Genomic DNA, 108586 nt, shown 5'->3' on the forward strand with positions numbered 1-108586 from the left:
TTGCACGCCTTGAGCCCAATCAAAGCCTGTGGAGTGGCATCTCGCCATTGATCATCCGTTTATCCAGCGGCAGGTAAACCCGTGATCGACACGCCTAAACCTGAGTTTAGTCAGCAAAAGGGCCGCTGCAGCAGCGTGCAACGGCCCTGTTTCGTCGGCTTGGCGCAATCTAGTAGGTGCCCATCTCAAAGCCCAGCGCGCGTGCGACGGTAAAGATATCCTTATCGCCGCGACCACACATGTTCATGATGATCAGATGATCCTTGGGCAAGTCGGGCGCGATTTTCATCACATGGGCCAGCGCGTGGGATGGTTCGAGGGCCGGAATGATCCCTTCCATCTCGCAGGACAGCTGGAACGCCTCAAGCGCCTCCTTGTCGGTAATCGACACGTATTGCGCGCGACCAATTTCGTGCAACCATGCATGTTCCGGCCCGATGCCCGGATAGTCCAGACCTGCGGAAATGCTGAAGCCTTCCAAAATCTGCCCGTCATCGTCTTGCAACAGATAGGTGCGGTTGCCGTGTAGCACGCCGGGGCGACCACCGGTCAGGGATGCGCAGTGTTCCATCTTGGCGTTCACGCCTTTGCCGCCAGCCTCGACCCCGATGATGTTCACATCCTTGTCGTCAAGAAACGGAAAGAACAGGCCCATCGCGTTGGACCCGCCACCGATCGCCGCGATGATCGTGTCGGGCAAACGCCCCTCGGCGGCCTGCATCTGTTCCTTGGCTTCCTTGCCGATGATCGCCTGAAAATCGCGCACCATCGCCGGATAGGGATGCGGCCCCGCAACCGTGCCAATGCAATAGAACGTGTCGCGCACGTTGGTGACCCAGTCACGCAGGGCATCGTTCATCGCGTCCTTCAGCGTGCCGCGCCCGCTGGTCACGGGAACAACTTCGGCCCCCAACAGCTTCATGCGGAATACGTTGGGGGCTTGGCGTTCAACGTCATGCGCACCCATATAGACCACGCATTTCAGCCCGAATTTCGCACAGACCGTCGCCGTGGCCACCCCGTGCTGGCCCGCGCCTGTTTCGGCGATGATCCGGGTCTTGCCCATACGGCGCGCCAGAATGATCTGGCCCAGCACGTTGTTGATCTTGTGTGCGCCCGTGTGGTTCAGCTCGTCCCGCTTGAGGTAAATCTTGGCCCCCCCCAGATGCTGCGTCAGCCGTTCGGCATAATAAAGCGGGCTGGGACGGCCGACATAATGGGTCCACAGGTCGTGCATTTCCGCCCAGAACGTCTCGTCTGTCTTGGCGTGTTCATACTGCGCTTCCAGTTCAAGGATCAGCGGCATCAGGGTTTCCGACACAAAGCGCCCGCCAAAATCGCCAAAGCGGCCGTTTTCGTCGGGGCCAGTCATAAAGCTGTTAAACAGTTCGTTCATCGCGCGTCTCCCTACATCAACTCGCGTTTATATCCGATGTGAGAGGGCGTAAAGCCAAGGCTGGCATAGAATCTGGCCGTATCCTTGCGGCTGTGGTTCATGGTCAGTTGCATCAGGCTGCATCCAGCACCCCGCGCACGGGCCTCGGCGTCGGCAATCAACAAATGGCCAATCCCTTGCCCGCGCAAATCACTGGCGACACGCACACTTTCCAACTGCGCGCGCGTAGATGCGCGCAAAGACAATCCAGCGATAATGGTGATTTGGTAGGTCGCAACAATTCGCCCATCGCGTTCACCGACGATCACCGTATTCCCACCGCCGGACTGTATGACATCAAAGGCGCGCAGGTAGATATCCATGTCGCCCGCCTCGCGCGACGCTCCCAACCCGTCATCAACCAGCAAAGCAATGACCGCAGGCACATCCGCGCGCTGCGCTTCACGAAAGGTAACTGTCATGATTGGGCGGCTTGCACGAAATCGCGGATCAGACCCGCGTCTTTCACACCGGGCGCACTTTCGACGCCGCTGGATACATCCACCTGCCGCGCGCCTGTCAGCTTGATCGCCTCGGCCACGTTGTCAGGCGTCAGCCCACCGGCCAGCATCCAGGGCTTCGTCCAGTATTTGCGCCCGGCCAACAGCTTCCAGTCAAAGGCCACGCCATTCCCGCCCGGAAGAACCGCATCCTTTGGCGGTTTGGCGTCGATCAACAATTGGTCGGCAACGGCACTGAAGGCGTCAATCGGATCAAGGTCACTGGCATCCGCAACGCCCAGAACCTTGATCACGGGCAGACCATAGCGCGCGCGCACGTGGCCCACGCGTTCCGGCGTTTCGTGCCCATGCAACTGAATGAAATCAAGGGGCACCAGCGCCGTGATCTGATCCAACAGCGCATCATCCGCATCAACCACCAGCCCGACCTTGGCCACACCAACAGGCACCTGCACAGCCAGATCGGCAGCCTGCGCAGGCGTCACATAGCGCGGGGATTTGGGGAAAAAATTGAACCCAAGATAGCGCGCGCCAGCGTCAACGGCGGCGGCCACGCCGTCCGCATCACGCAGACCGCAAATCTTGACTTGAATGCCGGTTGTCATCAGCCGCTAGCTGGCCTTGTCGAGCAGGGCAAGAACTTCGTCCTGGCCCTCGTGCTTTTCATCCTTGAGGGACGCGATCTCGCGGCGCAGGGCGGCGAGTTCACGATCCTTGGCGCGCGACGCGGCGCGTTCCTTGTATTCGCGAATCCATTCCCAAAGGAAACCGATCAACAGGCCAAGACCCACCCCAAGGAACAACAACACGAACAGCGGCATCGTGACAGTCGGCGACAAGCCAAGTGCATCCGCCAACGCCTTGGGCATCGCGCTCAGTTCGGTAGGGGCGCGGTTGGCAAGACCAACAGCGATCAGGCACACAGCAACGACGGCCCAAAAGCCATAGCGAATGTAAGTCATGTGGTCGTCCTTAGTTGTCGTTCAGACGGTCGCGCAACAACTTGCCGGTCTTGAAGAATGGCACATGCTTTTCCTCGACGTTGACCGATTCACCGGTGCGCGGGTTCCGCCCAACTCTGGCATCGCGCTTCTTGACGGAAAATGCGCCAAAGCCGCGCAGTTCGACACGGTCGCCGGTTGCCATCGCTTCGATGACTTCATCAAAGATCGTGTTCACGATCTTCTCGACATCCCGCTGATACAAATGTGGATTTTCGTCTGCAATACGTTGGATCAATTCCGAGCGGATCATGAGTGCCCCCCTAGGCAGGATATATTACGCCGCGGGTTGGCCCCGCCTGTCCTGCCCAACTATAGGCCGAACGGGGCATGCAAGGAATAGTCCGTTTCGGCCTGAAATCCATAAATTTCCGACTTTTAGCCGCTTTTGTCAGGACAAGAACGCACGGATAGCAGCGTTGACGAGGTGCAGCCAGCGCTTTGGGCGCTTGCCGCAACGCAGCAAATTCAGCCGATTCGCAAGCGCGTGGGCCCTGAAACGGAAAACGCCCCGCAACCTTGCGGCGCGGGGCGTTTCCAAACTTTGGAAGGCGTTGATTACTCGTCGCCCTTCAATGCGGCACCAAGAATGTCGCCAAGGCTCGCACCGGAATCCGAGGATCCGAACTGCTCGACAGCTTCTTTTTCTTCCGCGATCTCGCGTGCTTTGATCGACAGACCCAGACGGCGTGTCTTGGGGTCGATGTTGGTCACGCGGACGTCAACCTTGTCGCCTACGCCAAAACGCTCGGGGCGCTGTTCGGCACGGTCACGCGACAGGTCGCTGCGGCGGATGAAGGATGTCATGCCCTCGTAGGACACTTCGATGCCGCCATCTTCGATCTTGGTCACTTCGACAGTGATGATCGAGCCGCGCTTGACGCCGCCAACGGCTTCGGCAAACGGATCGCCGTCCATGGCCTTGATCGAGAGGCTGATACGCTCTTTCTCGACGTCCACTTCGGTGACTTTCGCGTGCACCATGTCGCCCTTGCGGAAATCGCCGATGACGTCTTCGCCACGGCCTTCCCATGTCAGGTCAGACAGGTGAACCATGCCGTCGATGTCGCCTTCAAGGCCAACGAACAGACCGAATTCGGTGATGTTCTTGACTTCGCCTTCGACTTCGGTCCCTTCAGGGTGGGTTTCTGCAAACACTTCCCATGGGTTACGCTGGGTTTGCTTGAGGCCAAGGGAAACGCGACGCTTGGCGCTGTCGATTTCCAGCACCATGACTTCGACTTCCTGGCTCGTGGATACAATCTTGCCGGGGTGCACGTTCTTTTTGGTCCAAGACATCTCGGACACGTGAACCAGACCTTCAACGCCGGCTTCCAGTTCAACAAATGCGCCGTAATCGGTGATATTGGTCACACGGCCTGTGTGCACGGATTCCAGCGGATAGGCTGCTTCAACAGCATTCCAGGGATCGTCCTGCAACTGCTTCATGCCAAGGCTGATGCGATGCGTATCTTTGTTGATCTTGATGACCTGCACCTTGATCGTTTCACCAATCGACAGGATTTCCGATGGGTGGTTCACACGGCGCCACGCCATGTCGGTGACGTGCAGCAGGCCGTCAACGCCGCCCAGATCAACGAAGGCGCCATATTCGGTGATGTTCTTGACCACGCCGTCAACTTCCTGACCTTCGGTCAGATTGCCGATGACTTCGGCGCGCTGCTCGGCACGGGATTCTTCAAGGATGGCACGACGTGACACAACGATGTTGCCACGGCGGCGGTCCATTTTCAAAATCTGGAACGGCTGCTTGAGGCCCATCAAAGGACCGGCATCGCGCACGGGGCGCACATCGACCTGGCTGCCGGGAAGGAACGCAACTGCGCCGCCCAGATCGACAGTAAAGCCGCCTTTGACGCGACCAAAGATTGCGCCTTCGACGCGCTCTTCATCTGCGTATGCTTTTTCAAGACGATCCCAGGCTTCTTCGCGGCGGGCCATTTCACGGGAAATGACAGCTTCGCCACGGGCGTTCTCGACCTGACGCAGGAACACTTCAACGGTGTCACCAACGGAAATATCGGGCGCTTCGCCGGGGTTTGCGAATTCTTTGAGATCAACGCGGCCTTCCATTTTGTAGCCGACGTCGATGATGGCCTGACCAGCTTCGATGCTGATAACCTTGCCTTTGACAACCGAGCCTTCGGACGGTGTGTCGATTTCGAAGCTTTCGTTCAGAAGGGCTTCGAATTCCTCCATAGATGTGTTCTGAGCCATGTGGCGTGTATTTCCTACGGTCGTTGTTGGCCAAGCGGTCGTCTCCGCCGGACTTTGGGTTTCAATCTGTCACGGTATCGTCTTGCAAAACAAACAGGGCCGGAAAACCCCGACCCTGCCCTGCTGTGCGTTCTGACGACCCATCAACAGGCGCGCGTATAGGCGGGATTGGCGTTGCGCGCAAGGGGGCGCGGCAAGGCTCGCGCTATTGCGCATCACTCCGCCACGTCCATGCCAGCGCGACGATTGACACGGTCGTCGCAATCTCGATCACGGCAAACATCCAGTAGTAAAGCGTGCAAGGCGTCAGCAAAGTTGCGATCATCACAAGGGTCTTGATCGCGCCGACCACAATATTGCCGATCCGCGCGGCCGGACGTGCCAGAACACGTGTCAAAAGCACCATCGCTATCGGCAGGATCATCAAGGCGCCTGCCGCGACCAGAAACATCTCGGTCATGATGAAGCCGCCGACCCCGCCACCGATCAACTGGTTCAGCACCACCGGGTCGAACAACCCCAGCACATCACAATAAAGGTAAAGAAACATCACAAAAACCCAAAGCGTGAACAGCAGCTCGCGGCGTGACAGTGCAGGGCGGGATACAGAGGTTAAGCTGGGCATCAGGCATTCCTTTATGCAGTGATGCACCCTCGCTTAAACAGGGGCGCCTGAAAATTGGCGAAATATCAATGGCCCTTATGCACAAACGCATATCGTGCTGCTCAAACCCCGTGCAACGCCCCCTGCACACCGGCAAAATACGCCCCCACCTGCGCCCCGTCGACCAGCGCGTGATGGACTTCGAGCGTCATTGCCATGTCCCAGCTATCGCCGCGTGGCACGATCTTGCCCCATGACACGCGCGGAATGCAGTCGTCGGGGCCGGGCAATGCGTTGTTAATGCTGGTGTAATCCAGCCACGGCATGCACGACAGATAGGCCACGTCATCGCGCTGCCCGCTGTTTGCACCCAGGTCCGTGGCCTGCGCGGCCGCGTCAATCAAGGCCTTGCACTGCGTATCAAACACAGAAAAATCCGCGTCAAACGGGACATAGGCGTAATTGAACGCCCCCGCCTGTGTCGGCACCGTCATCGACAGGGCCACACCGTCATGGCGCACAACCCTGTCCCCTCGAAAGCGCATGCACAATTCCGGCACGCCGTGCAGCCCGGCACCGATCGCATAAAGGCAGGCGCGATAGACGTTCACCCCCTGCCCTTTGCGAAGCTGCATCAGGTGGCTGACATCCATCCGCACGGTCGTCGCATAATGCGGGCGATCATAGGTGCGGAAAAACCGGAACTGCGCCGCACGCGGCCAGCTTTCCAGATCAACGATATGTTCGGCCACGACGTCCCTTTCTGTTGCATCCGCAAGCCACGACATGCCATCAAGCGCGGATGGGTGAACTCTATCTGATCCGACACGGGCAGGCCAACACTGGCGCCACAAGCGAGGCCGATTATGACCGGCTGTCCGACCTTGGCCACCGGCAGGCGGGCTTGCTGGGTGACTGGCTGCGCGCCCACGAGGACGGGTTCGACCTGGTGCTGTCCGGGTCCATGCGCCGCCACCGTGAAACCGCCGGTGGCATGGGCTTTGCCCCGCAACGACAAGACGCGCGCCTGAACGAAATGGACTATTTCGCCCTTGCCCGCGATATCGAAGTGACCCATGGGGTCGCCCCGCCCGTCGGGCCGGATGATTTCGCCGATCACATCCCGCAAACCCTGTCCGCGTGGCACGCCGCCACGATCAACGGTGCAGAACCTTTCGCCACTTTTGAGAGCCGGATTTTCGATGCTTTGGCCGAGGCCGCAAAGCCCGGAAAACGGGTCATGTGCATCACGTCAGGCGGGGTGATTGCCATGGTCATGCGGCAGGCGCTTGGCCTTGGCCCGGCCCAGATGGCCCACGTTCTGCTGCCGATCTGGAATTCGTCGCTGCACCGGTTTCGCATCCGCGATGATGGCACCTATCTGGTGTCCTTCAACGGCATTCCCCACCTTGAACCGCCCGATTTAGCCAAGGCGCGCACCCACCTTTAGCGCGCGGCCTGCACCACCTTGATCGCTTGAGCCACGGCCGCGTCAATCGACAGGTCCGACGTGTCGATCAGCACCGCATTATCAGCGGCCACCAAGGGCGCGGTAGCGCGGCTGCTGTCGCGTTCATCGCGCGCTTTCACATCGGCCAGAACTGTCGCGTAGTCGGTCGCGGCCCCCTTGCCGGTCAGTTCATCAAAACGGCGTTGGGCGCGCACCTCGGCACTGGCGGTGATGAACAGTTTCACATCTGCATCAGGGCAAATCACCGTGCCGATATCGCGCCCGTCCAGAACCGCGCCACCCTTGCGGGCCGCAAAGGCGCGCTGGAAATCCACAAGGGCTGCGCGCACATCGGGGATCGCGGCGGCATGACTGGCGGCTTGGGCAATCGCGGCGGTGCGCAAGGCATCGCCATCCAATTCGCTGGCGTCCAGCGCCAATGCCGCCTGCACCGGATCGGCCCCCGCCAGAACCCGCGCGCCCACCGCGCGGTAAAGCAGCCCCGTATCCAGATGGGCAAAGCCGAAATGCGCGGCCACGGCCTTGGAGATCGTGCCCTTTCCCGCCGCCGCCGGACCGTCAATCGCAACTGTGAACGCCATACTGCCCCCTAGAATGACTGCCCGCCGCCAACCCACATTTCAAACGCGCGAATACCCGCCATCAATACCAGCACGGCGACGACAATCCGCGCCCGCCAGTTCGGTTTGTCGCGCTCGTCGGCCATGTCAGTGGTTGGCACGCACGATCTGCGCCCCAAGGCTGGCCATCAGCGGCTCGAATATCGGGAATGACGTAGCAATCGGGCTGCCATCATCGACCGAAACAGGTTTCTGCGTCGCCATACCCAGCACCATGAATGACATGGCGATCCGGTGGTCAAGCTCGCTTGCCGCCGTGATCCCGCCCTTGACGTTGCCATGACCGAGGCCCGTGACAGTCCACCAATCATCGCCTTCGTCCACGGTGACACCGGCGGCGCGCAGCCCCTTGGCCATCGCGTCAATCCGGTCGCTTTCCTTGACGCGCAGTTCCTTCACACCCGTCATGATGGTCTGGCCGCTGGCAAAGGCGGCAACAACCGACAACACCGGATATTCATCAATCATGCTGGCCGCGCGGGCGGGCGGCACGTCGATACCCTTCAGATCAGGGGAAAAGCGCGCGCGCAAATCAGCAACTGGTTCGCCGCCCTCGGTCCGTTCGTTTTCATAGGTCAGGTCGGCACCCATTTCGCGCAGAGTGGTGAACAGGCCCGCGCGCGTCGGGTTCAGCCCGATATTGGGAACCAGCACATCGGATCCTTCGGTGATCAGCGCGGCACAAACGGGAAAAGCGGCCGATGACGGATCGCGCGGCACGGTGATATCTTGCGGTTTCAATTCCGGCTGGCCCGTCAGGGTGATCACGCGGCCTTCACCGGTTTCTTCAACGCTGATTTCGGCCCCGAACCCTGCCAGCATCCGTTCGGTGTGATCGCGGGTCGCTTCCTTTTCGATCACAACGGTCTGGCCCGGCGCATTCAGCCCCGCCAGCAACACGGCCGATTTCACCTGCGCCGAAGGCACGGGCACCACATAGCGCACCGGCACCGGATCAACCGCACCCACGATTGTCATCGGCAAACGGCCACCGGCGCGGCCATAGGATTGCGCACCAAACAGCGCCAGCGGATCGGTCACGCGGCCCATCGGGCGGCCGTTCAGTGACGCGTCACCTGTAAATGTCGCCGTGATCCCCGTGGTCGCCATCGACCCCATGATCAGGCGCACGCCGGTGCCGGAATTGCCGCAATCAATCACCTGTTCCGGTTCGGCAAAGCCGCCAACGCCAACGCCCTGCACCGACCATGACCCACCGCCATGATCCGTGACTTCGGCCCCGAAGGCGCGCATGGCCGATGCGGTATCCAGTACGTCCTCGCCTTCCAGCAGGCCGGTGATCCGTGTCTCGCCCACGGCCATCGCCCCAAGGATCAACGACCGGTGCGAAATCGACTTGTCACCGGGCACATCCGCCACCCCTTTCAAGGGGCCGCACTTGCGCGATGTCATGGGAATGGGTGTGCCGTGGCCAGACATAGGATGCTCTTTCGTTGTGTTGGCAGAGGTTTAGACCAGCCGTGCGGCGGGGTCCATCATCCGACCTTGCGAAAGGTCAGATAGTGCTGCGGGCGGCCTTCGCGAATGGCCTTTTGTTCATAGCGCGTCGAAATCCAGTCGGACCACGGGGTGCGCCAGTCCTGCGGCGCTTCGGCAAGCCACTCAAACCCGAACTGCGGCACCTGCTCCAGGGTCTGGCGCACGTAGTCGGCAATGTCGGTCGCCACGCGAAATTCAGCGCCCGGCTTCAAGACCCGCGCTAGGGGCTCCAGATGTTCGGGCGTGACAAAGCGGCGGCGATGATGGCGCGCCTTTGGCCATGGATCGGGATACAGCAGGAAGGCCTTGGAAATCGACGCATCGGGCAGCACATCGAACATGTCGCGCGCATCACCGGGATGGACGCGCAGGTTTTTGACGCCCGCCTGTCGGATCTTGCCCAGCAACATGGCAACGCCATTGATATAGGGCTCGCAGCCGATGATGCCGATATCCGCGTAGGTTGCAGCCTGATGCACAAGGTGCTCGCCGCCGCCAAAACCGATTTCCAGCCAGACATCCCTGCCGTCGAACAACGCCGCTGGATCAATCGGTGTGCGATCAGGGTTCACATCCCAATCGATCGCTCCCGGCGACAGCGCATCAAGGTCCTCTTGCAGATAGGCTTCCTGGCTGGGCCGCAGGGATTTCCCCTTGAAGCGGCCATAGAAATTGCGCCACGGGGCGCCTGAGGGGTGTTTATCGGTCATGACGCAGCCCTTAGCGCGAAGGGGGCGCGCGTTACAAGCCCGCCCGCTTGACCTCGTTACGCATGCCCAACCACATGAACAGGCGGGTCGTCAGGGTGATCACAACGCAGGCAATGGCCGCGAACATCACGGTGGTCGCGGGGTCTTGTGCCAAAGCACCCAAGTCACTGCGCCCCGCAGCTGTGCCAAAGGCAATCAGGTTCGCCACAACGGTTGCCGCGATGGTCATCGAAATGATCACGCCCGCACCGGTCAGCGCAAGTATCCACCCTTCACCCGGACGAAAGCCGCGGTCTTCGCAGCGATAAAACTTACCCGCCAAAAGCATTGGCGCGGTAATCAACAATGCGACAATGATCCCGATGCTGGCCGACCCGCCAAACAAAAAGAATGCGACCTGCGGCACAAGCCTGAACATCGCCGCTGCAATGGCAACCAAGGCAATCAGGCTCAGGGCATAGCAGACCGCAAAGTAGCCGATGTAATAGCCAAGTGATTTCTTCATCTGCTCATGCCCAGTAATCCGCGACGCATTTGCCACGGCTTGGCAAATCGACAAAATCGCCCAAGCCGTCAAAATGCCGGATCGGGATAGCGCCAACCGCATCCGGTTCGGCCAACCGCAGGTTGACGGCGATCCGGTGGCGGCCCTGCGTGTCAGGCGGAATACCGCGCCAGAACGCGACACAACCGCAGGTCGGGCAGAAATGAAATTCGATCTCGCGGTCGCCACGGACATAGGCGCGCGTACCGCCTGTGTGGTGAATACCGATCCCGTCATAATCATAAGCCCACAGCACGCCGTAACGGCGACAGACAGTGCAATTACACGCGGTCGCGCTGTCGGGCGTGCCGTCAAACTGCCATGTGACAGCCCCGCAGTGGCATGCGCCGTTGATCATGATCGCCCCCGCAATGAAAATCGCCCCGAACCTAGACGGGCACGGGGCGTTTGGGAATGCTTTTCACGCTTGGGCCTAGACCGCTTTTTTCAACGCTTCGACCAGATCGGTGCGCTCCCAGCTGAAACCACCATCGTCAGTCGGGGCGCGGCCAAAGTGGCCATAGGCCGCCGTGCGCTGATAGATCGGGCGGTTCAGGCTCAGGTGGCTGCGAATGCCGCGCGGGGTCAGGTCCATGATTTTCGGAATTGCGGCCTCGATCAAGGCGGCGTCAATGTCACCGGTGCCATGCGTGTCGGCATAAATCGACAGCGGCTGCGACACGCCAATCGCATAAGACAACTGGATCGTGCAGCGTTCCGCCATGCCCGCCGCGACGATGTTCTTGGCCAGATAGCGCGCGGCATAAGCGGCCGAGCGGTCAACCTTGGTCGGGTCTTTGCCGGAAAATGCACCGCCACCGTGGGGCGCCGCGCCACCATAGGTATCAACGATGATCTTGCGGCCCGTCAGACCCGCATCGCCGTCAGGGCCGCCGATAACGAATTTGCCAGTGGGGTTCACATGCCAAACCGTTTCGGGCGTGACCCAGCCTTCGGGCAGGACTTCAAGGATATAGGGCTCGACAACCGCGCGCACATCGGCACTGGTCATGGCTTCGTCCAGATGCTGCGTGGACAGCACGATGGAACTCACACCAACCGGCTTGCTATCACGATAGATCACCGACAGCTGCGATTTGGCATCAGGGCCAAGCGTGGGTTCGGTGCCGTTCTTGCGCACCTCGGCCAGGCGGCGCAGGATCGCGTGTGAATACTGGATCGGCGCAGGCATCAACGCGTCGGTTTCGGTCGTGGCATAGCCAAACATGATCCCCTGATCGCCTGCGCCCTCGTCCTTTTCGCCGGCAGCATCGACACCCTGGGCAATATGGGCGGATTGTTCGTGCAGCAGGTTCGTGACCTGAACGGTCTCGTGATGGAACTTGTCCTGCTCATAGCCAATATCCTTGACACAGGCGCGGGCGATATCCTCGATCCGGCCCATGTAGTCGTGCAGCTTGTCCTTGTCCGACAGCCCCACTTCGCCGCCAATCACAACACGGTTGGTGGTGGCAAATGTTTCGCAAGCCACGCGGGCTTCGGGTTCTTCGGCCAGAAAGGCGTCCAGGACGGCATCCGAGATACGGTCACAGACCTTGTCGGGATGACCTTCGGAGACAGACTCCGACGTGAAGATATGATTAGGGCGTGTCATGGGAAGTGCTCCGTTAGGTTCTGGTCGCCACGTCAGGAAGCCGTTGTGACAACGAAATTTCTGCAATCGACCTAGGGCGCGCCCGTGCTTTCGTCAATGGCGAAACGTTTGCGTGTGGCGATCCCCACCAAACTGGCGACAAGCAGCAACACACCCACCGGCCAATCGCCCCAACGGGCATAAGGCGTCATCGACAAGGCATCTGGCAACGCCACGTCCAGCCAGCCGGTTTCGCCCAGCGCGATCTGTCCGGTGATCTGGCCGCGCGCGTCGATCATGGCCGAAACGCCTGTGTTGGCCGCGCGCACCATCGGCAGCCCCTGTTCAATCGCGCGCATCCGCGCCTGGGCTAGGTGCTGATACGGCCCGGCCCCCTGACCAAACCACGCGTCATTGGTGATCAGCAGCAACAATCGCGGGCGCGGATCAGTCGCGTTCATTTCCTCGGCAAAGATACCCTCATAGCAGATCAGCGGGCGGGCCAAACCGATCCCCGGCAGATCGACGGTCTGACCCGAAGCACCTGCGCTGAAACCACCACCTTCAGTAGCGGCCATGCCGTAGATGCCGAACCGCGACATAAGCTCGCCAAAGGGCACGTATTCCCCGAACGGGACCAGATGCGCCTTGTCGTAAAGGCTGCGCACCACGCCCGCGCGGCCCAGCACAACCAGCGAATTGTAAAACGCGCCCGCCCCTTCGCGGCGTTGAATACCGATGACCGCAGTGGCGCCGCGCGCAAGGGCGGAAATATCCTCGAGCACGGGATCGGCATATTCCAGCAAATAGGGCACCGAGGTTTCCGGCCAGACTATCAGGTCCGGCACCGCGCCTTCGCCCGTCATCCTGACCGCGCGTTCCAGAAAGACCGGTGCCATGACCGGATCCCACTTTTCGTCTTGTGGCGCATTGGGCTGGATCAGGCGCACGATGGGCGCATCCGCGGCGACAGGGCCGACAGACGGGGCGGGAAGCAGATATGCAAATGCAACCAAAGCCACAACCGCAAGCGGGTAAACCAACGTGCTGATCGCATCAGCGGCCCAGATAGATACACCGACCACCAGCAGCAGCGCCAGTGTCAGCCCATGCGGCCCGATGATCGCCAGCAAAGGCGCCGCAGGGGTATCAAGCAGGGCCTGGGCAATATTGGCCCAGGGAAAACCGGTAAATATCGTGGCGCGCAGGTATTCAAATGTCGTGAGGGCCACGGCCAAGGCGATAACTCGGCGCAAACCAGTTCCATCCATCCGGCGAGCAAACCAAAACGCTGCGGCCCAGAACAACGCACCCCCACCCGCCATCAGGAACAGCGCAAATGGGGCCATCCAGCCGTGGCGCGCGACATCAACCAGGAAAGGTTCGACAATCCAACGCAACGCATGGGCAAAATAACCAAGGCCCAGCGCCCAGCCCAGCCATGCCGCCCCCCGCGCGGTGCGGGTGGACAAGAACAGGGCAAACGTCAGGCCAAGCGCTAAAACTAACGCGGCGGGGCGATCATAAGGGGCCTGCCCCAAGGCCATGATCCCACCCAAGACCGCAAAGATCACGCCGCGCGCGGCCCAATGCAGCCCCGTTACGCGGCTGACAATCGGATCAGCCATCAGCCGCGCTGGGAAGGCGCACACGCAAACGCTTGATGCGGCGGGGATCGGCCTCGATCACCTCGAACGCCGGTCCATCCGGATGTTCGATCACCTCGCCGCGGGCGGGCACATGACCCGCCAGCATAAAGACCAACCCGCCAAGGGTGTCGATTTCTTCTTCGTCGATTTCATCGTGATCGGTCAGGGCCATGCCGATTTCGCCCTCGAAATCTTCCAGCGGGGTCTTGGCCTCGGCCAGATAGACACCGGGCTTTTCGCGCAGCCACAGCTCGTCCTCGTTCAGATCGTGTTCGTCCTCGATCTCGCCGACAACCTGTTCGATCAGATCCTCGATGGTCACAAGACCATCAGTGCCGCCATATTCATCAATGACCAAGGCCATGTGGATACGTTCCGCCTGCATCTTTTGCAGCAGCACGCCCAGGGGCATCGACGGCGGGACAAACAGCAAGGGGCGCACAAGCGCGCGCAGGTCAAACACTTTGGACTTGCCATTGAACCCGTGGGTCAGGGCGAAATCCTTGAGATTGGCAAAGCCGATCGGCGTGTCCAGCGTGCCGTCAAAGACAGGCAAGCGGGTCAACCCGCTTTCGCGAAATACCTGCACCAGATCCGTCTTGGAAATCGACGCGGGCACTGCCACAATATCGGCCTTGGGAATGGAAACATCCTCGACGCGCATCCGTCGCAGGTTCAACATACCGGGCACAGGCGTGCCGGGCCTGTCGGCCCGTGCGGTATCGCTGGCATCATCCCCTTCGGATTCGGCTGGGCTAAGCGCATCAATAATGCGGCTGAAAAAGCCGCGGTTACTTATCTCTGTCGGGTCGGTCTGCGCGCTTTGCGCTGCGCTAGAGGACCCCTCGGTCGTGTCGCCCATCTTCTCCTACCAGTTATGCGGGCGCGTTTGCGGCCCAGCGTGATGCGTTACGTGATCCTATATGGGTCGGCAATGCCCAGTTTGCCAAGTATCTGTGTTTCCAAGCCCTCCATGAGGGTGGCATCCGCGTCACGTTCGTGGTCATAGCCCAGCAAATGCAGGGTTCCGTGCACGATCAGATGGGTGCAATGGGCGGCCATGGTGCGGCCGGCCTCGGCGGCTTCGCGCTGACAGGTCTCGAATGCGATGGCAATATCGCCCAGTTCAGGGTCTCGCGGCGGGCGGGGCTGGCCACCATCGCGGTCTGCCCCGCGTTCCTCGGAAGGCCATGACAGGACGTTGGTCGGCACCGGCTTGCCGCGAAAATCGGCGTTCAGATCAGCGATGCGGGTATCATTGCACCCCATAAGGCTGACGTCGCAGGCGTCTGGCACACCAAGTTCGGCAAACGTGGCACCGACAGCGGTTTCAGCCAGCCCTTCAAGGCCCGCCGCCTGCCATCGCTTGTCCTCGATAATGACGTCAACGCTCATGTGGGTGGGTCATCCGCCTCGTAGGCCTCGATGATGGCGGCAACCAGCGGGTGGCGCACCACATCTTTGGACGTGAAATAGTTGAAACTGATGCTGGGGATTTTGTTGAGCAGACGTTCCGCATCGCGCAGGCCCGACGGCACGCCACGGGGCAGGTCAATCTGGGTGCGGTCGCCCGTGATGACCATGCGCGAGCCCTCGCCCAAGCGGGTCAGGAACATCTTCATCTGCATGGTCGTGGCATTCTGCGCCTCGTCCAGAACAACAAACGCATTGGCCAGCGTGCGCCCGCGCATAAACGCCAGCGGCGCGATCTCGATGCGCTTTTCCTCGATCAGTTTGGCGGCCTGTTTGCCCGGCAGAAAATCATTCAGCGCATCATAAAGCGGCTGCATGTAGGGATCGACCTTGTCTTTCATGTCGCCAGGCAAATAGCCCAGTTTTTCACCCGCTTCGACCGCGGGACGCGACAGGATGATCCGGTCTACGTGGCCGTTGATGAACATGTTCACGCCCACGGCGACAGCCAGATAGGTCTTGCCAGTGCCTGCGGGACCGATGCCAAAGGCCAGTTCATTGGCAAACAGGGACCGCACATAGGCCTTTTGGGCATCCGTGCGCGGTTCGACCAGTTTCTTGCGGGTCTTGATTTCCACGCGGTTGGCAGGGATCAAGTCCATCTGATCACCCGATTGCGGCCCGGTGCCCGCTTCGGACTTGCCCATGCGCAATTCGCGGTCGATATCACCGTTTTCAAGGGTCTTGCCTGCCTCAAGGCGCGCATAAAGACCGCGCAGCGCATCGGCGGCTTCCGTGCGCGCGGCATCCTCGCCCATGATTACAAGCTGGTTGCCACGGCGCAGGATCTGCACCCCAAGACGGGATTCAATGGCCGTCAGGTTGCGATCATATTCGCCGCACAGGTCAATCAGCAAAAAGTTGTCGGGAAATTCAAGAAGCACCTCGGCGGGCGGGGCGGTGTCGGCGGGATGTGTGCGCGTGGCCAATCAATTCTCCTTGGATCAGGTGCCTGATTTATCGTGGCAAGATGCGCAGGCGGGTGCAAGCGCCCATCTAAAAATGTCACACAATTGAAACGAAAAAGGGCCGCAGCATCCGCCGCGGCCCCTTTTTTCGTCTTTGCGTAAACGCATCAGTGGTGCTGTGTCCCGACGGGGTGAACCGTTTGATACTGACCCGAATAGGGCTGCACGGGCACTGTTTGCACCTGCACCGGGACCGGCTCGCCCGGAACACGATCGGGGATACCCGGCGTGCCACTCTGGTAGGGGCCATAGACCACACCAGGTTCACCAATACAGACCGGCAGGCCCGAAACCGGATCAAGGCGGTTGCTTGCGCGGCCTTCAATCCCGTCATCAATGATCCAGGCCTGGCAGCCGTCCGGTGTCACCGCGATCCCGGCGTTATCGTCAAAGTTGCCACCCGCGTCACGACCCAAATCACCCGCAACAGCGATGTAATCGTTGGGGCCTTGAAAACCGCGTGTGCCTTCGAAACCTTCGGAAGTAACACAGGCTGAAAGGCCGAGTGCCGCAACGCCAAATGCTGTTATTTTCAATGTTGTCATGATTACCACCTGTAGCAGATTACTTCGACGCGACGATTTTGCGCCATACCGGCAGCAGTGCCGTTCGTGGCAATCGGGCGTGTTTCACCGAAACCCATTTCGCGTTCGATCAGGGCACCGACACTACGGCCCACGTCAGCCACGGCGCGTGCGCGATGCTCGGACAGGGTTTGGTTGTAGCCAAGCGATGCACGGCTGTCAGTGTGGCCATAGACGGCATAGCCGCCAACGCCAGCTTGCGTGAACACTTCTTGAAGACGGGCGCGGCCCGCTTGCGTCAACTGGGCGCTGTCGGTGTGGAACATGGTGTCGGTATTGCCGATAAAGCAACTGTTCACCTTCATGCAAACCGGACGACCCGTTTCCGGATCAAGGCGGTTTACCTGATACTGTTCGATGCCACCATCGGCCATCCAGTGCATGCAGCCATCCGGATCAACCCAGATGCCCCACTGAATGCGGCCCGATTGTTCGCCGCGCGCCTGCGCGGACAATGCGGGTGACAAGACACCCAAGACAGCTATGGCCGCAAGGCCCAGCCTGAGATATTTCATTAGATTTGGCATTCCAGATCCCCCATGGTCGCCATTGAAAGCGCCTTCACTGTGTCAGGGTTGCCTCCAGCCGGCATGATGTTGCCCGATTTTGTTTTCATTTTTGGCACAACCCCTTCTTAAAACGTCCCACGCGTTTGCCTGTTACGGCACCCGCGCACGACCTACTCCATACAGGGGCAATGGTTAGCAATTTTCAGTCGAATTGAAAGGACTAATCACCACATATTGTGTCTTAAACCGCAACAATCGCGATATTCACACCGTATTGTCCTGTGGACAACCCAGATAACGCCACAATCCGAAAGGGTTGCGCACCAAAGTTAACGCAAGGTGAGCCTAGACGGACAATTCGCCGCGCAAGGAATTTGTCACTGAATCGACGATTCTCACTTTGCGAACCTGGCCAATCAACTGGGCGGAACCACGGCGTGGACGGCATGAAGATATTCAGATTTTCCAATCAGCTGGCCTTCAAGGCGACCCTTCTTTTCAAACAAGACCGATACCTCGCGCCCGACCATGGAATCCTGCGCCGCGCGCTGTTGTTCGGTCAAAAGCGCCTGAAGTCGGTGCAGGCGTTCGGTCGCCAGCCCGTCATCAATCTGCGCTTTTTCGGCAGCGGGCGTCCCCGGACGGGTCGAGTATTTGAACGAATAGGCCTGCCCGTAATTCACGGTGCGGACCAGTTCCATCGTGTCTTCAAAATCCTGATAGGTCTCGCCGGGAAAGCCGACGATAAAATCACCCGAGAGCAACAGGTCGGGGCGCGCCGCGCGGATGCGAGCAATCAGCTCGACGTATTGCGCGGCCGTATGCTTGCGATTCATCGCCTTCAGAATGCGATCACTTCCCGACTGCACGGGAAGGTGCAGATAGGGCATCAGTTTGTCACAACTTGCATGGGCGTCGATCAGCGCCTGATCCATGTCGTTGGGGTGGGACGTCGTGAAACGGATACGCGCCAACCCGTCGATCTTGTCCAGTTCCCAGATCAGGCCGGCAAGGCCGTCGTCGTGCCCGTGATAGGCGTTCACATTCTGCCCCAGCAAGGTGATTTCACGCACACCAGCGGCCACCAGATCGCGGGCCTCTTGCACGATACGATCGGCAGGGCGGCTGACCTCGGCACCGCGCGTATAGGGAACCACGCAAAAGGCACAGAACTTGTCGCAGCCTTCCTGCACCGTCAAAAAAGCGGTTGGGCCGCGGGCCGCTTTGGGGCGCGATTGCAGCGCGGTGAATTTGTCCTCCTCGGGGAAATCCGTATCAAGCGCCGTTTCCCCCCGCGCCACAGCCTGTTCCATCGCAGGCAGGCGGTGATAGCTTTGCGGCCCCACGACCAGATCAACCATCGGCTGGCGGCGCATGATTTCCGCGCCTTCGGCCTGTGCGACACATCCGGCCACACCGATCTTCAAGTCAGGCTTGGCGTCATGCAGCCCCTTAAAGCGGCCCAGTTCGGAATAGATTTTTTCGGCAGCCTTTTCGCGGATGTGGCAGGTATTGAGCAGGATCATATCCGCGTCATCGGCCGACTGCGTCTGCACATACCCGTTCCCGCCCAATGCCTCGGCCATACGCTCGCTGTCATAGACGTTCATTTGGCAGCCGTATGTTTTGATAAACAGCTTTTTAGGGTCGGACATGGTAACGGGTCTCTGATAAGGCTGGCAGGATTGGCGGGTTCCTACAGGCAGCGGCGATTGCTTGCAATGCGGGCCGATATGACAGACCTTGACCAAAAGACGCGGAAACAGACAAACCGATGCAGTTCGACAGCGTAGATGCCTTTTTCAATGCCGGTCAGGCCCTTGTGGCCAAAGGCCCCGTTGCGTTGATCCTGATCGAAGACAGCACCGAAGTCGATTCAACCCTGCGCCACCATATGGACGCGGGTTTCAAATCGGTGATCGCTTTTGCAAGTAACGATATCATCATCGCCAAGGACCTGCGCGACCAGGTGCACCGCGTGACCTTTGATCCCCTATCGGACGCGGCCCTTGAAACGGTCGTGAATGGTACGATCCGCATCGCGGGCGCAAACGTCTGGATTTTCTACTGCTACAACGCCGAATACCTGTTCCACCCGTTTTGCGAAAACCGCACCGTGGGTGAAATGATCGCCTTTAACGTCGAGGAACGGCGCGACACGATCCTGACCTATGTCGTTGATCTGTATGCGGGCGATCTGGGGCAGCACCCGTCGGCCGTGTCGCTCGAGGATGCGCATCTGGATAAATCCGGCTACTATGCCCTTGCCCGCAAGGACCGCTGGAACCACGATCTGGAACGCCAGCTTGATTTCTTTGGCGGGCTGCGCTGGCGGTTCGAGGAACATATCCCCGTCCCGCGCCGCAAGATCGACCGTGTGGCACTGTTCAAGGTGAAACAGGGCCTTAAAATCAACGCCGACCACATGTTCAACGACCCCGAATACAACACCTATGCCTGCCCGTGGCACCATAACCTGACAGCCGCCATTTGTTCGTTCCGCACCGCCAAGGCGCTGAAACGCAATCCGGGAAGCACCTTTGATATTGAAACCTTTCGCTGGCACAATTCGACACAGTTCAAATGGCATTCGCAGCAACTGCTTGATCTGGGGCTGATGGAACCGGGCCAGTGGTTTTAGGGTAACGTGGGTCAAGACCCACCTTACGCCAGCAAAGCGTGCCGCCCTGTCACCCCGTCCCGATGCACCGAACTGAACGGCCAATCCTGCGGGCGTGCAACCAGACCTGCCGTCACAGGTGCTGCATGGATCATGCGACGGTGACGCGCCAGATCGGCGGCGTCGCGGATCATGTGTTCCCAGAACCTGCGCTGCCAGATCCCCTTTTCGCCCCGCGCCGCATAGCTAGCAGGCAGATTTGCGGCGGGCGGGACATGGCGCGAGAACGCAGATTTCAACAACCGCCAGCGTTTCGAGAAGTCCGCATCATCAGCAGGCATGACCCAGATCATATGCACCAGATCAGGCAGGACCGCCGCCGCGTCGATCTGAAACGGCCAGCGTTTGCGGGTCAGGGCGACAGCGTTGCGCAGCAATCCCACCTCGCGCAACAGCAGGTCCGATCTGCGATCAAGCAGGCGTGCGGTGAAAAAATAGGTCGCACCGGGGACGTAAAGGCGGCGATAGTGGCTCATCCCGCGAGGGTGGCGCGGGATTGGTAAATATCGGGTTAAGACGTGACGTAAGGTGGGTCTTGACCCACCTTACCCCCGCCGCAGCCGGATCACGACATCCACGGATGCGATCTCGGCCCCGTCGGGCGCTTGCGGCAGGCGGCTGATTTCAAGCTGGTCCGCAGGCGCATCCGACAGCTCTGCGGTGTCTTCCCAATAAAAATGCGGATGGTCCGTCATGTTGGTATCGAAATAGCTTTTCGCGCCGTCCACGGTGATTTCACGCAACAGACCGGCATCACAAAAAGCCCGCAAGGTGTTGTAAACAGTGGCCAATGACACGCTTTCGGCCCCGGCACCGGCAGCATCAAACAGGCTTTCGGCGGTTACGTGCCGGTCCTGGCCATCCCCGACCAGCAATGTCGCAAGCGCCACCCGCTGACGGGTCGGGCGCAGGCCTGCCTGTGTCAGCCACCGCGTTCCGCGTTCGATTGTTTGCTGTGTCATGTGCACCCTGCGTTCCTGTCGCCCCACAATATGGGCGAAAACCTGACAATTTCAATTGTAAATCGACGTTCCCCTGCTATGGCACCCCTTGGGTCAGCCTTGCGCCAGCGCGCGGTGCGGTGCTAGACCGCATTGGAATGTAACACCAAAACGGGGCCGTATATGTCCACTTATCCCAACAGCTTTGACAAAGACGACCTTCTGGAATGCGCCCGAGGCGAGTTGTTCGGGATCGGCAACGCCCAGCTTCCCGCCCCGCCCATGTTGATGATGGACCGTATAACGGATGTAAGTGCCGATGGCGGCGCCCACGGCAAGGGTCACATCACAGCCGAATTCGACATCACGCCAGACCTGTGGTTCTTTGACTGCCATTTCCCCGGCAACCCGATCATGCCCGGCTGCCTTGGCCTTGACGGCTTGTGGCAGTTGACCGGTTTCAACCTCGGCTGGCGCGGCTGGCAGGGGCGCGGTTATGCCTTGGGCGTGGGCGAGGTCAAACTGACAGGCATGGTCCGCCCCGACCGCAAGATGCTGACCTACAAGATCGATTTCACCAAAGCGATCCAGACCCGCCGCCTGACGATGGGCGTCGCCGACGGGATCGTCGAGGCCGATGGCGAGGTCATTTATCAGGTCAAGGACATGAAGGTCGCGTTGAGCGAGAGTTGAGGGCCCATTATGCTACAACGATTGTTGTGTTCGGCTCTCCTATCCTTGACTGCTTCGCAGGCAAACGCCCTTTCAGAGGAAAGAGCATTTCAGCTTTTCGATGTGGTTGAACTCGGATTGAAATGTGACGCGACATCAGGCTATTTGAGAGCTACTCTCGCAAACGAGCGGCTGCGAATAAGAGAAATCTATTCGGTCGCTGGCCTAGAACTCGGCTCAGCGATGTATGGGGGAACACTTTCGGGTGCGAATGGGAACTATGGCCGTCAATGCCTCACCCGATTTGTTTTCCCAACGATGCCCGACATCGAATGGGCAGACGTAACGTTCAATGTCGGCTACACTTTGGGAGCCTCTCGGGCGTGCCTTGCCGAAGTTTATCGGTATGAGTTGGAGAGCGCGCTCGGAATTTCGCTGTTTGCCGTTGTTGAGCCAAACGAGGAACGAGATCACCGTCGACGAGTTCAACAATACTCAATTGCCAAATTCGAAGAGCTAAACTGCCGCGGTTTGCAATTGCCTGACTAGTCCGGCAGTGGGGTTTGGAAAAGCGCCCTTGCATGTCGCATTAATCGAGAGTGAGAGAATGGCACCCGAACCCACCGATTACCTCGCTTTCTCCACCCCCGATGACCTGCGCGCGTGGTTCTCGGATCACCACGCCACCCACAGCGAACTCTGGGTGCAAATCTTCAAGAAAGGGTCGGGCGAGCCGTCGGTGACTTGGGACGACTGCGTGATTGAATCCATCATATGGGGCTGGATCGACGGGATCAAAAAGCGGCTCGATGACGCATCCTATCTCCAACGCCTGACGCCGCGCCGCGCCAAATCCAACTGGTCCAAGCGCAACTGCGCCCACGCGGAACAGTTGATCGCGCTGGGTCTGATGATGACGACAGGTTTGGCCCATGTTGACGCCGCCAAAGCCGACGGGCGCTGGGATGCGGCCTATGCCGGATCGGCCGACATGGTCATTCCCGCCGATTTCCTTGCCGCCCTTGATGCAAACCCGGCGGCAAAGTCATTCTATGCAACGCTCAACCGCGCTAACCTTTTTGTGATCTACCATCGCCTGCACTCCGCCAAGAAACCGGAAACGCGGGCACGGCGGATGGAACAGATGCTCGCACAGCTCGCTTCGGGGAAGCGATTTCAATGATCGTCAAAGTCCACCCCACTTGCCCCCTGCCGCCCTCTCCCCTACACAAAGTCAAAGCCATCTAGGGAGCAGCCATGCACCGCGTCGTCGTCACAGGTTTGGGGATAGTATCCCCCATCGGAAACAATGCAGCTGAGGTCGAAGCCTCGCTGCGTGCAGGGAAATCTGGCATCGTCGCCAGCCCCGAAATGGCCGAGCACGGCTTTCGCTCGCAAATCGCCGGCACCCTGAAAATCGACGTGGCCGAACACGTGGACAAACGCACCCTGCGCTTTATGGGGCCAGGTGCCGCCTATGCCCATATCGCCATGACGCAGGCCATTGCCGATGCGGGGCTGAATGACGCCACAATCAGCAACCCGCGCACTGGCTTGGTCGCGGGGTCTGGCGGGCCGTCCACCAGCGCGATGTTTGCCGCCCACAAAGTGGTGGAAAACACCGGTGCCACCAAACGGATCGGGCCGTTCGCTGTGCCCAAATGCATGTCCTCAACGATCAGCGCGAACCTGTCGACGGCCTTCAAGATCAAGGGCATCAACTATTCGATCACAAGCGCCTGTTCCACCAGCCTGCATTGTATCGGCAACGCAGCCGAGCAGATCATGATGGGCAAGCAGGACGTGATGTTTGCGGGCGGCGGCGAGGAACTGGACTGGACGCTGTCCTGCCTGTTCGACGCGATGGGCGCGATGAGCAGCAAGTATAACGACACGCCGACCAAGGCATCTCGTGCTTTCGACGCTGACCGTGATGGCTTCGTGATCGCGGGCGGCGGCGGGATCGTCGTGCTGGAAAGCCTTGAACACGCCCAAGCGCGCGGTGCCAAGATTTACGCCGAAGTCACCGGATTTGCCGCCACATCAGACGGGCACGACATGGTCGCCCCCAGCGGTGAAGGCGGCGAACGCGCGATGCGGCTTGCGTTGGAAACCATCCCCGAAGGGCGCAGCGTCAGCTATATCAACGCCCACGGCACGTCCACGCCCGTCGGTGATGTGGGCGAAGTCGAGGCCGTGCGCCGCGTCTTTGGCCAGGGATCGACTCCGCCGATCAGTTCGACCAAATCCATGACCGGCCACAGCCAAGGGGCCACCGGCGCGCAGGAAGCGATCTATTGCTTGCTGATGCTGCAAGGCGACTTCATCGCGCCCTCGATCAACGTGGAAACGCTTGATCCCGCGCTGGACCCGTCCGAAATCGCCACAACCCTCGTGGAAAACGCGGGGCTGGATACTGTGATGACCAATTCCTTCGGGTTCGGCGGCACCAACGGGTCGATGTTGCTCAGCAAGTTTCGCGACTAGGTCCAACGCGCGCGGTGCATTTTGCTGTAGGCGCATAGGCCATGCCTTTGGGCGCAACCGGCGCGCGTGCGCCATGCCCTGCTCCACCAAACGCCCCAAGCTCACCTGTTCTCGTCAAGGTGCTTTCGCATGTCCGCAAGGTCGTCACCAATGCGCCGCATGATGGCCAACTGGTCGGGTCCAACCACATGATCAAGGGCATCACTGACCCGACGAAGCGCCTGATCGCGAAATTCGCGTCCGGCGTCGGTCAGATAAACCAGCTTGCCGCGGCCATCTTCCGGATTAGGGGCCACCGTGATGTAACCCCGATCCGTCAAGACCCTAAGCGAATGCGTCATCGTATTTTTCGTGACCTGCATTGCAGATGCGATGCGCAAAGGCGATTTTCCGTCACCCATGCGTGACAAATGGTTCAAAATTGCAAAGTGGGACGGGTGAACACCATCCGGAAGGCTCTTGGCCAATATCGCGGTCGAGAGTTGATTGATGATCCCGATTTCGGTGAAAAATCCGATGATTTCGGCTGAGGTATCGTCTTTGTTCACACGGTTCCAATCTTGGTCTCTATCGGCCAACGCGGGCTGACCGGAACAACTGGACCATATCCGATGCGCGCCAACATTTGAACCGTGCCCCCATCAGGTGCCAGCTTCTCATGAGTCGTTGCATAGTGATCCTCCATTTCGGGGTATTCCTGCAAGGCCTGGCTTAGCGGCTGAAAGCCCAATCCCTCTGCCGTGCAGGCAAGATTGACCCGCAACCAATCGGCCCCGGCAGCAATCTGTTCAAGGCGCGTATTGCCCCGTGTCACCATCCAGAGATGGCCCATCGCCGATTGCGTGTTTTGGGTCACGACTTTCAGACCCTCGCGAAACCCGATTGAATTAGGGTCCAGCAAGGTCTCTCGCGTCATGACCCCAACCAGCGAAAGTGCTTCGAACAAAGCGCCGCTCAAATCAATGCCGTCAGGATTCGCATTCACTTCGGCCTTGCCGATGCGCATCAGATCGACACTTTCCTTGTAGGTGTGCGGTGTCTCGAGTTCGATGATCAGGGCGTCCGTGGTCAATTGCCGCCAATACGCGATCTCGTCCTGATCGACCGAGCCACCAACCTGTGCGTGCCGTGCAACAGCGCCGATCCGTGCCAATGCCCCGGGCGGAACGGCGCGCGATGTATCGTAGGGTTCCTTGTTGGATCGGCGGGCCATCACATGTTCAAAAAGCGGATCAATGACGGGACTCGCCGTTGCAAACCTGGCACGCGCAACTGGACGGTTGTCCAAACCGGCCGCGACCTCACCTTCGGGGAACAGCGCGATTTCGACACTGTAGCCCGCCGCATTGGCCGCTATCCGCATGAGTTCAAGAAAACACCCCAGGCCGATGGTCAACTGCCGATCAAAGGGGTCAGTGTGCGGCAGCTGCTTTTCGGTATCAAAGTAGAGTGTCAGCGCATCGTCACCTTCCAACGCAACGATCCATGGTTGTCGGTTATGCGGGTTGGGCGCAAGAATTGCGTGCGAAAGGGCGTTCTTGCGCGGATCGTCATAGGATCCTGCAAGCCCCCAGGGGGCCAACGCGGCGGTTGGCGTTCGCGTCGATGCGAATAATCCAGCGCCACCGGCCGCCAGAACGACTCCCCCACCGGCAAGTTTCAAGACGTTTCTACGGTTCATGACAGGCCTCCTAGTTCTATATCGAACCAATATAGTTCTATACCGAACTAGTCAAGGCTTTCCGCAAACGGGCGAACAAGGTTAAACCAAACTGGGTTGGCCTGGCCGTGATGCTGATCAGGCAGTGGCGCGCGAACAGAGTGACGCGCCGCATCAGACAAAGTGTCCGCTAAGCTGGCCTTCGCGTTGCGGTGCGCCAAGCTTTCAAACGAAATTGAACTGACCCCGTCATGCCGCCACGACCCCGGACCGTCGGCTGCAATCCCAAACCCTATTCCCGCCACCCCAACCTTGACCTTGCGTCCCAATCCGGCGCAAACCTGTTGCAAGTGGCAAGGAGCGGGTAATGATCACGATGAACGGAAAGCGCGGCCTGATTATGGGGGTCGCGAACGAACGCTCGATTGCTTGGGGGATCGCTGCGGCGATGGCCGAGGCGGGCGCGGAACTGGCGTTTTCATATCAGGGTGAAAACCTGCTCAAACGGGTCGGGCCGCTGGCTGAAAGCGTTGGCAGCAGCCTTTTGGTCGAAACCGATGTGACCGACGATGCCTCGATGGACCGCGCCTTTGCGATGCTGAAAAAGGAATGGGGCAAGATTGATTTTGTCGTCCATGCCATTGCCTATTCCGACAAGGAAGAGCTGACAGGCCGGATCACCAACACCAGCCGCGCCAATTTCCAGAACTCGCTGACGATCAGCTGTTACAGCTTTATCGACGTGGCGCGCCGCGCTGCCGAAATCATGCCCGACGGGGGCACACTGCTGACGCTGACCTATCAGGGCAGCACCAAGGTCACACCAAACTACAACGTCATGGGCGTGGCCAAGGCAGCGCTGGAAAGTGCGACGCGCTACCTTGCGACCGATCTGGGCGGGCAAGGCATTCGCGTCAATGCAATCTCGCCGGGGCCGATGAAAACGCTGGCAGGGGCGGCCATCGCAGGCGCGCGCCGCACGTTTAGATATGCCGAGGCCAACGCCCCGATGAAAGCCAACGCCACGCTGGCATCCATTGGCGGCACGGCCGTTTATCTGGCATCAGACGCCGGTGCTTTTACAACGGGTGAAGTGATCCACGTCGATGGCGGCCTGCACGTGATCGGCATGCCCCAGATCGAGAACCTCTAGCACCATGGCGGCGCTGATGATCGCAGTCGGCGCGTTGATGTGCCTTGCCACCGGCTATGCCCTGCGTGGCGGGCTGTTTGCCAAACGCAAAACCGAAATCGTCGGGATGGATATGCAGGGGCTGGCGTTTGGCGGCCTGTCCATCGCGGCGGCCATGTGGTTTTTCGGGCCGATGGTCGGGATCGCGATCATCTTTGCCGTGGTGATCCACGAATACGGCCATGTCTGCGCCTTTCGGGTCGCTGGCCACGCAGATGCACGGTTTCGCCTGATCCCGCTGATGGGCGGTGTGGCAATTTCCGACAGCATTCCTGCCAGTCAGGAAAAGGATTTCTTTATCACGCTCATGGGGCCGGCAATCGGGCTGGGGCCAATGATTCTGGCACTTGGTCTGTCAGGGATCATGTGGGGTGTCAGCGTGGACGTGGCGGTGTTCATGTCCACCTTTGCGATGGTCACGGGGGCGCTGAATTTCTTTAACATGCTACCGTTCTGGCCACTGGACGGCGGGCGGATGCTGCGCGTGATTGCCCATGCATTCTGGCCACCGCTGGCCTATTTGCTGGCGATCGCCATGTCGGCCGCTTTCGTTGCCGCAGCCATCGCTATGCAGTCTTTCGTGCTGTTCTTCTTCGCGCTGATGGGCGTGCAAAGCCTTGCATCGTCCAACATGCTAGCGCAGGTGCAGCGCCCGTTGTCGCGCAAGCGCGCGGTGCTGGCGGCTTGCGCTTACCTTTTCACCGCCGCGACGTTCTTTTTCGGCGGCGGCTACAGCTTTTTCTTACGCTTTCTTTAGTCCCACCACGGGCCGTGCTGGCCGGTGCGCCCGTCGATATCTTCATAGCCGTGACGGCCAAAGAAATCACGTTGGGCTTGCACCAGATCGGTTGTGCCGCGCGCCTGCGCCATCGTGTCGATGAACGCCAGCGCGCCAGTCAACGCGGGCACTGGATGGCCCGCCGCAATCGCCGCACCCGCGACACGGCGCAGGGCGGGCGTGGCGGCTTTCAGCGTGTCGGCAAAGGTGGGCGCAAGGAACAACTGCCCCTGCGGCAGGTCGCCGCGAAACGCGTCTGAAATATCGTCCAACAGGGCGGATCGGATAATGCACCCGGCCCGCCAGATTTCCGCAATCCGTGCGAAATCCAGGTTCCAGTCATAGGTGTCGGATGCGGCGGCCAGAATGCGGAACCCTTGGGCATAGGCGATGATACGTGCTGCCAGCAATGCCTGTTCATAATCGCCATCAGGCAAGGACACCGCACCGCGATGCCCCCCCAAAACGCCTTCGCCAACGCCACGGGTTTCCTTTTCCGCCGACCATCCGCGCGCCGCAACAGCAGCTTCGATCGTGCTGGCGGACTGGCCCATTTTCAGCGCCTCGATGACGGTCCAGCGGCCCGTGCCTTTCTGGCCCGCCTTGTCCTGAATGACATCGACAGCAGGCTTGCCATCGCGTTCCGCCTGCAAAACAATTCCAGTGATTTCAACAAGGTAGCTTTTCAGCGCACCCTTGTCCCATTGTTCGAAGATCTGCCCGATTTCGGCGGGCGCGCGCGCCGCGCCATGGCGCATCAGCCCATAGACTTCGGCGATCAACTGCATATCGGCGTATTCGATGCCGTTGTGCACGGTTTTCACAAAATGGCCCGCGCCATCGGGGCCAAGGTGATCGGCACAAGGTGCACCATCGAATTTCGCGGCAATCGCATCAATCATCGGTCGGATCGCGCCCCAAGCCTGCGGCGTGCCACCGACCATGATGGAGGGACCATTGCGCGCGCCTTCTTCGCCACCCGACACGCCCATGCCGATGAACGTCAGGCCAGCAGCCTCGACCGTGCCGGTGCGCCGCCGTGTGTCGTTGAAATCGGCGTTGCCCGCATCAATGATTGTGTCGCCCTTGTCCAGCAAGGGGATCAACCGCGCGATGGCATCATCCACGGGCGCACCCGCAGGGACCATCAGGATAATCGCACGGGGGGCGGGCATATCGAGGGCCATCTGGTCCAGATCGTTGTGCGGGGTCAGGCGCGCTGCCAAATCGCCCGCCTCTGTCACGAAATCCGCAACCACACTGTCGGTGCGGTTAGACACATGCAGCGCAAAGCCATTGTCGAGGATATTGAGCGCCAATGCGCTGCCCATGGTGCCAAGACCATATAAGCCCAGGTTTGCCAGTTTCTTGGTCATGCGATCCCCCGTGAATGTTTGCGCAAACCTAACCCGCAGGGAACCCTGCACAAGCCCCCTCACCTCCCTGTTATTTGTAATATTAACTTTTTGGTGTTATATGTCGGTTAATAAAGAAAAAATGAAACGGCAGTTTTCGATATGACATCTCTTTTCCGCTCGGCTTTTGCCGAGGTGATCGCCCCGTTCCTACGCCGCCCACCGCAATTGCAGGTGGCTGCTCTTTGCTACCGCGATGGCAAGGACGGGCGCGAGGTTTTGTTGGTCACCAGCAGCCGTGGCCGCTGGATCCTGCCCAAGGGCTGGCCGATTGACGGGTTGAACGCCTCCGAAGCCGCCGTTCACGAAGCCTGGGAAGAAGGCGGCGTGAAGAAAGCTGATGCCGACCCGGACGCGATTGGCAGCTATGCCTCGCTGAAACGGTATGACTCCGGCGCGCAGGCGTCCTGCGAAACGTCGGTTTATGCGGCCCGCGCCATCAAGGTCGCCAACGACTTTCCCGAAGCCGACAGGCGCAAACGGCGCTGGGTTTCGCCACAAGTGGCCGCCGACATGGTCGACGACGAAGGACTGCGCGACATCTTGCGCGACTTCTAATCCGCCTGCAGCGCCTTTGCCTGCACCGAATCCGTTGAATTCCCGCCCAAGTCCCGCTAGGCCCGCGCCTAAGGAAATGTAACAGCCGTGTGACAACGCCCGCAAAGGGCCACGGGTCGGGGGACAGGATGACAAACGGCACGCCCGGAAATCAGTGGAAAACACTGGACAAGGATCTGGGCCGCATTGCCCATGTGGAATACGCCACGCAATATGTGGCGCGCCCGATGGTCGGTTTCGGCATCGCCTTGGCGTTCATCGTTCTGGCAGCCCTTGGGGCGGCTTTGTTTTTCGGGCAACAACCCACATCGTTGATCGTGATCGCGGCCGCCGCATTTGGCGCTTACATGGCAATCAATATCGGCGCCAATGACGTCGCCAACAACATGGGGCCGGCCGTGGGCGCGAATGCGCTGACCATGGGCGGCGCGATCGTCATTGCGGCCCTGTGCGAAAGCGCCGGCGCATTGCTGGCGGGCGGGGACGTTGTTTCGACCATTTCCAAGGGTATTATCGACCCCGAAAGCGTGTCCAATTCGCGGGTGTTCATCTGGGCGATGATGGCGGCGCTGATTTCCTCGGCCATGTGGGTGAACCTTGCTACATGGGTCGGCGCGCCGGTGTCCACGACCCACTCGGTCGTTGGCGGGGTCATGGGGGCAGGAATTGCCGCTGCCGGATTTGCCGCCGTGAACTGGCCCAACATGGGCCTGATCGCCGCAAGCTGGGTGATTTCACCTGTATTGGGCGGGGCAATCGCCGCGGCGTTCCTTGCCTTTATCAAGTACTACATCATCTATCGCGACGACAAGATCGCAGCAGCGCGCACCTGGGTGCCCGTGCTGATCGGCATCATGTCAGGTGTCTTTGCCACCTATCTGGCGATGAAGGGATTGAAACGGATCATGCACATCGACCTTGGTGTCGCCGTGCTGATCGGCGTGGCCGTCGGGGCCGTGACCTATGTGGCCGCCGCTCCGCTGATCCGCCGCCAGTCCGAAGGAATGGAAAACCGCAACAAGTCGCTCAAGACGCTGTTTGGCATACCCCTGGTGTTTTCAGCCGCTTTGCTGTCATTCGCCCATGGTGCAAACGATGTGGCCAACGCCGTTGGCCCACTGGCCGCGATTGTCCACGCTGAACAGTTCGGCGAGTTCGCAGGCAAGGTATCAATCCCGCTTTGGGTCATGGTGATCGGCGCGATGGGCATTACCTTTGGCCTGGTGCTGTTCGGCCCCAAACTGATCCGCATGGTCGGCAGCCAGATCACCAAACTGAACCCGATGCGCGCCTATTGCGTGGCCCTGTCGGCGGCGATCACGGTGATCATCGCAAGCTGGCTTGGCCTGCCCGTCTCGTCCACTCACATTGCCGTGGGCGGCATTTTCGGCGTCGGCTTTTACCGCGAATGGTATCACGAACGGCGCGCGCGCCAAAGCACGGCCAGCAGCGCAACGGTCAAGAAAGTCGCCGCCGAGGAACGCCGCCGCCGCAAATTGGTCCGGCGTAGCCATTTCATGACGATCGTTGCCGCCTGGGTGATCACGGTGCCCGCCGCCGCGCTGATGTCGGCGCTGATCTTTCTGGGGCTCAGCGCCGTTTTCGTCTGATCACGGGCGGGCAATGTTGCCTGCCCGCCAAGGCGGACCTACCATTCCAGTAAGTCGCAAACGGAATGGAGCTGCCCCATGAAACAAGCAATCGTTTTTGACTGCGAATTTCTGACGGCCGAGGGATCGCCGTCGCGGTTCTGGTGCGGCCCCTACGACCCCGATCCCGTGATCGCGCAAGTCGGGCTGGTCAAGATCGGCCTTGGCGACGAGTTTCCGGTGCTGGACACCCTGCGCAGCCATGTGATCCCGCAGGACCGGCAGGGGGAACGCATCGCGCTTGATCCGTTTTTCACGCGGCTGACGGGGATTGCCGAAGACGACATTACGCAAGACGGGGTTCCCCTGACCCAAGCCCTTGCGGATGCCCGCGAATTCGCGGCGGGCGAAAAACTCTGGTCATGGGGCAAGGACGAATTCAACATGGTGGCGATCAGTTGTTATGTGCAGGGCCTGACGCCGCCCATTCCCGTGACGCAATTCGGCAATGCCTGCGATCTGCTGCTCAAGGCAGGGATGCCCTACAACGACCTGAAGCAGACGCGCAGCAACACCCTTGCCGCCTATTACAAGATCGACCACCCACCACTGCGCGGGCATGATGCGCTGGATGACGCCCTTGGCGTCGCCTATGTGCTGCAACATCTGCTTGGGCAGGGGGCGCTGGAGGCCGCCGACTTTGCCTAGACGCCCAGGCACCAGCGCATGACGGCCTTTTGCGCGTGCAAACGGTTTTCGGCCTCGTCCCAGATCACCGAATGGGGCCCGTCCATCACAGCGCTTGTTGCTTCGTCGTCGCGGTGGGCTGGCAGGCAATGCATGAACAGGCTGTCGGGTTTGGCCTGCGCCATCAGCGCATCATTCACCTGATAACCGCGCAACTGGTTGTGGCGGCGTTCGCGCGCCGATTGCGGATCGTGCATGCTGACCCATGTGTCTGTCACAACCAGATCGGCACCCTGCACGGCCTTCATCGGGTCGCGTTCGGTGGTGTATAGCCCGTCAAGTGCAGCTTCGGGCTGCAAGGTTTCGGGGCCGGTAAAGACCAGATCAAAGTCAAACTGCCTGGCCGCATGGGCAAAGCTGGCAAAGACGTTGTTGCCATCCCCCGACCAGACGACCTTTTTGCCTTTGATCGGGCCGTTGTGTTCCTCGAACGTCAGGATATCGGCCATGATCTGGCAAGGATGCGTGCGGTCCGTCAGCCCGTTGATCACCGGCACCGTGGCGTATTCGGCCATGTCCAGCAGGGTCTGTTCCTCGAAGGTGCGGATCATGATCAGATCAACGTAGCGCGACAGAACCCGCGCCGTATCGGCAATGGTTTCACCGTGTCCCAACTGCATGTCGGCCCCCGAAAGCACCATCGTTTCCCCGCCCATCTGGCGCACACCCACATCAAAGCTGACACGCGTGCGGGTCGAAGGCTTTTCAAAGATCAACGCAACCATATGGCCCGCAAGCGGCCGGTCGGTGTCGGGCGTTCCTTTGGGTTTGCCCGCACGGGCCTGTTTCATCTTGCTGGCGGCATCAATCATGCCCCGCAGATCAGAGGAATCGGTTTTGAGGATATCGAGGAAATGGTTCATGTCGGTCTTTCTTGGGCTGTCGGACCGGGGCGCTGCCCCGGACCCCGGAGGTATTTTTGAACAAAAGAAGCTAGTGATAAAGCATCACCTGCACCGGATCGCCATCTTCGCACGGGTCGGGGGGCGAAAGGTATAATCAGCCATCATGCGCAACCTGCGCGGCGGCGGCGTCAAGGCGGCTGACAGCCTCGGCGATGTCGACGTCCGTGATGGTCAGGGCAGGCAGCAGGCGGATCACATTGTCCGCCGCCGGAACGGTCAGGATGCCCGCGCCGTAACCCGCCGTGACAATATCGGTGTTGGGCGCTTTGCACATCAGCCCCAGCATCAGCCCCGATCCACGCACGCCGGTGAACACATCAGGGTGCGCCGCTACAAGCCCTTCCAGTTTCTGGCGCAGCAAGCCTGCCTTGCGGTTCACTTCGGCCAGAAATTCGGGCGTGGCGATGATTTCCATCACCTTGGCCCCCACCGCACAGGCCAGCGGATTACCGCCATAGGTGGACCCGTGGGAGCCCGCGGTCATTGCACTTGCAGCCTTTTGCGTGGCCAGCACCGCACCAAGGGGAAAGCCCCCGCCGATGCCCTTGGCGACCATCATGATATCAGGTTCGACGCCCGCCCATTCGTGGGCAAACAGCCGTCCCGTGCGCCCCACGCCGCATTGCACCTCGTCAAGGATCAGCAACAACCCGTGTTCATCGCACAGATCCCGCAACCCCTTGAGGCATTGATCGGGCAGCGGGCGAATGCCGCCTTCGCCCTGCACCGGTTCGATCAGGATCGCACCCACAGACGGGTCAGCGGCGGCCGCCGTCAGCGCGTCGTGATCCCCCCAGGGCAGGCTTTTGAAGCCGGGCAACAGCGGGCCAAACCCTTTGGTCATCTTTTCGGACCCGGCAGCGGCGATCCCCGCGGCCGAGCGGCCATGAAACGACCCCGAAAAAGTGAGGATCGTCGTGCGATCCTGCCCCTGATCGTGCCAGTATTTGCGCGCCATCTTGACGGCCAACTCGCAGGCCTCGGTCCCCGAATTGGTGAAGAACACCGTATCGGCAAAGGTGTGTTCAACCAGCGCATCCGCCAGCTCTTGCTGGGCGGGAATGTGATAAAGGTTCGAGGTATGCCACAGCGCCCCCGCCTGATCCGTCAAGGCCTGCACCAGATCGGGGTGCGCGTGACCCAAGGAATTCACGGCAATCCCCGCGCCCAGATCAAGAAAACGTCGCCCGTCGGCCTCGGTCAGCCAGCTGCCTTCGCCTTTGACGAATGTCAGGGGCGCGCGGTTATAGGTGGGCAGGACAGAGGGGATCATGGTGTGAAACCTTTGCAAATGAAGGCCCGTAGGTGCCGCAAGGGCAAGGGCAAGTCAATGTTTATAAGGGGGAATGACGGTGCAATACACCAGACGGCAGAATGCGCGGCGCGGTTAGCGTCGGCGTCGGGTGCTGGTCTGGATCAATGCGTTGGTCATGCAAGCTGGATACGCCAAGCCACGCAGAATGCAAAGGCTAATTTCCGGCGGCATCCGCGCGCAGACAGGCCCGCACCCATTTCGCGGCAGAGCGATAGTGCGAAGGGCCGGCGGCTTCGGCCCAGCGGCCCGTGGTCCATCTATTGCCGCCACCCTGCATCGGGCCGCCGTAAAGGGCTGCATCATCGAGCGTTTCCATAAAGCCCAACAGGTGCGCATGGTTCACCGCCAACAGATCACGCACATCGTCCCAGCCCAGATCGGCCTGCGCTGCCCGCAAATCGGCGTTGTAGGTTTTAAGCTGGTTCCATTTGTAGCCCGGTGCGGGGATTTCAGGCGTTTCGCCCGCCTGCCCCTGCGCATACCAACCCAGAAACAGGTCAATCCAATGGGCGCGATGGCCAATGACGTCCTTGATGCTGGTGTCATCCGCGCGCTTTAGCATGGCCTGCGCAGCGGGCATCTGATCAATCAGCGTGCGAAGTTTGTCGTAATCCTTGATCGTCACTGCGATCAGGTCTGCGCGGTTTGTGGCTGCGGGCATGGCTGATCCTCCTTTGCCGTGATGATGCCAAGAGCGACGGCGATTGTCTTTGCGCAGGATCAATTCGCGCTTGCCGCGCCCCGTGCGCAAAGTCATAGCTGGCCCATGTCCAGAACACCGCAAAACCCCGCGACCGCCATGGCGCTGATGTTGCTTGCCACTGCATTCATCGCGGGGACGACCCTGATGGCGAAATCGCTGGGCACCGACACGCTGGGCCCGCCGCTGCATCCGCTGCAAATCAGCCACGGGCGGTTTGTCTTTGCCTTTGTCGCGCTGTCCATGATCGCCGCCGTGATGCGCCCGAAACTGGACCGTCCGGCCCTGCCCCTGCATATCGCGCGCACGGTGTGCGGCTGGGGCGGTGTGACGCTGATGTTTGCGGCTGTGGCCTATGTGCCGTTGTCGGACGCCACGGCGATCAGTTTTCTGAACCCTGTGTTCGGAATGTTATTGGCGATCCCGTTGCTGGGCGAAAGGGTGGGCAAATGGCGCTGGATTGCCGCCGCGCTGGCCATGTGCGGTGCGGTGATCCTGCTGCGCCCGGGGCCGGACACGTTTCAAGCGGCAGCCCTGCTGGCGTTGGGTGCGGCGATGGTCATGGGGCTTGAGCTGATCTTTATCAAGAAGCTGGCCGACCGCGAGCCGCCCTTCCAGATCCTGCTGGTCAACAATGCAATCGGGCTGTGCATCGCATCGCTGGCCGTGTTCCCTGTATGGGTGATGCCCACAGGCCCGCAATGGCTGGCGCTGGCCGGATTGGGCGTGATGATGGCCGCGGCGCAAACCTGTTTTATCAACGCGATGGCGCGTGCCGATGCAACCTTTGTCACGCCGTTCAGCTATATGACGCTGATCTTTGCGACCCTCTATGATGCGCTGATTTTCGATGTGTTACCGGATGCGGTGTCATGGCTTGGCGCCGCAATTATCGTCACCGGTGCAGCCCTGCTGGCATGGCGCGAAAGCGTGAACCGCGCGCGGCTGCGGCGCGTGCCGACCAGTTTGGGCGGGCGGGTCTAGGCCTTGAGCCGATACCCGATCCGGAACCAGTTCCAGCAGATCGCCAGCACAAAGGTTGCCGCCGCGGCGACAACCGCCAACCCTAAGAACGGCGATGAATCCGACACGCCAAGCATCCCGAAACGCACCCCGTCGATGATGTAGAAGAACGGGTTCCAATGGCTTGCGGCCTGAAGCGGCGCAGGCAAGGCATCAATCGAATAGAAGGTGCCCGACAGGAATGCGAGCGGTGTCACAAGGAAGTTGGTGATCGCTGACAGCTGGTCGAACTTGTTGGCAAAAGTGGCCGCGATCAGACCCAGTCCGCCCATGAACACCGACCCCAGCACCGTGAACACCACAACCCAGACCGGATGCGCCATACCGACACCCAGAAACAGCACAACGCCCAGCGCGATCACAACCGCGACCATGGCACCGCGCACAACAGCGCCCGCGATATAGCCAAAAACCAGTTCAGCCGCCGACAAGGGTGGCATCAACGTGTCAACGATATTGCCCTGCACCTTGGCGCTGGCCAGGGACGACGACGTATTGGCGAATGCATTCTGGATCACTGTCATTGTCAGGATACCGGGCGCCAGGAAATGCATGAACGGCACACCCATCACATCACCACGCTGCGGGCCGATCGCGATCGTAAAGATCATCAGGAACAGGCCCGCATTGATCAACGGCGCCATGATCGTCTGGCTCCAGACATTCATGAAACGGCGCACCTCGCGCACGGCCAGTGTCCACGTTCCAAGCCAGTTCACCCGTCCGAAACGACGAACGCCCATGGGGCCGGTGGGGATGGTTTGTGTTTTGCTCATGTCATTCCTCGGATTTTCGCAATAGCGTCCTTGTATCCCGCGCTTGGGTGCTTAGAATAGGGGATCGTAAGAATTCTCAAGCCCCAATTGCTGCGAACACGCGCGCAGGGCCTTGCCCAAGCAAAGGAAACCGCATGTCCTGGACCGATGATCGGGTCGAAACCCTCAAGAAGATGTGGGGCGAAGGCCAGTCCGCAAGCCAGATCGCCAAGGAACTTGGCGGCGTCACGCGCAATGCCGTGATCGGCAAGGTGCACCGCCTTGGCCTGTCCAACCGCGCGGGATCGGGTGGCAACGCCGCCAAAGCCGCGCCCAAGACAGATGCCAAGTCCAAGGCACCCGCCAAACCCAAAGCCGCCCCCAAGACCAAAGCGGCCCCCGTTGCCGAACCCGAAGTTGAAGTCGAGGATGACGGCAAGCCGGTCATGCAGACAACGGCTGCCGCGCCGCGCCCCATGTCCGCCGCACGCCGTGCGATCATCCCTGCCGGTCAGCCCCTGCCGCCCCAGCCAAGCGCGAACGAAATCTCGCCCGAGGCATTGGCCAAGGTCAACGCCGTGGAACGCACAGCCAAAAAGATCAGCCTGATGGAACTGACCGAAAAAACCTGCAAGTGGCCTGTGGGCGACCCCGCGACCGAAGATTTCTGGTTCTGCGGCCTGCCCTCGCAGGCGGGCAAACCTTACTGCGAGGCCCATGTGGGCGTGGCCTTCCAGCCGATGTCATCGCGCCGCGACCGCCGCCGGTAAATCACGCGAAAGCGCGACAGAAAGCCGCCCCCAAACGGGCGGCTTTTATATTTTAATAATGACATGTGTTTGGTATGATCGGGCAGTTATGCAAGGATGCCAGACATGCCAACCCGTTACTCCCGCACCCTCGCCGCCCTGCACTGGCTCTTGGCGCTCATGATCATTGCCGAATTGTTTGCCGGTAAGGTCCTGCTGGGCAACACCCCCAATAGCGATCCCGACAAGCTGTTTGGCCTGAGCATGCACATGCCCATCGGGCTGGTGATCCTTGCGCTGATGATCCTGCGCGTCATCGTGCGCATCCGCAGCGCCAAACCGCCTCATGCCGACATTGGCAATGACATCCTCAACCGGGCAGGCATCTGGGCACATTGGCTGCTTTACGCACTGGTGTTCATCATGGCCCTGTCGGGCATCGCCATGGCGCGTGGCGCCGGGCTGCCCGACATCGTGTTTGGCGGATCGGGCGCACCCCTACCGGCGGAATTTACCGGCCCCGCACGCATTGTGCATGGTTTTGCCGCCACAGCGCTGATTGTCCTGATCATCGGCCACATCGGCGCGGCGATCTATCATCAGCATGTGCGCAAGGACGGGCTTTTGGCACGGATGTCCTTGCGTCGTTAGTATTGCCCTTACGCGTCAGCTTGCCTAAGTCCTGTGGGATCGGATTTGGGCAGTTCATTCATGCACGACAACAGCGACACATCTGACCCGCAAGGGACTTGGGGCCAGTGGCTCACGAACCTGATCGTGCGTGGCCTGATCGGTGCGGCACTGGTGTTGCCCTATGCCTCGCGTGTGCGCTTTCTGGGCTGGGCGGTTGAACGGATCATCGCCCCTCTTGCCGGATACCGGCAGCGGGCCGAGGACCAGCTTGCGTTCATTTATCCCGATATGCCTGCAAACGAACGCCGCGCCATCGCGCGCCGCGTCTGCAACAACTTCGGCCGCACACTAATCGAAAACTACTCGCATCCCGCCTTTGGTGAACATGTGGCGCAGATGCCGGTGCAGGGCCCCGGCCTTGCGGCGATTGAACAGGCAAGGGCCAAACGGCAGCCTGTCATTTTCGTCACCGGCCACTTTGGCAACTACGAAGCCCCGCGCCATGCCCTCAACGCAATGGGGTATGAGATCGGTGCGCTTTATCGCCCCATGTCCAACGCCTTTTTCGATGCGCATTACGCCAACACGATGGCCGAAGTCTCGGGTAGGATATTCCCGCAAGGGCGACGCGGCACGATGGGTTTTGTGCGCATGCTGCGTGATGGCGGCATGGGCGTGTTGTTATTTGATGTGCGCAGCACCGCCTTTGACGACATCGACTTTCTGGGACATCCCGCGCCAACGGCCACATCCGCGGCCGATATCGCCTTGCGGGTCAATGCCCTGGTGGTGCCCTACTTTGGCACGCGCCGCGCTGACGGGCTGACGTTTGACATCACCGTTGAAGACCCGATCGCGCACAGCGATCCCGTCACCATGATGCAGGACATGACAGCGCGCCTCGAGGCCCATATCGCCACGCACAAGGACCAATGGTTCTGGGTCCACAAACGCTGGCGCAAATAGCCAATGATTGCGCCGACACGCGCGCCGTGGCATCACCAAGCCAACAACCACCGGAGCGCCCCATGAAGATTGCCCACCGCGAGATTTCCGCCCAGCACCCGCCACTTGTCATCGCTGAAATCGGCATCAATCACGGTGGCGATCTGGCCGTGGCCAAGGAAATGGTGCGCCTTGCCCATCTGTCGGGCTGCGAATGCGTCAAGCACCAGACCCACATCGTCGAAGACGAAATGACCGACGAGGCGAAAAATATCTTTCCACCCAACGCCGATGTCTCCATCTGGGAGGTCATGGCCCAATGCGCCCTGCCGCTTGAAGACGAGATCGCGCTCAAGAACTACACCGAGAGCCTTGGGATGATCTATATTTCCACGCCCTTCAGCCGCGCCGCTGCGGATTTCCTGAACGGGATCGGCGTGCCTGCCTTCAAGATCGGGTCGGGCGAGGCGGACAACCTGCCGCTAATCCGCCACATCGCAAGCTTCGGCAAGCCAATCATCATGTCCACCGGCATGCAAACTATTGAAACAATGCGGGAAAGTGTGGCCATTCTTGAAAAGTCAGGCGTCGAATATGCCTTGCTGGAATGCACGAATCTGTATCCATCACCGCCAGAAATTGTTTCTCTCAAGGGCGTCACCGAACTGCAAAAGGCCTTTCCAAAGGCGCATGTGGGCTTTTCCGACCACTCCATCGGGCCGGACATGGCACTGGCCTCCGTGGCGCTGGGGGCGTGCATTCTGGAACGACATTACACCGACACACGCTACCGCAAGGGGCCCGATGTGATCTGTTCGATGGACCCTGCCGAACTGAAATACCTGATCGACCGCTCGCGCGAGATTCACACCGCCCTGCACAACGAAAAACAACGCACCGGCCCCGAAGAAGACGTCTACCGCTTTGCCCGCGCATCCGTGGTGGCCGATGCCGACCTGCCTGCAGGCCATGTGATCACCGAAGCCGACATCTGGGCACGTCGCCCCGGTTCCGGCGCGATCCCGGGCTATGACTTCGACAAGGTCGTCGGCAAGACGTTGAAAGCGGCCGTGACGCGCAACCAGCAACTAACGTGGGATGATTTCGCGTGAGCATCCCGAAATGGCGCGGGGCTGGCCCGTTCGGCCTCGCAACGCGCCTGCATAACGCCAAGGAGGACCTTGGATGGCTTTGGCCCGGTCCGACGTCGGGGATGCGCACTGAACTGACCTGTCACGGGAAGCCTGTCATTTTCCTGCATAACCCCAAGACGGGAGGAAATTCGCTTGGTAAAATGCTTGGTGTCAAGCGGTTGTCGCACACCTTTGCAAGCAAGCGCTTGAATGAAAAACAGTGGCTGTCCTGTTTCAGTGTTGTCGCCGTGCGTGACCCGTTCCAAAGGTTTCTGTCGGGCTATTACAGCCATATCATGCGACCGGACATCAACGGGCTCGTCAAGATTTATGGGTGGAATATCAAAAAGATAACGCCATTCGAGTATTTGGACGTGCTGGACAGAAACCCGAAATTTGGCGGGCGTCAAACGCTTTGGTCCGAGTTTCCTTCCCAAGTAAAGCACCGCGCTGATCTAGTGCTGAAACTGGAAGACGCGCCTACGTGGCATGCGCAACTCATTGCTGCCGGTATCGATGTTTCAGGGCGCACCCTGGATCACGCCAACAAAAGCGCGCGGTCCGAAAGCGACCACCTGTCACGGTTGAAAATGAGCGCCACAGCGTTCGCCAGCCTTGAACAGGATGTGCGCAACTATTTCGCGGTTGACTATGCCGCCTTTGGCTACGCCTGAGCCAGCGATACGCGCCCCTCGTCAATCCAACCACGCACGATGGCAGCCTCGGCGGCGTAGTCATGCGGGGTCTGATAGCCTGTCGGGTTGTAATACGTTGCCGTCGCGCCGAAATCGAACCCGTAAAGCGTGACCGATTGTGCCGCATCCAGCCGCATCAGCCAACTGATCGCCATGAACCCGGAAGACGGGCGCCGCCCGATCTTGTGGCGATCAGCAAACCAATGACGGAACGGGTAAAACACAGTGCACTTCACACTCTCCCGTCGCCAAATGTTGTAGTGGCGCATCTTGGGGATCAACATCAGCAAGGTGTCTGGTGTGAACGCGGCCAGCATTTCGTCCTCGGACAGAACCGGCGTCAGCCCGACCATATCCGTGCGCCGACCTTGCGCTTCGGGATGCTTTGGAAACCCCATATTCAAGCGGATCACGATATCGCTTGCGTCAATCTTGGCACCACATTTCGTAGCCAACAAGCTTTGGGCATTCCCCACCACGGCAACCGATTTTCCTGCAATCATCGCCCGCAATCGCGCGTCATTCGCGCGCGTCAGTTTTAGGAACCAGCCGCGTGGCGCTTGCAGGAAATACTTGCGAGGAAAGTTGCGCAGCCGCGTATTCATTGCGCTAGTCGTTTTGAACATCGCCGCCATGGCGCGCCCAATACTCCATCATCCAACGCACGCGGCCCCGTCCGACATGTGGCAGTATCCCCCACCAGCCGGGCCGCACCAGATCAATCGGGCGCGGTTCGCCGTGAAAGGCGACGATGCGGGTGGTGGCGGGTGGCGGGGCGGGGCGCAACAGCGCTCCCAATCCCACGTGGCAGCGCAGATGATACTTAAAGCTCAGCACCCATTCCAGCGGCCAGAACGAAAGCGTTCCATCAGCGACTTCGCCCTGCAAATAGACCTGCTCGATCCGGTATTTCGCAACCATCGCGTCACGATCAGCAACAAAGCGGTCAAACAGCTCCGGGTGCGCCCCAGCGGTAAAGGTAAACACCCCTGTGCCTGCTTTCTGCGGCGCGCCGGATTTGCTTTTGACCCAGTTCTTGCCAACGTCAATCACCGCAATGTCACTGCCATAGTCAAACAGGTCATCCAGTGGGCCAGTGATGACGCTATCAAGATCAATGAACAAACACCGCCCCGTGATGTCATAAAGGTCTTTCTTGAATACACTCAGCTTGGGCCAGCCACCCTTTCTCCAGTGCTTTTCGTCAAGACCCATTTCCGGAATGGGAAAGGCATCAATCGCCGGGTCAAGGCCTTCTGCGTCCTCGGTCAGGCAGACAAACCTGAACGGGCCCGTCAGATGCGCGCGCACTGCGCGATACAAGACGTTCACATAAGCTGTGGAATAAAGCGTGCCCCACTTCATGCAGATCACTGTGCGGGTTTGGGTCACATTTGCCTCCGGTGTGTTCGCGCGAACCTTATGCCCGCCATTTTTGATTGTCCACGCCGTGCGTTGCCAGTCCTGCGGTGCGCAGCTATGGTCGCGGCGCGTGTCCCAAGCAAGGCGAACAATGACCAAATCCATCCTCTTTGTTACCGGAACGCGCGCCGATTTCGGCAAGCTGGAACCGCTGGCCGCAGCGACCCGTGACGCGGGGTTTGATGTGGCCTTTTTCGTGACGGGTATGCACACGCTGGAACGCTATGGCATGACGAAACTGGAAGTGCAGCGCATGAAAGGCGTGGCGGTGCACGAGTTCCTCAACCAGCGCATCGGCGATCCCCAGGACATGGTATTGGCCAAGACCGTCATGGGTTTTTCCGATTTTGTCGCCGAACATCAGCCCGACCTGATCGTCGTCCACGGCGACCGGATCGAGGCACTGGCCTGCGCCCTTGTCGCGGCGACAAACTACATCCGCTCGGCCCATATCGAAGGCGGCGAGGTGTCAGGCACCATCGACGAAGTATTCCGCCACTGTAACACCAAACTGGCCGCCCATCATTTTGTCAGCTCCGACGATGCGGCGCGCCGCGTGATGGCGCTGGGTGAACCGGCGGACGCGGTTCATGTCATCGGCTCGCCCGAGCTTGATTTCCATTCCGGCCCGTCCGGTGTCAGCATGGATGATGTGCGCGCGCGCTATGACATTCCGGCGGGGGATTTCGGCATCTGCGTCTTTCATCCCGTCACCAGCGAAGCCGCAACCATGGGCCAGCAAGCACGCGATCTGTTCGGTGCCTTGGATGCATCGGGGCGCAATTTCGTGCTGATCGCACCCAATAACGATCCCGGATCAGACGACATTTTTGCCGCGATTGATGCCTTGCCCGTCGACCGGTTTCGCGTGATCCCGTCCATGCGGTTCGCACATTTTTCCGAGCTGATGAAGAACGCGGCCCTTATGGTTGGCAATTCCAGCGCCGGTGTGCGCGAGGCGCCCTTCCTTGGCACACCCAGTCTTGATATCGGCACGCGCCAGTCCAATCGCGCGCAGGCCCCGTCGCTGTTCACGGCGCAAGCGTCAGACACCAAAGTGATCGCGGCCTTCTTGAAAGACGAATGGGGTAAATCATACCCGCGCCACACCGCCTTTGGCAGCGGCAGCGCGGCGCAGCGATTTGTTAAGATATTGCAAGATGGCGGGTTCTGGTCAGCCGACATGCAAAAGCGGTTCCATGACCACACCGGCTAGAACAGGGGCGGGATTGCGCGCCTATCTGGCGTTGACGGCCGTGCTCGGCCCGCTTGGCCCGCTGGTCCTGCGGGGCCGCCTGAAACGTGGCAAAGAAGACCCCCTGCGCTGGTCCGAAAAACGCGGGATTGCGTCCGCGCCCCGGCCTGACGGCCCGCTGATCTGGTTGCATGCCGTGGGCTTGGGCGAGGTCATGGCCCTGCGCGGGTTGATCGCCGCGCTGCACGCCGCGCGCGCCGATCTGTCGTTCCTTGTGACATCCACGGCGCGCGCGTCCGGCGGGGTTTTCGCGGACAACTTGCCACCGCGCACCACGCACCAGTTCCTGCCGCTTGATCTGTCGGGTCCTGTGCAGGCATTCCTTGACTACTGGCGTCCCGATCTGGCCGTCTGGAGCGAACAAGACCTGTGGCCGCGCCTTGTGCATCAAACCCACGCACGCGGCATTCCCCTTGCCTTGGTGAACGCCCGCATGGATGCCGCGGCCCATCGCAAGCGCGCAGCGCTGCGCGGTATATTGCGCGATACATATGCGCGCTTTTCCTTTCTGGCGGCCCAGGACGACACAACCGCGCGCCATATCCGCGATCTTGCGCCCGGCGTCGAAATCACCACGCTTGGATCGCTGAAATCCGGCGGCGCGCCCCTCCCCGACGACCCCGCGAACCGCGCCGATCTGGCCCGCCACTTGGGCGCGCGCAAGCTTTGGTGCGCCGCATCGACCCATGGCGCAGATGAATCCGTGGTGCTGACCGCCCAGGCCCTGCGCCACAATGCTGACCCGGCAAGCCTGCTGATCATCGTGCCACGCGACCCTGCGCGGCGCGACTCGATCGCCAGCGCCTGTGCCGCCTACGGATTGCCCTACGCGATGCGCTCCGGGGGAGAGGTGCCCAAACCGTCCGATGCAGTCTGGATTGCAGACAGTTTCGGCGAGTTGGGCTTGTGGTATCGCCTGTGCCCTGTCGCTGTGATCGGCGGATCATTCGGGCAGGTGCAGGGCCACAACCCGTGGGAGGCCGCGCAACTGGATTGCGCCATCCTGCACGGCCCCAACACCGCCAACTTCGCCGCCGATTACGCGGCCCTTGCGCGGGCCGAAGCGGCATTGGAGGTGCGCGATCCTGCTACGCTCAACGCAGCACTTGACCGGCCCGATTTGGCTGAAATGGCCGAACGGGGCCGCGTTTTGCAATCCAACAGCGCCGGAAGCGTGGCGCGCACCAGTGCGGCCCTGCTTGATCTACTGGGGGCTGGCTGATGCCCTACCCGACCATGAAAATACGCTTGTTCATGATCGGCTACACCCTGCTTTGGGTGCTCAGCCTGCCGTTCATTCTGGTCTATCTCTGGCAACGCGCGCGCCGCGATCCCGACTATACCGCGCATTTGGGTGAAAGGTTCGGGCGCTACCGGACCCGGCTGAAAAACGCTGCTTGGGTGCACGCGGTTTCCTTGGGTGAAGTCCGATCCGGCGCGCCCCTGATCCGCGGATTGCTGACGCAGGGCGATCCCGTCGTGATCACCTGTTTTACCCCCGCGGGACGGCGCGAAGCTTACGCACAGTTCGGCCCCGAAATCGCCGCAGGTCAGGTTGCCGCCGTCTGGGTGCCGTTTGAATTCAACTGGTGTTACCATCGGTTCTTTCGCGCCTTTTCGCCACGCTATGGCCTTGTTCTGGAAGTGGAAATCTGGCCACGCATGATCGCCGCCTGCAATCGCGCCGATATCCCCTTGATGCTGTGCAACGCACAATACACCGCCAAAAGTTTCGCGCGTGATGCGGGGCGCACCCCCGTCATGGCGCAGATGTTGCGCGGGTTTACGGGTGGGCTGGTCAAGTCTGAATTGCAGGCGGAACGGTTCCGCACCGTCGGCTTGACCAACCTCGCTGTGACGGGCGAGTTGCGCTTTGATCAAGCGATCCCGCCCGCGCAAGTGGACGCCGGTATCGCCGCGCGCAGCTGGCTGAACGCCACGAAAACCGTGACCATCTCCAGTGCCGTCGAAGGCGAGGATGACCTGTTCATCACCACAATCCGCGCCCACCCCGACACCCTGTTCATCTACGTGCCCCGCGCGCCAGAACGGTTCGACGCAGTCGCACAAATGCTGGCCGATGCTGGTCTGCGAGTCGGACGGCGCAGCGAATTGTTTAATGTTAAACTATCTCTGCAAGGAAACGCGCCCGATATCGACGTTTTGCTGGGTGACAGCCTCGGAGAGATGTATTTCTACCTTGCCATGGCCGATCGTGTGGTCGTTGGCGGGGGCTTTTTGCCGCAAGGATCCCACAATATTTCCGAACCACTGGCCATGGGCAAACCGACCATCATTGGGCCGGAAATCTGGCCAATCGAATATCCGGCAACCGAGGCAATCGCGGCGGGGGCGGTTATCCATCTCAAGCAGGCGGGCCAACTAAACGAAGCCCTGCGCGCGCCCGTGCCCGATAGCGAGACAATCAACGCCTTCTTTACCGCTCACTCCGGCGCTGTGGAAAAAACCCTCGCCGCAATCCCGCGCCTGCTTACCAGGCGCTGAAACCTCCGTCGACGTTGACCATCTGGCCCGTCATGTAGCCCGCCTGCGGAGACGCAAGAAACAGCATCGCATCGGCAATTTCGTCCGGTTCACACATGCGGCCCGCCATGATCAGCTCGCTCACACGCTTCTGGAACTCCTCGGAGTGGCCATTAAACACGGCCCCCGGCGCAATCGTGTTCACCGTCGCCTGCCGTTTTGCCCAATAGCCCGCCAGCCAGACCGTCAGCCCGTGAATCCCCGCCTTGGTCACGCCATAGGCGCTGAAATTCTTGAACGGCATCCCGTCGTAAATCGGGTGATGCGCGCCGTTCAGGGCATACATCGACGCCACGTTGATCAAGGTGCAAGGGTAGCTGCCGACGATATCGCGATCCATCTGACGCGCGACCATGAAGGCCCCCGTCAGATTGACATGCATCGTCTTGTTCCAGTCGTCCACGGTTGTATCGGCAAAATCGGGAAAGGACTTGCCCGCCCCCATCAGCATTTCACCCGTAATGGCCGCATTGTTCAGCACCACATTCGGGTTCCAGCCATCGGCCATGACGCGCTTGAAAATATCGGTCACTTGGGCCTCGTCGCTCACATCCATGTCGTAAAAGCGAAAATTCCCGTTGCCTTCGTGCGCCGCCTGCAAGGCATCTGCCCGCGCGCCCGGCAAATCGGTCGAGACCACCCGCGCACCCTGTTCCAGCATCCGGCGCACATAGGTGCTGCCCAAAACACCGCCCGATCCGGTGATAAACACCGTGCGGCCATCCAGTTGCGTGCTCATCGGGTCTCTCCTGTCAGGCGGTCGTTCATCAGGAACTCCACCAGTTTGAAATCAAGCGGGCTGTCGATGTCCAGACAGCGTTCGGGGTCCATCAGATAGGGGATCACGCGCCCTTCAAAGATGCTGGACGCGCGGCGCAGATAATCGGGCGCGACCACATAGGTGCTGGCGGCATGTTCATAGACTACAGGGGCCGCCTGACGCGCCACCACCCCGCCGGGCAAGGGTTTGGACACATGCAGGGCACCCGTTTCATCAGGTTCGACCAGATTAAAGTAGGGGTTCTTGCGCGCCTCGCAGCATGACATCACCATATCGGGGGACTGCGCGAAAAACAGATCAAGTGCCGCGTCGATATCGCTGTCGGCGCGCAGGGGGGCCGTGCAATCCAGATCAAGAAAGGCATCGACAGGGCCGATGATTGCCTCGCTCGTCGCTAGCGCGTGCTGCCACACGCCCCATTTTCCGGCCGTGTCCGTGGCCAATTCCGCAGGGCGCAGGCCGATATCCAGCGCGCCCTTTTTCAGCGCGTGTTCGTAGATTTCTGGATCGTCCGTGGAAACCACGACCGCATCGACCCGCGCACTTTCAAACAACTGGTCCAGCGACCAGTCAATCAGCGGCTTGCCGCACAAATCGCGAAAATTCTTGCGCGGCACACCTTTGGAACCGCCGCGCGCGCCGATCTCGCCAAGGATCATGTGTAGTCTCCTGTGATATGGCCTGTGAACCGGCGCGCCTCCCAAGCTTGCGCGATCAATGCGCAACTGGCACCGACGCGATCAAGGCGTGGCAGGTGATCAATACCCGATGTGGCGCGCCCGTCGATCAGGGCCAGAAAATCGCGCATGGCATCAAGGAACATGTCGTTACGCTCGAACGTCCAGTCGCGCACCTGCGCACCATGGCCATTGTCCACCGCAAGCGTCCCGCTATTGAAATCCAGATCAACCGTGCCGCCTGTTCCGCGGAGTGCGATCCGGCGCAAGGACACGGGCGAAAGGTAATCCATCGCAACCGCCCCCTGCGCCCCGCCGCCAGCCAACGCGATCCGGCTGGCGAAATCCACACCGTCAAAATCTGCATGGCCCAGCGCATCAACGCCGCTTAGCGCGGCATCGGGAAACAGGCAGTGCGCCATGTCAAGCTCGTGACAAAGGTCCAACAGCACGCCGCCCCCTTCGGGACGTGCGGCATAGCTGCCGGCAAAGCGCCAGTTCTGACGCCACTGGCGCACATCATGGCCGATTTCCAGCGAAAACCCATAAACGCCGCTGTGGTCCATCTGCGCCAAATCCCGAAACGCGGGGTGGTAACGCATCATGAACCCGACAAGGCAGCGGTCCGCCAAGGACGCGGCAAGGGCCATGATCGCATCCAGATCAGTGCTGCGATACGCCAGCGGCTTTTCCACATAGAACGGCAGGTCACGCTGCGCGCAAAGTTCTACAATTTCCCTGCGGACTTGCGTGGCGGTCGCAATCACCACGGCGCGCGCGCCCTCCAGATCGGCAGGGGTGAACGCGCGCCACCCCACCAGACGGGCCTTGACCCCCAGCGATTCAAGATTGGCAAAATGGCGTTTGCCGATTGATCCGGCCCCGATGACGACAATAGTCATATGCTTGCCTCTTTGATCACGCTTTGCCAGTCGCCACCCTTGCGCCACATCGCAAAGGACGCAGTGATTTCATCACGATCATAGGCTGTTTCAACCCAATCCTCAAAGCTGATCCCCGTGGCGTCCCGCGCGGCGACATAGACGCGAAACACGTGATCCAGCACACCCGCCTTGGCCCGCTTGAAATGCACGTATCGCCAGTGCAACTGTTGCATCGCTTCCTCGGCGGGTCGCCCCTCGATCATGATCAGATAAAGCGCCGCCGCCATTCCCGTGCGGTCGGCACCGGATTTGCAATGCACCACGAACGGCTTTTGCGCCGTCTGGAAAGCCTGCCTGAGGCTCGCAAAGGCATCCTTGCGCGGGGCAATCCGCGATCCGAACCCCGGCGCGTAGATCAAGTTCAGCCCGTAGGTCGCGCAGGCTTCTTCCTCGAACAGCATCGGGCTTTTACGCAGGTTTCCGCGCAGCGAAATCACCGATTTGATGCCCATCTCCTTGTAACGGCGCAACCGCGCAGGGGATGGATGGTTTGACCGCCAGACACCGGGGGCAATCTCGTGAAGATTCCACCACCAGTGCCGGATCACCGCATGATCGACAAACTGGAAATGCCACCACGCGCGCCGCCGCGCCGCAGGGGTCGAAAGTTCGCCATCTGCCGGGCGTTTACTTGGCACAGTGTTCATTGGCACAGCATTAGCCGCGCACCCGCGGGGCCGCAAGCGATGTGCGCAAATGCACAAGGTGCCGCCGATTGCGCCAGTTGCCTGCGCAACGCCGCGCGCCTATCTGATCTGCAACGTTACAGGAGAACACCCATGTCCATCCGTCCCATCCTTGAATCCCGCTCCGCTGTCCCGACCATGGAGGGTGCAGGCGTCAAACTGCACCGCGCCTTCGGCTTCCAGGACCCGTCCGAGCTGGACCCGTTCCTGCTGTTTGACGACTTTCGCAATAACCACCCGCGCGACTTTGAAAAGGGGTTTCCGTGGCACCCGCACCGCGGGATCGAAACCATCACCTATGTGCTGAACGGCACGGTTGATCACAGTGACAGCCTAGGGAATAACGGATCACTTGGGGCGGGTGACGTGCAATGGATGACGGCCGGGTCGGGCATCCTGCATCAGGAAATGCCCCACGGTAACGCGCAGGGGCAGATGCACGGGTTTCAGCTTTGGGGCAACCTGCCTTCCGCGCTGAAAATGACCGCGCCGCGCTATCAAGACGTGCAAGGCAGTGAAATCCCCGAAGTGATCGACGATGACGGCACCCGCGTCAAAGTGATCACCGGCGAATTCTGGGGCAAGCGCGGCCCCGTCGACGGGATCGCCGCCGATCCGCAATATCTGGATGTGTTCGTGCCCGCCGGTGTCAGGAAAACCTTCCGCATCGACACCTATCGCCGCGCCTTTGCCTATGTATTCGAAGGCACGGCCGCATTCGCAGACGCCAGCCCACCCAGCGGCATTCTGCTGGAAAAAGAGGTCATGGGCGAGGAAGTCAACATTCGCGACATGTCCGGCGACCGCACCCTGATCCGGTTCGGCACGGGCGATGAAGTCACCGTGCAGGCGGGCGAACAGGGCGTGCGATTCCTGCTGATTTCCGGCGCACCGATCGAAGAACCCGTTGCATGGCATGGCCCGATCGTCATGAACACCCGCGCCGAACTGCAACAAGCGATCAGCGATCTGAACAACGGCACGTTTATAAGTCCCGCGCACTAGAGGCTTTTCATAACCCACGCGGGCGCGTAACAGGGCGCATGTCACAAAACCCGCCCAACCTCCGCCCCGATCTTGCGCCTGCTGCGCGCATCCACGAGACCCGCCGCGATGGCCAACCGACCATCGGCATGGTGTCCCTTGGCTGCCCCAAGGCCTTGGTAGATAGCGAACGCATCCTCACGCGCCTGCGTGCCGAAGGCTATGCGATCTCGCCCGATTACGCGGGCGCGGATGCAGTGATCGTCAACACCTGCGGGTTTCTGGATAGCGCCAAGGCCGAAAGCCTTGATGCCATCGGCGAGGCATTGGTCGAAAACGGCAAAGTCATCGTCACTGGGTGTTTAGGGGCCGAGCCGGATTACATCCGCGAACACCACCCGAAAATCCTCGCCGTGACGGGGCCGCACCAATACGAACAGGTGCTGGACGCGGTGCACGAGGTCGCCCCGCCCAGCCCCGATCCCTTCATTGATCTGCTGCCCGCGTCCGGTGTCTCCCTGACCCCGCGCCACTATAGCTATCTGAAAATTTCCGAGGGCTGTAACCATAAATGCAAGTTCTGCATCATCCCCGAGATGCGCGGGCGGTTGGCTTCACGGCCCGCCAAGGCCGTGCTGCGCGAAGCGGAAAAACTGGTTGAGTCAGGCGTCAAGGAACTGCTGGTGATCAGTCAGGACACAAGCGCCTACGGCACCGACTGGCCCGCCGATCAGCGCCGTGGCCTCACGGAACAACCCATCACCACGCTGGCCCGCGATCTGGGGTCGCTTGGGGCCTGGGTGCGCCTGCACTATGTCTATCCCTACCCCCACGTGCGCGAGATTATCCCGCTGATGGCGGACGGGATAATCCTGCCCTACCTCGATATTCCGTTCCAACACGCCCACCCCGAAACCCTGCGCCGCATGGCGCGGCCCGCGCACGCCGAACGCACGTTGGACCGCATCGCCGAGTGGCGCGACATCTGCCCCGACATCACCCTGCGAAGCACCTTCATCGTCGGCTACCCCGGCGAAACCGAGGCCGAGTTCCAACACCTCCTTGATTGGTTGGACGAGGCGCAACTGGATCGCGTCGGCTGCTTCCAATACGAAAACGTCGCAGGCGCACGCAGTAACGCCCTGCCCGACCACGTGGCCGACGAGGTGAAGCAAGAGCGCTGGGACCGTTTCATGGAAAAGGCGCAGGCGATTTCCGAGGCGAAACTGGCCGCGAAAGTAGGCACGCGCATGGATGTGATCATCGACGACATTGATGAAGATGGAGTCGCCACCTGCCGCACCAAAGCTGACGCGCCAGAGATCGACGGGAACCTGTTTATTGACGAGGGAACGGAGGGGGTTTCGGTCGGGGATATCGTGACCGTGGAAGTGGATGAGGCGGGGGAGTATGATTTGTGGGGGTTGATCGCGAAATAGAAAACGTCCAGTGGACGTTTTCAGCGATCAACGGGCGGAACGCTATCTTCGATTGAACTAAGACCTATGCACCGTCGATTACCGACTTAAGAGAATGCCCGCCACTAGTAAGAGTTCTCATGATCTTGGATTTCTGCTGCTTTCAGCAACATTTTCCATAGCTTACCTTCATCTTCTAAGCAGCGCTTCACGAAATCTGGCGTTACGCTTTCTTCCCATTGACCCTTTAGCGCGTCCCAAACGGCCGGTTCCACCTCAACAATTGTTGTCTCGTCAACGACCTCTGGTTTGCCGCGAGCAATCGTGTCTCTGAATCTCTTCAACTGATTTATGGTCTGCAAAGGCCGCGTTCCCCAGTCAAGTTCAAGGTCAAGGACTTTGCTAAGGAGATCGACCTTTTCGCGCAAGTTTGCTCTCTCCGGCCAGCCGTTTTCCAAGACTTTCCAACCTACAAAGTTGACCATTGCTTCAATTGAGAAAGCAGTAAAGACAAGTGCGGCCATCATGTCGTGGTAGACACCTTCGGTCTCACCGCTGCTGATTTTTTGCCCCACCGATTTCTCAAACGAGTATGCGCAATTCGATAGATCGTTGTGAATGAACTTTTCCGCCTGAGTTCTGACTTCAAATTTTCCGGCCATTACTGAAACCCTACTCCAAAAAAAAAGCAGCTATTTAATAATGATCCTTGATTGACGAACCAGGCACCAGCCCAATCTGCGATTGGGCAGCCCCCGACCGCCCCCATGGGCGGGGGCTTCTCCCCCACCCGCGGTCGGGGGCTGCCCTTCAATTTCGCGCGTTGCACCCGCCGCAAGCAACCGTCACACCGCCCCCTCAAACCAAACCCGCACCGCATCCTGCACCCGCCGGAACCTGTCACCGCCCAGATGCACCCCGCCGAACCAGCGCGTGACCACGACGATCTCGCCCACGCGGCCTTCGCGTTCCAGCATCCGCAGGATCACCATACCTGCGCCCGCCTCGCCGTCATCATTCTTCAACGGCGTCCCGTCAGGCAGCAGCACGGCCCAGGTATTATGCGTCGCCTTGGCGAATTTCTTGCGCCGCGTCAGCGCCTTGATAAACGCCTTGGCCTCGTCGGCGGACCCGCAAGGCCCGCCCGACACCGCGTATTTCGACCCGCGGTCGGTAAAGATGTTTTCAATCACGCGCATCCGCGCAACCTGACCAAAACGTTGACCCATATCAAGGCGGCAAACGGCGATCCCTGCTAACCAATCGTTAACAAAACGAAAGGGACTTCATGACAACCGCTGCAACCAAATCATCCGCCAATAAACGCACAACGATGCCACCCAAGCTCGCCCGCCGCCCCTACGAGGCGGAAAAAGCACAGCTTCAGGCTGAACTGCTCAAGGTGCAAATCTGGGCACAGGAAACCGGCCAGAAATTCGTGTTGCTGTTCGAGGGGCGCGATGCAGCGGGCAAGGGCGGCACGATCAAGCGGTTTACCGAACACCTCAACCCGCGTGCAGCCCGTGTTGTGGCCCTCAACAAACCCAGCGACGAAGAGCGCGGCCAGTGGTATTTCCAGCGCTATATCGAGCACCTGCCCACTGCGGGCGAAATGGTGCTTTACGACCGCAGCTGGTATAACCGCGCGGGCGTTGAACGGGTCATGGGGTTCTGCAAACCCGAGGAATATCTGGAATTCATGCGCCAGACGCCGGAATTTGAACGGATGCTCACACGGTCCGGCATCCGCATGTATAAATACTGGTTTTCCGTCACGCAGGCCGAACAGAAACGCCGCTTTGACAGCCGCGAGACCGACCCGTTGAAGCAGTGGAAACTGTCACCGATTGATAAGGCAAGTCTGAACAAATGGGGCGACTACACCGAAGCCAAAGAGGCGATGTTTTTCTACACCGACACCGCCGATGCGCCCTGGACGGTCGTGAAATCCAACGACAAGAAACGCGCGCGGATCAACTGTATGCGCCACTTCCTGTCAACGCTGGATTACCCCGGCAAAGACCCCGACATCGCCCGCGCGCCCGAGCCTGAAATCGTCGGCCCCGCCGCCAAGGTGATCCACAAGGCCGACCACATCCTTGGCACCGCCCTGCACCCGGACACGCGACGAACCTAGGTGCGGCTGGCCCCTTCGGCCTCTTGTGCGATAGCGTCGATATCAACCTCGTCGGCGGTCGCCTTGCCATCTTTGATGCGGGGGGCGGGGCGGTGCCACTGCGACAGATACTGGCCAAAGTCACGATAGAACCCCGGCACGATCACTTCGAGGTCGGCGATGAAATTCGCCTGCTGGGTCAGGCGCGCGCCCAGACGTTTGGCGCAAAAGATGTGAAACGCGCGCACTTGCAGGTTTTCCTTGCCCGCCTCGCAAAGGTCAGGATCATCGCGCAGTTGCGCGACGGTAAACAGCGTGTCCTCGCTGCGGCCCGGCCACAGCAGGCGGACATGCAGATCGGAAATATCGTCATGTTTGATCTGACGCAGCAACCAGTTCACCCGCGCCTTGGACGATTTCTTGTCCTCGGGCGCTTGCAGGGTCATTCCCACATCAACCGTACGCCGCCCCATATCCACAACCACCTCAAGCGGGGCAGCGGCATCGGCAATGTCGAAACTGGCGACCAGCTGATTGCGCTCGCGCAGCACGTCAGCCTCGGCCTTTTCGCGCTCGCTGCGGTCCTTGGCGTGGGACCGGCTTAGCTTCTCGCTGACAAGGGTGCCGGTCAGACGGGAAAGGATCAGCGACAAGTCCTTGGTTTCCTGATGCCACGCGCCCAACACCGCGTTTGCATCTGCGGATCGTTGCGGAATACGCCCACCCGCTGAAACCAGTTTGTTCAATTCACCCCATTCTGGCGGCATCCGGTCGAACCCTTTCACGCCCGCGCTTTCATGTGACAGAAACCGGCGCAGCTCGTTCAACAATAGTTGCTGGTCGTCATCGGCTACCCCTTCGCTGCTCAGCAAGAGATCCGCAGCTGTCAGGATCGACATCCATGACCAGTGAAACACCGGAATCTTTGACCGGCTCTTGCGAATGTCGTCATCGGGATGGTTTTGCGGATTGGTCGCAAACTGGTTGGAGATGGTGATGACACAGTCAATGCCGTTGTCCTTGGCCAGCGCGCGATAGCGTTCCACCTGTTCGGCCTGGATCGGCACATTGCCAACCTTGGCCTCGACCAAAGCGCGCCATTCGCGGGCGCCCGTGCGTAAAACGATCAACCCGTCCGGGCGTTCCTTGATCGTCTGGCGCTGCTGTTGAAAGACAACCTCGGTATAGGTGTCGATGGTGCTGCGCACCCCGCACCGTTGTCCGATCCCTCCCAAAAGGACTGCGCTGAATTCACTAACCTGCGCCAGACAGGCAAGCACGATTGAAGTCGTGCGCCCTTCTTTCGACGTGGTTGACAAGACGGGAAAAAGCCGCGCCGCCTCCCCTTGTTTCAGGTAGTCAGGTAACGTCATCACAATCCCCCCTTAAAGTCGCATTCGCATTAAGCGTTGAGATTGCTAAAAAATCAACCTAAGGGTGCAGTTGGTCAGCTGCGTTCGCAGAATGCGTTGAACACGGGTGCGTTCGGGCAGAATGCGGGTGTGAAAGGCACCTCGCAGGCGTGATCAAGCCAGCCATTGCAGGCGGTCACGGTGACGCAGTTGCGGCAGGCATTGGCGGCTTCGGTAAAGCTGCGCTTGCTCAACCGGCCCTCGCGCGTGGCCTCGACAAGATCGACACCAACCGCGCGCGACATTGCCAGCATGCGCCAGAAATGGGCGCGGGTGTCATGCTTGGGGCACATTGGCTTCTCCTTACTCGTCCACCTTTGATTCATGCGCATAAACGCGGCATGACTGCGGCAAATAAGCGAAAAGTTGCGGGTCGCGTTAGCCCAAACCGGCAAAGAATTCGCCGTTCCGGCAATAATCCGGCGCGGCATCGGCCTGATCAGTCTGCGCCAGCCACACACCACAGGTCTGGGCGCTGTCACAACCACGACACCGGGTGACAGCTTCGGCGTAGCCACTGTCGCTTAGCCGCCCTTCGCGCAGGGCTTCGCCAAGGTCGACGCCGATCGTCTTGGACATTCCCATCATCAGCCAGAAATGCGCGCGTGTATCACCCATGGGTCGCATCGGATTCTCCTTGTTTGCCGCATGGGTCTAGGGGCAAACTGCGCCCAAATCCTTGAGGTAGATCAAACCGCCACCACGCCGGACCACCTGATGCAAAAACTGATCCTGATCGCCGCCCTTCTGCTGGGCACTGCTGCAACGGCCGATACGCCACGTCCTGAAACGGTTGCCCAAACCCTTGAAATCTTGGCCACTGGCGCCTATCCGCTGTCGGAACTGCTTTATGTCTGGAACGATGGCGCCTGGACCGTTAGCCCCTGACCAACCCGATCAGGATCACGACCCAGGCCACGCCCACGGCCACAGCCGTCACGGCCACGGCGGCACTGCCGCAATCCTTGGCCTGGCGGGCCGCATCGCGGATTTCGGTCGAAATGTCATCGACCACCCGTTCGATCGCCGTATTCACGCATTCCGCCGCCAGAACCATCACGCCCCCCATCAACAGCAACGCCGTTTCCGCCGTGCCAAGGGGCAGCGCAATGGCCAGACCACCCGAAATCACATTGGCAACAAGCCACTGCATCAAACTGCCTTCGGTGCGATACACATGGAGGAATCCGGCCCAAGACCAAATGGCACGCTGTTTGATCCGGCGTAACTGATTCAACATCTTGTATCCCTTCCCGCATGTTCGGGCGAATGTGCGCGCGTTAAGGCGCGTAACGCAAGGGAATGGTTTACCTGTTTGTGAAACAGTCCCTAGATAATGGATATGCAGAACCCGCACGCCTTTCCTGTTCTTGCCCGCGCTGAACGCATTGCGGACGGTGTGGTGCACGGTATCGGCGTGCTTCTTGCCATCACAGGCGCGGTGCTGTTGATCGTCTTTGCGGCACTTGGGGCCAGCGGTGCCGGGATGATTGCCGCGCTGTCGGTCTATGCCGCCGCGCTGATCGCAACCTTTACTGCCTCGGCCTGTTATCATCTGATCCCCTGGCAAAAGGGGCGGCCCGTTTTGCGCCGGATTGACCACGCTGCGATCTATCTGAAAATCGCGGGCACCTACACGCCGCTGGTCGTGCTGATCGGCAGCGGTTTTGCCTATGCGGTGCTGGCCGTGGTCTGGGCTCTGGCCGCCATCGGGATGATCGCCAAACTGTTCTTCTGGCGCAGTCCGGGCAGGCTGGGCGCCTGGCTCTATCTGGGGATGGGCTGGCTAAGCGTTGCGTTGATCTGGTCGCTGTTTCCGTTGATTCCGACGGGCGCAAGCATCCTGATCGCCGCGGGCGGGCTGCTCTACTCATCGGGCGTGATCTTTTACAGCTGGCAGAACCTGCGCTTTCAAACCGCAATCTGGCACGGGTTCGTGCTGGTCGCCTCGGCGTGTTTCTTTGCGGCAATCAGCTGGGGCGCGCTGGCTTTGACCTAAGGGTCAGGATTTCCACACCTGACAACCCGCGCCTAAAAAATCTATCGTCATTTCATCGGAACAAACCTGTTGGTCAATTACCGGCCAACATCATTAAACGACAGATTTGAATAGGAAATTTTCGCCATGGATCAATTCATGACATTGCTACCGCCTGGCCTGCTGAATGTGATCGGGGTCTTTGGATTTTCACTTTACGTGATGAATTACAGCCTGCTGACCCTTCACAAACTGACCAGCCACTCCGCATTATATTTCGTGATCAACGGTGTGGCCGCATCCTGCGTGCTGATCAGCATGCTGGCGTCGTTCAACCTTGCCTCGGCGCTGATCCAGTCGTTCTGGATCGTCATTTCCCTGATCGCCATCGGCGTGCGCCTGCGCCGCAATGTGGAACAGGGTGAACCGCAGGCCGAACTGGCTTAAATGCGCAACCTGCGCCGTGCATAGGCAGACCGCGGGATGGCGATCTACCATTTAAGTATGGCATTTTATGGCAGCAAAACACGTCGTCCCTATAGGATTTGCGCGTGCCTCGGCCAAATCGCCAGCCCGGCGGGGCGGTCTGCCGATGCACGGCGGCTACGCCTTGATTCCGTGCCAATCGCAAACTGACTCATTGGTCTAAATAACCCCGCCCTTTCCGCCTAAAGACCGGCGACCGTCCTGCGCACGATCTCGACCCGTTCGGCGTTGGGCGGGTGCGTGCCAAGGAAACGATCACCCGGATCAGGAATACGGAAAAAGAACTCGGCGCCGCGCACAGGATCATATCCGGCGCGGGCCGCAATGCGGGTGCCAAGGGCATCAGCCTCAAGCTCGAAATCCTTGGAATATGTCCGCGCACCGACCTGCGCGCCCAATTCCTGCGCCACGCGCACGGCATCTTCGCCACCGCCCGTCACGCCAGCCAATTGCCCGAAGACAAGCGCGCCGACTGTCGCATTCTGACGCTGGCGGTCCAGATGGCCGGCAATGTGATGTGCCGCCTCATGGGACAGCACAAAGGCCAGTTCATCAACGTTTTGCGCGTCGGCAATCAGCGCCAGCGTAAAGGCGATAATCGGGCGCCCCTGTTCATCGACAGTCTGAAAGGCATTGGGCGGCATGTTGGGGCGATCATCAATGACAATGCGAAAATCGCAATTCAACCGTGGTGCCTGCTGGCGGCAAAACCGTTCGGCCACGGGTTCGACCGTTTCAACGACCTGCACAAAGTTGCGCGCAGACACCCGGCCATCGCGGGTCTGGGTAATTGGCGCAGGCTTTGGCGCGGCGGTCGGCGCAGATACCGGCGCGTCCTGAACGACAACCACGTCACAGCCCGCAAGGCCCAGCGCGACCAGCGCCGCCAACATAAGTTTCATACGGTATCGCACTGTGATCCAACCCTCCGGCAATGCAACGAATTTAGCAGCTTTTCCCCTGCTCGCCAGACCCGATCACGCAGATGCTATCGGCAGGCTTGCATCCGCCCATGATCCCGCTAGCCTGACCCCATGTTTACGATCGAACACGACTTTGATGCCACGGTGATCACGCTGGTCGATGACGGCGACGGTACGCTGCGTGATGACGTGACAATCAACGCCTTTGAAGACTGCATCACGCTTGAACAGATCGACCAGCGCACCGACATGCCCGTGCGCATCACCCTGTCGTTCGCGCAGGCCCGCGACCTTGCCGCCGCGCTGAACCTGCCCGAAGGTGCCTATACCCTGCGCGATCCTGCCAAAGATTGATCCCGCGCAAGGCCGCGCCACCGATCCTGTGCTAGAATTGCCTGATCAGGAGGACGTGAGGATGCAAACCAACCAGCTTCCGCTTTACGATGACAGCGTGAATGAAACCGGCTGTTGTCCGCGCTTTGACCCGCTGCCCTGGGATGATCAGGAACTGCATTTCAGCAACAAACACTTCGCCCGAGCCACAACCCGCAGCATTTTCTATGTGCCCTTGAATATGGGTAGCGTGATGACTCGCGTGCTGGACAAGGTCGAAACGTCCGGTGGATACGACAACACCGATTATGTGGTGCTAAGCCGCGATCTTTCGCCATGGCGCGCCGAACACCTGTTTGCCACGCCCGAACCGCTGGACGGCGAGGAACAGGTCACGCTAAGCGGCGATTTCATCACCAAGGCTTTTGAAGGGCCATACTCGCAGATGGGCCAATGGGTCAAAGACATGCAGGCCCTTGCGGCAACGCGCGGCACGCTGAACGCAGACGTCTATTTCTTTTATCCCACCTGCCCCAAATGCGCCAAAGCCTATGGCGCGAACCATGTGATCGGGTTCGCAAAACTGACCTGACACCAGATCGCCCCTTGGCAGCCCCCCATGGCATCGGCAAAGGTAGGGGAAAAGGGGGACACGATGACCACAGGTTTCTTTTGGGATGAACGCTGTTTCTGGCACGGCGGCGGCTATTACGCGGGCATGTTGCCGGTCGGCGGGTTGGTGCAGCCCATGGCCAGCGGTGGCCTGCCCGAAAGCCCCGAAACCAAGCGGCGCTTGAAGAACCTGATCGACGTAACCGGCCTGTCACGCGATCTGGCGATGCAAGGCGCGCCCACAGCCGGCGACGAAGATCTGCTGCGCGTCCATCCGCAATCCTATCTTGATGAATTCAAGATCCTGTCAGATGGCACCGGCGGTGAACTTGGCCGCCGCACGCCTTTCGGCCCCGGCGGTTATGAAATGGCGGCGGTGTCCACAGGCCTGTCCATCGGCGCGCTTGATGCCGTGCTACGCGGCCGCGTGCGCAACGCCTATGCCCTGTCGCGCCCGCCCGGCCACCATTGCCTGCCCGACTATCCCAACGGGTTTTGCCTGTTTGCCAACCTTGCTGTCGCGATCCAGACCGCGCGCGCCAACAAGCTGACCAGCCGCGTTGCCGTGCTTGACTGGGACGTGCACCACGGCAACGGCACCGAGGCGATCTTTTACGAAGACCCTGATGTGCTGACGATTTCCATCCATCAGGAACGCAACTACCCCATGGACACCGGCGATTTCGCCGACCGTGGGCGCGGCAAGGGGGAAGGTGCGAACCTGAATATCCCCCTGCCCGCCGGCACCGGCCATCGCGGCTATGTGCGGACCATGGAACAGATCGTCCTGCCACAAATCCGCGCGTTTCAACCCGATGTGATCGTGATCGCCTGCGGCTATGACGCCGCCGCGATTGACCCGCTGGGCCGGATGCTCGCTACCGCTGAAACCTTCCGCGAAATGACCGTGCAAGTGCGCGAACTGGCCGAGGAAATCTGCGAAGGCCGCCTGATGATGGCCCACGAAGGCGGCTATAGCGAAGTCTACGTGCCCTTCTGTGGCCATACCGTGTTGCAGGAAATGTCGCGCAGCCCCGTCACCGCCCCCGACCCGTTTGGTGACGTGTTCGACCTGCGCCAGCCGGGTCCGGCGTTTGATACGTTCCTGGACGGGGTGATTGGGGACATGGCCGCGGCTGTGTGAAAGGCTACTTTGCGGGACGAAGTGGACGTCGCCAAAGTTCAACAAGCCGGGCGGTCGGCGGCCCGTGGGTTGGCGATACAACGTTGCCGCTTTGGCGCTTTATGGCGGCCACACACATCTTCCGGACCGGCATCGCGCGCGGTTGGCAAAATCGCCGACCCGTGGGGACGGGCCGACGATCGCCCGGCGGCTGCGCCTTGATTCCGGGCGGGTCTGCCTCCCAAAGCAAGCGTCAGTTTGGGCTCAAAGCAAACATTCCCCGTAACCCCTCAATACGCCGCATCCACGATAAACTCGACCTTCAGCTCGGCACGCGCCAGTTTTGCTTCACCGCACGCCCGCGCAGGCGCGTGGCCTTCGGGCACCCATGCGTTCCAGACCGCGTTCAAACCGGCGAAATCGCTCATGTCGGCCAGCCAGATCGTGACCCGCAGCATCTTTTCGCGCGATGATCCGGCGCGCACCAGCAGGTCGTCGATCTTGTCCAGACAGGCCTGCACCTGTTCCTGAATGGTGTCCCCTTCGGCCACCTGACCGGTCAGATAGGCGACCCCGTTGTGTTTGACGATCTTGGAGGACCGCGCGCCTGTATCAATCCGTTCGATCATGTTCCTTTTCCCCTGATCCGATGCAATTGCGGCCTGACTATCAGGCAGCGCCGCGATCCGCCACGCCCCCCCCCTAGAACCTGCGCCCGCGAACGCCTATGTCAAAGCGAACCGAAAACCGGAGCGCCCGATGCCAACAGCCAATCCTGCCGCCCTCGACTTTCTGCTGACACGGCGTTCGCGGCCTGCGAAAACGCTGACCGGCCCCGTGCCGGACCGCGCGCAACTGGAAATCCTGCTGACCGCCGCGGCGCGCACGCCCGATCACGGAAAACTGGAACCCTGGCGCTTTGTGGTGCTGACAGGCGCGGCCCTGCCCCGCCTGGCCAAACTCGTGGATACCCGCGCGGCGGCCCTGAACATCGACGCCGATCAAATTCCCAAGGCCCGCAGCGCCTTTGCCGATGCACAGTTGATCGTTGCAGTGATCAGCGCGCCTGTCATCTCGGCCAAGATCCCCGCAATCGAACAAACCTATTCAGCAGGTGCCGTCTGCCTGTCCCTGCTCAATGCGGCGCTGGCGGCCGGATGGGGTGCGAACTGGCTCACGGGCTGGGCATCACACGACCGGACATTCATCGAAACGGGCCTTGGGCTTGCGCCACATGAAACCATCGCCGGTTTCATCCATATCGGCACCGAAACCACCACGCCGCCCGAACGCCCGCGCCCCGACATCAGCGCCAAAACCACATGGATCGACGCATGATCTTTCAAGATATCTCCAAAGCTATCGCACAGTTTTCCGATGCCCGTTTCCGGCGCGTGCTGCTGCTTGGGGTCGGACTCACGCTCGCCCTATTCGCGGTCAGCGGTTTCGGGGTCTGGCAATTGCTGAACTGGATCGACATCGAAAACGTGTCATGGCCGTTCTTTGGTGAAATCGCGTGGCTGTCCTATGTGCTGGGTGTGATCATGGCCGCACTCAGCCTGTTTCTTTGGGTTTTCCTGATGATCCCCGTTGCCTCGGCGATCACCTCGCTATTCCTTGATGACGTGGCGCAAGCGGTCGAGGATAAACACTTTCCCCACCTGCCCGCGCCGCCGAAAATGCCGCTTTCAACCGCGATCAAGGACACGCTGGGCTTTCTGGGTGTGTTGATCGGGGCGAACATTCTGGCGCTGATGCTGTATATCATGCTGCCCTTTGCCGCGCCGTTCATATTCTACGCGCTCAACGGCTTCTTGCTGGGGCGGGAATACTTTACCCTCGCGGCGACCCGCCGTGAAGGACGCGCGGGCGCGCGTGCGTTACGCAGCCGTTTCGGCAATGAAATCTGGATTGCAGGTTGCCTGATGGCCGTGCCGCTGACGATTCCGGTGCTGAACCTCTTCGTGCCGATCCTTGGGGCGGCGACCTTCACGCATATGTATCACCGGCTTAGTCAGCGCTGACCGCGGGCGTCGCCATCCGGTTGAACCAATCCAGATCGCGCACGGTGATCAGACCCGACATGATCACACCCGCGATGACGGCCCAGATCAGGAACGCCCAAATGGTGGTGATCTTGGCCTTGCGGCGCAACTGCGGATCGGCGGGCGCGCTGGAATGGGTGCCGGGCACGACCTCGCCCGCCTCGCCTTGGGTGGTCATGCGCAGGGGCAGCACGACAAAGAACACCATGAACCACACGACCGCGAATAAAACGATTGCCGATGTAATACCCATCTGCGCCTTTCCGCGGACCACGCCGCTTGTTCCGGAATTGCAAAGCCAACGGCACTGATGCCGCCAGCGCCTAGACCTGTTCTAGCTCGATCAGGCAGCCATTAAAGTCCTTGGGGTGCAGGAACAGCACCGGTTTGCCATGCGCACCAATCTTTGGCTTGCCCGTCCCCAGTACCCGCGCACCAGTTTCAACCAGATGATCGCGCGCGGCGATGATATCGTCGACCTCGTAACAGATGTGATGGATACCCCCCGCAGGGTTCTTGTCCAGAAACCCTTGAATGGGGCTGGCATCCCCCAGCGGATACAGCAGTTCTATCTTGGTATTGGGCAGTTCGATAAAAACGACAGTGACGCCATGATCGGGTTCGTCTTGCGGCGCGCCCACGGTTGCACCCAAGGGGCCCCGATACTGCGCACAGGCCGCTTCAAGGTCGGGCACGGCAATTGCTACATGGTTCAAACGTCCGATCATTGCTCACTCCTCTTGCTCGCTTGCTCTGTCTATGTCGTGGACAGCGGCGCGGCACAAGTGGGCGCGCCAACGGGTCGCGGGGCCGTTAACGTGGGATTCACCATCTGGCGATTAACTGGGCGCACAACGATCTCTGGAGGGGATGTTATGGACGACCATGATGAATTCATGATGACACGGCCACCCACCGCGCGGCGCCCGCTCTTGGGGTTGACGGTGCTTGTGGTCGAAGACAGCCGTTTCGCCTGCGAAGCGATGCGCCTTTTGTGCCTGCGGTCGGGCGCGCGCATCAGGCGGGCGGACAGTTTGCAACACGCGCGCCGCCATTTGGCCGTCTATCGCCCCGCCGTGGTGATCGTCGATCTGGGCCTGCCCGACGGCCCGGGCGAATCCCTGATCACCGATCTGGCGATGGGCGTGCCGCGCGTTGATGTGGTGCTTGGCACCAGCGGCGACCCGGATGGAAAAGACCGCGCGCTGGCCGCCGGTGCCGACGGATTCTTTGCCAAACCTGTGGCCTCGCTCGCGCAGTTCCAGCAAGCGATCCTTGCCCATCTTCCCGCTGATCGCCAGCCCAACGCGCCTTGGGTGTTGTCAGATGAATATGTCGCGCCCGATTTGATGGCTTATCGCGATGATCTGGCGCATGTGGCCGATGTGCTCAACGGCGAGGAGGACCGCTCGATCGACTATATCACGCAGTTCCTGTCAGGCGTTGCCCAAAGCGCGAATGACACCGGCCTTGGTGACGCGGTCGGATCACTTGCGCGCGCGCGCGAATCCGGTGGCGCGACCCGCTCTGAAGTGGCACGCCTTGCCGCAATGGTGCAGGAACGCCTGTCAAACAACAGCACGCTCTAGCCAACAACCCGTCCAAGCAAGAGGCACCTGAAACCCGCCCAAATAGCCAGCAAATCGCCACGCCAGTCGCACAAAGACACCCCAGTCGCGTCCCAAATCGGCCCCAATCATCGCGCATCATCCTTGTTGATCGCCACCGCATAACGCATCGGCAAGCAACAAGGACGAGTATAGGATGGAACGCTTTATCAATCGCTTTTGGGGTGACGAAGACGGCAACGTCACAATCGACTGGATCGTGCTCACGGCAGGCATCGTGATGCTGGGAGCCGCTGTCATGCTGGCTGTCGGGCCAACAACCCAGGATCTTGCCACGGGCACAACCGACAAGATCGACCAGATCGAGATGGGCATCTAACCCCGTCAGCGTGTAACGCCAAATCCTACAACATCAGGCGCGGATCGCTTCCCATCTCAAGATCGGGGAACACCGCGCCTTCAAATGTCGCGGCAGGCAGGCCGGTTGCCGCGCGCATGACCCATGCCGCATAGGCGCGAATATCGCGCGTGGGCAGCAGATCACGCCCCGCATAAAGATCGCCCTCGCCCAATCCGGGCCAGTCGCTGATCACTTGCCCCCCCTTCATCGCACCCCCCGCAAACAGCATGGCGCCGCCTGTGCCATGATCGGTGCCGCGCGATCCGTTCTCGCGCGCAGTGCGGCCAAATTCGGTCATGCACAGCACCGCCGTCTGCCCCCATGCCGCGCCCAGTCCGGCGCGCAGGGTCAGGATTGTATCGCTCAGGCGTGACAGCGCGCGGGTGATATTGCGCGCCTGGTTGTCATGGGTGTCCCAGCCGCTGATCGAAAAACTGGCAATCCGCGTATCCGCACGCAGCCGTCCTGCGGCAAATTCCGCCAGTTTCACGTGATCACCGGACAGGCTTACCCCCTCCATCATCGCGCTTTCGCCCATCATTCCTTCGGTTTCAGCCGCGGCCTCAATCGCCGCGTCACTCGCCAGTTCCTCGGCGATGGCGATGGCATCATTGCTGGCCGCGTGAAACAACGGATCGTCGTGGTGCACTACGTCCAGCAACCGGCGCACATGTGGTGACAGGTTCAGCCGGGCATCGGGTGACCAGCGCGCCGCTGGGGCATCACCTGACAGCACCAACATCTGTTCGCGCCCGATCGCATAGGCCACATCACCCTCCAGCCCCGGCATCTGCTGCAACAGGCGGTTCAACCAGCCGTCGCGCAGGCCGCCACCACTCAGATCCGGCAATCCGGCCTCAAGAATATCCTGCCCGTCAAAGTGGCTGCGCTTGTCGCGATACGGTGTAGATACTGCATGCACAGCACCCATTTCCCCCGCCAGCCACAAGGGATGCAAGGGTGCGAGCGCCGGGTGCAGCGCGAAAAAACCATCCAGATCAATGGCATCAACGGCCTCACCCACGCCGATGTTGGGGCGCAGGCCCGCCAATGCCCGATCGCCATAGGGCTGGATCACATCCAGCCCGTCCATCGCCCCGCGCAGGATGATCACCACCAACCGCGTGTCCCAAGGGGCCGCGGCAAAGGCGACCGGTGTCAGCAAGGGGCTGGCCGCCGCGCAGCACCCCAGTGCCGCGCCCGACATCAAAAACCTGCGACGCTCCATGGCCTACCTCCTTTGAAACGCGGCCGATGCCAGCACAAGGCCAACCCCGTCCGCACGATCTTCGGCCGCACCAGCGGCAAAGACCACCGCCGGATCAGCCGCCGGCCCCAGCGCCGTCAGCACAAAATCACGCGGATCAGGCAAATCTTCGCGCAACCGCTGCGGAATGATCATCGACCACGTAATGCGCCCCGCCATGCCTTGGGGCGTGATCCACGCCGCGCCATCTTCGGGCCAGCCATCCGGGCCAACCGGTTCTTCCCACGGCTGGCCCATCACGGCCAAATGCCGCCCGAAGGCCGCCCGCCCTTCGTTAAATGTCATCGCCGCAAGGGTGTCAGCGTCAATATCCAGCGCCCGCACCGCCGACGCGACAAACCCGTAGGGCGGTTTGACCTTTGACTTGGTCACATCCCACGCGGCGGGGTGGCGCAACATCGCCGCAACCACGGCCCCCAGATCGCCGCCCGTGTCGGCAAAGACCGCCGCAAGTTCATCAACCAGACTTGCAGGCGGATCGTCAGCCACGAAATGCACCGCCAGTTTGCGCCCGATATGGCGGGCCGTGTCCGGATGCGCCGCCAAATCATCCAAAGCCGCCAGAATATCCGCAAGACGTGGAACATCCCCGCCGTAAGTCTGCCCCAGAACCACTTCCGGCCCCGGTTCGGCAATATTGCGCAAAAAGGCAAAACCGTTCTTGGGGCTATAGGACAGCCCCGTCAGCAGTTCCGCCAGTTCGCGCACATCCGTCTGGTCGTAACTGGCCCCGACACCAAGCGTGTGCAGCTCCAGCAACTCGCGTGCCAGATTTTCGTTCAAGCCCCGATTGCGGCGTTGCGCGGTGCGGCTGTTGGGGCCCATCGACAGATGCTGATCCAGATAGACCAGCATCATCGGATGTGTCGTAACGGCCCGTAACATATCAGAAAAACGGCCCATCACATGGGGGCGGATCGCTTCTTCGACATAGGGCGACACCAGATGACGGGTCACGCCAGTGACCGCGCGCACCGTGAAATGGTCAGCCCAGAACCGCGTAAGGCGTTCACGCATCCCGTCGCGCGTCATGACCGCACGGGCCAGATGCGCTCCAAAGGTGGCTCCGCGCAAATCCCGCCCCGCCGCGCGCATCTCGCGCTGTTGTTCCAGCACCTCTTCCTCGCGGTCTGTGCCGCGCGCCGCCTGACGCACACGCGCCAGATCGCGGTAGTCACGCGGTGACGGATAGGTGTCTGCCCAAAGCGGAATCCCATAGCGCGCCGCCGCGTTGTCGGGCCCGCGCAACTGCACCAGCATCGCGTCAACCGACTGGGGCGGCGCGATGCGGGGCGACAGCCCCATGCCAAAACGGATCTCGGCGATGATCGGATCAAACGGCACACACGCCTCCCTGATTGCCACCACTATAAGCGCCCGTGCCGCGCGCGTCTGGCAAAAATCACGTGATCGGAACAAGTTTGCCGATTTCCCGCAAAAGACCAACATCCTTGATCTTAAACAGGAAAATAGGCAAAATCTTAGGCTTGGACGATTTGAACAGATTCGAAATTGCGTTTCACGAGTGAAATTGGAGACAGCATATGCTGACACGACGCCAGACAATCGCGGGGCTTGCCGCGTCTTTTGCCACGCTTTTACCATCACTTGCGACGGCGGGCGTCGGTGGTCGCGCAAACAATCTGCCACCCGAATTCGCGCCACGTCTTGTGCGCTTGCAGCAGGATCGCCCCGCTGGTGAAATCCACGTCGTTCCTGATCACCACAGCCTTTACTGGACCCTGTCCGACGGCCAGGCGATCCGCTATTTCGTAGGTCTTGCGCGTGATGAAAGATATCGCAGCGGCACCTACACGGTCCGGCGCAAGGCAGAGTGGCCCAGTTGGACACCCACCCCCGCGATGATCCGGCGCGAACCCGCGGTCTATGCCCGGCATGCGAACGGAATGGCGGGCGGCCCCGATAACCCCTTGGGCGCGCGTGCACTTTACCTGTTCAATGGTGCGGGGCGGGACAGCTACATGCGCATCCACGGCACCAACCAACCCGGCACGATTTCGCGCAATGTGTCCAACGGTTGCGTGCGGCTGATCAATGCGCAGGTCATCGACCTGTATGATCGGGTGCCGCTGGGAACGCCTGTATTCCTTTATCGCAAGGGGCTATTGGCCCCGATCACCACCGGTTGATCAGTCCTCGGCCGGAATAACCCGCAAGTGCAATTCGCGCATCTGCTCGTTTTGCGGATCACTTGGGGCGTTCATCATCAGGTCTTCGGCGCGCTGGTTCATCGGGAACATGATGACCTCGCGGATGTTGGCCTCGTCCGCCAGCAGCATCACGATCCGGTCGATACCAGCCGCACAGCCACCGTGGGGCGGCGCACCGTATTGGAACGCATTGACCATCCCGCCAAAGCGCTTTTCAACCTCGTCCTTGCCATAACCGGCAATTTCAAACGCCTTGAACATGATCTCGGGCTTGTGGTTACGGATCGCGCCGCTGACCAGTTCATAGCCGTTACAGGCAAGGTCATACTGATAGCCCAGCACCTCCAAAGGATCACCATCCAGCGCCGCCATCCCGCCTTGCGGCATCGAAAACGGGTTGTGTTCGAAATCGACCTTGCCGGTTTCCTCGTCGCGTTCGTAAATCGGGAAATCAACGATCCACGCGAATGCAAACCGGTTCGTGTCGGTCAGGCCCAGCTCATTTCCGATCTCGGCGCGCGCACGGCCCGCGACGCCTTCAAACGCCTTGGGCTTGCCACCAAGGAAGAACGCGGCATCACCCACATCAAGGCCCAGCTGCTGGCGGATCGCCTCGGTACGTTCGGGGCCAATGTTTTTCGCCAGTGGGCCAGCCGCTTCCATGCCGCCAGCCACTTCGCCGGATTTCAGCTTGGCCTGCGCCTCTTTCACGGAAATGCCCAGTTCCTGCGCGACTGAATCGGCGGTCTTTTCGCGCCAGAAAATATACCCCATCCCGGGCAGCCCTTCTTTCTGGGCAAAAGCGTTCATCCGGTCGCAGAACTTGCGCGACCCGCCCGTGGGGGCAGGAATTGCGCGGATTTCGGTACCCTCTTGCTCCAGCAGCTTGGCGAAGATCGCAAAACCGGACCCGCGGAAATGATCCGACACAACCTGCATCTTGATCGGGTTGCGCAAATCGGGCTTGTCGCTGCCATACCACAGGGCCGCGTCCTTGTAGGAAATCTGCTCCCATGTCTGGTCAACCTTGCGGCCACCACCGAATTCTTCGAACACGCCCGCAATCACCGGCTGGATCGTGTCGAACACGTCCTGCTGTTCAACAAACGACATCTCCAAATCAAGCTGGTAGAAATCCGTGGGCGACCGGTCGGCGCGCGGGTCTTCATCGCGAAAACACGGCGCAATCTGGAAATACTTGTCAAAGCCGGAAACCATGATCAGCTGCTTGAACTGCTGTGGCGCTTGCGGCAGGGCATAGAATTTACCGGGATGCAGGCGCGACGGCACCAGAAAATCGCGCGCGCCTTCGGGGCTGGAGGCCGTGATAATCGGCGTCTGATACTCGCGGAACCCCTGATCCCACATGCGCTTGCGCATGGATGCCACAACATCGGACCGCAGGGTCATATTCGCCTGCATCGCCTCGCGGCGCAGATCAAGGTAGCGGTATTTCAAGCGGGTCTCTTCAGGGTATTCCTGATCGCCAAACACCATCAGCGGCAGTTCCTTGGCCGCGCCCAACACTTCGATATCGCGGATAAAAACCTCGATCTCGCCAGTCGGAATCTTGGCGTTCACAAGGCTTTCGTCGCGCGCCATGACGTTGCCATCAATGCGGATACACCATTCGCTGCGGACCTTCTCGATCTCGGCGAAAACGGGGCTGTCGGGGTCGGCCATCACCTGTGTGATCCCGTAATGGTCGCGCAGGTCGATAAACAGCAACCCGCCGTGATCGCGCACCCGATGCACCCAGCCTGACAGGCGGACAGTGTCGCCAACATTGGCTTTGGTCAGATCGGCACAAGTATGGCTGCGATAGGCGTGCATGGGGTCGGTCCCTTCGGGGTCGGTGAATTCAGTGCGGCTGATACACCGCGCGCGGGCTTGGAAGTCAAGCGGTTAAGGCCCGCCCCGCATTGCCACCACCGTCACACCCACGCTTCATCCTGCCCAAAAAACCCGCCCCCAAGGGCCGATCCGCCAAGATCACCACTTGCGCCTGCCCATCCCATCCCTATAACCACGACAATTTGCAAATCACAGGGGGCTGCCATGCCAAAACGCACCGACATAAAGTCGATCATGATCATTGGCGCGGGTCCTATTGTAATCGGCCAAGCCTGCGAATTTGACTACTCGGGCGCGCAGGCCTGCAAGGCCCTGCGCGAGGAAGGTTATCGCGTCATCCTCGTCAATTCGAACCCGGCAACGATCATGACCGATCCGGGGCTGGCCGATGCCACCTATATCGAACCGATCACCCCCGAAGTCGTGGCCAAGATCATCGAAAAGGAACGCCCCGACGCCTTGCTGCCCACCATGGGCGGGCAGACAGGTTTGAACACAGCGCTCGCGCTGGCTGATCTGGGTGTCCTAGAAAAGTTTGGAGTTGAAATGATCGGCGCCAAACGCGAAGCCATCGAAATGGCCGAAGATCGCAAATTGTTCCGCGAGGCGATGGACCGGCTGGGCATCGAAAACCCCAAAGCGACCATCGTCACCGCCCCGAAAAAGGCCAAGGGTTTCGATCTGGACGCAGGCGTGGCCGAAGCGCTGCTGGCACTTGACGAAATCGGCCTGCCCGCAATCATCCGCCCCGCCTTTACCCTTGGCGGCACCGGTGGCGGCGTGGCCTATAACCGCGACGATTACCTGCATTTTTGCCGTTCCGGGATGGATGCCAGCCCGATGGGGCAAATCCTGATCGACCAGTCCCTGCTGGGCTGGAAGGAATTTGAAATGGAAGTTGTGCGCGACACCGCCGACAACGCCATCATCGTCTGCGCCATCGAAAACGTCGATCCGATGGGCGTGCATACGGGCGATTTAATCACCGTCGCCCCTGCCCTTACGCTGACGGACAAAGAATACCAACTGATGCGCACCCATTCCATCAACGTGCTGCGCGAAATCGGTGTGGAAACCGGCGGGTCCAACGTGCAATGGGCCGTGAATCCCGCTGACGGGCGCATGGTCGTGATCGAAATGAACCCGCGCGTGTCGCGCTCTTCGGCGCTGGCGTCCAAAGCCACAGGTTTCCCCATTGCCAAGATCGCTGCGAAACTCGCCGTGGGCTACACGCTCGATGAACTCGACAATGACATCACCAAGGTCACGCCCGCCAGTTTTGAGCCCACAATCGACTATGTCGTCACGAAAATCCCGCGTTTCGCCTTTGAAAAGTTCCCCGGCTCCGAACCCTACCTGACCACCGCCATGAAATCCGTGGGCGAGGCGATGGCGATTGGCCGCACCTTCCACGAATCCATGCAAAAGGCGCTGGCCTCCATGGAAACGGGCCTGACGGGCTTTGATGATATCGCCATTCCCGGCGCGCCCGATGTGGCCGCCGTCACGCGCGAGCTGGCCAAACAAACCCCCGACCGTATCCGCGTCATCGCACAGGCAATGCGCCACGGGCTGTCTGATGATGACATCCACGCCGTCACCAAATTTGACCCGTGGTTCCTGGCCCGTATCCGCGAGATCGTGGAAACCGAAGCCGAAGTGATCGCAAGCGGCCTGCCATCCGACGCCGAAGGCCTGCGCAATCTGAAAATGATGGGCTTTACCGATGCCCGCCTTGCCACCCTGACCGGCATGTCCGAAGACACCGTCCGCCACGCCCGCACCGAGGCAGGCGTGACTGCCGTGTTCAAACGCATCGACACCTGTGCGGCCGAATTCGAGGCGCAAACCCCCTACATGTATTCCACCTACGAGGCCCCGATGATGGGCGAGGTGGAATGCGAAGCACGTCCCTCGGACCGCAAAAAGGTGGTGATCCTTGGTGGTGGCCCAAACCGGATCGGCCAGGGGATCGAGTTTGATTATTGCTGCTGTCACGCCTGCTATGCCCTGACCGATCAGGGTTATGAAACCATCATGATCAACTGCAACCCCGAAACCGTGTCGACCGATTATGACACCTCGGACCGGCTTTATTTCGAACCGCTGACCTTTGAACATGTCATGGAAATCTTGGCGGTAGAACAGGACAACGGCACCCTGCACGGCGTCATCGTGCAATTCGGCGGGCAGACGCCACTGAAACTGGCCAACGCGCTGGAACAGGCCGGAATCCCGATCCTTGGCACCTCGCCCGATGCAATTGATCTGGCCGAGGACCGCGAGCGCTTTCAAGACCTCGTGCAGCGCCTTGGGCTAAAGCAGCCGCATAACGGCATCGCCTCTTCTGACAAGCAAGCCCTTGAAATCGCATCCGATATCGGCTTCCCCCTCGTGATCCGCCCCTCTTATGTACTGGGTGGTCGCGCCATGGAAATCGTGCGCGACATGGACCACCTTGAACGCTACATCCGCGAAGCCGTGGTTGTATCGGGCGACAGCCCCGTCCTGCTGGACAGCTACCTGTCGGGCGCTGTCGAGGTTGATGTGGATTGCCTAAGCGACGGCAAAAACACCCACGTCGCCGGCATCATGCAACACATCGAGGAGGCGGGCGTGCATTCGGGCGATAGCGCCTGCTCGCTCCCGCCCTATTCCTTGTCGGACGCGATGATCACGGAAATCCGCAAACAGACCGAAGCGCTCGCATTGGCCCTCAACGTGGTCGGGCTGATGAACATCCAGTTCGCCGTCAAGGACGAGGTCGTTTACCTGATTGAAGTGAACCCGCGCGCCTCGCGCACCGTGCCGTTCGTGGCCAAGGCCACCGATAGCGCTATCGCCTCCATTGCCGCGCGCCTCATGGCCGGTGAACCGCTCACGAACTTCCCGCTGCGCGAACCCTATGCCCCCGCCGAAGACCCGATGACCGTCATGCCGCTGGGCGATGCATTCACGCTGGCAGACCCGAAAACCCCGTGGTTTTCCGTGAAAGAGGCCGTTCTACCCTTCGCCCGTTTCCCCGGTGTCGACACGATCCTTGGGCCCGAAATGCGCTCCACCGGTGAAGTCATGGGCTGGGCCCGCAACTTTGGCCGCGCATTCCTCAAGGCGCAGATGGGGGCGGGCGTTGACTTGCCCACATCCGGCATGGCCTTCCTGTCGATCAAGGACGCCGACAAAGGCCCGCTGATGATCGAGGCCGCGCAAATCCTCACCGACCTCGGCCTGACTTTGTGCGCCACCCGCGGCACCGCCGCATGGCTTGTTGAACAGGGGTTCACGGCCGAAGTGGTGAACAAGGTCTACGAAGGCGGCCTGACCGTCGAAGACCGCCTCAAAGACGGCCATATCTCAATCGTGATGAACTCCACCGAAGGCACCGCCGCGATCGAAGACAGCCGGAGCATCCGCGCCGTGGCGTTGTATGACCGCATCCCGTATTACACGACAGCCGCCGGATCACACGCCGCAGCACTGGCGATGAAAGCACGGGTCGAGGGTGAGGTTGGGGTCAGGGCCTTGCAGGGGTAATACCCGCCCCGCTGCCCACAGACACCACGCAAGCCGGGCGGTCGGCGGCCCGTGGGTTGGCGATACAGCGTTACCGCTTTGGCGCTTTATGGTGGCCAAACTCATCTTTCGGACCAGCATCGTGCACGGTTGGCAAAATCGCCGACCCGTGGGGACGGGCCGACGATCGCCCGGCGGCTACGCCTTGATTCCGGGCGGCTCAGCCTTCCCTGGCATCCGTCACTCTGGGCTCAAAGCCAGCTTTCCCCTCATCTCCCCATAGGCCCATCCAACGGGTCATCCGACCATGTCGCCGCCTTCTGCTTCCCCACTGCAATTTCCAACTCCATGTCCCCCATCATCCGCCGATGCCCCGCCTCCGTATCCCCCCACTCCGGTTTTTCTGAAAATCGCCGCAGCACGCTTTCGGGGCGCATCACGAAATCTGTCGTATCCGGCCCCTCGATCAGCTTAGCCAGACGGACGTGCATGAAGGCGCGCGGTTCATCAAAACGCCGCGTCAGCCTTGCAAATCCGGTCCCGCTCTGCCCTTGTGGACGCCACGTAAAGGGGGCCCATATGCACAGTGTCGCGATCACCGGAACGGGGGTATTCACGCCCAGCCAGACCATCACCAATGATGAACTGGTCGCGGCGTTCAACGCCCATGCGGACCTGTTCAACGCGCAGAATGCGGAAGCGATTGCCGCCGGTGAAATGGATGCCAAGCCCCATTCCTCAAGCGAATTCATCGTCGCGGCCAGCGGGATCGAACAGCGCTATGTCATGGACAAAGCAGGTGTTTTGGACCCTGCCCGCATGTTCCCCCACCTTCCCGCGCGACCCGATGATGCCCCCTCGGTCATGGCGGAAATGGCTGTGGACGCCGCACGGCAGGCGCTAAACGGCAAAGACCCCGCAACCGTCGATCTGGTGCTGTGCGCCGCGTCCAACCACGAACGGGCCTACCCCGCGATTGCCGTTGAAATTCAGCAGCTTCTGGGCACGTCAGGATTCGCGTTCGACATGAACGTGGCTTGTTCATCCGCCACCTTCGGCATCCAGACCGCCGCCGATATGATCCGCGCAGGTAGCATCACTTCCGCCCTCGTCGTCTGCCCCGAAATCTGCTCGGCCCATCTGGAATGGCGCGACCGCGATTGCCATTTCATTTTTGGTGATGTGGCCACGGCCGTCTTGCTGGAACGCGATGAAAACCTGCAAACCCCGCATTTCAAAGTGAAATCCACTCGCTGCGCCACGCAGTTTTCCAACAACATCCGCAACAACAACGGCTTTCTGCGCCGCACCCACGACCAGATGGAAGACCGCCGCGACATGCAGTTCATGCAAAACGGGCGCAAGGTGTTCAAGGAAGTCCTGCCGCTGGTCAGCAAGCACATCGCCGACCATATGGCGGACGAAGGCGTGCAAGCCGCTGATCTGAAACGCCTTTGGCTGCATCAGGCCAACAAGACGATGAACGACTATATCGGGAAAAAGGTGCTGGGGCGCGATCCCGAACCGGGCGAGCAACCCAACATCCTGCAAGACTACGCCAACACGTCCAGCGCGGGCAGCATCATCGCCTTTGCCAAACATTGTGATGATATGACTACGGGCGACATGGGGCTGATTTGCAGCTTTGGCGCGGGCTATTCCGTGGGATCGGTGATCGTGGAACGGGCCTGAACCCTGTCGTTAACCAACCCGTGCCATCCTAGGTATAACCGGATTTCTTGTTCACCCGCTTGTGCACCTGCTCCAGCGTCTCAACCCGTTCCGAATAGCGGTCCACCAGCATGTCCTTGCGCCCGCGCGTCAGCACCGTAAAGCGCGCCAGTTCTTCCATGACATCGACGATCCGGTTGTAAAGCGGCGATGGTTTCATGCGCCCCTTGTCGAATTCGCTCCATGCTTTGGGCACGGACGACTGATTGGGAATCGTCACCATCCGCATCCAGCGGCCAAGGATTCGCATCTGGTTGACCGCATTGAACGACTGCGACCCGCCCGACACCTGCATCAGGGCCAGCGTCTTGCCCTGGGTCGGGCGGATACCGCCAATCGGCGCCAAAGGCAGCCAGTCGATTTGGGTTTTCATGACGCCCGTCATCGCCCCGTGGCGTTCGGGGCTGGACCAGACCATGCCCTCGGACCAAAGCGCCAGATCGCGCAGCTCGGCCACCTTGGGGTGGCTGGCATCCGCATCGTCAACCAACGGCAAACTGTGGGGGTCAAAAAACCGCGTTTCGCAGCCCAAGGCCCGCAAAACGCGTGCGCCCTCTTCGGCGGCGCAGCGCGAATAGCTTTCATCGCGCAGCGACCCGTAAAGCAACAAAATACGCGGCGGATGGTCGATGCCATCAGCGCCCAGCGCCGCCCAGTCCAACGGCTGCAACGCCCCCGGAACCACATTCGGCATGTCTGAAATATCTATATCAGACAACGGATTAGGTGGATTCTTCTTCAAGGTGTAGCTTCATTTCGATCAGCACTTTTTGCAACGCCGTGGTTTCGCGCAACAGGCGCTTGGCCTCGTTGACGGTGATAATGCCATCCTCGATGGATTGGTTGTATTCGCCCATCAGCACTGCAAACCGCTGGCTTAGCATGATCACATCGGAATTGATGCCACCGGCAGAATTGCGGGTGGCATCATCATAGCTCATCGTGATCCCGCGCAGTTCCGCAAGGGCCGAGGTGACATGCGGATATGACGCCGCCGCCTCGAGGGCCGCGACCGCATCGACAGGCATAAAGCGGTCGGCATGTTCTTCGCTGTCGGAATAATAGCGTCCAAGGGTCGCTTTGGACTTACCCGTCAATTCGCACGCAGGCTCGATCCCGACATCCTTGACGAGCGCTTCTGTGTGTTTCTTCAAGTAACTGCCGACACCAGCCATAACCAACCCTTTTTTGTCCAAACCCTACGTAGGGGAAAGCGGCGCTTGTTTTCCCATTTCGGGCAATCCCACCCCCTGTCATTTATATGCCTATCCCACCGTTGGGAAGAGTAAGAGTATCAGCGTCCCCAACGCTGTAGGGTCAGGTGGTTGCATCCCATCCAAAAGGGCACACGGAATGCGTGCATTTCTGACTGCCCTGCAGCCCCTGACCCGTTTTTCGTTGAACTCATGTCACGAGTGATCTGCCGGACGGCCTTGCAAGGGGCCGATCCGGCAGGGTATTCGGTGCCATGGCCAAGCTCTATTTCCATTACTCTACGATGAACGCCGGTAAATCGACCGTGCTGTTGCAAGCCTCGCACAACTATATTGAACGCGGGATGCAGACCTATTTGCTGACAGCGCAGTTCGACAATCGTGCGGGGGATGGCCAGATCGCCAGCCGGATCGGCATTGGAAGCAGCGCCGATACCTTCGCCCCGGGCGAAGACCTGTTTGCCAAGGTCAAGGCGCGGCTGGCGACCGGACCCTGCCAGTGCGTTTTTATCGACGAGGCGCAGTTTCTTGACGCCGATCAGGTCTGGCAGTTGGCCCGCGCAGTCGATGATCTGAACGTGCCGATCATGGCTTACGGCTTGCGCGTTGATTTCATGGGGGAATTGTTCCCTGGTTCGGCCGCCTTGCTAGCCCTTGCTGACGAAATGCGCGAGGTCCGCACGATCTGCCATTGCGGGAAAAAGGCAACCATGGTCGTGCGCAAGGACGATCAGGACAATGTGCTGACAGGCGGCGATCAGGTGCAGATCGGTGGCAATGAAACCTACGTCAGCCTGTGCCGCCGTCATTGGCGCGCAGCTATGGATGACACCGCCAACCGCGCAGACTAAAACCCGCTTCTTTTGTTCATAAATACCTCCGGGGGAGTCCGCAGGACGGGGGCAGCGCCCCCATACCCTTGCCTAATTCACAGCCTGTGGCGGCGCCTCCCCCCGTGCCCAAGCAATGATATTGTCCAGTGCCATCTGGCCCATGGCCTGACGCGTTTCAGCTGTGGCCGACCCAAGGTGGGGCAGCAAGACGCAGTTCTCCAAGGCGCGCAGCCGGTCTGGCACATGGGGTTCGTTTTCGTAAACGTCCAGGCCCGCAGCGGTGATCGCGCCGCTTGCAAGTGCGTCAATAAGCGCGGCCTCGTCGACAACTTCACCGCGACTGATATTGACGAAAATGCCGCTGGATTTCATCGCCGCTAGCGCATCCTTGTCGATCAGTCTGGTCGTTTCGGCCCCTCCGGGCGTTGTGACAACAACAAAATCCGCACCCATCGCTTCGGCCAAAGTATCAACTTGGCGCGCAGGAAAATCGACAGACTTGGCCGAGCGGTTGAAAAACACCACCTCCATGGCGAACCCGAAATGACAGCGCCGCGCAACCGCCTGCCCAATCCGGCCCATCCCGATAATGCCCACGGTTTTACCGGTGACATGGGTGCCCAGCAGGTTCTTGGGGCCAAAGCCGCCCCAGGCACCCGACCTGACCATGCGTTCGCCCTCGCCCGCGCGCCGCGCGCTGGCAAGGATCAGCGTCAGGCCGATATCGGCGGTCGCATCTGTCAGCACATCAGGTGTGTTGGACACAGTGACGCCAGCGGCACGGGCAGCGGCGGCGTCGATATGGTTGTAGCCGACACCGAAGTTGCCCAGCATCTTGCAGCGCAGATCGCCATCAAACACGGGTGCGGCGAAATCATCCCCTAGGGTCGGCAGGATCGCATCATAGTCGCGCAAGGCCTGCGCGGAAGCGGTCGCATCAAGCGCGCCACCGTCATGCACAGTCACGTCAAATAAATCGCGGGCCTGCGCAATTACGGGTGCCGCAATGTCACGGGTGATCAACAGCTTTTTCAATGCATCCGCCCCCCGTTTGGAACATCCTGATCGGGGCCAATCAAGACGATCTCACCGTTTTCATCCGGCAGACCCAGCACCAGAATTTCAGACATCACCGGCCCGATCTGGCGGGGCGGAAAATTCACCACGGCCATGACCTGTTTGCCGATCAACCCTTCGGGCGTGTAATGCGCGGTGATCTGCGCGCTGGATTTCCTGACGCCCAGATCGCCGCCAAAATCTACCCACAGTTTGATCGCAGGTTTGCGCGCTTCCGGGAAGGGTTCGGCGCGGGTCACGACACCAACGCGGATATCAACCTTAAGGAAGTCGTCAAAGCTCAGTTCATCCATTCGCCAACTCCCGACTGCGATCTGTGGCCGCTTTGACCGCGCGTTTCAACAATGCCGGAAACCCATCAGTTTCGTCCATTAAGACCTCGAGCGCGGCCTGCGTCGTGCCATTGGGCGAGGTCACGTTAACGCGCAACTGCGCCGGATCCTCGTCCGCATCCTCGGCCAATTGCCCGGCGCCACCAACGGTTGCCTTAGCCAAAGCCATCGCCAAATCAGCAGGCAGACCCTCGGCAACACCCGCCGCGGCAAGTGTTTCGATCAGATGGAAAACATAGGCGGGGCCCGACCCTGACACGCCCGTCACCGCATCAATCTGGCCTTCATTATCCAGCCGCACGACCTGACCGATCGCCTGCAACAACCCTTCGGCCTGATCAAGCTGGGCGGGCGTGGTATGCCCGTTGCCGATGATCGCGGTGATCCCGCGCCCGATGGCAGCAGGGGTATTGGGCATGGCGCGCACAATCGGGGTTTGCGCGCCCAGGACGTCCTCGAAACCCGCGATCGTGATGCCAGCGGCGACGGATACGAACACGGTTGCCCCGTTGCCCAGCGCCTGAAGCGATGGCAAGGCCGCGCCCATCATCTGCGGTTTCACCGCGACCAGAACAACGGCAGGATCGCCGGGCAAGCCCGCGTTCAGATGCACGCCTTGGGTGGTCAGCCAGTCACTGGGATGCGGATCAAGAACCCAGACCGAGGCCGGGGGCAAACCCCGCGCCAGCCAGCCCGCCAGCATCGCCGATCCCATCTTGCCACACCCCAACAAGACCAGTCCGCGGCTTTCGATATCCGACATGTCCATACAAAATCCCCCTGAAAAATCAGGAGGACGTTACGAAGCAATCAAAGGGTGTTCAAGGGGCGTGGGTCTTGACCCACGTGACAAGGTTGCGCCTGCGTAAGGTGGGTCTTGACCCACGCGCCGGTTCGGGATCATGCGCGCCCGTAAGCCTCGGCAATTGCCACACCCAGCGCATCGTCCGGCGTGCGTTCGGCCCATGTGGCCAGTTGGAACGCCGGGTAATAACGCTCGGCACTCAGCACGGCGGCGGTGATCATCGTGTCAATCTGGTCTGGCCCTGCGAACTGGTCACCGGCAAGCACAAGCCCGTAACGGTAAACCATCAGCTTTTGCTCGGCCCAATAGGTAAACGCACCTGCCCAGCAATTGTCATTCACCTTGTTCAGCAATTCGTAAAGCGCGGGCAGCCGGTCTTCGGGGGGTTCCATCTCGAAGGTGCAGATCAGGCGCAGGGTTTCGTCATAGCCGGACCATGCAAGTGTGATCGAATAGGTGCGCCATTGCCCTTCGACGGCCATGGCGATCTGGTCGTCGTGAATGCGGTCGAACTCCCACGCGTGGTGTTCGGCGATATGTTCCACGAGGTCGATCGGGTGGATGTCTTCAACATCTGTGAACTGCTCTGCGAGTGCCATTTGGTCGCCTCCTGTCGCTGCCGAACCCCGGGGCTGGCTGCCCTCTAGATTTGGCTTACTGCTCAAGGGAAAGCGTATCGTTGACGCCCCCTATACGAGATATGGTGGGGCCTAAGCGGCCACCTGTAAAGCATTTTCTTGGGGATAACTGCGATTAGCTGGGGGTAAGCCAGCGCGACACGCTTTTTTCAACCCTCCCCTTGCACGGTCCGCGCGACAGGTTCACTCTGCCTGCAAACCTCATGACCCAAGGCCAATTCCATGAACCTCGATCTACTCAAATCCCTGTGCGAAACCCCCGGCGTTCCGGGCAACGAAGACCGGGTGCGCGATCTGATCAGCGCCGAAATCAAAGGGCTGTTCGACCATGTCGAAACCGACCCGATGGGAAGCCTGTTGTGCCGCCGTGACAGCACCGCCAAAGACCCGCTTAGGGTCATGTTGCTGTGCCATATGGATGAAATCGGTTTCCTCGTCAGCCACATCGACGAAAAGGGGTTCCTCTATCTGCAACCGGTCGGCGGCTTTGATCCGCGCAACCTGTTTTCGCGTCGCGTGCTTGTGTGCGCTGACACGGGCGACCTCAAGGGTGTGATGAACCCCGGCGGCAAGCCGATCCACATTTCCAGCGCCGACGACCGCAAGAAAATCCCCGAAGTGGGCGAATTCACCGTCGATCTGGGGATGGGCAAGGCCGCGCATGATGTCGTGAGAATCGGCGACATGGTGGTGATGGACGAACCCTTCATCGAAATCGGCGACAAGGTGGTCAGCAAGGCGCTGGACAACCGTATCGCCTGCTGGCTGGGGATCGAAGCGATCCGGCGGCTGGGCAAAAAAGGGCGCGGCGCGGAAATTCATGTGGCATTCACCTGTCAGGAAGAAGTCGGTCTGCGCGGCGCGCGCACCGCATCCCACCGAATCCAACCCGATATCGGCCTTGGCATCGACACGACACTGGCCTGTGACACCCCCGGCGTGCCCGAAAAGGACGCGACCACCATCCAAGGCAACGGCTTTGGCCTTCACGTGCGTGACAGTTCGTTCATCGCCGACAAGGGGCTGGTGCGCGAAATCGAAAGCCTAGCACAGAAAAAGAAAATTCCCTTCCAGCGCACCATGCTCGCCGCAGGTGGTCAGGATGGCGCCGCCGCACAGCAAGCCGCCGCAGGGGCGCGCGCGGTCGGGATCGTCGTCGGCACGCGCTATATCCACACAGTCACGGAAATGATCCACAAAACCGATCTGGAAGCGGCGCTGGATATTATCGTGGCGTATCTGGAGCAGCTTTAGCTTCTTCTGTTCTATGATACTTCGGGGGGCGTCGCCCGCGGCGACGGAGGCAGCGCCCCCAATTCATCACGGGCGCGCAGCCGCACATTATTCCTGAGGCGGCAATAGGTCTTGCGGCGACGAATACGGCTCGGTGTGAAAACTCCGCAGCATCGGGGTCGGGTCCGGCGGGGGTGGCGCTTCGAAAGCAGGGCGGCGCTCGGGAAACGTCCCCTCCCAATCTCCCTGCCAGATGGCGCCGCAGTCTTGCAGCGCCGCAACAAGGTCCGGCGGCACGACCATACGCCCGAATGTTCGGGGGTCTCCGTCAAGGAAGGTTTCATAGGCTTTAATCGGTTCTGCGTTCAAATCGAACAGCACGGCCCACGTGGTATGCCAGCCAAGCGCGCCCATGGCCATCAAATAGCCGTCTTCAAATTCCATGAAACGCGCGGGAACAAGGCTCACTCCCTGAAACTGCGTGTCTGAAACGGTCGGCCGTACGCAATCCATCATACCAACGAGGGTATCGCGCGGATTGGCCGACATGCTTGCCGCAGTAAGAAGCAAGCATAGCGGCATCAGTCCGCCCAGCACCCACCACCGCCAAGGCGCAAACATTGCGCGCGCTACTTCTTGGCCTTCGCCTTGGTTTTCGCCTTACCCTCAAGCGCTTCGATCCGCGCCATCAGGGCCGCGTTTTCCTCGCGGGCCTTTTGCGCCATGGTGCGCACGGCGTCGAATTCCTCGCGTGTGACCAGATCACGGTCCGCCAGCCAGCGGTCCATCATGCCGGACATGGCGTTTGATGCCTCGTCCTTGGCGCCCTGGGCCACGCCCATGGCATTGGTCATCAACTGGCCGATATCGTCGAAAATCTTGTTTCGCGTCTGCATGAAAGCCTCCGATGCTGTTCCCGTCTTATATGGGGGGCAATCACGCAATCACAACCCGCAAGACCAGTTGACAACGCGCCAGCCCAAACGCAGTTAGGTGGCATGGAAACAGGCCTGCCCTTCCCCAACATATCCCCCGAGATTTTCACGATCTCGCTGTTCGGGATGACATTCGCGCTGCGCTGGTATGCAATGGCCTATATCGTCGGGATCGTCATTGGCTGGCGGGTTGCCGTGGCCGCCGTTAAACGCGCGCATCTGTGGCGCGATGATACGGCCCCCATGACCAAGGACCAGATCGAAGACCTGCTGACATGGGTCATTATCGGGGTCATCGCGGGTGGGCGGTTGGGCTATGTCCTGTTCTACAAACCCGCCTATTACCTATCCAATCCGCTGGAAATCCCGATGCTGTGGCAGGGCGGCATGTCGTTTCACGGCGGTTTCCTTGGGGTGTGCGTTGCGGTGATCTGGGTCGCGCGCAAGCACAAGGCGGCCCTTGGCGATGTGGCCAACATCCTTGCGCTGACGGCGACTCCGGCGATTTTTCTCGTGCGGATCGCCAATTTCATCAACGCCGAGCTGTGGGGGCGCCCAACTGACATGCCGTGGGGCGTGATCTTTCCGGGGGCTGGGGCGCAAACCTGCGATGGTATCACCGGACTTTGCGCGCGCCATCCTTCGCAGTTGTACGAGGCCGGCCTTGAAGGGCTGATCCTTGGTGCGCTGCTGATGTGGCTCGCGTTCGCGCGCGGTTGGTTGAAACACCAGTGGCAGTTGGCGGGCGTCTTCATGGCCGGATATGGCGTGGCGCGGTTCCTGGTTGAATTCGTGCGCCAACCGGATGCGCAATTCGTCGAGATGGGCAATCCGCTGGGTCTTGCGCTGCATATCAACGGCTGGGGGCTGACGATGGGCCAATGCCTGTCCTTGCCGATGATTATCGCGGGCATTGCGATCATCCGGGCGGTGCGCCGACCGGTCACATGACAGCGCTTGGCGATATCCTGATCCAGCGCATTCGCGCAACGGGGCCAATCACATTGGCCGATTACATGAACGAATGCCTGCTGCATCCCGAACACGGCTATTACACCACCCGTGATCCACTGGGCGCTGCGGGCGATTTCACGACTGCGCCAGAGATGAGCCAGATGTTTGGCGAACTGATCGGCCTTGCCCTTGCGCAGGCATGGATGGATCAGGGCGCGCCTGAAACCTTTGCCCTGGCCGAACTTGGCCCCGGTCGCGGCACGCTGATGGCCGATATCTTGCGCGCCACACGCGCCGTTGCGGGGTTTCACGCCGCCGCACAGGTGCATCTGGTCGAAGCATCGCCGACATTGCGCGCAGCCCAAGCCAAGCTGGTGCCCGGTGCCACATGGCACGCCAGCATCGAAACCCTGCCCGACCTGCCGCTGTTAATGGTGGCCAATGAATTCTTTGACGCCCTGCCGATCCGCCAGTTTCACCGCTACGCGAACGGCTGGCAGGAAACGGTGATCGGTGTGCAGGACACCACACTGACCGCGGGTCTGACCCCGCCTGCCCCGCTTGCCAGCCTCGATCACCGCTTGGACGACACAAAGTCAGGCGATATCGTCGAGGTCTGCCCTGCCCTTACGGCCATCACAGGCGAGATTGGCGCGCGGATTGCGCTGCACGGCGGCGCGGCGTTGATCATCGACTATGGCGATTGGCAATCCCAAGGCGACACCCTGCAAGCCCTGCAAAATCACGAAACCGTCGATCCCTTTGCGGCCCCCGGCATGGCCGATCTGACGGTGCATGTGGATTTCGCAGCTCTTGCCGGTGCGGCAGCTCCGGCAGCATTTACCCGCGTCACCCCGCAGGGTGTATTCCTTGAACGGCTTGGGATCACGCAGCGGGCGCAGGCGCTTGCACAAAACCTTGACGGTGCGGCGCTGGAAAACCACATCGCCGCGCATCACCGCTTGACCCACCCCGATGCGATGGGCCACCTTTTCAAAGTGATCGGTCTTTATCCCAAAGGCGCGACGCCCCCGCCCGGTTTGACACCATGACACTGGAGATTATCACTTCGGATGCCCTCGCGCCGCTGCGCCACGGATTTTTCACGCGCAAAGGTGGTGCATCATCAGGTGTGTTCGCGGGGCTGAACTGCGGACAGGGATCATCGGACCAGCACGAAGCCGTCGCGATCAACCGCGCCCGCGTGGCGCAGGCCATGCAGGTTGATAGCGATGCACTGGTCGGCGTGCATCAGATCCATTCGCCCGATGTGGTGCATGTAACTGCGCCGACCCCTGAACGCCCGCGCGCCGATGCGATGGTGACGGCCACGCCCGATATCGCCCTTTCGGTTCTGACGGCCGATTGCCAGCCGGTGCTGTTTGCGGACACCAAAGCAGGCGTCATTGGCGCCGCCCATGCCGGCTGGAAAGGCGCAATGAACGGCGTGCTGGAAGCCACCGTTGTGGCGATGGTAGGCTTGGGCGCCACACGCGCCGACATCACAGCCGTGATCGGCCCGACAATCAGTCAGCGCGCATACGAAGTCGGACCGGAGTTTCTGGACGATTTCCTGATGGACGATCCCGACAATGCCCGCTTTTTTGCCAATGGCACCGGTGATCGGGTGCTGTTTGATCTGCCCGCCTTTGGCCTGCACCGCCTGCGCGCCGCCGGGGTTGGCCATGCGGAATGGACGCGCCACTGCACCTATCACGACCCGGATCGGTTCTTTAGCTACCGCCGCACCACCCATGCCCGCGAAGCTGATTATGGTCGCCTGATCGCTGCGATCCGGCTGTAACTAGGGCAAGACTTGGGCCGCGCCGCGCCGCGGTTTTGCCTGAATTTGCGAAACAATCCGCATATCAGACCCGCCATTGTTGCCAGACCTGCGCAATCTGCCTTTAATTCTTGGCAAATTGGCACTGTCCCCGATTTTGACCAATCCGTCACAAACCGCCACCAACTTTTTTCAAAAAAATGCGGCGCGGCCAAACTGGTGCCGCTTTGCCCTGCCATCTTGATTGCAACGGGACAAAAGCCCGCGAGCAAACACGAGGACGAGCAGATGAAAACGCAAAAACGCTGGATCAGCAACATGATCAAAGAGGCCGAGGCCTGCACAACCAAGATGCCATGGGAACGTGGCCTGCGCCGCGAGGCCTTTATGTCGGCGCGCCGCGCAGTCGCCGCACTCGAAGCAAAACGCGCCGCCGCCTGACCCCCAAGATAGCCCCGCATCCCGGCAGGGATGCATAGCGCGCCGTCCGGTTCCCTCCCGGGCGGCGCGTTGCGTTTGCGGCTGTCACAAGAATCAGAATGTGGCAGCTTCGTTCCCGCCTTGGCGACAATCCGGCCAAAACCCGCGCGATTGATCGCGCTACATGCCTGTTAACCTGAAATCTTTGACAAAAGCAGGCGGTATCCGCCACATTCCTATCAACAGCAATGTTCCTCAGATGTTGTCGGTGGGGCCGACAGATGTGTGACCAACCTTTCGGGTGATCGCATGACCAAGACCCACCAAGGCGCCGCAGGCCTCGCGGCGCGTACCAGTTCCTCTCCGGTCGGGTATGACCGGTTCGCTCAGACAGACGGGCGACCTCAGCGCAGCCAGCCTCTAATGCGCAAATACGAGGTCGCCTATCTGGCGCCGAATGGCGACATCTCTGATTTTTCCCGCATCGCACCCGCCCTTCCGGCGTTCGAGGATTCCTTTGCAGCCCTTGCGCGCGGAGCGATCATCCAGACCTCGCGCGGCCCCACAGCCATCGAAGACTTGCTGCCCGGTGACGAGGTCCGCACAACCGATCACGGTTTCCAAACGCTGCTTTGGCGTGGATCGACAACGCTTGTGCCCGATGCCCCGCGCCAGCCCGTCGAAATGGGTCGCCTGACCCGTATTGCCGCAGATGCCCTTGGCATTGCACGTCCGATGCAGGATCTTGTGCTTGGCCCCTGCGCGCGACTGCATCACCGTGCGCCCGCGATCCGCAACCTGACAGGGCACGAAACCGCCTTTATCCCCGCCCGCGACTTCATTGACGGGATCAATATCATCGAGGTGACGCCCTTCACGCCTGTTCAGGTGTTCCAACTGGGGTTTGCGCGCCATGAACGCTTTACCGCCAATGGTGTCGAGATCGAAAGCCAGAATCCGGGTGCGCGCCATGTTCTGAACCTGCGTGGTGAAGGCCTGGCGCTTTATCTGTCGCTGTTCCCGCATATGCAGGACATCAACGATTTTGGCCCGTTGCTGCGCCCGCGTTTGGCGCTGCGCGACATTGATCTGTTCGACGTCGCCTAGGCCTCTTTCGCCAACCGCGCTTCAAGAACGTCAAACGGCACGCCCGGTTCATCCTTGGCCCCGCGAATAACAAGCGAGGTTTTCACGCTCGCCACATTTTCGGCCGAGGTCAGGTCTTCGGTCAGAAAGGTCTGGAAACTGCGCAGGTCGGGGGCCACGCATTTCAGAATGAAATCAACCTCGCCGTTCAGCATGTGACACTCGCGCACAAGCGGCCACCCCTTGCAGCGGCTTTCAAACGCGCTGAGGTCAGATTCGGCCTGACTGACCAGCCCGACCATCGCAAATACCTGCACTTCAAAGCCCAACTCGCGCGGGTCAACGTCGGCATGATAGCCACGGATGAACCCCTGTTCTTCCAAGGTGCGCACACGGCGCAGACAGGGCGGCGCGGAAATGCCCACGCGTTTGGCCAATTCAACGTTGGTCATGCGTCCGTCTGCCTGCAGTTCGGCCAAAATCATACGGTCAATTTCATCAAGCTTTTGGCCAGGCATCATTTTTCCCCTCGGGTTTTGCAATCTATACGCCAGAGCGCATCTGTGCGCAATAATATTTCGCCACTGCGCAACATCCTTAGGCGACATGCCAAATGTCGCATGGGCTTTCAACCCGCGCCGCGCGTGGCTATATCCCTAGGGACACTGACACCAAGGGGGCCGCTGGCACATGGCTGACACACGCAAAACCAAAGTTCTGATCATTGGCTCCGGCCCCGCTGGCTACACCGCTGGCGTTTACGCCAGCCGCGCTATGCTGGAACCCATCCTTGTGCAAGGGATTGAACCGGGCGGACAGCTGACCACCACCACCGAAGTGGAAAACTGGCCAGGTGATACCGATGTGCAAGGCCCCGACCTGATGATCCGGATGGAAGCACACGCCCGCGCGATGGGAACTGAAATCATCGGCGATATCATCACCAGCATCGACTTTTCCAAACGCCCGTTTGTCTGCCAATCCGACAGCGGCACCGTTTACGAGGCCGACAGCCTGATCCTGGCCACCGGTGCGCGCGCCAAATGGCTGGGCCTGCCAAGCGAGGAAAAGTTCAAGGGCTTTGGCGTAAGCGCCTGCGCTACCTGCGATGGCTTCTTTTACCGCGGACAGGAAATCGTCGTGGTCGGCGGCGGCAACACGGCGGTCGAGGAAGCCCTGTTCCTGACGAATTTCGCGTCCAAGGTCACGCTGGTGCACCGCCGCGACGAATTGCGCGCCGAGGCGATCCTGATCGACCGCCTGATGAAAAACCCAAAGATCGAACCGCTTTGGTTCCACGAGGTCGACGAAGTTTACGGCACCAACAGCCCGCTGGGTGTTGAAGGCGTCAAGGTCAAGCACACCAAGACGGGCGCAATCACCGACATTCCGGCCAAAGGCGTGTTCATCGCCATCGGCCACGCCCCCGCCAACGAACTGGTCAAGGACGTGCTGGAAACCCACATGGGCGGTTATGTCGTCACGGCCCCCGACAGCACGGCGACCAGCATTCCCGGCGTCTTTGCGGCGGGCGATCTGACCGATCACAAGTATCGTCAGGCCGTCACATCCGCCGGCATGGGCTGCATGGCTGCACTGGAAGCGGAACGCTGGATGGCCGAACAAGGCGATGCGGAACGCGAAACCGTGACGGAACCGCTGGGATACGGCGCTGAAAACGAACCGGCGGAATAAACGCGTGCCCGACCGTATCGTCATTTCAAGCGATCATGCCGACATCGAACTGCGCAAGACCATCGCGCGCCACATTGCGTCCATGGGCTGGGTGGTTGATGATATCGGCCCGATGACGTCCGACAGCACACACTACCCCATCCACGGCAAAGAGGCCGCGCAACATGTGGCCCAAGGCAAAGCGCGGTTCGGCGTGATCGTCTGCGGCACCGGTCAGGGCATCATGATGGCCGCCAACAAGGTGCCCGGCATTCGATGCGGTGTCTGTTCGGATACGTTTTCCGCCAAGATGATCCGCGCCCACAACGACGCCAACATGCTCGCACTTGGTGCGCGTGTGATCGCAGAAGGCCTCGCTCTTGAGATTGTCGACGCTTTTCTGGGGGCCGAGTTTGAAGGCGGCCGCCACGCCACGCGGGTGGACATGATCGAAGGTTAGCGCTGAACGGCTGTTGCTGAATATCAACAGATACGGGTTTCCATGGCCGGCTGACAGTTCGTTCTGGCGTGAACATACTTTCGGTGACATACGTTCATCCGTGAACAAAGTATGAGTTAACCGCGCATGGCTGTATCCCCCGCCAAAGCCACCCTGGATCAGGAAGACCAGATGTTCCGCCTGCTGCGGCAGCTGGATCTGGCCCCTGATGCGTCGCAGCGTGTGACCGCGCAGGCAATTGGCGTGTCCTTGGGGCGGCTCAATGCACTACTCAAGCAAGCGACCGATGCCAAACTTGTCAAGATCACTGATCGCAACGGACCCGACAAGCGCGCGCGCCACTCCTATGCCATCACCGCCCGTGGTGCGGGTGAAAAGAACCGCCTCACGACCCAATTTCTTAACCGGAAGTTAGCAGAGTATGACGCATTGCATGCGGAGCTCACCGGCACGGCTTCCGGCCTCTCCCCTCTAAATAACAGGACCAAGTTGATGCAAAATAACCTCGCCCCGATCCCCGAACTCTATGTGTCTTATGACAGCGCGCAAAAGCTGAAAGTCGAGGCGGGTGAACTCACCTCGCACGATCTGACTCCACGCCAGATTTGCGATCTGGAACTACTGATGAACGGCGGGTTCAACCCGCTCAAGGGGTTCCTTGGCGAAGAAGATTACAACGGTGTCGTTGATAACATGCGTCTGGCCGATGGCACCCTTTGGCCTATGCCGATCACGTTGGATGTCACGGAAGACTTCGCCAAATCCATCGAAACCGGTCAGGACATTGCCCTGCGCGATCAGGAAGGCGTGATTCTGGCCACCATGACCGTCACCGACAAATGGGAGCCCAACAAATCCCACGAGGCGGAAATGGTTTTCGGCGCCGACGACAGCGCGCACCCCGCCGTGAATTACCTGCACAATCAGGCGGGCAAGATTTATCTGGGCGGTCCTGTGACCGGCATCCAGCAACCCGTGCACTATGATTTCCGCGGCTCGCGCAATACACCCAACGAATTGCGCGCCTTCTTCCGCAAGATGGGCTGGCGTCGCGTTGTGGCCTTCCAGACCCGCAACCCGCTGCACCGCGCCCACCAGGAACTGACATTCCGTGCCGCACGCGAAGCCCAGGCCAACCTGCTGATCCACCCTGTTGTCGGTCTGACCAAACCCGGCGATGTCGATCACTTTACCCGCGTGCGCTGTTACGAAGCTGTGCTGGACAAATATCCGGCCTCGACCACGTCGATGTCATTGCTGAACCTTGCCATGCGCATGGCTGGCCCCCGCGAGGCTGTTTGGCATGGTCTGATCCGCGCCAACCACGGCTGCACGCATTTCATCGTTGGCCGCGATCACGCCGGTCCGGGCAAAAATTCGGCAGGTGAAGATTTTTACGGCCCCTATGACGCACAGGACCTGTTCCGCCAGCATCAGGACGAGATGGGCATCGAAATGGTCGATTTCAAACATATGGTTTGGGTGCAGGAACGCGCGCAATACGAACCGATGGACGAAATCAAGGACAAGGATGATGTCACAATCCTGAACATTTCGGGCACCGAACTGCGCCGCCGTCTGTCCGAAGGTCTTGAAATCCCCGAGTGGTTTTCCTTCCCCGAGGTCGTCAAGGAACTGCGCCGCACCAAACCACCACGCAGCCAGCAAGGGTTCACCGTGTTCTTCACAGGATTTTCCGGTTCGGGGAAATCCACCATCGCCAACGCCTTGATGGTGAAACTGATGGAAATGGGTGGCCGTCCGGTGACACTGCTGGATGGTGATATCGTGCGCAAGAACCTGTCCTCCGAACTGGGGTTCAGCAAGGAACACCGCGATCTGAACATCCGCCGCATCGGTTATGTTGCGTCCGAAATCACCAAAAACGGCGGCATCGCCATCTGCGCGCCCATCGCGCCCTATGCCACGACACGGCGCGCCGTGCGCGAAGACATCGAAAGCTTTGGCGCCTTTATCGAGGTCCACGTCGCCACATCCATCGAGGAATGCGAACGCCGCGACCGCAAGGGGCTGTATAAGCTGGCACGCGAAGGCAAGATCAAGGAATTCACAGGGATTTCAGACCCCTATGACGTTCCGGCAGATCCTGAACTGCGCGTGGAAACCGAAGGCACCGATGTGGACAATTGCGCCCATCAGGTGATCCTCAAACTGGAAAGCATGGGGCTGATCGCGGGCAACTAATCCTGCCACCCGAAAACGAAAACGCCGGCCCGCTGGGTCGGCGTTTTGCGTTAGTGCAGCGTCATCGGTGACATGTCGTTTTCAAGTGCCAGCGCAAAGGCAAGCCGCCGGTTGGCGACCAGCGCCAGCTGTTCGCCATCGCTGTTATGCACAGCAAACAACTGTTTCATATCACCGGCTTGTTGGCGCACTTCATCAGGCAGGTCAGACACGGCCACGGGTTTTACGTAAACAAGCCGATCATCGGCACGGTCTGCCAGTTTGTATTCGGTGTTCATGATTTCGCTCCCTTCGTGATCTTGATGGTCTGGACGATTGAATCGGCCACAGCGCGGGTCAGATCAACGTGCAACAGGCCGTTTTCCATCACCGCCTCGCCCACATCAACGCCATCGGCCAGAACAAAAGATTTCTGGAACCGACGTGTCGCGATCCCGCGATGCAAAAATACGCGGTCATCACCATCGTCGCCCTGACGGCCGCGGATCACCAGTTGATTGTCCTCGACCGTGATTGCCAGATCATCCTCTCCGAAACCGGCGACAGCCAGCGAAATACGGTAAGAGTTCTCCGAGGTTTGTTCAATATTATAAGGGGGATAGCCATCATTTCCGGTCTTGGCGGTCCGCTCCACCAGCCGTTCAAGCTGTTCAAACCCAAGAAGGAACGGATGCGTTCCCAGCGTCAATTTTGTCATCCGACACGTCCTTTTCAAAGCGACAGTCATGTTTGGCCCCGCATCCGCGGCGGCCGATTGGTAAAAATATGGGGATATGAACGCGCGGATGCAAGTGGCAGGGCTATGCGCAGGCCACACATGCGCCTATAATATTGACAACATTGCCAAACCCGACAGGCCCGCGCGCATGAACACATCGTCCCGAATGGAGCAGCTTGACGTGCTGCGCTACGAGCTTGAGGTGATGCGTCAGGAACATCGCGATCTTGATGATGCGATCCATGCCCTGCAGGAACGTGGCGGTGCCGATATGCTGACCATGAAACGGCTCAAGAAACAGAAACTCGCCCTCAAAGACAAAATTGTCCAGCTTGAGGACCGGATCACCCCCGATATCATCGCCTGACACGTTGCGCTGACCCGCCCGCTGGCTATAGTGCCGCTTCCTTGTTTCCTTGGGCCAAAGGGGCCGTTTCATGACACAAATTCCTGTCGGTATCATCATGGGCAGCCAGTCCGACTGGCCCACCATGCGCGAAGCGGCCGAAGTGCTTGACCAGCTTGGTGTCGCCTACGAGGCCAAGATCGTGTCGGCCCACCGCACCCCTGACCGGCTGTGGTCCTATGGACGCGAGGCCGTGGATCGGGGTTTGCAGGTGATCATCGCGGGCGCAGGCGGGGCCGCACATCTGCCCGGTATGATGGCCTCGAAAACCCGCATTCCGGTGATTGGCGTGCCGGTGCAGACCAAGGCACTGTCGGGTGTCGATTCGCTTTATTCCATTGTGCAGATGCCCAAAGGATTTCCCGTGGCGACCATGGCAATCGGTGCCGCCGGTGCGGCCAATGCGGGCCTGATGGCTGCGGGCATTCTGGCCCTGCAAGACAGCGATCTTGCGGCACGGTTGGATGCCTGGCGCGCGGCATTGTCGGATTCAATTCCGGATACCCCAAGCGATGACTGATCCGCTGACCACAGGCGCAACCATCGGCATTCTGGGTGGTGGCCAGTTGGGGCGGATGCTGTCGGTTGCCGCCAGCCGCCTTGGGTTGCGCACGCATATCTTTGAACCGGGCGCGAACCCGCCTGCAGCAGATGTCGCCCATAGCGTCACAACCGCCAGCTATGATGACACCGACGCCCTGTGCGCCTTTGCCGCCAGTGTCGACGTGATCACCTATGAATTTGAAAACATCCCGACCGCTGCGCTGGATACTCTTGAGAAACACCGGCCAATCCGGCCCGGTCGCACGGCCCTTGCAACCTCGCAGGACCGGCTGGTTGAAAAGGAATTCCTCAAGGGTCTCGGGCTACGGGTTGCGCCCTTTGCGAATGTCGAAAGTGCCGCTGATCTTGACGCCGCATTGACCGATATCGGTAGCCCCGCCATCCTGAAAACCCGCCGTTTTGGCTATGATGGCAAGGGACAGGCGCGGATCATGGCGGCAAGCGATGCCCCCGCGGCACTGGCCGATATGGCTGGCGCGCCCGCAGTGCTGGAAGGGTTCGTCGATTTCAGCCACGAGGTATCGGTGATCGGTGCGCGTGGCGCAGACGGGGCGGTGGCCTGCTTTGATCCGGGCGAAAACGTGCATCGTGACGGCATCCTGCACACCACGACAGTGCCCGCCACCCTATCCCCAAACCAGCGCACCGACGCGGTGCTGATCGCCGCGCGCATCCTGAACGCGCTGGACTATGTCGGTGTGATGGGTGTCGAACTGTTCGTCACAACGGACGGATTGATCGTCAATGAAATCGCACCGCGCGTGCATAATTCCGGCCACTGGACCCAAAATGGCTGCCTGATCGACCAGTTTGAACAGCACATCCGCGCCGTTGCAGGATGGCCCTTGGGTGACGGAAGCCGCCATTCCAACGTGGTTATGGAGAACCTGATCGGCGACGATATGGACCGCGTTCCCGCGATAGCTGCAACCAACGCTGCACTGCATCTTTATGGCAAGGTCGAAGTCAAGAAGGGCCGCAAGATGGGCCACCTGAACAAGATCACCGGGCCCTGCGCCTAGTTTCCTTCGCCAAACAGCAGATCTGTCATTTGCAATGACGGGTCAAAGCGCCCGTTGCGCAAGAATTCCAGCACTTCGGCAATCACCAGCGGGTTGTTCATCATGAATGTATGGGTCACAGGCAGCACCAGATGGTCTGTCATCCCTGGCAAGCGCGTGGATTCGACCGAAACCTTGCCATCATCCGGCCCGTCGATAATGCTGGAAAACACAGGGTTTAGTGACCGGTTTCCGGCGATAATCCCGACCTCGTAGCGCGGCAGCGCAAGACGGTTGGGCAGGCTGGTATCTTCGGTCCCAAGTTGCAGACCGGCGGGGCCGTTGGCCCATTCAAACGCTTCATATTCGCCAAAAGTATCAACCAGTTCCGAACCATGGTTGGGTGGCCCAAGCATGACAACACGCCCCATCCTGGCGGGACGGTTGGTTTGCAAATAGGCGCGCACCAATATCCCGCCCATGGAATGGGTGACAAAATGCACCCGCGCATCACCGCACGCGGCCACATCCGACGGCAGGTTCTGCGCGACCAGGGACTGAACCGTCGCCGTTGTCGATGGGTAGCCGGAATTGACGATGGTATAACCCTGAAGTTGCAGCACCTCGGCTAGGGGCAGGAACGACGCCTCGCTGCGCGCAAGCCCGTGCAGCAAGACCACGCATTCCGCCTCGGACGGCGTGACGTTTTCGGCGCGGGCCGCAAGGGGCGCAAGAATCAGCGCAAGAATGGCAAACAAACGGGTCATGACCATCATATAGGGCAGCGCAAGTCACAGGGTAAGGTCAGGCTTGCCTGACCTCGCGTGTTTCGCCAGTGTTGCGCGATGACCCGCCCAATCCGCCTTGCAACCCGTGCGATCGTGATGCACCAAAATCGGCTGTTGCTGGTGAACGCCTATAAGGGGCGCGATGATCTGTGGTGCGCACCCGGTGGCGGGGCCGAACTGCACCAAAGCCTGCCTGACAATCTGGCGCGCGAAGTGTTCGAGGAAACGGGCCTGCGCATTGCTGTGGGTCCGCCCTGTCTGCTTAACGAATTTCACGATCCTGACGGCGATTTCCATCAGGTCGATGTGTATTTTCGCTGCACCGTCACCGCCGGGGACCTTGACGACAACTGGCAAGACCCCGAAGGCATCGCGACCCACCGCCGCTGGGTGACGCGCGATGAACTGGCGGCTCTGCGCGTCAAACCCGACAGCCTTGGTGCGGTGGCGTGGCAGGACGCGGGTGCACCGGTTTATGACCCGCTGGAACCGATCCTGCGTTAGGCGCGGCGTGGCAAAAGCGAAATTGCGATGCCACCTATCACGAGTAAAGTCGCCGCAATCAATCGCCCGGTGACAGGCTCCGCCAAAATGACCACGCCAGCAGCGATTGCGATGATCGGCACGCCAAGTTGCGCGACGGCCGCGCGGGTGGCGCCCAAGGCGGGCATCACGCCATACCACAGCGCATACCCCATTCCCGAAGTGATCGCGCCCGAGATGACCGCGAGAATCGCACCCTGCCACGTCACCCCGACCGCCAACCAGATCAACGGCAGGGCGACAACGGGCAAGGCACACAAGAAATTGGCCGCCGTGGCCAGCAACGGGTCAGTCGCGCCGCGCCCGTTCAGCGAATAAATACCCCAGCCCAGGGCCGCGGCTGCCATCCAGAGCCCACCCCAAAGGTCAATCGCGGCATCGCCTGATGGCCAAAACAGAACGCAAAGCCCTGCAAGCGCAACAGCCGCACCGGCCCAGCGCAACATGGGCACCGCTGCTCCGCCAAGGATCGCGCCTGCAAACATGGTCACCTGAACACCGCCAAACAGGATCAACGCACCCAATCCTGCATCAAGCGTGCGATAGGCCAGCGAAAACCCCACCATGTAAACGGCCAGCGTGACAGCCCCGACAAGCGTGGCGCGGTTGAACACCTGGACGGGCCTGCCCCGCCGCGCGATCAAGGCCCACAAGACAACCACCCCTGCAAACACGCGCAGCGCCGCGAACACAAGCGGGTCCGTGTCGCTGTCAAGCAGCGCAAGCCGCGTGAGAACTGAATTGGCCGCAAAGGCAAACATTGCAGCAGCGGTGAGGATAAACAGACGCATGACACCCTTTCGCGGATTTGAAGGCCAAGGGCCAGAAAGAAAGATACGAAAAAGGGCGGCCACGATGGGCCGCCCTTTCTTTTGCGGATGTCCGGTCTTGTATCTCATCGTCTCTGCGAAACGATTGTCACCAAGCTGCGGACGCCGAAACCAGTGGTTTCGACTTACATCATGCCGCCCATGCCGCCCATGCCGCCCATGTCGGGCATGCCGCCACCGCCAGCGCCGCCGTCTTTCGACGGTTTGTCAGCGACCATGGCTTCGGTGGTGATCAGCAGACCGGCAACAGATGCTGCGTCCTGAAGTGCTGTGCGCACGACTTTGGCAGGGTCAATGACGCCAAACTTGAACATGTCGCCATATTCTTCGGTCTGAGCGTTAAAGCCGAACTTGAGGTCACTGCTTTCGCGGATTTTGCCCGCAACAACCGACCCGTCAACGCCCGAGTTTTCGGCGATCTGACGCAGAGGTGCTTCAAGCGCCTTGCGCACGATGGCGATACCGACGTCCTGATCCGAGTTTGCACCCTTCACACCGTCAAGATTCTTGCCAGCCTGAACCAGCGCAACACCACCACCGACAACGATACCTTCCTGCACGGCCGCACGGGTCGCGTTCAGGGCGTCATCAACGCGGTCTTTGCGTTCTTTCACTTCGATTTCCGACATGCCGCCAACGCGGATCACGGCAACACCACCGGCCAGTTTGGCCACGCGCTCTTGCAGCTTTTCACGGTCGTAATCAGACGTGGTTTCTTCGATCTGGCCACGGATCTGGGATACGCGGGCTTCGATCTCGGCTGTTGCACCGCCACCGTCGATGATGGTGGTCGTGTCTTTGGTGATCGTGATGCGCTTGGCTGTGCCCAGCATGTCCATGGTCACGGACTCAAGCTTCATGCCGATATCTTCGGAAATCACCTGACCACCGGTCAGAATGGCGATATCCTGCAACATGGCCTTGCGACGATCGCCGAAACCGGGTGCCTTGACGGCCGCGATTTTCAGACCGCCACGCAGCTTGTTGACCACGAGGGTCGCAAGTGCTTCGCCCTCGACGTCTTCGGAAATGATGACCAAAGGCTTGCCCGACTGGATCACGGCTTCAAGCAGTGGAACCATTGGCTGCAGCGAGGACAGTTTCTTTTCGTGCAACAGGATGACGGCGTCTTCCAGTTCCGTGGTCATCTTTTCGGTGTTGGTCACGAAATAGGGCGACAGGTAGCCGCGGTCGAACTGCATGCCTTCGACAACATCGGTTTCTGTTTCCAGACCTTTGTTTTCTTCGACGGTAATCACACCTTCGTTGCCGACTTTCTGCATCGCGTCAGCAATTTGCTGGCCGATTTCAGCTTCGCCGTTGGCGGAAATGGTGCCGACCTGCGCAACTTCGGCGCTGTCGCTGACGGGACGTGCCGCAGCTTTGATCGCTTCAACGACTTTCGTCGTCGCCATGTCGATACCGCGCTTGAGATCCATCGGGTTCATGCCAGCAGCAACCGACTTCATGCCTTCGCGAACAATCGCTTGGGCCAGAACGGTGGCTGTGGTTGTGCCGTCGCCGGCTTCGTCATTGGTGCGCGAGGCCACTTCTTTGACCATCTGCGCGCCCATGTTCTCGAACTTGTCTTCCAGTTCGATTTCCTTGGCGACAGATACACCGTCTTTGGTGATGCGTGGGGCGCCGAACGATTTGTCCAGAACCACGTTGCGGCCTTTGGGGCCAAGGGTCACTTTGACCGCGTCGGCAAGGATATTCACACCCTTGAGCATCCGATTGCGCGCATCTGTGCCGAATTTTACGTCTTTAGCAGCCATGTTTTAGCTCCTTTTTTGGAATTTCTTGAGGGCGAGGCGACTTAGGACAGGATGCCCAGAATGTCGCTTTCCTTCATCATCAGCAGCTCTTCGCCGTCGACGGTGACTTCGGTGCCGGACCATTTGCCAAACAGCACACGGTCGCCGGCCTTTACGGCCATCGCGATCAGCTCGCCTGAATCCTTGCGCGCGCCTTCGCCGCAAGCGATGATTTCACCCTCTGCGGGCTTTTCCTTGGCGCTTTCGGGGATGATCAATCCACCGGCTGTTTTTTCTTCGCCTTCTGTGCGGCGAACCAGCACACGATCATGAAGCGGTTTCAAAGCCATCATGCAGCTCCTTCAGCTTGTTGTTTCATGGGCCCCTTGGGGCTGTTAGCACTCACATGGGTAGAGTGCTAGCAGCGGATAGGTAGGCAAGCGCAGGGGGCGAGTCAACGGGTTAGCGTGGCGAAACCCAGCATTTTTTACACCAAGCCCAAACCAGAACCGCGCTGCCCGCTTGAGACCTCTTGCCTGCCCGCCTATCGTCGTCCGAAACAATCAGGGGTTGGCATGATGTTACGATCAATTCTGGCTTTGGCTTTTCTTGCCTGCGCGCAACCGGTTATCGCCCTTTGCGGCGGCGACAGCCTGCTTGACCGGCTTTCGAACGCTGACCGCTACTACCTTGAAGATATCAGTGCGAATGCGCCTTACGGGCGCGGGCTTATCTGGACGGCGACGCGCGGCGACCAACAGATCACGCTGATCGGCACAATGCACATCTATGATCCGCGTCTTGAACCGATCCGCGCGCAGGTTGCCGATGATGTCGCGCGCGCCGATCTGGTCCTGCTGGAAATGACCGAGACCGAGGAAGCCCAACTGCAAGCGGAACTGGGCACGAACCCCGCCCGCATGTTCCTGACCGATGGTCCGACCCTGATCGACCTGCTGGACGAACAAACCTGGGCGATGGTGGCCGAAGCCGCGTCCGCCCGCCAAATCCCGCCCTTTATGGCCGCGAAATTCCGGCCCTGGTATCTGGCTGTGACGCTGGCCGTTCCGCCCTGCGCGATGCCTGACATGGTCGCGGGACGGCGCGGGCTGGATCACATGATCCTTGATGATGCCAATACCGCCGGTGTGCCGACCCAAGCGCTTGAACCTTGGGACACCCTGTTTGACATCATGGAGGTCGGCACCCTGCAGGAACAGATCGACATGATGCGCCTTGGGTTGCTGTCGCCAGAAATCAACGCCGAAGTTTTTGTTGCCATGCTTGACGGCTACTTTGCAGGCGAAGTGGCACAGGTTTGGGAACTGTCGCGCCTGTCGCTGCAATATGTGCCCGACATGGACGTCGCACTGGCCGAGGAGATGTTCGCGATGACCGAACAAGGGCTGCTGATTGACCGGAACTACAACTGGATACCCGTGATCGAAAACGCCGCCGCGCAACACGACCGGATGGTCGTCGCGGTTGGCGCTGCGCATCTGCCCGGCGAGGACGGCGTGCTGCGTCTGCTCGAGCACGAAGGCTGGACGATCACGACCCGGTAGCGGGGCACGCAAGCGCGCCCCGCCGTTTCTTACCTGCCGCCCGACTTGCCCGGAAACGGACGTGGTTTCACCCCCTTCCCCTTGATTTGCGCGTGTTTCGCGGCAAAGGGTTGCGCCTTTTGCTGGGCGCGCTGCCCGTCAGGTTTCGGTGGCTGTTGGTCAGCCGGTTTCGGCCCGCCAAATGGCGGAGTCTTGATGTGTTTGGGCATGATAAGCCTCTGAATTGTGATGAATATTTCGCACTGCTTAGGTGCGCAAATCTGTCCCGCAAACGGGATCAGGTGGCATTGTCCATCGTCAGGGTATCCTTGTGAAAAAGGTCAGGCGCGGCACCTTCGGCCAGCGCGGTGCAATCGGATCAGGCTTTGGAAATGATCATTGTCAGGGCACTCCTTTTCAGAGCGCCTGCTTAGCATGATCCCGAAAACCGGTCAAACATCACCCCAGTCCATCAGCCCGGCCTTGCCCGCCTTGGTCAGCGCGTAAACCCCGCGTTCAACCCGCGTGAACCAGCCGTAGTGATCGTCGGCCATGATCTGACGAGCGGGCGGCACTTCGGCCCATTCAGCTACTTTTGATGCCTTGGACGGCCCATGCACGGCCAGAAACCGCGCGCAAGCCAGCGCATCCTGGCGATAGCCTGTAACGATCCCGTGGCGTGTGGCCCCACCCGCATTGGGATCACCGCGCAGCCGGTCAAAGGCGCGCAATAACCGCTGTGCTTTCTTCTTGGATTTTCGGGCGTGATAGGGGCCGGGGTCGCACATGGCCTCGACGTGCCCGTCACGCAACCGCACAAACAGTACGCCCAGCCCAAGGCGGCGGGCCAGCGCGATATTGTCGCCGCCGCCCTTCTTGGGCTTGGGCACCGCGATATAGACCAGATCGGACAGCGATTGCCGCGCCACCGCCTGATGAAACAGCGTCAGCGTGAACCCCAGTTTGAGTTCTACAATCACCGGTTCCTCGCCCGCGCGGCGCGCCACGACATCGGCCTTGCCGACTTCGCCCTTCACGTCATAGCCCTGCCCCTCAAGGTAGGCTTTGACGGCGGGATAAAGATCAGCCTCGCGCGGTTTGTTCATGGCGCACACCGGCCATGACAATCTGTCCCGTGACAGCCCAAACGATCCCTCCTATAAGGCGCCCAAACGCATCTAACCCAAGGCAATGACACAATGACAACCCTCGTATTCGGCCACAAGTCCCCCGACACCGATTCCACAGGCGCACCGATCATCTGGGCGTGGTATCTGTCCGAAGTGATGGGCATCCCCGCCGAGGCACGCCTGCTGGGCCAGCCCAACACCGAAGCGGCGTTTGTCGCACAGCGCTGGGGTTTCGCGTTGCCCGAAATCATCGAGGATGTGGCCGACGACCAGCCCTGCGTGATCGTGGATACAAACAACCCCGCCGAACTGCCCGCCAACATCAACAACGCCGATGTGCGTGCGATCATCGACCATCACAAGCTGGTCGGTGGCCTTGAAACAAAGGGGCCGATCCACATCGTGATGCAGCCCGTCGCCTGCACCGTGACGGTGATGTATGACGCGATGGGCGCGGACGTGGGCAAGATGCCCGACCCGATCAAGGGGCTGATGCTGTCGTGCATCCTTTCCGATACGCTTGAATTCCGCTCGCCCACCACAACGGCCAAGGACAAGGATATCGCCGTGGCTTTGGCCAACCAGCTGGGCGTGAAAATTCCCGACTATGCCGCTGAAATGTTTGCAGCAAAGTCCGATGTTTCTGCGTTTTCGGATGCCGAACTGCTGCGCATGGACTCCAAGGAATTCACCGTGGACGGCACAAGTTTCCGCGTCTCGGTTCTGGAAACCACCGCGCCCGCGATCGTGCTGGACCGCAAGGACAGCATCATGAAGACGATGACAACCGTGGCCGCCGAAGATGGTGTCGATCAGGTGCTGCTTTTCGTCGTCGACATCCTGAACGAAGAAGCCACGATGCTGATCCCCAACGATCTGACAAAAACCGTGGCGGAGAAGAGCTTTGGGGCAACGGTCACGGGCGACACAGTCGTCCTGCCCGGCGTGATGAGCCGTAAGAAACAGATCATCCCTTCGCTGAAGGTCTGACCGAAAACGGGGCGCTGCGGCGCCCCATTTCAATTGCCCCCCAAAAGGACAGCCCATGACCCGGATCGTTACAGCCTTCGCAGATATCTCCGCCGATTATGATGCGGCCTATGTCGATCTGTGGGGCTGCGTGCACAACGGTATCGCTGCCATTCCTTCGGCTGTCGCAGCCCTGCAAGCCTATCGCGCGCGCGGCGGTGTCGTGGTGCTGGTCACCAATTCGCCCCGCCCGTGGGATTCGGTTGCTGACCAGATCGCGGGCATGGGCGTGCCGCGTGACGCTTGGGACGCCATCGCCACATCCGGCGACAGCGCACGCGCGGCGATGTTTCGCGGCTTTGTCGGCGAAAAAGTCTGGTTCATGGGCGAAAGCCCCCGTGACGACGATTTTTTCAAGCCCTTGAGCGTGATCGACGATCCGGTCGACATTCTAAAGGTGCCGCTGGAACAGGCCGAAGGGATCGTGTGTTGCGGCCCGTTTGATACGATGGCCGATCCCGCAGTGAACCGTCCACAGTTCCTTTATGCCAAACAAAAGGGGCTGAAACTGTTGTGCGCCAACCCCGATATTGTCGTCGATCGCGGCGAAGTGCGGGAATGGTGCGCCGGTGCCCTGGCCGCGCTTTATACGGAAATGGGGGGCGAGAGCCTTTATTTTGGCAAACCGCATCCACCGATCTACGACCTTGCGCGCCGCCGCCTAAGCGCCCTTGGCACCGCCCCGGCCGATCCGCGCATTATCGCGATTGGTGACGGTATCCATACCGACATCGCCGGTGCCATGGGCGAAGATATCGATTCCCTGTTCATCACCGGCGGGCTGGCCGCTGCGGAAACGCAAACCACAGACCAGCCGGACGTGGGCGCGCTGAAATCCTATCTGGACGGCGAAATGATGAATCCGACCTTTGCGATCGGGCAATTGCGTTAGGCAAAAGAAAGGCCCGACCTGCATTACACAAGCCGGGCCAGTAGAGGGACGTTTCGTTTAGCGTTTGGGGCTGATGGCGAAGAAGATCACACCACCCAGCACCGCGCCGATAACCCAGGCATAACCACTAAGTGCCGCCAGTGCAGGCACCCAGACTGCCGCAATAGAAAAGATCGCCGCGATACCGAACGCGGTCAGCGCCTTGTCGTTCCAGCCGTTGCCATAGTGGTACTCGCCACCGGACAAGTCATAGAGCGCATCGACGTTCAGCGTTTCCTTGCGCAGCATGTAGTAATCAACGATCAGAATACCGTAGAGCGGCGCAAGCGTGGCCCCCAGCGTATTCACAAAGCCACCAATACCGAACTGGCTGATGAACGCGGTCCAGAGGCCGCCAATCACCAAGGCAAAACCCGATGTGATCAGACCGGCATTGCGAAAGCTGATTTTCTTGGGGGCAAGGTTGGCGATACCGTTCACCGCAGGGATGAAGTTGGCCACAAGGTTGATACCCACAGTCGCCGCAAAGAACGTGATCGCGGCGATGACACCCAGAATGATGCTGTCTGTCCGCTCGACGATCTCGGTCGGGTTGATGATCTTTTCACCGTAAACCACGGCCGCACCAGCTGTCGTCAGAAGGGCCAGCGCCGAAAACAGGATCATGTTGAATGGCAGGCCGGCAAGGTTGCCCTTTTTCATCGCGCTTTTGCTTTCGGCGTAGCGCGAGAAGTCGCTGAAGTTGATCATCACGGCGGCGAAATAGGCCACCATCGTGCCGACAATCGCGACAAATCCGGCGATCTCGGTGCTCCATGTGCCTTCGGGGTTGGCGAAGATCGTGCGCGCTTCGCTTAGCAGCATTCCGTCGGATTTGACCCAAAGCACGATCACAAGTCCGATCATGACAGCGTAAACAAACGGACCGGCAAAATTGAGGAATCCTTCGACCCAGTTCATGCCGCGCCAGAAGATCACAATATGGAATGCCCAGACGATCAAGAACGAAATCCAGTCGACTCCGTCCAGCCCCATTACAAGCGTGCCGTGGTCCGCCCCGGTGAGTGAGCGGATCAGCAATGCCACCGCCGTCGAGGCGAAATAGACCTGCACACCATACCAGAACACCGCCACCGTTGCGCGTAACACCGCCGGAAGCTTGGCACCTGCCGTGCCCATGCTGGCCCGCGCGAAAACCGGATAGGGAATTCCATATTTTTCGCCGGCCGCGCCGGACAGGTTCACCAGGAACATCACGAAAAGCCCCGCGACGATCAGGGCTGTAAAGGCCGTCCAGCCGCTTACCCCGAACGAGATGAACAGCGACGCCACAAGCGAATACCCGAACAGCGACTGGATGTCGTTCGCCCAGATATTGAAGATCGCGAACCACCCCCATGTCTTTTCGTCCTTGCCCGCCGGATCAAGCGTGTTGTGTTCCCCGTGTGCGCCTTGCGCCCCTACGTTTTCCATTTCCAAACTCCCTCTTTTGTTCTGATCATTCCGCAGCGACCCGGCCGTTCCTGTGGCAAGAAGCCGCTTTGGTTGGTCTTTTTGGTTGTCGACAAAAGCAAACACCCTACGTAACATGTTAGAAGAAATTCCTTCTGGTGTATATTTTGGAAATGCAAGAAAGTGCCTCTGCAATTGCCAATAAGCGAAATGCGCCAACCGGCAGAAGCGCCGGGCAAAAAAAGTGGAACCGGAGTTGGAAATGCCAATTGAAAGCAAAGACCTACAGGCCGAGCGCGCGCATGCGGCACTTTTGGAACTACTGCGTTCAGGCAAGCTGGGCAGCGGCATGTTCCTGTCGATGCCCAGCCTTGTCGATGACATCGGCCTGCCATTATCCAGCGTCCGCGAGGCCGTAAAGCGTGCCGAATCCACTGGCCTGCTGAGTGTCATTCCCAAGCGCGGCATCATGGTCATGACCGCCGATCCCGAAACGACGCGCCAATGCCTTGCCCTGCGTGCGATGTTTGATTGCGAAGGCGCGCGTTGCCTGATCGAAGGCGGCGCCGAAATGCCGCTGGCGCAACTGCGCGCGACACATCAGGATCTTCTGGACGCGGCCAATTCCGAAGATTTCCCCGACCTGTCGCAACGCGCGATTTCCACTGACCTGTCATTGCATGATTTGCTGGCAAACGGGATCGGGTCACGGCTGGCCGCCCGTCTTTATGCGGAAAACCGTGATCGGATCGCGGTGATCCAGAATTCCCGTCCTTTCCTGCCCACCCGTATCGTTTCGGCGATGAGCGAACACCTCGAGATCATCGCCGCCCTTGAAGCCCGCGATATTGGTGCAGCCCAACACGCAATCCGCCATCACTTGCACAATACGCTGCGGTGGTGGGGCATCCAGCCGGATCGCGCCTAGGCCAGATTGCCGCAGGCCTTGCGTGGGGTTGATTTTTCTGCGCCTGCAAAGTAATTAAGTTACAAATCTAAACCCCACGGGGAACATTTGTTACTGAATGGAACGCGACATGCTGGATAATATGGGTCACAACCTGCCCCGAGGCACGATCTGCATCGAGGATATCGAGATCGGCATGATGCGTTCCCTGCAAAAGCAGGTCACGGACCGCGATATCGAACTGTTCGCCGAAGTTTCGACTGACCGGAACCCTGTGCATCTTGATGATGATTACGCCCAAGACACCATCTTTGAGGGGCGCATTGCCCACGGGATGCTGACCGCTGGATTGGTGTCCGCCGTCATCGGCGAACAGTTGCCGGGCCACGGCACGGTTTATCTGGGCCAAAGCCTCAAATTCCTTGGCCCCGTGCGCCCCGGTGATGTGGTCACAGCCGAGGTTGAAGTGACCGCCATCGACAACGCCAAACGTCGCGTGACGATGGACACCCGCTGTATCGTGAACGGCAAAAAGGTGCTGGCAGGCGAGGCCGTGGTGCTGGCCCCGTCGCGCAAGTTCGACTGATCTTGCACGCCCGCGCGGGGGCGGTTAGGCAGTCCCATGCGCATTGTCCGAGACACCCAATTCGTTGATCCTGCCGACCGTGGTGCCGCCGCGGCCATCGGCAATTTCGACGGTGTGCATCTGGGCCACCAATCCGTGATTGACGTCACCCGCAAGATTGCCCACGACATCGGCGCGCCCCTTGGGATCATGACGTTTGAACCCCATCCCCGTCAGGTCTTTGCCCCCGATGCCCCGCCTTTTCGGCTGATGAACCGCGAAACCCGCGCAAACCGCTTGGCCAAATTGGGGATCGCGCGCTTGTATGAAGTGCCCTTTACCCGCGCGCTCGCCGCCCTTAGCCCGCGCGCATTCGCCCAGGACATTATCGCCGATGCACTGGGCCTTGCCCATGTGGTTGTCGGCGCTGATTTCTGTTTTGGCGCGGAACGGGCCGGCAATGCCGCCGATCTGGAACGGTTCGGCGCACAAATGGGCTTTGGCGTGACCATCGCACCGATCATGAAGCTGGCGGCAGGCGATGTGTCCTCGACCGCGATCCGCGCCGCATTGGGCAAGGGCCGCACCCGTGACGCCGCCGCGATGCTGGGCCATTGGCACCGGATTGACGGTGTCGTGATCCAGGGCGACCAGCGTGGCCGCGATCTGGGCTATCCCACTGCGAATATGTCGATCGACGGGCTGCACCCGCCCCGCCACGGCGTTTACGCCGTCAAGGTTGACGTGCTGACCGGCCCGCACAAAGGCAGCTATGACGGGGCCGCCAGTATCGGCGTGCGCCCGACTTTCGGCGTGAACCATCCCAACTGCGAAACCTTTCTGTTCGATTTCAAAGGCGATCTTTATGGCGAGCACCTGTCGGTCGCATTGGTCGAATACCTGCGTGGTGAGGAAAAATTCGACAGCCTGCCAACCCTGATCACCCAGATGGATGCAGATTGCCTTCGCGCGCGCGGGATTTTGGCCGATGTCTGAGATTGAACGCACAGGCCTGCGCGACCAGTTCTGGACCCGTGTCCCCATGGCCAAGATGAACAAGGCCGAATGGGAAGCGATCTGTGACGGCTGTGGCAAATGCTGCCTGAACAAGCTGGAAGACGAAGACAGCGGCGAAGTCGTGATGACACGCGTGGCCTGCCGCCTGCTGGATGATCAATCCTGCCTTTGCGCGCAATACCCGATCCGCCATCAGTTCGTGCCCGAATGCATCGTGCTGACACCCAAGACGATCAAGGACAACCTTTATTGGTTGCCGCAAACCTGCGGCTATCGCCTTGTTTACGAGGGCAAACCACTGTTCCACTGGCATCCGCTGATTTCGGGCGATCCGGAAACCGTCCACAAGGCGGGCGTCTCCGTGCGCGGGCTGACCGTGCCCGAATTCGAGATCGCCGAAGAAGACTGGGAAGACCACATCATCGAGGAGCCAATGTAGATGTTTTTCGCCTCTGACAACACAGGACCGGCCCACCCCAAGGTGATGGAGGCGCTGGCGCGCGCCAATGACGGATACGCCATGCCTTATGGTGTCGATCCGATCATGGAAGATGTCCGCGCCATGATCCGCGACCAGTTCGAAGCCCCCGAGGCGGCGGTCTATCTGGTCGCCACCGGCACGGCAGCCAATTCCATCGCGCTTGGCACCCTCGCCCAACCTTGGGAAACGGTGTTTTGTTCTCCCGAGGCGCATATCCACGAAGACGAATGCAATGCGCCGGAATTCTACATGGGCGGTGCGAAACTGACACTGGTGCCGTCGGTTGATGCAAAAATGACGCCGGATGCCTTGCGCGCGTCCATTGCCTTTGAAGAAGGGCGCGGCGTGCATGGGCCGCAGCGCGGGCCTGTGTCGATTACACAGGTGACGGAACGTGGCACGATTTACAGCTTGGATGAACTGAAAGCGCTGACGGCAGTGGCCAAGGAATTCGGCCTTGCCACCCATCTGGACGGCGCGCGCTTTGCCAATGCTGTTGTCGCGCTGGGCTGCACACCTGCGGAAATGACGTGGAAAGCAGGGATCGACGGGGTCAGCTTTGGCGGCACCAAGAACGGGTTGATCGGCGTCGAAGCCGTGATCTTTTTCGATCCCAAACACGCATGGGAGTTCGAGCTGCGCCGCAAACGCGGGGCGCATCTGTTTTCCAAGCACCGTTTCCTTTCCGCGCAGATGCAGGCCTATCTAACCGACGGGCTTTGGCTGGATACCGCGCGCATGGCCAATGCCAATGCCGCGCGTCTGGCCAAGGGGCTGACCGACAGCGGCTATGCCCAAATGATGTATCCGCCCCAAGCCAACATGATCTTTGCCGAATGGCCCCGCGAAGGGCACCAGCGCCTACATGATGCAGGCGCGGTTTACTATGTGTGGGCGGGCGAACTGAAGGGCGATAATCCAGCCGAACCCCTACAGGCACGGCTGGTCTGCGACTGGTCCATCGGGAACGAAGGCATAGACCGTTTTCTGGACGCGCTGCGCGGCTAAAGCGCGCCCGACAGGAAAGCGTCCAGATCCTCGATCCGGTCCTGCCCCCAGAACCTCTCGTCGGTGTCGGTAATATAGAACGGCGCACCGAAGGCACCTGCCAATACCGCGTCTTCAAGGTTCTTGGCATAGGTTTCGGCACCCGCGAGCAGGCCACTGTCGGCCAGCGCCGGATCAAAGCCGCATTCCACAAGGCAATCCTTGATAACCTCGTCATCGGCGATGTCGCGTTTGTCGGCCCAGCAGGACCGCGTGATCGCATGCACCAAAGCGCCAAGATTGCCATCACCATTCTTTTGCGCAGCGATGAACGCGTATGACGCGGGCGCAGGGTTTGTCGGCCAATGGGGGGATCGACCTTCAGTTTCAAACCCAACTTGGCCGCCTGACGGCGCAACTCCTGACGGCGCAATTCCTGCCGCCCTTCGGGGCGTTCAAACGGGGGCGTCCCGCCGGTCCGGGCAAACAGGGCCATGATGTCCAGAGGCTTGTAAGTGATCGTCGCGCCATGTTTCACCGCAACAGCCTCGAGCCGCGTGCCTGCAAGGTAGGTATTGGGCGACAGGACGGAAAAATAGTAGTCAATATGCGGCATTTGGGCCTCCTATGCGCCTCGTTTCTTTGCCTGATGCTAGACCCATGCTAAGCGGTGTCAACGTTACGAATTTGTCACCTTCGCTGGGGTGATCAGCCCCGGGGGAAGACCATGGCAAACATCCACGAACCAAAACTCATTTCCGGCAATGCGAACATGCCGCTGGCCAAAGGCATCGCCAAGCGCATGTCCATGCATCGCGGAATGAATGTCGGGCTGGTCGACGCACGTGTCGAACGGTTCAACGACGGCGAGATTTTCGTCGAAGTCTTCGAGAACGTGCGCGGCGAGGATATGTTCATCCTGCAACCCACGTCCAACCCTGCCAACGACAACCTGATGGAACTGCTGATCATCGCCGATGCCCTGCGCCGGTCGTCTGCGGCACGCATCACCGCCGTGATCCCCTATTTCGGCTATGCCCGACAGGATCGCCGCAGCAAGGCGCGCACACCGATCACGGCCAAACTGGTCGCCAACATGCTGGTCGAGGCGGGCGTGGAACGCATCCTGACCCTTGATCTGCACGCGACC

The 108586-nt window shown here is 60.2% G+C and carries 126 protein-coding genes, 2 pseudogenes and 1 riboswitch (1 of these 129 running past the window's edge); of the genes and pseudogenes, 59 read left to right on the top strand and 69 right to left on the bottom strand.

Annotation, left to right across the window (positions count from 1 at the left end; all coding sequences use genetic code 11):
- Window positions 1-169: 169 nt before the first annotated feature.
- The 8 genes from trpB to SJY21_RS06890 form a co-directional block, all read right to left on the bottom strand.
- Window positions 170-1396, bottom strand: a complete 1227-nt coding sequence (gene trpB / locus SJY21_RS06855; protein ID WP_377508052.1) for a tryptophan synthase subunit beta — start codon at window positions 1394-1396, stop codon at window positions 170-172.
- 11 nt (window positions 1397-1407) lie between these two features.
- The gene (locus SJY21_RS06860; RefSeq protein ID WP_377508055.1) at window positions 1408-1857 is read right to left on the bottom strand and encodes a GNAT family N-acetyltransferase; all 450 of its coding nucleotides are present in this window, start codon (window positions 1855-1857) and stop codon (window positions 1408-1410) included.
- Complete coding sequence (locus SJY21_RS06865) at window positions 1854-2501, bottom strand: phosphoribosylanthranilate isomerase (RefSeq protein ID WP_377508058.1); 648 nt, start codon at window positions 2499-2501, stop codon at window positions 1854-1856. Before SJY21_RS06865 ends, SJY21_RS06860 begins: the two co-directional genes overlap by 4 nt.
- 6 nt (window positions 2502-2507) lie before the next feature.
- Window positions 2508-2858 (bottom strand): lipopolysaccharide assembly protein LapA domain-containing protein, encoded by a 351-nt coding sequence (locus SJY21_RS06870; protein WP_377508061.1) that lies wholly within the window; start codon window positions 2856-2858, stop codon window positions 2508-2510.
- A gap of 10 nt (window positions 2859-2868) precedes the next feature.
- On the bottom strand, window positions 2869-3150 hold the full coding sequence (gene ihfB, locus SJY21_RS06875; protein WP_148056290.1) for an integration host factor subunit beta: 282 nt from the start codon (window positions 3148-3150) through the stop codon (window positions 2869-2871).
- A 305-nt stretch (window positions 3151-3455) separates the two neighbouring features.
- Entirely contained in the window at window positions 3456-5135 is a 1680-nt protein-coding gene (gene rpsA / locus SJY21_RS06880) for a 30S ribosomal protein S1 (protein WP_377508064.1), read from the bottom strand.
- A gap of 205 nt (window positions 5136-5340) precedes the next feature.
- Entirely contained in the window at window positions 5341-5760 is a 420-nt protein-coding gene (locus SJY21_RS06885; RefSeq protein ID WP_377508067.1) for a DUF6326 family protein, read from the bottom strand.
- A gap of 101 nt (window positions 5761-5861) precedes the next feature.
- Entirely contained in the window at window positions 5862-6491 is a 630-nt protein-coding gene (locus SJY21_RS06890; RefSeq protein WP_377508070.1) for a CatA-like O-acetyltransferase, read from the bottom strand.
- A 50-nt stretch (window positions 6492-6541) separates the two neighbouring features.
- Between SJY21_RS06890 and SJY21_RS06895 the strand changes: the two genes are divergently transcribed.
- On the top strand, window positions 6542-7189 hold the full coding sequence (locus SJY21_RS06895) for a histidine phosphatase family protein (protein WP_377508073.1): 648 nt from the start codon (window positions 6542-6544) through the stop codon (window positions 7187-7189).
- Here SJY21_RS06895 and cmk read toward each other — a convergent pair.
- The 14 genes and pseudogenes from cmk to miaB all read right to left on the bottom strand — a co-directional run bounded on the left by cmk (window position 7186) and on the right by miaB (window position 19016).
- On the bottom strand, window positions 7186-7791 hold the full coding sequence (cmk, locus tag SJY21_RS06900; RefSeq protein WP_377508076.1) for a (d)CMP kinase: 606 nt from the start codon (window positions 7789-7791) through the stop codon (window positions 7186-7188). The genes SJY21_RS06895 and cmk overlap by 4 nt on opposite strands.
- Before the next feature lie 8 nt (window positions 7792-7799).
- Window positions 7800-7931, bottom strand: coding sequence for a hypothetical protein (locus SJY21_RS06905; RefSeq protein WP_377508079.1), 132 nt, complete (start codon window positions 7929-7931; stop codon window positions 7800-7802).
- Window positions 7918-9270 carry a 3-phosphoshikimate 1-carboxyvinyltransferase gene (gene aroA, locus SJY21_RS06910; RefSeq protein WP_377508081.1) on the bottom strand — a complete coding sequence of 451 codons (1353 nt, stop codon included), beginning with the start codon at window positions 9268-9270 and terminating at the stop codon, window positions 7918-7920. The genes SJY21_RS06905 and aroA overlap by 14 nt, the downstream gene beginning before the upstream one ends.
- A gap of 56 nt (window positions 9271-9326) precedes the next feature.
- On the bottom strand, window positions 9327-10040 hold the full coding sequence (locus tag SJY21_RS06915; protein ID WP_377508084.1) for a tRNA (guanine(46)-N(7))-methyltransferase TrmB: 714 nt from the start codon (window positions 10038-10040) through the stop codon (window positions 9327-9329).
- 31 nt (window positions 10041-10071) lie between these two features.
- Window positions 10072-10545 (bottom strand): ABZJ_00895 family protein, encoded by a 474-nt coding sequence (locus tag SJY21_RS06920; protein ID WP_377508087.1) that lies wholly within the window; start codon window positions 10543-10545, stop codon window positions 10072-10074.
- A gap of 4 nt (window positions 10546-10549) precedes the next feature.
- Window positions 10550-10942, bottom strand: a complete 393-nt coding sequence (locus SJY21_RS06925) for a GFA family protein (RefSeq protein WP_377508090.1) — start codon at window positions 10940-10942, stop codon at window positions 10550-10552.
- A 75-nt stretch (window positions 10943-11017) separates the two neighbouring features.
- On the bottom strand, window positions 11018-12199 hold the full coding sequence (metK, locus tag SJY21_RS06930; protein ID WP_377508093.1) for a methionine adenosyltransferase: 1182 nt from the start codon (window positions 12197-12199) through the stop codon (window positions 11018-11020).
- 6 nt (window positions 12200-12205) lie between these two features.
- Window positions 12206-12254: riboswitch (SAM-SAH riboswitch) on the bottom strand.
- Window positions 12255-12270: 16 nt separating this feature from the next.
- Entirely contained in the window at window positions 12271-13806 is a 1536-nt protein-coding gene (lnt, locus tag SJY21_RS06935) for an apolipoprotein N-acyltransferase (RefSeq protein WP_377508096.1), read from the bottom strand.
- Entirely contained in the window at window positions 13799-14689 is an 891-nt protein-coding gene (locus tag SJY21_RS06940) for a hemolysin family protein (RefSeq protein ID WP_377508099.1), read from the bottom strand. Before SJY21_RS06940 ends, lnt begins: the two co-directional genes overlap by 8 nt.
- Window positions 14690-14736: 47 nt before the next feature.
- Window positions 14737-15222, bottom strand: coding sequence for an rRNA maturation RNase YbeY (gene ybeY / locus SJY21_RS06945; protein WP_377508102.1), 486 nt, complete (start codon window positions 15220-15222; stop codon window positions 14737-14739).
- Complete coding sequence (locus SJY21_RS06950) at window positions 15219-16229, bottom strand: PhoH family protein (protein WP_377508105.1); 1011 nt, start codon at window positions 16227-16229, stop codon at window positions 15219-15221. The genes ybeY and SJY21_RS06950 overlap by 4 nt, the downstream gene beginning before the upstream one ends.
- Window positions 16230-16375: 146 nt before the next feature.
- Window positions 16376-16813, bottom strand: coding sequence for a hypothetical protein (locus SJY21_RS06955; RefSeq protein WP_377508108.1), 438 nt, complete (start codon window positions 16811-16813; stop codon window positions 16376-16378).
- Window positions 16814-16815: 2 nt separating this feature from the next.
- A complete protein-coding gene (locus SJY21_RS06960) occupies window positions 16816-17367 on the bottom strand; it encodes an OmpA family protein (RefSeq protein WP_377508110.1) in 552 nt (183 codons plus the stop codon).
- A 339-nt stretch (window positions 17368-17706) separates the two neighbouring features.
- Window positions 17707-19016: pseudogene (gene miaB, locus SJY21_RS06965) on the bottom strand (tRNA (N6-isopentenyl adenosine(37)-C2)-methylthiotransferase MiaB).
- Between the two features lie 119 nt (window positions 19017-19135).
- On the opposite strand from miaB, the gene SJY21_RS06970 reads away from it, so the two are divergent.
- Window positions 19136-20002, top strand: coding sequence for a hypothetical protein (locus SJY21_RS06970; protein WP_377508113.1), 867 nt, complete (start codon window positions 19136-19138; stop codon window positions 20000-20002).
- A gap of 23 nt (window positions 20003-20025) precedes the next feature.
- Here SJY21_RS06970 and SJY21_RS06975 read toward each other — a convergent pair whose 3' ends face one another.
- Together SJY21_RS06975 and irrA are read right to left on the bottom strand one after the other, a co-directional pair.
- Entirely contained in the window at window positions 20026-20517 is a 492-nt protein-coding gene (locus tag SJY21_RS06975; protein ID WP_377508115.1) for a transposase, read from the bottom strand.
- 69 nt (window positions 20518-20586) lie between these two features.
- Window positions 20587-21003 carry an iron response transcriptional regulator IrrA gene (gene irrA / locus SJY21_RS06980; protein WP_377508118.1) on the bottom strand — a complete coding sequence of 139 codons (417 nt, stop codon included), beginning with the start codon at window positions 21001-21003 and terminating at the stop codon, window positions 20587-20589.
- Window positions 21004-21165: 162 nt separating this feature from the next.
- Between irrA and fabA the strand changes: the two genes are divergently transcribed.
- The 4 genes from fabA to fabB all read left to right on the top strand — a co-directional run bounded on the left by fabA (window position 21166) and on the right by fabB (window position 24141).
- Window positions 21166-21675 carry a bifunctional 3-hydroxydecanoyl-ACP dehydratase/trans-2-decenoyl-ACP isomerase gene (gene fabA / locus SJY21_RS06985; protein ID WP_377508121.1) on the top strand — a complete coding sequence of 170 codons (510 nt, stop codon included), beginning with the start codon at window positions 21166-21168 and terminating at the stop codon, window positions 21673-21675.
- A 45-nt stretch (window positions 21676-21720) separates the two neighbouring features.
- Window positions 21721-22203 (top strand): hypothetical protein, encoded by a 483-nt coding sequence (locus SJY21_RS06990; RefSeq protein WP_377508124.1) that lies wholly within the window; start codon window positions 21721-21723, stop codon window positions 22201-22203.
- A 58-nt stretch (window positions 22204-22261) separates the two neighbouring features.
- The gene (locus SJY21_RS06995; protein ID WP_377508127.1) at window positions 22262-22837 is read left to right on the top strand and encodes a YdeI family protein; all 576 of its coding nucleotides are present in this window, start codon (window positions 22262-22264) and stop codon (window positions 22835-22837) included.
- A gap of 74 nt (window positions 22838-22911) precedes the next feature.
- Window positions 22912-24141, top strand: coding sequence for a beta-ketoacyl-ACP synthase I (fabB, locus tag SJY21_RS07000; protein ID WP_377508129.1), 1230 nt, complete (start codon window positions 22912-22914; stop codon window positions 24139-24141).
- A 101-nt stretch (window positions 24142-24242) separates the two neighbouring features.
- Here the strand turns inward: fabB and SJY21_RS07005 are convergent, their stop codons facing one another.
- Together SJY21_RS07005 and SJY21_RS07010 are read right to left on the bottom strand one after the other, a co-directional pair.
- Window positions 24243-24542, bottom strand: a complete 300-nt coding sequence (locus SJY21_RS07005; protein ID WP_377508132.1) for a MarR family winged helix-turn-helix transcriptional regulator — start codon at window positions 24540-24542, stop codon at window positions 24243-24245.
- Window positions 24543-24685: 143 nt separating this feature from the next.
- The gene (locus SJY21_RS07010; protein WP_377508135.1) at window positions 24686-25822 is read right to left on the bottom strand and encodes an Acg family FMN-binding oxidoreductase; all 1137 of its coding nucleotides are present in this window, start codon (window positions 25820-25822) and stop codon (window positions 24686-24688) included.
- 346 nt (window positions 25823-26168) lie between these two features.
- Between SJY21_RS07010 and SJY21_RS07015 the strand changes: the two genes are divergently transcribed.
- Together SJY21_RS07015 and SJY21_RS07020 are read left to right on the top strand one after the other, a co-directional pair.
- Window positions 26169-26954: an enoyl-ACP reductase gene (locus SJY21_RS07015; RefSeq protein ID WP_377508138.1), complete on the top strand. Its 786-nt coding sequence runs from the start codon at window positions 26169-26171 to the stop codon at window positions 26952-26954.
- 16 nt (window positions 26955-26970) lie between these two features.
- Window positions 26971-27750, top strand: coding sequence for a metalloprotease (locus SJY21_RS07020; protein ID WP_377508141.1), 780 nt, complete (start codon window positions 26971-26973; stop codon window positions 27748-27750).
- Here the strand turns inward: SJY21_RS07020 and gndA are convergent.
- On the bottom strand, window positions 27747-29147 hold the full coding sequence (gene gndA / locus SJY21_RS07025) for an NADP-dependent phosphogluconate dehydrogenase (RefSeq protein WP_377508144.1): 1401 nt from the start codon (window positions 29145-29147) through the stop codon (window positions 27747-27749). The genes SJY21_RS07020 and gndA overlap by 4 nt on opposite strands.
- A 141-nt stretch (window positions 29148-29288) precedes the next feature.
- On the opposite strand from gndA, the gene SJY21_RS07030 reads away from it, so the two are divergent.
- The 3 genes from SJY21_RS07030 to SJY21_RS07040 all read left to right on the top strand — a co-directional run bounded on the left by SJY21_RS07030 (window position 29289) and on the right by SJY21_RS07040 (window position 32041).
- Complete coding sequence (locus SJY21_RS07030) at window positions 29289-29744, top strand: NUDIX hydrolase (protein ID WP_377508147.1); 456 nt, start codon at window positions 29289-29291, stop codon at window positions 29742-29744.
- Between the two features lie 128 nt (window positions 29745-29872).
- The gene (locus SJY21_RS07035) at window positions 29873-31354 is read left to right on the top strand and encodes an inorganic phosphate transporter (protein ID WP_377513174.1); all 1482 of its coding nucleotides are present in this window, start codon (window positions 29873-29875) and stop codon (window positions 31352-31354) included.
- 78 nt (window positions 31355-31432) lie between these two features.
- Window positions 31433-32041 carry an exonuclease gene (locus SJY21_RS07040; protein WP_377508150.1) on the top strand — a complete coding sequence of 203 codons (609 nt, stop codon included), beginning with the start codon at window positions 31433-31435 and terminating at the stop codon, window positions 32039-32041.
- Here SJY21_RS07040 and argF read toward each other — a convergent pair.
- The 3 genes from argF to SJY21_RS07055 form a co-directional block, all read right to left on the bottom strand.
- Window positions 32038-32943 carry an ornithine carbamoyltransferase gene (argF, locus tag SJY21_RS07045; protein ID WP_377508153.1) on the bottom strand — a complete coding sequence of 302 codons (906 nt, stop codon included), beginning with the start codon at window positions 32941-32943 and terminating at the stop codon, window positions 32038-32040. The two genes, SJY21_RS07040 and argF, sit on opposite strands and share 4 nt — an antisense overlap.
- Before the next feature lie 136 nt (window positions 32944-33079).
- On the bottom strand, window positions 33080-34258 hold the full coding sequence (locus SJY21_RS07050; protein WP_377508156.1) for an aspartate aminotransferase family protein: 1179 nt from the start codon (window positions 34256-34258) through the stop codon (window positions 33080-33082).
- Window positions 34259-34454: 196 nt separating this feature from the next.
- Window positions 34455-34961, bottom strand: a complete 507-nt coding sequence (locus SJY21_RS07055) for a ClbS/DfsB family four-helix bundle protein (RefSeq protein WP_377508159.1) — start codon at window positions 34959-34961, stop codon at window positions 34455-34457.
- 105 nt (window positions 34962-35066) lie between these two features.
- Here SJY21_RS07055 and SJY21_RS07060 point away from each other — a divergent pair, with 105 nt between their 5' ends.
- Window positions 35067-35984, top strand: coding sequence for a DMT family transporter (locus tag SJY21_RS07060; RefSeq protein ID WP_377508161.1), 918 nt, complete (start codon window positions 35067-35069; stop codon window positions 35982-35984).
- Here SJY21_RS07060 and SJY21_RS07065 read toward each other — a convergent pair.
- On the bottom strand, window positions 35981-36799 hold the full coding sequence (locus SJY21_RS07065; RefSeq protein WP_377508164.1) for an ABC transporter permease: 819 nt from the start codon (window positions 36797-36799) through the stop codon (window positions 35981-35983). The two genes, SJY21_RS07060 and SJY21_RS07065, sit on opposite strands and share 4 nt — an antisense overlap.
- A 134-nt stretch (window positions 36800-36933) precedes the next feature.
- Between SJY21_RS07065 and SJY21_RS07070 the strand changes: the two genes are divergently transcribed.
- The 5 genes from SJY21_RS07070 to SJY21_RS07090 all read left to right on the top strand — a co-directional run bounded on the left by SJY21_RS07070 (window position 36934) and on the right by SJY21_RS07090 (window position 40912).
- Window positions 36934-37548, top strand: coding sequence for a GcrA family cell cycle regulator (locus SJY21_RS07070; protein WP_377508167.1), 615 nt, complete (start codon window positions 36934-36936; stop codon window positions 37546-37548).
- A gap of 105 nt (window positions 37549-37653) precedes the next feature.
- On the top strand, window positions 37654-38178 hold the full coding sequence (locus SJY21_RS07075; protein ID WP_377508169.1) for a cytochrome b: 525 nt from the start codon (window positions 37654-37656) through the stop codon (window positions 38176-38178).
- 60 nt (window positions 38179-38238) lie between these two features.
- Window positions 38239-39126: a lysophospholipid acyltransferase family protein gene (locus SJY21_RS07080; RefSeq protein WP_377508172.1), complete on the top strand. Its 888-nt coding sequence runs from the start codon at window positions 38239-38241 to the stop codon at window positions 39124-39126.
- 62 nt (window positions 39127-39188) lie between these two features.
- Window positions 39189-40217: an N-acetylneuraminate synthase family protein gene (locus SJY21_RS07085; RefSeq protein WP_377508175.1), complete on the top strand. Its 1029-nt coding sequence runs from the start codon at window positions 39189-39191 to the stop codon at window positions 40215-40217.
- On the top strand, window positions 40214-40912 hold the full coding sequence (locus tag SJY21_RS07090) for a sulfotransferase family 2 domain-containing protein (RefSeq protein ID WP_377508178.1): 699 nt from the start codon (window positions 40214-40216) through the stop codon (window positions 40910-40912). The genes SJY21_RS07085 and SJY21_RS07090 overlap by 4 nt, the downstream gene beginning before the upstream one ends.
- On the opposite strand, the gene SJY21_RS07095 is transcribed toward SJY21_RS07090, so the two are convergent.
- Both SJY21_RS07095 and SJY21_RS07100 read right to left on the bottom strand, forming a co-directional pair.
- Entirely contained in the window at window positions 40903-41538 is a 636-nt protein-coding gene (locus SJY21_RS07095) for a glycosyltransferase family 29 protein (RefSeq protein WP_377508181.1), read from the bottom strand. The genes SJY21_RS07090 and SJY21_RS07095 overlap by 10 nt on opposite strands.
- A 4-nt stretch (window positions 41539-41542) precedes the next feature.
- Complete coding sequence (locus tag SJY21_RS07100; protein ID WP_377508184.1) at window positions 41543-42325, bottom strand: hypothetical protein; 783 nt, start codon at window positions 42323-42325, stop codon at window positions 41543-41545.
- 121 nt (window positions 42326-42446) lie between these two features.
- On the opposite strand from SJY21_RS07100, the gene neuC reads away from it, so the two are divergent.
- Genes neuC through SJY21_RS07115 form a run of 3 tightly spaced genes read left to right on the top strand, consistent with a single transcriptional unit; the run spans window position 42447 to window position 46115 of the window.
- Window positions 42447-43571 carry a UDP-N-acetylglucosamine 2-epimerase gene (gene neuC, locus SJY21_RS07105; RefSeq protein WP_377508187.1) on the top strand — a complete coding sequence of 375 codons (1125 nt, stop codon included), beginning with the start codon at window positions 42447-42449 and terminating at the stop codon, window positions 43569-43571.
- Window positions 43555-44832 carry a 3-deoxy-D-manno-octulosonic acid transferase gene (locus tag SJY21_RS07110; RefSeq protein WP_377508190.1) on the top strand — a complete coding sequence of 426 codons (1278 nt, stop codon included), beginning with the start codon at window positions 43555-43557 and terminating at the stop codon, window positions 44830-44832. Before neuC ends, SJY21_RS07110 begins: the two co-directional genes overlap by 17 nt.
- A gap of 14 nt (window positions 44833-44846) precedes the next feature.
- Window positions 44847-46115: a 3-deoxy-D-manno-octulosonic acid transferase gene (locus SJY21_RS07115; RefSeq protein ID WP_377508192.1), complete on the top strand. Its 1269-nt coding sequence runs from the start codon at window positions 44847-44849 to the stop codon at window positions 46113-46115.
- Here SJY21_RS07115 and SJY21_RS07120 read toward each other — a convergent pair.
- Genes SJY21_RS07120 through SJY21_RS07135 form a run of 4 tightly spaced genes read right to left on the bottom strand, consistent with a single transcriptional unit; the run spans window position 46102 to window position 49203 of the window.
- A complete protein-coding gene (locus SJY21_RS07120; RefSeq protein ID WP_377508195.1) occupies window positions 46102-46893 on the bottom strand; it encodes an SDR family NAD(P)-dependent oxidoreductase in 792 nt (263 codons plus the stop codon). The two genes, SJY21_RS07115 and SJY21_RS07120, sit on opposite strands and share 14 nt — an antisense overlap.
- Window positions 46890-47594, bottom strand: a complete 705-nt coding sequence (locus SJY21_RS07125) for a cytidylyltransferase domain-containing protein (RefSeq protein WP_377508198.1) — start codon at window positions 47592-47594, stop codon at window positions 46890-46892. Before SJY21_RS07125 ends, SJY21_RS07120 begins: the two co-directional genes overlap by 4 nt.
- Complete coding sequence (locus SJY21_RS07130; RefSeq protein ID WP_377508201.1) at window positions 47591-48514, bottom strand: Gfo/Idh/MocA family protein; 924 nt, start codon at window positions 48512-48514, stop codon at window positions 47591-47593. The genes SJY21_RS07125 and SJY21_RS07130 overlap by 4 nt, the downstream gene beginning before the upstream one ends.
- Window positions 48511-49203 carry a tyrosine-protein phosphatase gene (locus SJY21_RS07135; protein WP_377508204.1) on the bottom strand — a complete coding sequence of 231 codons (693 nt, stop codon included), beginning with the start codon at window positions 49201-49203 and terminating at the stop codon, window positions 48511-48513. Before SJY21_RS07135 ends, SJY21_RS07130 begins: the two co-directional genes overlap by 4 nt.
- A 132-nt stretch (window positions 49204-49335) precedes the next feature.
- Here SJY21_RS07135 and SJY21_RS07140 point away from each other — a divergent pair, with 132 nt between their 5' ends.
- Entirely contained in the window at window positions 49336-50247 is a 912-nt protein-coding gene (locus tag SJY21_RS07140; protein ID WP_377508207.1) for a pirin family protein, read from the top strand.
- Window positions 50248-50285: 38 nt separating this feature from the next.
- Entirely contained in the window at window positions 50286-51665 is a 1380-nt protein-coding gene (rimO, locus tag SJY21_RS07145) for a 30S ribosomal protein S12 methylthiotransferase RimO (protein ID WP_377508210.1), read from the top strand.
- A gap of 104 nt (window positions 51666-51769) precedes the next feature.
- On the opposite strand, the gene SJY21_RS07150 is transcribed toward rimO, so the two are convergent.
- Both SJY21_RS07150 and SJY21_RS07155 read right to left on the bottom strand, forming a co-directional pair.
- Window positions 51770-52306: a hypothetical protein gene (locus tag SJY21_RS07150; RefSeq protein WP_377508213.1), complete on the bottom strand. Its 537-nt coding sequence runs from the start codon at window positions 52304-52306 to the stop codon at window positions 51770-51772.
- 183 nt (window positions 52307-52489) lie between these two features.
- Window positions 52490-52843: a YigZ family protein gene (locus SJY21_RS07155; protein ID WP_377513176.1), complete on the bottom strand. Its 354-nt coding sequence runs from the start codon at window positions 52841-52843 to the stop codon at window positions 52490-52492.
- Between the two features lie 89 nt (window positions 52844-52932).
- On the opposite strand from SJY21_RS07155, the gene ppk2 reads away from it, so the two are divergent.
- The gene (gene ppk2, locus SJY21_RS07160) at window positions 52933-53781 is read left to right on the top strand and encodes a polyphosphate kinase 2 (RefSeq protein ID WP_377508216.1); all 849 of its coding nucleotides are present in this window, start codon (window positions 52933-52935) and stop codon (window positions 53779-53781) included.
- On the opposite strand, the gene SJY21_RS07165 is transcribed toward ppk2, so the two are convergent.
- The 3 genes from SJY21_RS07165 to SJY21_RS07175 form a co-directional block, all read right to left on the bottom strand.
- Window positions 53778-55133 carry a hypothetical protein gene (locus SJY21_RS07165; RefSeq protein ID WP_377508218.1) on the bottom strand — a complete coding sequence of 452 codons (1356 nt, stop codon included), beginning with the start codon at window positions 55131-55133 and terminating at the stop codon, window positions 53778-53780. The two genes, ppk2 and SJY21_RS07165, sit on opposite strands and share 4 nt — an antisense overlap.
- 74 nt (window positions 55134-55207) lie before the next feature.
- On the bottom strand, window positions 55208-55465 hold the full coding sequence (locus SJY21_RS07170; RefSeq protein ID WP_377508221.1) for a DUF6455 family protein: 258 nt from the start codon (window positions 55463-55465) through the stop codon (window positions 55208-55210).
- An 85-nt stretch (window positions 55466-55550) separates the two neighbouring features.
- Window positions 55551-55790, bottom strand: a complete 240-nt coding sequence (locus SJY21_RS07175) for a DUF6455 family protein (RefSeq protein WP_377508224.1) — start codon at window positions 55788-55790, stop codon at window positions 55551-55553.
- A gap of 99 nt (window positions 55791-55889) precedes the next feature.
- Here SJY21_RS07175 and SJY21_RS07180 point away from each other — a divergent pair, with 99 nt between their 5' ends.
- Window positions 55890-56060: a hypothetical protein gene (locus SJY21_RS07180; RefSeq protein ID WP_377508226.1), complete on the top strand. Its 171-nt coding sequence runs from the start codon at window positions 55890-55892 to the stop codon at window positions 56058-56060.
- Here the strand turns inward: SJY21_RS07180 and SJY21_RS07185 are convergent.
- Complete coding sequence (locus tag SJY21_RS07185) at window positions 56050-56412, bottom strand: diacylglycerol kinase (RefSeq protein ID WP_377508229.1); 363 nt, start codon at window positions 56410-56412, stop codon at window positions 56050-56052. The genes SJY21_RS07180 and SJY21_RS07185 overlap by 11 nt on opposite strands.
- Window positions 56413-56508: 96 nt before the next feature.
- On the opposite strand from SJY21_RS07185, the gene SJY21_RS07190 reads away from it, so the two are divergent.
- Window positions 56509-57171, top strand: coding sequence for a hemolysin III family protein (locus SJY21_RS07190; protein ID WP_377508232.1), 663 nt, complete (start codon window positions 56509-56511; stop codon window positions 57169-57171).
- Window positions 57172-57309: 138 nt separating this feature from the next.
- Window positions 57310-57597 carry a hypothetical protein gene (locus SJY21_RS07195; RefSeq protein ID WP_377508235.1) on the top strand — a complete coding sequence of 96 codons (288 nt, stop codon included), beginning with the start codon at window positions 57310-57312 and terminating at the stop codon, window positions 57595-57597.
- Window positions 57598-57818: 221 nt separating this feature from the next.
- On the opposite strand, the gene SJY21_RS07200 is transcribed toward SJY21_RS07195, so the two are convergent.
- Window positions 57819-58538: a M48 family metallopeptidase gene (locus SJY21_RS07200; protein ID WP_377508237.1), complete on the bottom strand. Its 720-nt coding sequence runs from the start codon at window positions 58536-58538 to the stop codon at window positions 57819-57821.
- Window positions 58539-58670: 132 nt separating this feature from the next.
- Here SJY21_RS07200 and SJY21_RS07205 point away from each other — a divergent pair, with 132 nt between their 5' ends.
- The 3 genes from SJY21_RS07205 (at window position 58671) to SJY21_RS07215 (ending at window position 60648) form a co-directional block, all read left to right on the top strand.
- Window positions 58671-58913, top strand: coding sequence for a hypothetical protein (locus SJY21_RS07205; RefSeq protein WP_377508240.1), 243 nt, complete (start codon window positions 58671-58673; stop codon window positions 58911-58913).
- Window positions 58914-58974: 61 nt separating this feature from the next.
- The gene (locus SJY21_RS07210) at window positions 58975-59484 is read left to right on the top strand and encodes a hydrolase (RefSeq protein WP_377508242.1); all 510 of its coding nucleotides are present in this window, start codon (window positions 58975-58977) and stop codon (window positions 59482-59484) included.
- A gap of 63 nt (window positions 59485-59547) precedes the next feature.
- A complete protein-coding gene (locus SJY21_RS07215) occupies window positions 59548-60648 on the top strand; it encodes a class II histone deacetylase (RefSeq protein WP_377508245.1) in 1101 nt (366 codons plus the stop codon).
- A gap of 269 nt (window positions 60649-60917) precedes the next feature.
- Here SJY21_RS07215 and SJY21_RS07220 read toward each other — a convergent pair whose 3' ends face one another.
- Complete coding sequence (locus SJY21_RS07220; protein WP_377508248.1) at window positions 60918-61256, bottom strand: RidA family protein; 339 nt, start codon at window positions 61254-61256, stop codon at window positions 60918-60920.
- Between the two features lie 130 nt (window positions 61257-61386).
- Here SJY21_RS07220 and SJY21_RS07225 point away from each other — a divergent pair, with 130 nt between their 5' ends.
- Together SJY21_RS07225 and SJY21_RS07230 are read left to right on the top strand one after the other, a co-directional pair.
- The gene (locus SJY21_RS07225) at window positions 61387-61965 is read left to right on the top strand and encodes a nitroreductase (RefSeq protein WP_377508251.1); all 579 of its coding nucleotides are present in this window, start codon (window positions 61387-61389) and stop codon (window positions 61963-61965) included.
- Window positions 61962-62651, top strand: coding sequence for an EI24 domain-containing protein (locus SJY21_RS07230; protein ID WP_377508254.1), 690 nt, complete (start codon window positions 61962-61964; stop codon window positions 62649-62651). Before SJY21_RS07225 ends, SJY21_RS07230 begins: the two co-directional genes overlap by 4 nt.
- Here SJY21_RS07230 and SJY21_RS07235 read toward each other — a convergent pair.
- Window positions 62638-62925, bottom strand: coding sequence for a DUF1467 family protein (locus SJY21_RS07235; RefSeq protein ID WP_377513178.1), 288 nt, complete (start codon window positions 62923-62925; stop codon window positions 62638-62640). The two genes, SJY21_RS07230 and SJY21_RS07235, sit on opposite strands and share 14 nt — an antisense overlap.
- A 70-nt stretch (window positions 62926-62995) precedes the next feature.
- Window positions 62996-63400, bottom strand: coding sequence for a methylmalonyl-CoA epimerase (mce, locus tag SJY21_RS07240; protein WP_377508257.1), 405 nt, complete (start codon window positions 63398-63400; stop codon window positions 62996-62998).
- A 147-nt stretch (window positions 63401-63547) separates the two neighbouring features.
- Here mce and SJY21_RS07245 point away from each other — a divergent pair, with 147 nt between their 5' ends.
- Entirely contained in the window at window positions 63548-64261 is a 714-nt protein-coding gene (locus SJY21_RS07245; protein ID WP_377508260.1) for a response regulator, read from the top strand.
- A gap of 175 nt (window positions 64262-64436) precedes the next feature.
- Window positions 64437-64619: a Flp family type IVb pilin gene (locus SJY21_RS07250; RefSeq protein WP_148056354.1), complete on the top strand. Its 183-nt coding sequence runs from the start codon at window positions 64437-64439 to the stop codon at window positions 64617-64619.
- Window positions 64620-64644: 25 nt separating this feature from the next.
- On the opposite strand, the gene SJY21_RS07255 is transcribed toward SJY21_RS07250, so the two are convergent.
- On the bottom strand, window positions 64645-65868 hold the full coding sequence (locus tag SJY21_RS07255; protein ID WP_377508263.1) for a DUF1501 domain-containing protein: 1224 nt from the start codon (window positions 65866-65868) through the stop codon (window positions 64645-64647).
- Window positions 65869-65871: 3 nt separating this feature from the next.
- Window positions 65872-67251, bottom strand: coding sequence for a DUF1800 family protein (locus SJY21_RS07260; protein WP_377508265.1), 1380 nt, complete (start codon window positions 67249-67251; stop codon window positions 65872-65874).
- Between the two features lie 200 nt (window positions 67252-67451).
- Here SJY21_RS07260 and SJY21_RS07265 point away from each other — a divergent pair, with 200 nt between their 5' ends.
- Window positions 67452-68057, top strand: coding sequence for a L,D-transpeptidase (locus SJY21_RS07265; RefSeq protein WP_377508268.1), 606 nt, complete (start codon window positions 67452-67454; stop codon window positions 68055-68057).
- On the opposite strand, the gene aspS is transcribed toward SJY21_RS07265, so the two are convergent.
- The gene (aspS, locus tag SJY21_RS07270; protein ID WP_377508271.1) at window positions 68058-69911 is read right to left on the bottom strand and encodes an aspartate--tRNA ligase; all 1854 of its coding nucleotides are present in this window, start codon (window positions 69909-69911) and stop codon (window positions 68058-68060) included.
- Window positions 69912-70136: 225 nt separating this feature from the next.
- Between aspS and carB the strand changes: the two genes are divergently transcribed.
- Window positions 70137-73466, top strand: a complete 3330-nt coding sequence (carB, locus tag SJY21_RS07275; protein WP_377508274.1) for a carbamoyl-phosphate synthase large subunit — start codon at window positions 70137-70139, stop codon at window positions 73464-73466.
- A gap of 248 nt (window positions 73467-73714) precedes the next feature.
- Here the strand turns inward: carB and SJY21_RS07280 are convergent, their stop codons facing one another.
- A complete protein-coding gene (locus tag SJY21_RS07280; RefSeq protein WP_377508277.1) occupies window positions 73715-73936 on the bottom strand; it encodes a hypothetical protein in 222 nt (73 codons plus the stop codon).
- Between the two features lie 88 nt (window positions 73937-74024).
- On the opposite strand from SJY21_RS07280, the gene SJY21_RS07285 reads away from it, so the two are divergent.
- The gene (locus SJY21_RS07285) at window positions 74025-75137 is read left to right on the top strand and encodes a beta-ketoacyl-ACP synthase III (protein ID WP_377508280.1); all 1113 of its coding nucleotides are present in this window, start codon (window positions 74025-74027) and stop codon (window positions 75135-75137) included.
- Between the two features lie 28 nt (window positions 75138-75165).
- On the opposite strand, the gene arsH is transcribed toward SJY21_RS07285, so the two are convergent.
- Together arsH and SJY21_RS07295 are read right to left on the bottom strand one after the other, a co-directional pair.
- Entirely contained in the window at window positions 75166-75870 is a 705-nt protein-coding gene (gene arsH, locus SJY21_RS07290; RefSeq protein WP_377513180.1) for an arsenical resistance protein ArsH, read from the bottom strand.
- A gap of 28 nt (window positions 75871-75898) precedes the next feature.
- On the bottom strand, window positions 75899-76351 hold the full coding sequence (locus SJY21_RS07295) for a hypothetical protein (RefSeq protein ID WP_377508283.1): 453 nt from the start codon (window positions 76349-76351) through the stop codon (window positions 75899-75901).
- A 293-nt stretch (window positions 76352-76644) separates the two neighbouring features.
- On the opposite strand from SJY21_RS07295, the gene SJY21_RS07300 reads away from it, so the two are divergent.
- Complete coding sequence (locus SJY21_RS07300; RefSeq protein ID WP_377508286.1) at window positions 76645-77241, top strand: thymidine kinase; 597 nt, start codon at window positions 76645-76647, stop codon at window positions 77239-77241.
- Window positions 77242-77313: 72 nt separating this feature from the next.
- On the opposite strand, the gene SJY21_RS07305 is transcribed toward SJY21_RS07300, so the two are convergent.
- From SJY21_RS07305 to SJY21_RS07320, 4 genes are all read right to left on the bottom strand, one after another.
- Window positions 77314-78258, bottom strand: coding sequence for a 2-hydroxyacid dehydrogenase (locus SJY21_RS07305; RefSeq protein ID WP_377508289.1), 945 nt, complete (start codon window positions 78256-78258; stop codon window positions 77314-77316).
- The gene (locus tag SJY21_RS07310; protein WP_377508291.1) at window positions 78255-78593 is read right to left on the bottom strand and encodes a tRNA-binding protein; all 339 of its coding nucleotides are present in this window, start codon (window positions 78591-78593) and stop codon (window positions 78255-78257) included. Before SJY21_RS07310 ends, SJY21_RS07305 begins: the two co-directional genes overlap by 4 nt.
- Window positions 78586-79401 (bottom strand): pyrroline-5-carboxylate reductase, encoded by an 816-nt coding sequence (gene proC / locus SJY21_RS07315; protein WP_377508294.1) that lies wholly within the window; start codon window positions 79399-79401, stop codon window positions 78586-78588. Before proC ends, SJY21_RS07310 begins: the two co-directional genes overlap by 8 nt.
- Window positions 79402-79532: 131 nt before the next feature.
- Complete coding sequence (locus tag SJY21_RS07320; RefSeq protein ID WP_377508297.1) at window positions 79533-80036, bottom strand: YbjN domain-containing protein; 504 nt, start codon at window positions 80034-80036, stop codon at window positions 79533-79535.
- 261 nt (window positions 80037-80297) lie between these two features.
- On the opposite strand from SJY21_RS07320, the gene SJY21_RS07325 reads away from it, so the two are divergent.
- Complete coding sequence (locus tag SJY21_RS07325) at window positions 80298-81329, top strand: M42 family metallopeptidase (RefSeq protein WP_377508300.1); 1032 nt, start codon at window positions 80298-80300, stop codon at window positions 81327-81329.
- A gap of 87 nt (window positions 81330-81416) precedes the next feature.
- Here SJY21_RS07325 and SJY21_RS07330 read toward each other — a convergent pair whose 3' ends face one another.
- Window positions 81417-81857 carry a hypothetical protein gene (locus tag SJY21_RS07330; RefSeq protein ID WP_377508302.1) on the bottom strand — a complete coding sequence of 147 codons (441 nt, stop codon included), beginning with the start codon at window positions 81855-81857 and terminating at the stop codon, window positions 81417-81419.
- Window positions 81858-81937: 80 nt separating this feature from the next.
- Window positions 81938-82204 (bottom strand): accessory factor UbiK family protein, encoded by a 267-nt coding sequence (locus tag SJY21_RS07335; protein WP_377508305.1) that lies wholly within the window; start codon window positions 82202-82204, stop codon window positions 81938-81940.
- A gap of 102 nt (window positions 82205-82306) precedes the next feature.
- Between SJY21_RS07335 and lgt the strand changes: the two genes are divergently transcribed.
- The 5 genes from lgt to SJY21_RS07360 all read left to right on the top strand — a co-directional run bounded on the left by lgt (window position 82307) and on the right by SJY21_RS07360 (window position 86507).
- Window positions 82307-83194, top strand: coding sequence for a prolipoprotein diacylglyceryl transferase (lgt, locus tag SJY21_RS07340; RefSeq protein ID WP_377508308.1), 888 nt, complete (start codon window positions 82307-82309; stop codon window positions 83192-83194).
- The gene (locus SJY21_RS07345) at window positions 83191-84249 is read left to right on the top strand and encodes a class I SAM-dependent methyltransferase (protein WP_377513182.1); all 1059 of its coding nucleotides are present in this window, start codon (window positions 83191-83193) and stop codon (window positions 84247-84249) included. The genes lgt and SJY21_RS07345 overlap by 4 nt, the downstream gene beginning before the upstream one ends.
- Complete coding sequence (pgeF, locus tag SJY21_RS07350; protein ID WP_377508311.1) at window positions 84246-85001, top strand: peptidoglycan editing factor PgeF; 756 nt, start codon at window positions 84246-84248, stop codon at window positions 84999-85001. Before SJY21_RS07345 ends, pgeF begins: the two co-directional genes overlap by 4 nt.
- 267 nt (window positions 85002-85268) lie before the next feature.
- The gene (locus SJY21_RS07355) at window positions 85269-85421 is read left to right on the top strand and encodes a hypothetical protein (protein WP_377508314.1); all 153 of its coding nucleotides are present in this window, start codon (window positions 85269-85271) and stop codon (window positions 85419-85421) included.
- Window positions 85422-85709: 288 nt separating this feature from the next.
- Window positions 85710-86507, top strand: a complete 798-nt coding sequence (locus tag SJY21_RS07360; protein WP_377508317.1) for a Hint domain-containing protein — start codon at window positions 85710-85712, stop codon at window positions 86505-86507.
- On the opposite strand, the gene SJY21_RS07365 is transcribed toward SJY21_RS07360, so the two are convergent.
- Entirely contained in the window at window positions 86504-87004 is a 501-nt protein-coding gene (locus SJY21_RS07365) for an Lrp/AsnC family transcriptional regulator (RefSeq protein WP_377513184.1), read from the bottom strand. The genes SJY21_RS07360 and SJY21_RS07365 overlap by 4 nt on opposite strands.
- 172 nt (window positions 87005-87176) lie before the next feature.
- On the opposite strand from SJY21_RS07365, the gene trxB reads away from it, so the two are divergent.
- From trxB to SJY21_RS07380, 3 genes are all read left to right on the top strand, one after another.
- Entirely contained in the window at window positions 87177-88181 is a 1005-nt protein-coding gene (trxB, locus tag SJY21_RS07370; RefSeq protein ID WP_377508320.1) for a thioredoxin-disulfide reductase, read from the top strand.
- Window positions 88182-88185: 4 nt separating this feature from the next.
- Window positions 88186-88620 (top strand): ribose 5-phosphate isomerase B, encoded by a 435-nt coding sequence (rpiB, locus tag SJY21_RS07375; protein ID WP_377508322.1) that lies wholly within the window; start codon window positions 88186-88188, stop codon window positions 88618-88620.
- Window positions 88621-88746: 126 nt separating this feature from the next.
- The gene (locus tag SJY21_RS07380; RefSeq protein ID WP_377508325.1) at window positions 88747-90825 is read left to right on the top strand and encodes a bifunctional sulfate adenylyltransferase/adenylylsulfate kinase; all 2079 of its coding nucleotides are present in this window, start codon (window positions 88747-88749) and stop codon (window positions 90823-90825) included.
- Window positions 90826-90875: 50 nt separating this feature from the next.
- Here SJY21_RS07380 and SJY21_RS07385 read toward each other — a convergent pair whose 3' ends face one another.
- Window positions 90876-91103 (bottom strand): DUF1150 family protein, encoded by a 228-nt coding sequence (locus SJY21_RS07385; RefSeq protein ID WP_377508327.1) that lies wholly within the window; start codon window positions 91101-91103, stop codon window positions 90876-90878.
- Window positions 91100-91522, bottom strand: a complete 423-nt coding sequence (locus tag SJY21_RS07390; RefSeq protein ID WP_377508330.1) for an Hsp20 family protein — start codon at window positions 91520-91522, stop codon at window positions 91100-91102. Before SJY21_RS07390 ends, SJY21_RS07385 begins: the two co-directional genes overlap by 4 nt.
- Window positions 91523-91691: 169 nt before the next feature.
- Between SJY21_RS07390 and SJY21_RS07395 the strand changes: the two genes are divergently transcribed.
- From SJY21_RS07395 to SJY21_RS07405, 3 genes are all read left to right on the top strand, one after another.
- Window positions 91692-91910, top strand: coding sequence for a YdcH family protein (locus tag SJY21_RS07395; protein ID WP_377508332.1), 219 nt, complete (start codon window positions 91692-91694; stop codon window positions 91908-91910).
- Window positions 91911-91980: 70 nt separating this feature from the next.
- Complete coding sequence (gene purE, locus SJY21_RS07400; RefSeq protein ID WP_377508334.1) at window positions 91981-92469, top strand: 5-(carboxyamino)imidazole ribonucleotide mutase; 489 nt, start codon at window positions 91981-91983, stop codon at window positions 92467-92469.
- Window positions 92462-93535, top strand: a complete 1074-nt coding sequence (locus tag SJY21_RS07405) for a 5-(carboxyamino)imidazole ribonucleotide synthase (protein ID WP_377508337.1) — start codon at window positions 92462-92464, stop codon at window positions 93533-93535. The genes purE and SJY21_RS07405 overlap by 8 nt, the downstream gene beginning before the upstream one ends.
- Here SJY21_RS07405 and SJY21_RS07410 read toward each other — a convergent pair.
- Complete coding sequence (locus tag SJY21_RS07410; RefSeq protein ID WP_377508340.1) at window positions 93532-94281, bottom strand: esterase/lipase family protein; 750 nt, start codon at window positions 94279-94281, stop codon at window positions 93532-93534. The two genes, SJY21_RS07405 and SJY21_RS07410, sit on opposite strands and share 4 nt — an antisense overlap.
- Before the next feature lie 78 nt (window positions 94282-94359).
- Between SJY21_RS07410 and SJY21_RS07415 the strand changes: the two genes are divergently transcribed.
- Window positions 94360-94806 carry an NUDIX domain-containing protein gene (locus SJY21_RS07415; RefSeq protein ID WP_377508343.1) on the top strand — a complete coding sequence of 149 codons (447 nt, stop codon included), beginning with the start codon at window positions 94360-94362 and terminating at the stop codon, window positions 94804-94806.
- Here the strand turns inward: SJY21_RS07415 and SJY21_RS07420 are convergent.
- From SJY21_RS07420 to SJY21_RS07430, 3 genes are all read right to left on the bottom strand, one after another.
- Entirely contained in the window at window positions 94803-95636 is an 834-nt protein-coding gene (locus SJY21_RS07420; protein WP_377508346.1) for a DMT family transporter, read from the bottom strand. The two genes, SJY21_RS07415 and SJY21_RS07420, sit on opposite strands and share 4 nt — an antisense overlap.
- 164 nt (window positions 95637-95800) lie before the next feature.
- Window positions 95801-97453, bottom strand: coding sequence for a chaperonin GroEL (groL, locus tag SJY21_RS07425; protein WP_377508349.1), 1653 nt, complete (start codon window positions 97451-97453; stop codon window positions 95801-95803).
- A gap of 41 nt (window positions 97454-97494) precedes the next feature.
- Complete coding sequence (locus SJY21_RS07430; RefSeq protein ID WP_377513186.1) at window positions 97495-97782, bottom strand: co-chaperone GroES; 288 nt, start codon at window positions 97780-97782, stop codon at window positions 97495-97497.
- A gap of 225 nt (window positions 97783-98007) precedes the next feature.
- On the opposite strand from SJY21_RS07430, the gene SJY21_RS07435 reads away from it, so the two are divergent.
- Window positions 98008-98997: a TraB/GumN family protein gene (locus SJY21_RS07435; RefSeq protein WP_377508352.1), complete on the top strand. Its 990-nt coding sequence runs from the start codon at window positions 98008-98010 to the stop codon at window positions 98995-98997.
- A gap of 431 nt (window positions 98998-99428) precedes the next feature.
- Here SJY21_RS07435 and SJY21_RS07440 read toward each other — a convergent pair whose 3' ends face one another.
- Window positions 99429-100082 carry a DUF2161 domain-containing phosphodiesterase gene (locus tag SJY21_RS07440; protein ID WP_377508355.1) on the bottom strand — a complete coding sequence of 218 codons (654 nt, stop codon included), beginning with the start codon at window positions 100080-100082 and terminating at the stop codon, window positions 99429-99431.
- Window positions 100083-100175: 93 nt separating this feature from the next.
- On the opposite strand from SJY21_RS07440, the gene SJY21_RS07445 reads away from it, so the two are divergent.
- Both SJY21_RS07445 and SJY21_RS07450 read left to right on the top strand, forming a co-directional pair.
- A complete protein-coding gene (locus tag SJY21_RS07445) occupies window positions 100176-101096 on the top strand; it encodes a manganese-dependent inorganic pyrophosphatase (protein ID WP_377508357.1) in 921 nt (306 codons plus the stop codon).
- 55 nt (window positions 101097-101151) lie between these two features.
- The gene (locus SJY21_RS07450; protein ID WP_377508360.1) at window positions 101152-102027 is read left to right on the top strand and encodes a TIGR01459 family HAD-type hydrolase; all 876 of its coding nucleotides are present in this window, start codon (window positions 101152-101154) and stop codon (window positions 102025-102027) included.
- Window positions 102028-102084: 57 nt separating this feature from the next.
- Here SJY21_RS07450 and SJY21_RS07455 read toward each other — a convergent pair whose 3' ends face one another.
- Window positions 102085-103500, bottom strand: a complete 1416-nt coding sequence (locus tag SJY21_RS07455) for an NCS1 family nucleobase:cation symporter-1 (RefSeq protein WP_377508363.1) — start codon at window positions 103498-103500, stop codon at window positions 102085-102087.
- A gap of 241 nt (window positions 103501-103741) precedes the next feature.
- Here SJY21_RS07455 and SJY21_RS07460 point away from each other — a divergent pair, with 241 nt between their 5' ends.
- The 5 genes from SJY21_RS07460 to SJY21_RS07480 all read left to right on the top strand — a co-directional run bounded on the left by SJY21_RS07460 (window position 103742) and on the right by SJY21_RS07480 (window position 107457).
- Window positions 103742-104407 carry a GntR family transcriptional regulator gene (locus SJY21_RS07460; RefSeq protein ID WP_377508366.1) on the top strand — a complete coding sequence of 222 codons (666 nt, stop codon included), beginning with the start codon at window positions 103742-103744 and terminating at the stop codon, window positions 104405-104407.
- A gap of 109 nt (window positions 104408-104516) precedes the next feature.
- Entirely contained in the window at window positions 104517-104972 is a 456-nt protein-coding gene (locus tag SJY21_RS07465; RefSeq protein WP_377508368.1) for a MaoC family dehydratase, read from the top strand.
- A 36-nt stretch (window positions 104973-105008) separates the two neighbouring features.
- The gene (locus tag SJY21_RS07470) at window positions 105009-105947 is read left to right on the top strand and encodes a bifunctional riboflavin kinase/FAD synthetase (protein ID WP_377508371.1); all 939 of its coding nucleotides are present in this window, start codon (window positions 105009-105011) and stop codon (window positions 105945-105947) included.
- The gene (locus SJY21_RS07475) at window positions 105940-106407 is read left to right on the top strand and encodes a YcgN family cysteine cluster protein (protein ID WP_377508374.1); all 468 of its coding nucleotides are present in this window, start codon (window positions 105940-105942) and stop codon (window positions 106405-106407) included. Before SJY21_RS07470 ends, SJY21_RS07475 begins: the two co-directional genes overlap by 8 nt.
- On the top strand, window positions 106408-107457 hold the full coding sequence (locus SJY21_RS07480) for a threonine aldolase family protein (RefSeq protein ID WP_377508377.1): 1050 nt from the start codon (window positions 106408-106410) through the stop codon (window positions 107455-107457).
- On the opposite strand, the pseudogene SJY21_RS07485 reads toward SJY21_RS07480, so the two are convergent.
- Window positions 107454-108052: pseudogene (locus SJY21_RS07485) on the bottom strand (2-hydroxychromene-2-carboxylate isomerase). The gene SJY21_RS07480 and the pseudogene SJY21_RS07485 sit on opposite strands and share 4 nt — an antisense overlap.
- 111 nt (window positions 108053-108163) lie before the next feature.
- On the opposite strand from SJY21_RS07485, the gene SJY21_RS07490 reads away from it, so the two are divergent.
- Window positions 108164-108586: the 5' portion of a ribose-phosphate pyrophosphokinase gene (locus tag SJY21_RS07490; RefSeq protein ID WP_377508380.1), read on the top strand. Its footprint extends 597 nt past the window's final position; the window shows 423 of its 1020 coding nt (coding positions 1-423); the start codon lies at window positions 108164-108166; the stop codon falls past the right edge of the window.

This window comes from Octadecabacter sp. R77987 (assembly GCF_042466115.1).
In the GTDB taxonomy this organism is placed as follows: Bacteria; Pseudomonadota; Alphaproteobacteria; order Rhodobacterales; family Rhodobacteraceae; genus SW4.

Bases quoted from the DNA above. Each gene is read 5' to 3' on its own strand.
- trpB (WP_377508052.1), bottom strand. From the start codon at position 1,396: ATGAACGAACTGTTTAACAGCTTTATGACTGGCCCCGACGAAAACGGC.
- SJY21_RS06860 (WP_377508055.1), bottom strand. From the start codon at position 1,857: ATGACAGTTACCTTTCGTGAAGCGCAGCGCGCGGATGTGCCTGCGGTC.
- SJY21_RS06865 (WP_377508058.1), bottom strand. From the start codon at position 2,501: ATGACAACCGGCATTCAAGTCAAGATTTGCGGTCTGCGTGATGCGGAC.
- SJY21_RS06870 (WP_377508061.1), bottom strand. From the start codon at position 2,858: ATGACTTACATTCGCTATGGCTTTTGGGCCGTCGTTGCTGTGTGCCTG.
- ihfB (WP_148056290.1), bottom strand. From the start codon at position 3,150: ATGATCCGCTCGGAATTGATCCAACGTATTGCAGACGAAAATCCACAT.
- rpsA (WP_377508064.1), bottom strand. From the start codon at position 5,135: ATGGCTCAGAACACATCTATGGAGGAATTCGAAGCCCTTCTGAACGAA.
- SJY21_RS06885 (WP_377508067.1), bottom strand. From the start codon at position 5,760: ATGCCCAGCTTAACCTCTGTATCCCGCCCTGCACTGTCACGCCGCGAG.
- SJY21_RS06895 (WP_377508073.1), top strand. From the start codon at position 6,542: ATGGGTGAACTCTATCTGATCCGACACGGGCAGGCCAACACTGGCGCC.
- cmk (WP_377508076.1), bottom strand. From the start codon at position 7,791: ATGGCGTTCACAGTTGCGATTGACGGTCCGGCGGCGGCGGGAAAGGGC.
- aroA (WP_377508081.1), bottom strand. From the start codon at position 9,270: ATGTCTGGCCACGGCACACCCATTCCCATGACATCGCGCAAGTGCGGC.
- SJY21_RS06915 (WP_377508084.1), bottom strand. From the start codon at position 10,040: ATGACCGATAAACACCCCTCAGGCGCCCCGTGGCGCAATTTCTATGGC.
- SJY21_RS06920 (WP_377508087.1), bottom strand. From the start codon at position 10,545: ATGAAGAAATCACTTGGCTATTACATCGGCTACTTTGCGGTCTGCTAT.
- SJY21_RS06925 (WP_377508090.1), bottom strand. From the start codon at position 10,942: ATGATCAACGGCGCATGCCACTGCGGGGCTGTCACATGGCAGTTTGAC.
- metK (WP_377508093.1), bottom strand. From the start codon at position 12,199: ATGACACGCCCTAATCATATCTTCACGTCGGAGTCTGTCTCCGAAGGT.
- lnt (WP_377508096.1), bottom strand. From the start codon at position 13,806: ATGGCTGATCCGATTGTCAGCCGCGTAACGGGGCTGCATTGGGCCGCG.
- SJY21_RS06940 (WP_377508099.1), bottom strand. From the start codon at position 14,689: ATGGGCGACACGACCGAGGGGTCCTCTAGCGCAGCGCAAAGCGCGCAG.
- ybeY (WP_377508102.1), bottom strand. From the start codon at position 15,222: ATGAGCGTTGACGTCATTATCGAGGACAAGCGATGGCAGGCGGCGGGC.
- SJY21_RS06955 (WP_377508108.1), bottom strand. From the start codon at position 16,813: ATGACAACATTGAAAATAACAGCATTTGGCGTTGCGGCACTCGGCCTT.
- SJY21_RS06960 (WP_377508110.1), bottom strand. From the start codon at position 17,367: ATGAAATATCTCAGGCTGGGCCTTGCGGCCATAGCTGTCTTGGGTGTC.
- SJY21_RS06970 (WP_377508113.1), top strand. From the start codon at position 19,136: ATGCAGTTCGACAGCGTAGATGCCTTTTTCAATGCCGGTCAGGCCCTT.
- SJY21_RS06975 (WP_377508115.1), bottom strand. From the start codon at position 20,517: ATGAGCCACTATCGCCGCCTTTACGTCCCCGGTGCGACCTATTTTTTC.
- irrA (WP_377508118.1), bottom strand. From the start codon at position 21,003: ATGACACAGCAAACAATCGAACGCGGAACGCGGTGGCTGACACAGGCA.
- fabA (WP_377508121.1), top strand. From the start codon at position 21,166: ATGTCCACTTATCCCAACAGCTTTGACAAAGACGACCTTCTGGAATGC.
- SJY21_RS06995 (WP_377508127.1), top strand. From the start codon at position 22,262: ATGGCACCCGAACCCACCGATTACCTCGCTTTCTCCACCCCCGATGAC.
- fabB (WP_377508129.1), top strand. From the start codon at position 22,912: ATGCACCGCGTCGTCGTCACAGGTTTGGGGATAGTATCCCCCATCGGA.
- SJY21_RS07005 (WP_377508132.1), bottom strand. From the start codon at position 24,542: ATGGGTGACGGAAAATCGCCTTTGCGCATCGCATCTGCAATGCAGGTC.
- SJY21_RS07010 (WP_377508135.1), bottom strand. From the start codon at position 25,822: ATGAACCGTAGAAACGTCTTGAAACTTGCCGGTGGGGGAGTCGTTCTG.
- SJY21_RS07015 (WP_377508138.1), top strand. From the start codon at position 26,169: ATGATCACGATGAACGGAAAGCGCGGCCTGATTATGGGGGTCGCGAAC.
- SJY21_RS07020 (WP_377508141.1), top strand. From the start codon at position 26,971: ATGATCGCAGTCGGCGCGTTGATGTGCCTTGCCACCGGCTATGCCCTG.
- gndA (WP_377508144.1), bottom strand. From the start codon at position 29,147: ATGACCAAGAAACTGGCAAACCTGGGCTTATATGGTCTTGGCACCATG.
- SJY21_RS07030 (WP_377508147.1), top strand. From the start codon at position 29,289: ATGACATCTCTTTTCCGCTCGGCTTTTGCCGAGGTGATCGCCCCGTTC.
- SJY21_RS07035 (WP_377513174.1), top strand. From the start codon at position 29,873: ATGACAAACGGCACGCCCGGAAATCAGTGGAAAACACTGGACAAGGAT.
- SJY21_RS07040 (WP_377508150.1), top strand. From the start codon at position 31,433: ATGAAACAAGCAATCGTTTTTGACTGCGAATTTCTGACGGCCGAGGGA.
- argF (WP_377508153.1), bottom strand. From the start codon at position 32,943: ATGAACCATTTCCTCGATATCCTCAAAACCGATTCCTCTGATCTGCGG.
- SJY21_RS07050 (WP_377508156.1), bottom strand. From the start codon at position 34,258: ATGATCCCCTCTGTCCTGCCCACCTATAACCGCGCGCCCCTGACATTC.
- SJY21_RS07055 (WP_377508159.1), bottom strand. From the start codon at position 34,961: ATGCCCGCAGCCACAAACCGCGCAGACCTGATCGCAGTGACGATCAAG.
- SJY21_RS07060 (WP_377508161.1), top strand. From the start codon at position 35,067: ATGTCCAGAACACCGCAAAACCCCGCGACCGCCATGGCGCTGATGTTG.
- SJY21_RS07065 (WP_377508164.1), bottom strand. From the start codon at position 36,799: ATGAGCAAAACACAAACCATCCCCACCGGCCCCATGGGCGTTCGTCGT.
- SJY21_RS07070 (WP_377508167.1), top strand. From the start codon at position 36,934: ATGTCCTGGACCGATGATCGGGTCGAAACCCTCAAGAAGATGTGGGGC.
- SJY21_RS07075 (WP_377508169.1), top strand. From the start codon at position 37,654: ATGCCAACCCGTTACTCCCGCACCCTCGCCGCCCTGCACTGGCTCTTG.
- SJY21_RS07080 (WP_377508172.1), top strand. From the start codon at position 38,239: ATGCACGACAACAGCGACACATCTGACCCGCAAGGGACTTGGGGCCAG.
- SJY21_RS07085 (WP_377508175.1), top strand. From the start codon at position 39,189: ATGAAGATTGCCCACCGCGAGATTTCCGCCCAGCACCCGCCACTTGTC.
- SJY21_RS07095 (WP_377508181.1), bottom strand. From the start codon at position 41,538: ATGAATACGCGGCTGCGCAACTTTCCTCGCAAGTATTTCCTGCAAGCG.
- neuC (WP_377508187.1), top strand. From the start codon at position 42,447: ATGACCAAATCCATCCTCTTTGTTACCGGAACGCGCGCCGATTTCGGC.
- SJY21_RS07110 (WP_377508190.1), top strand. From the start codon at position 43,555: ATGACCACACCGGCTAGAACAGGGGCGGGATTGCGCGCCTATCTGGCG.
- SJY21_RS07115 (WP_377508192.1), top strand. From the start codon at position 44,847: ATGAAAATACGCTTGTTCATGATCGGCTACACCCTGCTTTGGGTGCTC.
- SJY21_RS07120 (WP_377508195.1), bottom strand. From the start codon at position 46,893: ATGAGCACGCAACTGGATGGCCGCACGGTGTTTATCACCGGATCGGGC.
- SJY21_RS07125 (WP_377508198.1), bottom strand. From the start codon at position 47,594: ATGATCCTTGGCGAGATCGGCGCGCGCGGCGGTTCCAAAGGTGTGCCG.
- SJY21_RS07130 (WP_377508201.1), bottom strand. From the start codon at position 48,514: ATGACTATTGTCGTCATCGGGGCCGGATCAATCGGCAAACGCCATTTT.
- SJY21_RS07135 (WP_377508204.1), bottom strand. From the start codon at position 49,203: ATGAACACTGTGCCAAGTAAACGCCCGGCAGATGGCGAACTTTCGACC.
- SJY21_RS07140 (WP_377508207.1), top strand. From the start codon at position 49,336: ATGTCCATCCGTCCCATCCTTGAATCCCGCTCCGCTGTCCCGACCATG.
- rimO (WP_377508210.1), top strand. From the start codon at position 50,286: ATGTCACAAAACCCGCCCAACCTCCGCCCCGATCTTGCGCCTGCTGCG.
- SJY21_RS07150 (WP_377508213.1), bottom strand. From the start codon at position 52,306: ATGGCCGGAAAATTTGAAGTCAGAACTCAGGCGGAAAAGTTCATTCAC.
- SJY21_RS07155 (WP_377513176.1), bottom strand. From the start codon at position 52,843: ATGCGCGTGATTGAAAACATCTTTACCGACCGCGGGTCGAAATACGCG.
- ppk2 (WP_377508216.1), top strand. From the start codon at position 52,933: ATGACAACCGCTGCAACCAAATCATCCGCCAATAAACGCACAACGATG.
- SJY21_RS07165 (WP_377508218.1), bottom strand. From the start codon at position 55,133: ATGACGTTACCTGACTACCTGAAACAAGGGGAGGCGGCGCGGCTTTTT.
- SJY21_RS07170 (WP_377508221.1), bottom strand. From the start codon at position 55,465: ATGTGCCCCAAGCATGACACCCGCGCCCATTTCTGGCGCATGCTGGCA.
- SJY21_RS07175 (WP_377508224.1), bottom strand. From the start codon at position 55,790: ATGGGTGATACACGCGCGCATTTCTGGCTGATGATGGGAATGTCCAAG.
- SJY21_RS07180 (WP_377508226.1), top strand. From the start codon at position 55,890: ATGCAAAAACTGATCCTGATCGCCGCCCTTCTGCTGGGCACTGCTGCA.
- SJY21_RS07185 (WP_377508229.1), bottom strand. From the start codon at position 56,412: ATGTTGAATCAGTTACGCCGGATCAAACAGCGTGCCATTTGGTCTTGG.
- SJY21_RS07190 (WP_377508232.1), top strand. From the start codon at position 56,509: ATGGATATGCAGAACCCGCACGCCTTTCCTGTTCTTGCCCGCGCTGAA.
- SJY21_RS07195 (WP_377508235.1), top strand. From the start codon at position 57,310: ATGACATTGCTACCGCCTGGCCTGCTGAATGTGATCGGGGTCTTTGGA.
- SJY21_RS07200 (WP_377508237.1), bottom strand. From the start codon at position 58,538: ATGAAACTTATGTTGGCGGCGCTGGTCGCGCTGGGCCTTGCGGGCTGT.
- SJY21_RS07205 (WP_377508240.1), top strand. From the start codon at position 58,671: ATGTTTACGATCGAACACGACTTTGATGCCACGGTGATCACGCTGGTC.
- SJY21_RS07210 (WP_377508242.1), top strand. From the start codon at position 58,975: ATGCAAACCAACCAGCTTCCGCTTTACGATGACAGCGTGAATGAAACC.
- SJY21_RS07215 (WP_377508245.1), top strand. From the start codon at position 59,548: ATGACCACAGGTTTCTTTTGGGATGAACGCTGTTTCTGGCACGGCGGC.
- SJY21_RS07220 (WP_377508248.1), bottom strand. From the start codon at position 61,256: ATGATCGAACGGATTGATACAGGCGCGCGGTCCTCCAAGATCGTCAAA.
- SJY21_RS07225 (WP_377508251.1), top strand. From the start codon at position 61,387: ATGCCAACAGCCAATCCTGCCGCCCTCGACTTTCTGCTGACACGGCGT.
- SJY21_RS07230 (WP_377508254.1), top strand. From the start codon at position 61,962: ATGATCTTTCAAGATATCTCCAAAGCTATCGCACAGTTTTCCGATGCC.
- SJY21_RS07235 (WP_377513178.1), bottom strand. From the start codon at position 62,925: ATGGGTATTACATCGGCAATCGTTTTATTCGCGGTCGTGTGGTTCATG.
- mce (WP_377508257.1), bottom strand. From the start codon at position 63,400: ATGATCGGACGTTTGAACCATGTAGCAATTGCCGTGCCCGACCTTGAA.
- SJY21_RS07245 (WP_377508260.1), top strand. From the start codon at position 63,548: ATGGACGACCATGATGAATTCATGATGACACGGCCACCCACCGCGCGG.
- SJY21_RS07250 (WP_148056354.1), top strand. From the start codon at position 64,437: ATGGAACGCTTTATCAATCGCTTTTGGGGTGACGAAGACGGCAACGTC.
- SJY21_RS07255 (WP_377508263.1), bottom strand. From the start codon at position 65,868: ATGGAGCGTCGCAGGTTTTTGATGTCGGGCGCGGCACTGGGGTGCTGC.
- SJY21_RS07265 (WP_377508268.1), top strand. From the start codon at position 67,452: ATGCTGACACGACGCCAGACAATCGCGGGGCTTGCCGCGTCTTTTGCC.
- aspS (WP_377508271.1), bottom strand. From the start codon at position 69,911: ATGCACGCCTATCGCAGCCATACTTGTGCCGATCTGACCAAAGCCAAT.
- carB (WP_377508274.1), top strand. From the start codon at position 70,137: ATGCCAAAACGCACCGACATAAAGTCGATCATGATCATTGGCGCGGGT.
- SJY21_RS07280 (WP_377508277.1), bottom strand. From the start codon at position 73,936: ATGCACGTCCGTCTGGCTAAGCTGATCGAGGGGCCGGATACGACAGAT.
- SJY21_RS07285 (WP_377508280.1), top strand. From the start codon at position 74,025: ATGCACAGTGTCGCGATCACCGGAACGGGGGTATTCACGCCCAGCCAG.
- arsH (WP_377513180.1), bottom strand. From the start codon at position 75,870: ATGCCGAATGTGGTTCCGGGGGCGTTGCAGCCGTTGGACTGGGCGGCG.
- SJY21_RS07295 (WP_377508283.1), bottom strand. From the start codon at position 76,351: ATGGCTGGTGTCGGCAGTTACTTGAAGAAACACACAGAAGCGCTCGTC.
- SJY21_RS07300 (WP_377508286.1), top strand. From the start codon at position 76,645: ATGGCCAAGCTCTATTTCCATTACTCTACGATGAACGCCGGTAAATCG.
- SJY21_RS07310 (WP_377508291.1), bottom strand. From the start codon at position 78,593: ATGGATGAACTGAGCTTTGACGACTTCCTTAAGGTTGATATCCGCGTT.
- proC (WP_377508294.1), bottom strand. From the start codon at position 79,401: ATGGACATGTCGGATATCGAAAGCCGCGGACTGGTCTTGTTGGGGTGT.
- SJY21_RS07320 (WP_377508297.1), bottom strand. From the start codon at position 80,036: ATGGCACTCGCAGAGCAGTTCACAGATGTTGAAGACATCCACCCGATC.
- SJY21_RS07325 (WP_377508300.1), top strand. From the start codon at position 80,298: ATGAACCTCGATCTACTCAAATCCCTGTGCGAAACCCCCGGCGTTCCG.
- SJY21_RS07330 (WP_377508302.1), bottom strand. From the start codon at position 81,857: ATGTCGGCCAATCCGCGCGATACCCTCGTTGGTATGATGGATTGCGTA.
- SJY21_RS07335 (WP_377508305.1), bottom strand. From the start codon at position 82,204: ATGCAGACGCGAAACAAGATTTTCGACGATATCGGCCAGTTGATGACC.
- lgt (WP_377508308.1), top strand. From the start codon at position 82,307: ATGGAAACAGGCCTGCCCTTCCCCAACATATCCCCCGAGATTTTCACG.
- SJY21_RS07345 (WP_377513182.1), top strand. From the start codon at position 83,191: ATGACAGCGCTTGGCGATATCCTGATCCAGCGCATTCGCGCAACGGGG.
- pgeF (WP_377508311.1), top strand. From the start codon at position 84,246: ATGACACTGGAGATTATCACTTCGGATGCCCTCGCGCCGCTGCGCCAC.
- SJY21_RS07355 (WP_377508314.1), top strand. From the start codon at position 85,269: ATGAAAACGCAAAAACGCTGGATCAGCAACATGATCAAAGAGGCCGAG.
- SJY21_RS07360 (WP_377508317.1), top strand. From the start codon at position 85,710: ATGACCAAGACCCACCAAGGCGCCGCAGGCCTCGCGGCGCGTACCAGT.
- SJY21_RS07365 (WP_377513184.1), bottom strand. From the start codon at position 87,004: ATGCCTGGCCAAAAGCTTGATGAAATTGACCGTATGATTTTGGCCGAA.
- trxB (WP_377508320.1), top strand. From the start codon at position 87,177: ATGGCTGACACACGCAAAACCAAAGTTCTGATCATTGGCTCCGGCCCC.
- SJY21_RS07380 (WP_377508325.1), top strand. From the start codon at position 88,747: ATGGCTGTATCCCCCGCCAAAGCCACCCTGGATCAGGAAGACCAGATG.
- SJY21_RS07385 (WP_377508327.1), bottom strand. From the start codon at position 91,103: ATGAACACCGAATACAAACTGGCAGACCGTGCCGATGATCGGCTTGTT.
- SJY21_RS07390 (WP_377508330.1), bottom strand. From the start codon at position 91,522: ATGACAAAATTGACGCTGGGAACGCATCCGTTCCTTCTTGGGTTTGAA.
- SJY21_RS07395 (WP_377508332.1), top strand. From the start codon at position 91,692: ATGAACACATCGTCCCGAATGGAGCAGCTTGACGTGCTGCGCTACGAG.
- purE (WP_377508334.1), top strand. From the start codon at position 91,981: ATGACACAAATTCCTGTCGGTATCATCATGGGCAGCCAGTCCGACTGG.
- SJY21_RS07405 (WP_377508337.1), top strand. From the start codon at position 92,462: ATGACTGATCCGCTGACCACAGGCGCAACCATCGGCATTCTGGGTGGT.
- SJY21_RS07410 (WP_377508340.1), bottom strand. From the start codon at position 94,281: ATGACCCGTTTGTTTGCCATTCTTGCGCTGATTCTTGCGCCCCTTGCG.
- SJY21_RS07415 (WP_377508343.1), top strand. From the start codon at position 94,360: ATGACCCGCCCAATCCGCCTTGCAACCCGTGCGATCGTGATGCACCAA.
- SJY21_RS07420 (WP_377508346.1), bottom strand. From the start codon at position 95,636: ATGCGTCTGTTTATCCTCACCGCTGCTGCAATGTTTGCCTTTGCGGCC.
- groL (WP_377508349.1), bottom strand. From the start codon at position 97,453: ATGGCTGCTAAAGACGTAAAATTCGGCACAGATGCGCGCAATCGGATG.
- SJY21_RS07430 (WP_377513186.1), bottom strand. From the start codon at position 97,782: ATGGCTTTGAAACCGCTTCATGATCGTGTGCTGGTTCGCCGCACAGAA.
- SJY21_RS07435 (WP_377508352.1), top strand. From the start codon at position 98,008: ATGATGTTACGATCAATTCTGGCTTTGGCTTTTCTTGCCTGCGCGCAA.
- SJY21_RS07440 (WP_377508355.1), bottom strand. From the start codon at position 100,082: ATGAACAAACCGCGCGAGGCTGATCTTTATCCCGCCGTCAAAGCCTAC.
- SJY21_RS07445 (WP_377508357.1), top strand. From the start codon at position 100,176: ATGACAACCCTCGTATTCGGCCACAAGTCCCCCGACACCGATTCCACA.
- SJY21_RS07450 (WP_377508360.1), top strand. From the start codon at position 101,152: ATGACCCGGATCGTTACAGCCTTCGCAGATATCTCCGCCGATTATGAT.
- SJY21_RS07455 (WP_377508363.1), bottom strand. From the start codon at position 103,500: ATGGAAAACGTAGGGGCGCAAGGCGCACACGGGGAACACAACACGCTT.
- SJY21_RS07460 (WP_377508366.1), top strand. From the start codon at position 103,742: ATGCCAATTGAAAGCAAAGACCTACAGGCCGAGCGCGCGCATGCGGCA.
- SJY21_RS07465 (WP_377508368.1), top strand. From the start codon at position 104,517: ATGCTGGATAATATGGGTCACAACCTGCCCCGAGGCACGATCTGCATC.
- SJY21_RS07470 (WP_377508371.1), top strand. From the start codon at position 105,009: ATGCGCATTGTCCGAGACACCCAATTCGTTGATCCTGCCGACCGTGGT.
- SJY21_RS07475 (WP_377508374.1), top strand. From the start codon at position 105,940: ATGTCTGAGATTGAACGCACAGGCCTGCGCGACCAGTTCTGGACCCGT.
- SJY21_RS07480 (WP_377508377.1), top strand. From the start codon at position 106,408: ATGTTTTTCGCCTCTGACAACACAGGACCGGCCCACCCCAAGGTGATG.